The following is a 111,642-nucleotide window of genomic DNA, read 5'->3' as shown; positions in this document are numbered from 1 at the left end:
TCGGCGTAGGTGTTCCAGGACGACCAGGAGGTCGTGTCGTCGTCGAGCAGGACGACGGTGTCCCGGGCCGGCACGCCGCTCGCGTCGTTTCCGGCGGCGACGGCGTACAGCCGGTCGGCGCCCAGCAGCCTGGCACTCAGGCCGTGTTGCTCCAGGTCATCGGTCCGGACCCAGCAGACGGCGAGGTCCAGGCTCCCGTCTGCCACTCGGGCGGCCTGGGTGTGCGACGGGGCTATCCACGGGTCGACGTGGAGCTGGGCCACCGCCGCGGTGCGGGCGGTCAGGCGGGGCGGGAGCCAGCTGACGTATCCGAGCCGGACCGGTTCCGAGCCGGACATCCGGCCCGCGCGCAGCCGGAGGTCCTCGGCGCGGGCCAGCAGGGCGCGGACGTGCGGCAGCAGCGCCGTACCGGCAGGCGTCAGGGACACCGAGCGGCGATCCCGGTCGAAGAGCCGGACGCCCAGGTCGCGTTCGAGTGCCTTGATCTGCTGCGAGAGGGACGGGCCTGCGATCAACAGGCGCTCGGCGGCCCGGCCGAAGTTCAGCTCTTCGGCGACGGCAACGAAGTACCGCAATTGACGCAACTCCACGTTCGCCATGCTACCCCCGCGCGTTGTCGCGCCGGCCCGCCCGAGTCCGCCTGTCCGGTCACCGGCACGAGAGGGCGTGGGGTCGCGGCCCGGAGTGGCCGCCGTCTCCGCGCGCTCCGGGATCGGACGCGAGTGCGGCCGTCCGCCACCCATGTGGGGCGCATGGGTGGCGTCACCTCGGGTCCGGTGGCGGAGAGCCGGACCCGCGTCGGCTGTCGCGGTCAGGGGACGCGCTGCTGCACCCGAGCCTGCGGGGGCGCCGCGCGTCGAGTCCGCGGTGCGCGATCAGCGGCCCGGCAGCCGGGTCGTCACTTCCTGGAGCACCCAGCCGTTCCCGTCCGGGTCACTGAAGGCCGCGAACGACCCGTAGCTCGCGCGCTTGGGCTCCGGGCCGGGGACCCGGGCCTCGTCCGTGCCCCGGTGGAAGACACCGCCGGCGTCGTGGAAGACCTCGCCCATCGGGACGCCGCGTGCGGAGAGCTCGGCATGGGCCTCCTCGATGTCGGAGACGATGAGGTGCAGACCCTGCACCGAGCCCGGAGCAGCGGTCGTGACACCGGTGCCGAAGAGGATCGAGGCCTGTGACCCCGGAGGCGTCAGGTGCACGACCCGGTAGTTCTCATCGGCGACGTAGTCGACGTCGAGACGGAAACCGGCCGCCTCGTAGAAGGCCTTGGCCCGGTCGACATCGGACACGGGCAGAACCACGACTTCAAGCTTCAGTTCCATAATCTTCTGCACTCCCACAGAGATGAACTCACATCGAGCGGCACGTCACCGCCTGAACAGGTGACAGTTTTGCAGCCCAAGTCGTCACCTGTCAAACAGGTGACGACTGTGAGTGTGGCGTCTGTGCGGGCGGACCCGTCTCCCTTACGTCCCACCCGCCCCCGACGACGCGGTGACAGGAGGGATCCGACCCGCGACACGGGGAGATGCGAAAGAGGCCACGCACACGCGAGGCGCCCCGCCCGACGGTCTGTCGGGCGGGGCGCCTCGTACCGGTCCGCCCACAGGCGGCCGTCTCTGTTCATGCCTCGGTATGCCGAGGCGTCACGGTGCGACTATGCGCTCCAGCGCTTCAGCGGCCGCGGCGACGTTGCAGCCCTCCATGCGGGAGAAGACGTGACGTCGGACACTCGCGAGGTTCGCCGGCCAGGCCGCCTTCAGCTGCGCCCACCCGTCGGTGGTGAGACCGGCGAGCCACGCCCTACCGTCGTCCGGGCACTTCTCCCGAATGACCAGCGACTGCAGTTCGAGTCGCTTCACGACCCTGGTCATGCCGCTCAGCGAGAGGCCGCACATATTGGCCAGTTCGCTCATCCGCATCTGGTTGTTCTGCGCCTCCGAAAGGTGCACCAGGACCATGTACTCGGTACTGGAGATCGGGTGCTCGTCGAACATGTCCGCGTCGACGGTTCGCGGCAAATAGGCCATCACTTTGCCAAGAGCCCGGAGGAAGGCCTCCTCGTCCGGGTTGAGGGGTTCGATCGTCGTCGCGTCTGCCATATGCGCAGTGTAGATGGCGACACGCCGAGTAGGTCACGCGTGTACGTACTGCTGGAACACCCCGGGAGAATTCGCGCGATCATCGGCCGAGTGCGGTCCTCGCCCACGGCCGGAATCCTTTCCGTGGCCTCGGGACGCCTATTCATTAGGCCATCGCTTACCGGAAATCACGCGTCCGCAATGCCTACCGCCCTTCACCCGCTGCCGATCGTCCGGAGGCCCGATCGGTCACGCCCGCCGCCCCGCCTGCGGGCGTGGCCGAAGGCATGGTGTGCGGAAAGCCGATACGGAGGACGAAAGCGGTGAGGGCCGCCCCCAGGACGACGACCGCCGCCAGGAAGAGCGCTTGGTGGTAGCTGTGGCGCAGGAGGGGTGTGGCCACCAACGGACCGAGGATCTGACCCACCGAATATCCGGCGGTCAGCATGGCGACGGCGCGCGGCACCCGCAGGTGCGTACCGGTGGCGAGCGCCAGGGTGCTGACGCCGATGAAGGTGGCCCCGAAAAGCACCGCGCTGATGAGTGCGGCCGAGACCCCTCCCACCAGGGCGGGCAGCGCGATGCCCACGGCTTGCACGACCAGGGCGGCCAGCAGCAGGTCCGGCCGGGACCAGCGGCGCCCCAGCCAGGCCCACAAGGCCGCCGACGGCACGGCCGCCAGACCGACCAGGACCCACGCACCGCTGCCGATCCATCCGGGAGAGCTCTGCTCGATCGCGGCGACGAGGAAGGTGCCCGCGATGATGTAGCCGATTCCTTCCAGGGTGTAGGAGGCGAACAGCGCGGTGAACCACCGCCGCGTGGGCGGTCCGCCGGCGCCCTCCTCCTGCGCCGGGGTGACGTAGTCGGCCGGAGGCGCGGGCTCGGGGCGCAGGCTCCAGGCGGGGACCGTGAGCACCGCCGCCAGCGCGGCGGCGGCCCACCACGCGGCACGCCAGTCACCGACATCGCGGAGGAGGAGGACCAGCAGCCCGGACAACGCGATTCCGGCCCCGACGCCGCCGAAGGCCCAGCCGGGCAGGTGGGCCGGATGGTCGCGCAGGTGGCTCAGCAGCGAACTGGCGGCGATCACGAAGATCATCGCGCTGAAGGCTCCCGCGCCGAAGCGGAGCAGCAGCCAGAGCGTGGTGCTGTGGGTCAGCGGCATCGCCGCCAGGCTGACGACCAACGCCAGCAGGCAGCCTCGCAGGACGGCCGACGAACGGCCGAGTCGCGGGAGGAACGTGCCGGCGAGGGCCCCGATCAGATATCCGACGTAGTTCGCGGTCGCGAGGTTCGCTCCCGCCCCGGACGAGAGTCCGGCCTGTGCGTGCATCAGCGGGAGAATCGGGGTGTAGACGAAGCGGCCGACACCCATTCCCGTGGCGAGCGCCGCCGCGGCCTGCGCGACGTGCACCCACGGAGAGCGTGATGCGTGCGCAGCGCCGGAGGCCGGGCGCGGCGAAGGGCCGGTGGCGCCTCCCCTGCCGACGCCGGAGAACGCGAGGTCGTTGTTTCGCACACTTCCCATGGCGGCAAGTCTGTGGCCGCCGTCCTCCCGGACACCAGGACCGGCATCCTCCCTGGTGGGACGCTGAACCTCCCACGGCCGACACACCGTCGGGCACAGGCCGTCGGCACGGCGAGCGGCCCGGCGAGAGGCATCCACGCACCTCCAGGGTTACGGCCCACACCGCCGCAGTGTCCCGGCACGGGCGGAGAACGGATCTCAGGCACCACCACCGAACGGTCCGGCGCACCCCGCCGAACGGTCCGGCGCACCCCGTTCGCGACCGGAACACATACAGGTGGTTGACTCAACATACGTGTGAGGGAGTCCAGATACGTGTCGCCGACCCGATCATCCCTCTCGGTCGTGAGCGGCTCAGCCCATCCGGCATCGGCGTATCTGGGGTACGAATCGTCACCCGTTTGACTGGTGACGATTCGTGTGGAACAGTCATCGATCAGTCGCACCACGTAACTGGACCATCAGTCATCACGGGTGCCTCTACACACACTTGCGAACCGCACGACGGAGATGTCACATGATCAACAGGCGTACTTTCACCCAGGTCGTGGGCCTCGGCACGGGAGCGGCGGCCGTTTCGCTGACGGGTCTGCAGGGCGTATCGGCCGCTTCTCCGGCCTCCTCCACCAGCGGGACCAGGACGCCCACGGTGCCCGCCCTGACACCCGGTACACACACCTCGTTCCCCGGGCTCAAGCAGGTGCGGGCGGGTGTGCTGAACGTGGGCTATGCCGAACTCGGGCCCGCGCACGGGCCCGTCGTGATCTGCCTCCACGGCTGGCCCTACGACATCCACAGCTTCGTCGACGTCGCCCCACTGCTCGCGGACCAGGGCTACCGCGTCATCGTGCCGTACCTGCGGGGCCACGGTTCCACCCGCTTCCTCTCCTCCCGCACGGTCCGCAACGCCCAGCAGTCCGCGGTGGCCCTGGATGTCATCGCCCTCATGGACGCTCTCAAGATCGAGAAGGCTCTGCTGGCAGGCTTCGACTGGGGCTCCCGTACCGCGGACATCGTCGCCGCACTCTGGCCGGAGCGGGTCAAGGCCCTCGTATCGGTGAGCGGATATCTGATCACCAACGTCGAGGCGCAGAAGATGCCGCTGCCCCCGAAGGCGGAGCACGCCTGGTGGTACCAGTACTACTTCGCCACGGAGCGGGGCCGTCTCGCGATGGAGGACAAGGCGGGCCGCCACGACATGGGCCGGCTCGTGTGGGACACGGTCTCACCCACCTGGGACTTCGACGACGCCACGTTCGAGCGCACGGCCGCCGCCTTCGAGAACCCCGACTACGCCGCGATCGTCATCCACAACTACCGCTGGCGGCTGGGCCTCGCCGACGGTGAGGCGCGCTTCGACAGGTACGAGCGGCGGCTGGCCACCCGGCCCGTCATCGGCGTACCCACCATCACGCTCGACGCCGAGCTGGACCCCTTCACCGCACCCGGCGACGGGGCCTCGTACCGAGACCGGTTCACGGGCAAGTACGCCCACCGGACGCTCACCGGCATCGGCCACAATCTGCCGCAGGAGGCACCCACCGCCTTCGCCCAGGCGGTCGTCGACGTCGACCACTTCTGAGTCCTCCGCTCCGGCTCCCCCACAGGGTCGAGCCTGAGCGGCCGCGCACTGCGCGGTGCATCCGCGAACGCCCCAGGGCCCGCACCGGACCGGATCCGGTGGGGGCCCTGGGGCGTTTCGGACCCCGCAGACGACCGACCGTGCGCATCCGCAGGGGCCCGCGTTGCAATGCAATGGGGCGTGGTGGATGTCCACCACGCCCCATTGCATTGCAACGCGTCGGAACCGTTCCGACAGAATCGTCAGTCGCTCTTGGACACCTGATAGTGGGCGATGCGCCACTCGCCTTCGGCACGCGTGAGCACGACGCTCAAGACGACGACGATCGTCGGCCGGTCCACGAATGAGAAGTCGACACTCAGATATCCGAGAAGGACGTCCTCGGAAAGGGACCGGGTTTCGAGCACCTCGTATTCGGCTTTCAGCCCGATGGGCTGCGAGTCGTAATACTGTGCGACACCCTCACGGCCGACGCTGTACGGGCGCAGTCCCTGGAAGATGGCGTCCGCAGTGAAGTACGAGGCCACCTTCTCCGGCTCGTGCGCGTCGACCGCCGCTTTCCATCCGTCCATGACTCCGCGCAGGGCGGTTCGCTGTGCTTCTGCACTCTCCATCAGGAGTTCCTCATCTCGCTCAGGTTCACTCTGCCCACGGCATCGCCGTAGCTGGGGTCACGGCGCGGAAACAGCGCCGCACGGCATTGCTCAGACGGTCTGGCCCGGATCGTTGGGGTGCGACTGGAGGGGGGTGATCACAGCAGTCATCCAGGGCCACAGGGGAAGGCTGCCGAGGACCTGCTCACGCAACTCCGACTCGTCCTCCGCGCGCCAGACGCCGATACTGCGCAGCTCACCCACAGGACGCCACAGACGGAACAGGCGCCCCTGGGACGCGAGCTCCGCTGCCCGCGTGGACTCGACGGCGCGACGGCGGTCGACCTCTGCCGGGTCGGTGCCCTCGGGCACCGTGGTGGTCAGCTCGACCAGGAATTCCTTCATGATCTCTCCCTCTCTTGCTTCCCCCGGTGGCGTGACGCACCCGCCCGCTCACCGGGGGAACACCTTTCGTTGCCGCGGACACCGGCCCGGCCGATGTACACATCGTCATCCCGCCGCCGCCGGCCTGCTAGGCGGACGCGTCCCGCGGCGTCGGCAGCGGGACGCGCTCGGCGTCGTCGGGGACCCGGCCCGGCTCCGGCTCCGCCCCCGTCCGGGCCTCGGCCCGGGGAAGGCGGGCGGCCGGGCCGCGCCGGCAGACCTACGATCAGGCGGCAGCCTGGATCGCGGAGGCTATCTTGACGACGCGCTCGGCCTGGATCCGGGCGGCGGTACGGGTGATGTCGTCGACCGGCTTGGTGCCCTGGCCGTCGACGTGCGAGGTGCCGTAAGGGTTGCCGTCCACGAACTTGTGCGGCTGGGTGAAGCCGGGCGTCACGGTGAGGCCGCCGAAGTGGTGCACCGAGTTGTAGAGCGCGAGGAGAGTGCCCTCCTGGCCGGCGTGAGCCGTGGCGGAGGAGACGAAGCCGCTGTAGACCTTGTCGGCGAGCTTGCCCTCGGCCCACAGTCCGCCCAGCGTGTCGATGAACTGCTTGAGCTGCGCGGATACGTTTCCGAAGCGGGTCGGCGTGCCGAAGATGACGGCGTCGGCCCAGTCGATGTCCGCGGGGGTGGCCTCGGCGATGTGTGCGGTGGCAGCGTGGTTCGCGGCCCAGGCCGGGTTGGACTCGATGGCTTCCCGGGGGGCGAGCTCGGCGACCTTGAGGAGACGGACCTCGGCGCCGGCCTTGACGCCCGCGTCGTGCAGTTCCTTGGCGATCTCGGTGATCGTGCCGGTGGACGAGTAGTAGACGACGGCGAGCTTGATGGGAGTAGCCACTGGGTGCTCCATTCGAAGGGGGTTTCGGGCGAAGGCTGATCTGCCGACCCGAGAACCAACATAGACGACCGGTCGTCTTGCGTCAATCGACACCTGCCCGTGATGCGCGACACACATGTCTCCGGAGGGGCATCCGACCAGGTCACGAGGGCTGCAGCTTACGCACGGGGTGCATGTGGGGCCGCTTGCCGTCCAGCGAGGGCGTCTGTACGGCCACCCCGCCGTCCGGTCACTCCCGCCATGGAGGAAGGTGTCACGCGGGACCGGTAGGCAACCTCCCCCCGGGGCGGCTCGGCCCCTCGCCACACGCGCGTCGGCCGGCTCCTCAGCAGCTCGGAAGCGATGGCCGGCACGGGCCTGGCGCCTGCGGTTACGCCCCCTCGGCCGAGTAGACGAGTACCGGAGCACGGCGAGGACGCCGGCATGACGGCGCGGGACGACGTCCGGGATGACGACGCGGGAGATGCGGGACGACGGCGGCGCCGAGCGCCGAGGGCCGGCCCGTACTCCCTGATGGATCAGCACGAGTCCCTGACGGATCAGCGCCAGTCCCCGGCGGGACAGCGCGGGTGCCGGGTGCGGTGCACGGCGGGGCGAGGGGGGACAAGCGTCCGTGCGCCGGGTGCGTTCGGGTGCTCCGGCAAGCACGGCGAGGTGCTGGAGCCGTCGTCGCCCGCCCACCCACGAAGGATCAGGGGATCAGGGGACTGCCCTCAGCGCAGGACCACGTCGAAGACGGTGCGGAAGAAGGCGTCCACGGGCGCCGCCGACTTGTCGGCCCGCGCCGCGATCAGCGTCCCCTCCCAGGCGCTGAGGATGAACAGGGCGGTGGAGTCCACATCCAGGGAACCGTCCACGTCGCCCGCCTCCTTCGCCTCGGCGAGCACCTGTCCGAGCCGGGACGCCCACTGCGCGAAACCGCTCCTGACCGCCGACCGGATCTCGTCGTTGTGGTCAGCCACCTCGGCACCGAAGTTGCCCACCAGGCAGCCTCGGACGAACCCGTTGTCCACCGTGTCCCTGCTCAAGTACTCGAAGTGCGCCCGGAGGCGCTCGAGCGGAGGCCGGCCCGGTGTCGTGAGCAGATCGAATCGCAGGGTGTCGGCGTACCGGCTCAGCGCCTCCAGAGCCCCCGCCTCCTTGCTCGGGAAGTGGTTGTAGAACGAGCCCTTGGGCACGCCGGCGGCCGTGGTGATGTCACTGATGCCCGTGGCGTTGAAGCCGCGCTCATGGAATTGCTCGAAGGCCGCCTGCGCGATCTGCTCACGCTTCGATGCTCGCCCCAACTCACTCGCCTCCTCGTACGACAACCGGCCGCCCTGCGATGCTCCACCGCCCCGCTCCGCACAGCGGAACGAGTTCCGGCGGGGTGGCGAACCCTGAGACTCCCGAGGCTACGGCACACCAAGACGACTGACCATATTGTACCGATCCGGCCACTTTCCCGACTGCCCGACAGGCGTGCACCCCCCACCGAAGGACTTCCGGCCCGCCCCCATGCGGACCGCCGCCGACCGCGAACCCGAGGCGACGCCCCTCCTCCTGCGCAGGAAAGCACGCCGCCCAGGTTGGCGACAGCATGCACTCCCCCGTCGGAATTCACCCGTTTTAAACGGTTCCCCGCCCCATTTTCGACAACGTGCCGCCAAAACCCGCGAGGTCCACGAGGGCGCCGTGGCCGATGAGCGTCCGCGATGGGTTACGCTCGTTTAAGTCGACCGGTCATTTTGACGGCGGACCTCGTCCGTACCGAGGTGTCGCCTCTGTCGCGGACGTGATGTGCAACGAAGCCATCCGCTTCCGGACCGGCCCTTCCTCCCTCGCATTCGTGCGCCGAACGACCCCCAGGAGAAGTCATGTCCACATACCGAGCCTTCGAGGCAACAGGCGTCCACAACCTCCAGCTGGTGGAGCGCGAGCTGGTCGAGCCCGCGCCCGGGCACGTGCGCCTTCGGGTGGAGGCCTGCGGCATCTGCCACACCGACGTACTGACCATCGAGGGCCTGCGCGGCGACCCCTCCCAGCCCCTGGTCCCCGGTCACGAGATCGTCGGCGTGATCGATGCAGTCGGCGCCGGCGTCACCGCGTGGCAGCCGGGCGACCGCGTCGGTGTCGGCTTCCTGAACGGACAGTGCGGCGAGTGCGAGTCCTGCCGCCGCGGTGACTTCGTGAACTGCGCGGCCCAGGAGCAGACGGGCACCACCGTCGACGGCGGTTACGCGGAGGTCGCCTACGCCCGCGCCAGCGGTCTGGTCCGTATCCCCGACGGCATCTCGGCGATCGACGCGGCGCCGCTCCTGTGCGCCGGTCTGACCACCTTCATCGCGCTCCAGCAGGGACCCACCAGGGCCGGCGCCCTCGTGGCCGTGCAGGGCATCGGCGGGCTGGGCCACGTGGCCGTGCAGTACGCGCGCAGCCTCGGCTACCGTGTCGCCGCCATCGCCCGGGGCAAGGACAAGGAAGCCTACGCCCGGCAGCTCGGCGCCCACATCTACATCGACAGCAACAGCACGGACCCCGGTGCGGCACTGAGCGAGCTCGGCGGTGCGTCCATCATCGTCGCCACGGCCACCAGCGGCGCCTCCATGAACCCGCTGGTCCGCGGTCTCGCCCCCAACGGCAAGCTGGTCGTGGTCGGCGCGGCTCCCGACCCCATCACCATCGCCACCCCCGACCTGATCTTCGGCACCCACTCGGTCGTCGGCAGCCTGACGGGTTCCTCCATCCAGAACGAGGACAACCTCGCGTTCAGCCTCGCCCACGGCATCCGTCCGAGCGTCGAGGTCATGCCCTTCGCCAAGGCGCCCGAAGCCTACGAGCGCATGCTGTCGGGTCAGGCGCGCTTCCGCGTCGTGCTCGACACCGCGGCCTGAGACAGCGCGGTTGCCGGGCGGTTCCTCCGCCCGGCACCGCCTCCGCGCGTCCGGTCGCCCGCACCGTCTCCGCGCGGCCCGTCACGTCCACCGCCTCCGCACGTCCCATCACGTGCACCGGCCCCGGCAGCCGAGCCGCCCCGGTGACTCCGGCAGCCGGGCGGGCGACGACGCGGCCGCGAACCTCTCACACGCCCCCGCTCGGCAGTAGGGTGCCGAACGTGTGCCGGACCGGCACGGGGTGATCCCGCTCGCCGGGCACGTCGCCCGCCGTCGGGGCAGCATCGGCGTACGGCGCACACACGGAGCAGTCGAGAATCCCCCTTGCGAGGTAGCACATGACGACCACCGAACTGGCCCGGCAGAGTTGCGCGGTGACCGTGCTGGGCGGCCCGACAGCCGTCATCGACATGGGAGGACTGCGCATCGTCAGCGATCCGACGTTCGACGAGCCCGGTCCGCACGGCTACCTCACCAAGACGACGGGTCCGGCCGTGGCCGAGAGCGCCCTGGGGCCCGTGGACCTGGTGCTGGTCAGCCACGACCTGCATCCCGACAACTTCGACGAGCGGGGACGCGCGTTCGCCGAGGCCGCGCCGCTGGTCGTCTCCGGCCCCCTCTCGGCCGGGCGGATCGGTCCGCCCGCGATCGGCCTGGCGCCGTGGTCCAGCCACTCCGTGCCGCGGAGGGACGGGGGCGGGGATCTCGACATCCTCGCAGTGCCCGCGGTGCACGGCCCCGAGGACGGCGAGCGGGACGCCGACGGCTACGTGAACTGCGAGGTCACCGGCTTCGTCCTGTCCGGCCACGGGCTGCCCACGCTCTACATCAGCGGCGACAACGCCTCCATCCGCACGGTGGCGGAGGTCTCACGGCGCGTTCCGGACATCAGCGCGGCGCTGCTGCACGCGGGGGCCGCGCGGGTCCCCGCGAAATTCGGCGGCCGGCCTCTCTCCATGGACAGCAGGCGGACCGCGGCGGCGGCGGCCGTGCTGGACGCGAAGCTCGTGGTGCCCGCCCACTACGACGGCTGGACGCACTTCTCGGAGGGCCTGTCCGATCTCGAGCTGGCCTTCGACGAGGCAGGCCTGTCGTCTCTCCTCAGTGTGGCGGCGCACGGAACCTGGGCCGATCTGCCCTCCTGAGGCGGGCCCCGGCCCTCCGTCACACGGAACACGGCCCCCTCAGGGCCCTCCTTGACAGAACAATTAGCGCTGCCGTTTACTTGACTTGTTATTCAGCAGTCAGCCTGCCGCCGTCCCGGCATCGGCCGGACCCCTTCGCTGTCGGTTCGAACGAGAAGCCTCTCAATGACCAGTCAGGGCCCCCCACCTGCGGGCGAGCATCCGATCACGCTCGGCCTCGATACCTTCGGCGACGTCTCCGACGATTCCGAGGGGCGAGCGCTGACCCACGGCCAGTCGATCCGCAACCTCGTGGACCAGGGGGTGCTGGCGGACGCGGTGGGTCTCGATCACTTCGCCATCGGTGAACACCACACCGACTGGATGCCGATCTCAGCAGCGGACGTGGTTCTCGGGGCCATCGCCTCGAGGACCTCCCGCATCCGGCTCGGATCCGGTGTCACCGTCATCAGCTCGGACGATCCCGTGCGCGTCTACCAGCGGTACGCGACGCTCGACGCCGTGTCGAACGGTCGCGCCGAGCTCATCCTCGGCAGAGGGTCGAGCACGGAGTCCTTCCCCTTGTTCGGCCACGACCTCGCCGACTACGACGTCCTGTTCGAGGAGAAGGTCAACCTCTTCGCCGAACTGCGCAAGGAACAGCCCGTGACGTGGCAGGGGAGCACCCGGCCCGCGCTCGTCGACCAGCCCGTCTACCCGCGCAGTGAGTCCGGTGCGCTTCCCACGTGGATCGGCGTCGGCGGGAATCCCCAGTCCGTCGTCCGCGCGGCCCGCTACGGCTTCCCGCTCATGCTCGCCGTCATCGGTGGGCCGACCGCCCGTTTCGCACCCCTCGGGCAGCTCTTCCGCGAGGCTCTGGGCCGGTTCGGCATGCCGGACCGGCCCATCGGTGTGCACAGCCCCGGTCATGTGGCCGCGACCGACGAGCAAGCCGTCGACGAGTTCTGGCCGTACTACGAGAAGGCCGTCCGCGAGATGGCGCGGCAACGCGGCTTCCGGCCTCCCTCCTTCGAGCAATTCATGCACGACGTCGGTCCGGGGGGAGCCCTTTACGTCGGCTCGCCGGAGACGGTGGCGCAGAAGGTGGTCGCCACGCTCCGGGGTCTCGACGCCAGTCGTTTCGACCTGAAGTACGGGATGCAGGGGCTTCCTCACGAGACTCTCATGACCGGAATCGAGCTGTTCGGCAACGAGGTGGCTCCCCGGGTCCGGAAGCTGATGGCTCCGTGAGCCTCGCCATCCGGCCTTGGCCGGCACACCGGCACACCTCGCGATCGACCGACCGCGCGGGCCCAGCCGGTCCCGTGCACCCGTCGCCCCGGCCCACTAGGGGGCCCGCTTCACCGGGCGGGCACCGGTCCGTGTCCAGGCTGCCGTACGCGTCGCCCTCGGCCTTCGGGAACGGCGACGGACACGCCGTACGGGCGGAAGGCGGTGTCAGGTGAAAAGCAGCCACGGAACCTCCGACGCGACGGTGCGCTATTCCCTCCTCGGCACGGTACGGGCCGTGCGCGGTGACAGCGAGCTCGATCTCGGGCCCCCCAAGCGGCTGGCACTGCTGTCGCTCCTGCTGTTGCGCGCGCCCGGCCCGGTGTCGCTGAGCGACGCCGTCGACGTCCTGTGGGACGACGAGCCGCCGGCCAGCGCCGTGAACGTGGTGCACCGTCATATCGGTGCGCTGCGCAAGCTGCTGGAGCCCGGCCTGCGCAGCCGGACCGACGCGGAACACCTGTCACGCGCCGCCGACGGCTACCGCCTCCTGGCCGACACGTCGACCTCCGACCTCCTGCGCTTCCGTGACCTTCGTGCGCGCGCCCGGCTCGCGGTGGAGAGCGGCAACCCCGCGCAGGCTGCCACAGACTTCATGGAGGCCCTTCGGCTGTGGCGCAGCCCCGTGGTCGCCGACGGCACACCAGTCGCGTGGCATCCCGTCTTCACATCCGTCGGGCACGAGTTCGTCGCCACGGCCAAGGAGGCGACCGACGTCGTCCTGGGTGCCGCGCCCGCACTCACGGAAGAGGTCCTGTCCATCCTGCGGTGCGCGGTGGACAGTCACCCGTTCGACGAGGCGATCCACTCCCGTATCATCGCCGCCCTGGCCTCCACCGGCCGCCAGGCCGAGGCGCTGAAGCAGTTCGAAGGCATCCGCCGCACGCTCGCCGATGAACTCGGCGTCGAGCCCGGCCCCGGCCTGCGCGCCGCGAGGCGGCACTTCCTGCAACGCGGATGCAGTCAGCGTGCCAAGGAGCTGACGGCGCGGGCGCAGGCACCACAGGTTCCACCCCACCTGCCCGCCAACCCCAGCGCGTTCGTGGGCCGCCACGAGGTGTCGGGCCGGATCCTGGGCCTCGCCACCCGGGGCGGCGGGAGCGAGCCGCCGGCGGCGACCGTCGCGATCAGCGGAATGGCCGGAGTCGGAAAGACGACGTTGGCCGTGCGCTGCGCCCACCTGGTCGCGGACCGCTTCCCCGACGGTCAGATCTACGTGGATCTGCGGGGACACCATCCGGACCGGCCGCGCCTCGACTCGGCCCAGGCGATGACCGCGGTGCTGGACGCGCTGGGTGTGGGGCGGGGCGGAGGAGACCTCGATGCCGCCGCGCTCGGCTCCGTCTACCGGAGCGCCCTGGCCGGACGCCGCCTGCTCCTGGTGCTCGACGACGCGGCGCACTGCGAGCAGGTGAGACCCCTGCTCCCGGCGACTCCCGGCTCCCTGGCGATCATCACCAGCCGCAGGAAGCTGGAGGGGCTCGCCGTCACCCACTACGCCGAGCTCTTCACGCTCGATCCCATGCCGCCGCGGGAGAGCATGCAACTGCTCGAGCGCCGCCTCGGCGCGGCCCGGCTCAGGGCCGAGTCGGATGCCGTCGACGAGATCGTCGAGCTGTGCGGAGGTCTGCCGCTGGCACTGGCCGTGGTGGGCACCCGGGCACTGACCGGACCGCGTCCCTCCCTCGCCTTGCTCGCGGCGGAGCTGCGGGACGGTCTTCCGGCCCTGTTCAGCGGCGACCCCCGGACGGACGTCCGGAGTGTGTTCCAGCGCTCGTACGAGATGCTCAGCGTGGGCGGGGCCCATCTGTTCCGGGCACTGAGTCAGCATCCCTCTCCCGAGATCACGCTGAGGGCCGCGGCGAGCCTCGCGGACACCGGCCTGCACGTGACGCGCCAGAACCTGGCCGAACTCGCCGATCACCACCTGCTCGTCGAACATGTCCCGGGGCGCTACACCTGCCACGAACTGCTGCGCGCGTTCGCGGACGACCTGAGCTCCACCCTGGACGCGAGCAGTACCCGCTCCGAGACCCGCGCGCGGATGTTCGAGCACTACGTGTACAGCGCGGATGCCGCGACCGCCCTGATCGCACCGCACCGCAGGACGCTGATCCTCCCGCCTCCGCGGCCGGGCGTACATCCCCAGGAGTTCCAGGGGTGCGCCGACGCCGCGGCATGGGTGAGCGCCCAGCGCCATCTCCTGCCGGCTCTCGTCCGCGCCCTGGACCACTATCCCCGGGCCGCGGCGTTCCAGAGGCAGCTCACTTCCACGATGGAGATGTCTCTCCACCCGAACTCCGGGTGAGCGGCCGAGTCCTCTCGCGCGCCCAGGGGCCGGAGCCGGGCGGACGCGTGTCCACGCGCCCGGCCGGCAGCCGGCCCGGGATTCCTAGGCGGCCGGCTGATCCGCCCACGCCTGCTCCAGCGCCCGGGTGAAGGACGCGGGCGACTGGACACCGTTCACACCGTAACGGCCGCCGAGCACGAAGAAGGGCACGCCGCCCGCACCCAGCTCAGAGGCGCGTCGCTCGTCGGCCCGGACCTTGTCGGCGAATCGCTTGGGGTCGGCGAGGACCTCTCGCACCTCGGACTCCTCCAGTCCCGCCTCGACGGCCAGATCCACCAGGGTCTCCGTGTCGTAGACGGAGCGCTCCTCGGCGAAGTTGGCCCGGAAGGCGCGGTCCAGGAACTCGCCCTGCAGACCGCGGGTCTTGGCGAAGTGGCCGAGGCGGTGCAGGTCGAAGGTGTTACCGAAGACCCGTCCGCCGATCCGGAACTCGAGGCCCACCGCGTTCGCCATGGAGGCCGCCTGGTGCTCCCGGTCCACCTGCTGCTGGCGGGTACGTCCGTACTGCGCCGCGACCGCGTCGATGATCGGCACGGTGCCGTTCTCGGCCTTCGGGTTGAGCTCGAAGGAGCGGTGCACCACCTCTACCTGGTCGCGATGTGCGAAGTCGGCGAGCCCCTTGTTGAAGTGCTCACGGCCGACGTAGCACCACGGGCAGGCGACATCGGTCCACATTTCGACACGCATGATCTGATCTCCTGGTCTTCGAGGGTGCGGTCCCTGCGGAATCCGCTGCTGGGTGGGGCGCCCGGTCGCCTGATCGTGACGGGTGACGCCTGGTGTACGTCCGATATGTCGGCGACCCGCGTCCAGGATAGACGACCGGCCGTCTTGTCGGAGAACGCCGGCCGCGCTCCCTCCATTCCCCGGGCACGGCTGCCGGATGCGCCCGCACCCCGAGAGCGAGGGAACGGGGGCTGACCGCGAAGATCACGCCTCCGAGGGCCGGCGCAGTTCGCGACAGACGCGGGACCGGCGTCACCACCGTCCACTGACAAGGGTGCCGCGACGAACACACCTCGGCGCCGGAAGGCGATCACCGACACCACATGCCGCACACCCACGCCGTCACGCCGTTCACACCCATTCGCGCATTCGGCACACACGAAACACCCACCCTTCCTTCACACCATGGGGGCTCGGCGCCGTAAATGCCCCGCCCTTGAACCAAAAAGCCCTCGTCAGGCGTGCAATGAGGGGCGCCCTCGGCACACGGCGGCACCGCATCTCCGGATCACGAGCAGACAGCACAGCGGAAAGAAGTGAGCTGATCATGGCCATGGCCACGACCACGCGACGGGCCGTCATCATCGGCGGGGGGTATGCCGGAGTTCGCCTGGCCCGCCAACTGGACGCGGACGTCGACGTCACACTGATCGACCTCAAGGAGGCGTTCTTCCACCGCATCGCCTCACTCCGGGCGAGCGCTGACGAGAACTGGACGTATGCCCCCTTCATCCCGTACGACTCGCTCCTGGCCAACGGCCGCGTCGTACGGAACAAGGCGGTCGGCATAGCGACGGCGGAACGCCAGGTCGTCCTCGCGACGGGGCACCGAGTGCCGTACGACGTATTGGTGCTCGCGACGGGCGCCGACTACCAGGAGCCCGCGCGCTTCACCGGATACAGCGTCGAGGAGGCGGCCGCCTCCTTCCGGAACCACCAGCGCCGCGTCGCGCAGGCGCGCAGCATGCTCGTCATCGGGGGCGGCCCCTCAGGGGTGGAACTGACGGCGGAAGTGCGCAAGGCCAACCCCGGCGCCACCGTGACCCTCGCACACTCGGGCTCCAGGCTGCTCTCCAATCACGGCACCGGCCGGATGGGCCGTCGGGCGCAGGCCTGGCTGGAACAGCACGACGTGAGTGTCCTGCTCGACACCGTCGTCTCCTCCGCCGGCGGCACCGGCATGCGGTTGCGCGACCAGGCCGGCAGTCCTCTCGGCGCCGACGTCGTTTTCTGGACGACGGGCACTACTCCCAACACGCTGTGGCTTCGGCTCGCGGGCCTCGGGGGCTGGCTCGACCAGAGCGGCCACATCATGGTGGACACACACCTCCGGGTGCGGGGACAGCGGGACGTCTTCGCGATCGGTGACGTCAACGACGTCTCCGAGGCCAAGCTCAGCCCGTCGGCCATCGCGCAGGGCGAGGCCGCTGCTCACAACATCCGTACGTACCTGGACGGCAGCAAGCACGGGAACAGCCCGCGCCCCTACAAGCCCGCCCCGATGCGCATCTTCTCCGTGCCGTTCGGGTCCGAGGGCGGTACCACGCTGCTGCCGGCGCTGGGGCGCGATGTCGTCGTGCTCGGCAACAGGGCGACAGCGACGCTGAAGAGCAGAACCCTGGTGGTGCCCACCATGAAGAAGCTGCTGGGCCACACGGACGGGTAGCGCGGACAACCTCCCACGGACTGAAGGCCCGCAGCCCACAACGGTACGGAACACCGGCTGCGGGCAGGCCGGTTGAAGCGCCCCGACGCCCGTCGGCCGACTACTCGACCGCGAACCCTTCGCCCGCCCTGCGTGAGTCTCACCCCGGGTGCGCCGGAGAAGCCGGACCCCCCGCAGTCGGCCCATGACTGCGGGGGCACAGGTCACCGGCGACCGATCAGGACTCCGACAGCCAGATGGTCTCCGACTTGCGGATCACCTGCACGGCCCGAGCGGTCATCTCGTCGTCGATCGGGGGTGGCGTCTCCCCCGGTCGGACCGGGGTGCTGTGGTCGAGCATGAGCTGTTCGAGACCGGCGGGCGTGTACATGAACAGCAGTTTCGCCGCGTGATTGCCCCGGTTCTTGAAACCGTGGCGGATTCCCTCGGGCACGTAGATGAAGTCGCCCGCGACCGCGGTGAAGACGTGGTCGCCGTCCACGAACTCGAGTTCGCCGTCGACCAGGTAGAACGACTCGTCCTCCCGCGTGTGGGCGTGCGGGGCGGGGCCGCCGCCCGCAGGAACGGTCGCCTCGATGAACCCGAACCGTCCTTTGGTCTGTGCACCCGTGATCTTGACGGTGTAGACGTCATCGGCGCCCCATACCGTCGGGCCTCGGCCCGAAGGCACGTAGACGGCACCACGCTTGGTCCAGATGGGATCGTCGGGGTCCACGTCCGTCAGCGAGAAACTCATGGTCTTCAACTCCGCTCGGCAGTTGGCGGTCGGCGGTCGGAGGCACCACTCCGGGGACGGTTCCCTCTTCCCCGGCCGGGGAGCACCGATCCTCCTGATTGCGGTTTCGATTCGGCTCCGGAAACCGGAAACCATGAAACACGTATTTGCTCAGTCAATCAAATGCGTCTCGACCTACGGTCGGTCCCCATCCGGAGCCCACGCCCCGGAACTATGAGACTTGACTCTCACATATCGTGAGAGGACACTCTCACGCCATGGACTCCCCCAATCGCCTGGGCGATATCGAGATCACCGACCCTCAAGCCATGCGGGCCTTGGCGCATCCGGTGCGGCTGGCGATCCTCGACCGGCTGGGGCGACACGGCCCCGCGACCGCGACGCAGCTGGCACCCGACGTCGGAGCGACACCGTCGGTGACCAGCTGGCATCTGCGGCACCTGGCCGGCTTCGGACTGGTCCGCGACAGCGAGCCCGGCCCGGACCGCCGGCAACGCAGGTGGGAGGCCGTGGCGCGCGGCTTCCGGTTCGAGGCGCCCCAGGACCAGGCGGACGAGGAGGGCCGGTCGGCCGCGCGGGTACTGTCCCAGCAGATGTTCCTGCGCCATGCGGAACTGCCCAGCCGCTGGGCCGTCGAGGTGGAGCCCGGCCTCGATCCGGCGTGGCGCAGGTCGGCCGGACTGGCCGCCACACGCCTCGTCGTGTCCGCCGAGGAGCTCGCCGCCATCGAGGACGGCATCGAGCGCGTCCTCGCGCCGTACGTCACCCGCGATCCCGCTGAGCGGAGGAGCGACGCCCGCGGCGTCCAGCTGCTGCGCTACGTCCTGCCCGAGGGCACGGAGGAGCAGCCCGAGCAGACCGGGCAGACCGGGCAGGCCCGGTGAGCGCCCCGGGGCCGGCGGCTGCCGTGTCGCTGTGGCGGGACAAACGGTTCCGCCTCTTCTGGGGCGGTAACGCCATCTCGCAGTTCGGTGACCGGATCACCGAACTCGCCCTGCCCCTGATCGCCGTCGGTGCCCTGCACGCCTCGGCCAACCAGGTCGCGTGGCTGACCGCGCTCGTCTGGACCCCTCACCTGCTCGCGGTGCTCCTGGGAGCCTGGGTCGATCAACGGCCACGCAAACGCAGCCTGATGGTCCTGGCCGACCTGTTCCGCGCCGCGGTACTGCTCAGCGTGCCGGCGGCCTACGTGTGGGGATCGGTGACGCTCGCCCAGCTGTATGCCGTCGCGTTGCTCACGGGCGCGGCCGGAGTCCTGTTCAACACGGCCTGTCCGCCGTTCTTCGTGGGCATCGTCCCCCGCGGGTCCTACGTGGACGCGAACAGCAGGCTCAGCGCCGCCCGATCCGCGTCGTACGTCGCCGGCCCGGCCATCGGCGGCGCGCTGATCCAGCTGCTCACCGCTCCCGTGACCCTGGTGGTCGACGCCCTGACCTTCCTGGCCTCGGCGTTCCTGATCGGTCGGGTGCCGGTCGACGAGCAGCCGGCGGCGGCCGACGGCACGGCACTCTCGCTTCTGCGGCGCGCGAGGGAGGGACTGGCCCTCATCGTCCGCCACCCGGTCCTCCGGGCCTGTCTCGGGTGCGCCGCGACCGTCAACTTCTTCACCTTCCTGGCCGGCGGTGGCCTGGTCGTGCTGTTCGCGGGCCGGAACCTCGGCCTGTCCGCCGGCGTCATCGGGCTCGCGTTCGGCGTCGGCGCGACGGGCTCCCTGCTCGGCGCCCTGCTCGCTCCCGCGGTGTCGCGGCGGATCGGCGTCGGGCGCAGCATCGCCGTGGGCGCGGTGGCCTTCCCCGCGCCGATCGCCATCGCCGCCGCTGCGGGCGGTCCGTTCTGGCTCCGCGCCGGAGCCCTGGCCGCCTCCCAGTTCCTGTCGGGCGTCGGGGTCATGCTGTTCGACGTCAACCTCAACGCCCTCCAGACCACGGTGATCCCCGACGGCCTGCGCAGTCGCACCGCCGGCGCGTTCAGCACGGTCAACTACGGGATACGCCCTGTCGGCGCCGTCGCCGGCGGCCTCCTGGCCACCGTCGTCGGGCTGAGGGCCACCCTTCTCATCGCCGCGTTCGGTGGAGTCCTGTCCCTGCTCTGGCTGCTGCCGTCACCGATACCCCGTATCCGCTCCCTTGCGCCGGATCCGGCTGCGGAGGCGGCCGGCTGATCCCGCCGGATCCCGAGCCCCGGCCCCGTTGTGGAGGCGGTCCCCCCGGGCGCCGGCGCCGGTTCGCCGCGAGAGCTCGCCGAGAGGCCGAGAACGGGGGGTGAGCCGCCGCGACGCGCGGCGTCAGTCGCCCACGCGCGCAGGAGACCTGGCTTCGCCGAGACCGCCCTGTCCGTGCTCGGCCATGGAGAAGCGGTCGAGCATGGTGCGCAGGTCCTCGGCGCTGACGTTGGCGCCGAATGCCTCGGTGCCCGGCTGCAGCCGGACGCCGTCGGCGAGTGAGCCGGCGGTGACCGGATCGAAGCCCAGGTTGTTCACGATCAGAGCGGCCACGACCCTGTCGTCGAGGTCGTCGCCCGCGACGGCGATCGCCTTGCGCCCCTGCTCACCGGCGGGTCGCGCCTCGTCCTCCAGGTCGTGGTAGCCCATGTGGTTGAACGCCTTCACCACTCGGGAGTCCGGCAGGAACTCCTGGACGATCTCGCTGGTCGAGACGCCGGGGCCGGTGAAGTCGTCGCGTATGCCGTCGACTTCCCACCAGTAGTTCATCGAGTCGATGACCAGCTTGTTCCGCAGTTCCTCGACGGGAATGCTCCTGTACTTCCCTAGCGGAAGCGCGAGGATCGCGACGTCCGCCTGGGCTGCGGCCTCCGCCGAGGTGACGGCCACCGCACCGGTGGCCAGTACGTCGACGGTAAGAGCGATGTCGTCGGGTGAGCCCGACCCTGCGACGAGTACCCGGTAACCGGCTGCCAGGGCGAGTCTGGCCAGCACGGTTCCCACTTTGCCGGCTCCGAGGATGCCGATGGTGCGGACGCTTTCAATGTCCATGACGTCTCCTTCTCGAACTTCAGCCGGCGAGGATGTCGCGGACCATGGGCATGACCTTGGTTCCGTAGAGCTCGACCGCACGAAGACGGGCGCTGATCGGCTGGGCACCTGTGGTGTAGATGAGGTCGAACCTGCCGACGCCGAGACCGCGGACGGCCTGCGCGATCTTCCGGGCGACCGTCTCCGGGGAGCCGACGTACAGCGAGCCGTGCTCGATCTCCACCTCGTACTCCGCTCGGCGCAGCGGCGGCCACCCTCGGAGCGCGCCGATGCGGTCGCGGATGACGCGGTAGCTGGGCCAGTGCACCTCGCGCGCCTCCTCGTCGGTGTCTGCGACGAATCCGGGCGAGTGCATCCCCACGGGGTGAGCGGTCGTGCCGAACTGGTCTGCCGCGCGCCGGTACAAGTCGATGTAGGGGGCGAAGCGCTCGGAGGATCCGCCGATGATGGCGAGCATCAGCGGGAGTCCGTGCCGCGCGGTACGGACGACCGACTGGGGCGAACCGCCTACGCCGACCCAGGTGGGCAGGTGGCCCGACTCGGTCGGAGGGAACACCTCCGCGTTGTCCAGGGGTGCGCGGACGGTGCCCTCCCACGTGACGGGCTTCTCCTGGAGCAGCCGCACGAAGAGGTCGAGCTTCTCCTCGAAGAGCACGTCGTAGTCGGCGAGGTCGTATCCGAACAGGGGGAAGGACTCGGTGAAGGAGCCCCGGCCGAGGATGACCTCGGCGCGCCCGTCGGAGAGCGCATCGACCGTCGCGAAGCGCTGGAACACGCGGACGGGGTCGTCGGAGCTCAGCACGGTCACGCCGGAGGACAGGCGGATGCGCTTGGTGCGGGTGGCGATTCCGGCGAGGACGGTCTCCGGCGTGGACACCGAGTACTCGGGTCGGTGGTGCTCGCCCAGGGCGAGGACGTCGACGCCGATGCCGTCCGCCAGAACGGCCTCCTCGACCGTCTGGCGGATGGACCTCGCATGGGTGACGGGAACTCCGTCGTCGTCCACGGGCAGGTCGCCGAACGTGTCCAGGCCGAGAACGAGATCAGACATGCGCGGACTCCTTGTTGAGGATGGCACGCACCCGGGGAGCCACTTCCTGTCCCAGCAGCTCGATGGTGCGAGCGCGGGCCTGGAGCGGCAGGTGCATGATGTCGTATTTGAGGTCGAAACGGCTCAGGTGCAGGTCGCGCGCCACCGTGGCGATCTTGCGGGCGACGGTGTCCGGAGAGCCCACGAAGAGCGCGCCGCTCTTGCGCTCGGACTCGTACCGGTCACGGGTGGGCCTGTAGAAGCCCCGCTCCTCCGCGAGTGCCCGTGAGACCGGCTCCCAGTACGTCCACCAGGTCTCCGCCGCCTCCTCGTCGGTGTCGGCGATGAGGCCCAGTGAGTGCTGACCGACTGGCTGCGGGGCGTGCCCGGCCTGCTGGAGGGTCTTCCGGAAGAGGTCGACGTGGCCTGCGAAGCGCTGGGGGCGTCCGCCGACGACGGCGAGCATCAGAGGCAGACCGTAGCGGCCCGCCCGGACGACGGAATGGGGACTGCCGCCCACTCCGATCCAGGTGGGGATGCCGCCGGGGCGCATCCGGGGACGGAGCAGCTGCTCGACGAGGGGGCTGCGGGTGCTGCCCGTCCACGTGACGGCTTCCTCCCGCTGCAGACGCGTGAACAGTTCGAGCTTCTCCTCGAAGAGCTCCTCGTAGTCGGCGAGGTCGTAGCCGAACAGCGGGAACGACTCCGTGGCCGAAGCACGGCCGAGCACGAGCTGTGCGCGGCCGTCCGACACGGCGTCGAGCGTGGAGAAGTCGTGGTACAGCCGGACGGGATCGTTGGTGCTCAGGACCGTCACGGAGGTTCCGAGACGTATGCGCTCGGTGGCCACGGCCATGGCGGAGAGCAGTACAGGGGCGGCGCTGTCCACGTGGCCGGGCCTGTAGTGCTCCCCGAGGCTGAAGACGTCCACTCCCGAAGCCTCGGCGAGCCTGGCCTCCTGGACGAGCAGTCGCACGGTCTCGGCGTCGCTGAGCACGCGATCGCCACCGTCCGTGGCGACATCCCCGAACGAGTTCAGTCCGAACTCGAAGGTACTGGCCGTCATGATCTCCTCCTCTGCTGGCCTCCGGGCGGCGAGCTCCCGGACACTAATTACTTGACACAGCAAGTATGCACCATGTGATTGACGCGTCAACCAGAGAGGGGGCCGCACTCGCGACCAGGACACCGAGCACCGAGCACCGAGCACCGAGCCGAGAGTATTTGCCTCGTCAAGCAAATAGCGTACTGTTGAGTCATCAACCAAGTGGGGGTGATCAGTCGTGGGAATCCACGCCGCACGGGCAGAGGCTTCCATGGACGAGCCTGCGTTCCGGGACCGGCAATCCGCCGCCGCCCTGCGCACGGGGCGCGGACGGACCACACGCAGGGGTCCGCGGGAGGACGGGGCCGGCATGAGCGCGATCACGCCCCGGCGACGCGCGTCCGTGAGCCTCTCGGCAACCCGGCAGTCCGGCCGGAGCGGCGCGCGTGATGAATGAGACAGTCACCGTCGCCCCCTGGCCCGTCATCGCGCTGACCCTTCTGTGGCTCGCCCGCCGCAGGCCGGCCGTATACGCCCGGGCAGCGGTCGCGCTGCTCCTGTCCTGCGCGTCAGGGCTGGTCTTCGCGGGCCTCTCCGCCACGCGGGATCTGCCGATGCGGGAGGGGAAGCTGCTCCACGACTACGTAGCGCTGCCGGGTGTCTTCACGGGCTGGTACCTGTTGATGGCCCTGGCAGCGGTCGCCTCCGTCTCCGCCATACGCCTGCGCATCGCCGTCGCCGTGGGCGCACTGATCGGTGTCGCCTCCTGCGTCCTGCTCGCCCCCCGCCACGAACTCACCGCGCTGTGGGGCGCCGTCGTCCCCCTGTGCAGCTGGTTCGTGGCGGGATGCCTCCAGCGGAGAAGCCTCTGGAGCCTGCCCGCGCCGGGACCCTGGGACGCGCCGGAGCAGTCCGTTCCGTCACGGTCCCTCCCGCAGGCACCCGGAGAACGCTCCGCCCGCACGCTCGTACCGCTGCGACAGGCGGGCTGACGGCCATGCAGCTGAACGACGTGATCGAGGCAGCCGGGTGGTGGTCCTACGCGGTGGTGTTCCTCCTGACCGCCGCAGAGACCGGCGTCTTCGTAGGGCTGCTGATCCCCGGCGAGACCGCGGTGCTCCTCGCCGCCGCGATCGCCGGGCGGGGAGATCTGAACGGCCCCCTTCTGGCGGTCGTCGTCGTCGCCGGGGCCGTGACCGGCGACACCCTCGGCTTCGCACTGGGCCGACGCTGCGCACGACAGCCCGCCAGGCCCCGCCGCCGGGCGTTCCGGGTCGGCAACCGGAGCGGCCGCACCTCGGCCTTCCTGCTGCGTCACGGCGGTGCCGCGGTGTTCACCGGCAAGTTCGTCGGCTTCGTGCGTACGTTCCTGCCGTACGCAGCGGGCTTCTCCGGCATGCCCTACCGCCGTTTCGCCCTCTACAGCACGGCGGCGTCGGTGGTGTGGGGCACGGGGAGCGTGCTCCTCGGCTATTACGCGGGCGCGGCCGCGACCCGGTTCGTCCACTCGACCGGCCTGGTGGGCGCCGCCGCGCTCGCGGCGGTGAGCGTGCCGGCACTGGTCGTCGCGAAGGTCGTGGCGCGTCGTCGACGCCCGGTCGGATCTGCCGGATCGGCGATCGTCGCCTCGGGCGGCCCCCGCCTGCCCTTGCCCCGGGGGACGGCACACGAATACACACATGTCCAGGAATGCTGAGTGCGCGCGAGCGCATGTCGTCGGCCCCGCTTCGGCAGAAGGCCGAGAGCCGACGGCCGAGGGCCGGTCGGTGCCGTAAGGCCCTGCGAAGTGCCCTTCTCACGCGCCCGTACGTCCGTCGCGTCATGGGTCATCGGTCATCCGCGATCCGCGATCCGCGATCCGCGGCAGCGTGCACGGCCCCGCACACGCGGCAGCCCCGCCCGGGCGGGTGGACGAGCGGCGGCAGGGGCGCAGCACTCAGAGCCCGTCCGTCCCGTCCAGGACGGTCACGAGGCCGCCACCCTCCAAAGGGTCACCGCACTCGGCACAGACGACCCGCGTCTCCACGTCGGCGCCGCACGTGTGCAGGAACCGGGGCGCGGGCGGCGGGTTCTCCAGGTACCGAAGGCCCCACTCGCGGAGTCCGATCAGTACGGGTTCCAGGGCCTGCCCCGCGGAGGTCAGGTGGTACTCGAATCGAGGAGGGCGGTCCTGGTACCGGCGCCGCTCCAGAATCCCCGAGGCTTCCAGGGACCTCAGTCGCTTGGTGAGGACGTCTCGCGGAGCGCCTGTGTTGGCGTGGATTCCGGCATACCGCCGGACCCCCATGAACACCTCCCGCAGGACGAGGAGCGACCAGCGCTCCCCCACGAGATCGAGGGTCTCCGTGATGGGGCAGGCGCGCGGCCGGGCTTCGGGCATACCGCGATCCTAGTTGGTTTGTCATCCAAACTCACTGGGCCTAGCATCGGCTTCGTCCATGTGGCACGTACGAAGGCGTCCGATGAACCGCAAGCACGCCGACAGCGGCGCTCTCCTCGTGACGGTCTTCGTGTTCCCTGGGGTCCGGCTGCTGGACGTGACCGGCCCGATCGAGGTGTTCACCTCGGCGAACGAATTCGGTGGGCGCTACCGGCTGAGCGTCGTGTCAGCCGACGGCGAGGAGGTACGGACTGCCGCAGGCACCCGCCTCGGTGTCGACTCGGCGGTGGGGGACGTCCACGGGACCAGCGACGTGCTGGTGGTCCCCGGAGGCCCCGACTGGGAGCGCATGATCAAGGACGAGGAACTGCTCGGCAGCGTACGCACTCTCGACGCCCGTGCTCGGCGCACGGTCTCCGTCTGCACCGGAGCCTTTCTGCTGGCCGCGGCCGGCTTGCTGGAAGGGCGCCGCGCCGCCACGCACTGGCGCCACTCACAGCGGCTAGCCCAGCTCTTCCCCGCTGTGCGGGTCGAGCACGACGCGATCTTCGTGCGGGACGGCAAGGTGACCACCTCGGCCGGAGTGAGCGCCGGCATCGATCTGTCCCTGGCCGTCGTGGAGGAGCACTCGGGGGCGGAAGTGGCGCGGGCAGTGGCCAAGGACCTCGTGGTCTTCATGCAACGACCGGGTGGCCAGTCCCAGTTCAGCGTTCGCGCCCGCGCGCCGCACACGCGCCAGGAAACGCTCCGCAGGATCCTGGACGCCGTCACGGAGGACCCGGGAGCGGACCACACCCTGGCCGCCATGGCGCGCGGTGCCGGTATCAGCGCTCGTCACATCACCCGGTCGTTCCGTGACGAGCTGGGGACGACACCGGCCCGGTACGTGGAACAGGTCCGGCTGGAGGCCGCGCAGGCGATGCTGGAGACCGGCGACGATCCGATGACCGCCATCGCCCGGCGTACGGGATTCGGCTCCCCGGAGTCGCTGCGCAGGGCGTTCGTGAGGAATCTCCAGGTGACCCCGGGCGCGTTCCGGGCGCGTTTTCACACCACCGGATCAGGAGTTCGGAACACCGCGCACCTGCGGTGACCGGCCTGCCGCCGCACGGTCGCGGACGCAGCCATCGCACTCCGCACGTCCCGATCCGAGGGTGTTGTGGCGTACGCGGCTATGCGGCCCGAACGCCCCGCCGCTCTAGCCTGAAACGGCCGGTGCGCCGACCGGATCGGCCGCACCCCGCGTCTCCAGGGTGCGTGCCTGCCCCGGGTCGGCCGACCGTGACATACCCGAGACGACGGAAGAGGCGTTGCACGCCGTGACACCCCACCCCAGCAGCACGCGCACCACTCCGAGGGAGGACGGCGCGAATCCGGCGGTCCCCGCGCTCTCCGGCCCGCCACCGCACACCGCAGTCGGACGATCCGGACAGCCCGCGCTCGCACCCAGCTGGTTCGCGGCCGTCATGGGCACCGGGATCGTCGCCAACGCGGCGGTCACCCTGCCCCACAGGGTTCCCGGGCTGCGCACCGCCGCCACCGTCATCTGGGTGGTGGCCGTGCTGCTGCTCGTGGCCCTGACCGCCGGATACGTGCGGCAGCGTGCCCTGCGACTGCACGCCGCCGATCCGGTGCAGGTACAGTTCTTCGGCGCCCCCGCCGTGGCACTGCTCACGGTGGGCGCGGGAGCTCTGCAACTCGGACCCCGGGTGATCGGCGCGCAGGCCGCACTGGGAGTGGGCTGGACGCTGTGGTCGCTCGGCACCGTGCTCGGGTGCGTCACCGCGTGCACCGTCCCGTACCTGATGATCACGAGGCACAGCTTCGCATCCGACGCCGCGTTCGGGGGCTGGCTTCTGCCGGTGGTGCCGCCTCTGGTCTCCGCCGCGACGGGCGCGCTGCTCGTCCCGCACACACCCCCCGGCGAGCCGCGACTGGCGCTGCTGCTGGGCTGCTGCGCGCTGTTCGGGCTCGGTCTGCTCGCCGTGCTGCTCGTGCTGAGCATGTTCTACAGCCGACTGGTGCACCATGCCGCGCCCACCGGGGCGACGGTGCCCACGGTCTGGATCGGCCTGGGGGCTCTGAGCCAGGCCGTGACAGGGCTGAGCCTGCTGGCCGGCGCCGTGCCGAGCGTCCTGTCCGCCTCATACACGCGGGGCGCGGAAGTCCTCGCCCTGGTGGGCGGGGTGGGGCTGTGGGGCTTCGCTCTGCTGTGGCTGGCACTCGCCTCGGCTCTCACGTTGCGGGAGTTCCGCGCCGGGCTGCCCTTCTCCCCCGCTTGGTGGTCGTTCATCTTCCCCCTCGGCGCCTACGTCACCGCCACGGGTGCGGTGGGTGTACGCAGCGGCTCGCAGCTGTTCGGCTGGGCCGCAGCCGTCCTCTACGGCCTGCTCGTCGTCGCCTGGATCGCGGTCGCGGGCCGGTCGCTGCGCCACGCCGCGGCAGCGGCCGGCGGCTGGCGCCGGGCGTAGACATGGTCCGCGGCCGTCCTCCCGCGCCCCGGGGAAGTCCCGCGTGACGCGGGTACCGAAGAGGACGCGGGTACCGAAGAGCGTGTGCGCACCCGCACGCCCCCGCGCCTCTTGCCCGGCCGCACCGGTGCTCAGGGACGCACGGACGGGTCGGACGGCTTCTGCCATACCGAGACGTGTGACCGGCTGGACGCGGTGAAGGGGGTTCCGCTCCAGTCGGCCCGGCGCTCGATCAGGCTCAGCCCCGCGAGGGCGGCCATCAGGTCGAGCTCAGCGGGCCAGACGTACCGGTGGGGTGAGAGGAATGTGGAGCCCCGGCCGTCGACGGTCGTGTGGTGGTGCGACACCACGTGCTGGTTGACCAGGTCGTACGTATCGAAACCGACATGCGTCCCACCGACGTGGAAGACCCGGGTGGTCTCCCCGGGGGGCAGGCGCCGCAGTTCGGGAACGAACACCTCGATCACGAAGCGTCCGCCCTGTTCGAGATGAGCGGCGGCGTTGCGGAAGCACGCGACTTGCTCGTCCTGGGACAGCAGGCAGGTGATGGCGTTGTAGACCAGGTAGACCAGGCTGAACCTCCGAGGCAGGCGAACCGTCGTCATGTCGCCCACCACGAGCTCCATGCCGTGCCCGCCCGGCTTCCTCCGGAGCTCGCGGGCCATGGGCTCGGACTTCTCGATCCCTGCGACAGGGACGCCCCTGCGGCTCAGCGGAAACGCGACCCGGCCGGTCCCCACGGCGAACTCCAGGGCAGGGCCGCCTCCGGCGTGGCGTTCGAGGAAGTCGACGGTCGGCCCCAGGACTTCGGGCAGGTACATGTGCGCGGACGACTCGTCGTAGGCCCGGGCCACCTGCTGGGTCCACACATCAGCGTTCATGACGTCGGAGGCTGCCACGCCCGTGAACCGGTGAGCCACCGGATTACGCCGCGCGCGCATTGGCCGTCATGTACTCCTGTGCGCAGGCCCGGGCGTCAGGACCTGAACACCCGGTCCGTACGCACGGATCCGGACATGTGGACCGGGCCCCCTGTCCGTACGCACGGACCCGGGCGCATACGGACCGGGCACACAAACCCCGACGCACGGAACGCCTGCGGTGGGAACCGGTCGACCACCGGCTCCCACCGCAGGGCATCACTCACCGCCGAAGCGTCCGGGCTCGTCGCTCCGAGACCTCAGCGGCCGGCCGGCAGGCTGGGCGGACCCGACAGCGCCGCCTTGACCGAGCGTGTCCCCTCATCGGCCAGGACCTCCAACTCACCGCGGATCACCGCGTCCATGGTGAGTTCGGCGACCGTGGCGGCGCTGATCTTCGGCGCGTCCGTCCATGCGCTGAGGTCCGTGTCGACGAATCCGGCGTGCACGCCGACCACGAGGGTCCCCTGGTCGTACAACCCCTTCCGCAGAGCATCCGTCAGCGACCACTGCGCGGCCTTGGACGCCGCGTATCCGGCGAACTGCGGCTGGCCCGACCAGGACGCCACCGACAACATGTTGACCAGGGCCCCTCCGCCGTTGCGGGCGAGCACGGGCGCGAAGGCCCGCGACACCGCCCAGGTGCCGAAGTAGTTCACGTCCATCGCCTGCCGGGCACCGTCGAACGCGCCCTCCAGCAGCTGAGTTCCGGCGCCTCCGATGCCGGCGTTGTTGATCACGATGGACGCGTCACCCGCGATCTCCGCGGCAGCGGCCACACTCTCCTCGTCGGTGACGTCGAGACGAAGGGGGATGACGTCGGGATCCGTCACCGTGGCCGGGTCCCGGACACCGGCGTAGACCTTCACGGCGCCCCGGTTGAGCAGCTCGCGGGCGAACGCGCGGCCGATGCCGCGGTTGGCGCCGGTCACGAGTGCGATCGATCCCTTGATGTCCATGGCACTTTCCTTTCACGGCAGGCATCGCTGAGGGATGCCTGCCACGCGTGTGATCTGCTGAGTCGCCGGCGCGAGGCCGGATGTGACGGCCCCCGGGCGCGCCGATGGGACGGTGAGCCGCGGACGCCGCATCCGGGAAGGCCGGCAGCCCGAAGGGGACTTCTGCGGCTTCCAGTTGCTCTCACCGCATCTCGACGAGGCGAACGCTAAACACTTGACTCTCAAATTTCAATTCAGGGTCCGGATCGGGGCGCCCGGCGGACGTGCACCGCGACCGGACCTCCGCACCGCACCGCCCGGTTCGGGGCGGCCACAGGTGCACCGGTGGGTCATCTGCCCCGACAAAAGGTTCTCCCCGGAACGCGGCCGCCGCAATCGAGGCACCGCCCGGATGACCGGACATCGGCTTGGCCTGGAATCGACATCCTCACTTGCAAAGAGAAAGCCAAGAGGTACGCTCATGAGGAACGGGGCCAGGGGCGGGCACGGCAGGTGACTCCGCGACAACAGGAGGTGTGCGGTGTCGAACAGACGGCAGTTGTCCGAGGTGACGGACGACGACCCGGCCTGCTCGATCGAACGCAGCCTGCAGATCTTCGGCGAGCGCTGGACCTTGCTGGTGCTCCGCGAGATCTTCGCCGGCAGGCACAGGTTCGCCGAGATCCAGGCATCGTTGGGGATCGCCTCCAATCTGCTCAGCACCCGCCTGAAGCTGCTGGTCGAGTCGGGTGTGCTGCACACACAGACCTATCAGGAACCGGGCAACAGACCTCGGCAGAGCTACCACCTGACGGAAGCGGGCCTCGAACTCCGCGTGACCCTCGCCTCACTCCAGCAGTGGGGCGACAGCCACCGCGCACGCCCTTCCGGCCCCTCCGCCCTGCGTCGGACACGCCGTGACGGCCGCCCCGTCCATGTGGGCTTCCTCGACGACGAGGGCCGCGAAGTGCCGGACAGCGACGTACTCATCGTCGTGAACGCACACGCCACGGGTGACGGGGACCGCACGGGCACCCCCTCGCCTACGGCCTGAACGCAGAGAACGGGCCGGGCGCGTTCCGATGGGGGGCACATGAGCGTGCGGGGACGGAGTTATCGGTACGTCGGACCGGTCGACCTGGTGGCCGCCGTCCGGCCCGGCAGCGGCGGCCACCGGATCACCTCGGCAGCCGGCTTCGCCGACTGGGACGCGGACTCATGGCCCGCGGTCGCCCGCGCGCTGGAGCGCGCAGGGCTCGGGGGACCGCCGGGTTTCACCCGCGACATGGTCTTCCGGCGCTGCCCCGGATGCCAGGAGCACAACATCGTGCGCGAGGACGACTTCGTCTGCGTCTTCTGCGGCAGCGAACTGCCCGAGGCCTGGAACGTGGATCCCGGAACGGGCACCTGACTCACGGAGCACGGGCACCCGGCTCACGGAGCCTTGTCGACGGCGGCTGTCAGCCGGTGGGCGACGTCGGCCCGGCCGCGTATCGCTTGAGTTCGCCGGTGACCGTCTCCAGCAGTTCGTCGGACAGGCCCTTGTCGGCCACGGCCCGGGACATGAGCACGGCGCCGACCATCGCGCTCAGCGTGAGCATCGCCTCGGCGCGGGCGTCACCAGCGGGCTCGTCGAGGCCCTCGAGGAGTTCGAGGTACGTACGGACCTGCTTCTCGTACGCGTCCTGAAGGCTCGGGTCACGTCCCGCGTCGGCGCCCAGAGGGACCAGCGCACAGCCGGTGGCGGGCGTGTCCCGGTGCGGCTTCGCCAGGTACGCGTCGATCAGCCCCGCGCGCGGGTCCTGCTCGTTCTTCCCCGCGGAGCGCTTCATCTTCGCGGAGCCCTCGGCCAGGGCGGCGGCCGAGGCCTGGGTGATCAGGTCGTCGCGGGAGGTGAAGTGCTTGTAGAAGCCGCCGTGCGTCAGGCCGGCTTCCTTCATGAGGTCCGCGACGCCAGGACGGGTCACACCCTCCTCGCGGACCTTGCGCGCCGCGATGCGCAGGATGCGCTCGTGCGTCAATACCTTCTCGGCCTGTGAGCGTCCCATGCGGACCACCTCCTTCGATCAGTACTCATTCGCGAAACCTGGATGACGACCATCATACGGGATACCCGCCTGCTGCAATTCGAACAGCACGCGCTTGACTTTCTGGATGATGCAAGTAATCTTCAATGTAGATGTTCACCGTCATCCAGATCGGAGCGTTCCATGTCCCAGTCGTATGACCCCCGTCACACAGCCGTGCTGCTCGTCGACCCGTACAACGACTTCCTGTCCGAGGGCGGGAAGATCTGGCCACGTCTGAAGCCCATGGCCGAAGAGGTGGGCCTGCTGGACCACCTGCGCTCCGTGGTCGGTGCCGCTCGCGACACCGGCACGCTCCTCACGTACGTCCCTCACCGGCGCTGGGAGCCGGGTGACTACGAGACGTGGAACCACCCCAACCCCACCCAGCTCGGCATCATGGAGCGCCACAGCTTCGCGCGCGGGACCTGGGGCGGGGAGTTCCACCCCGACTTCCAGCCGGAGTCCGGAGACGTCGTCGTCGCCGAGCACTGGGCCCAGAGCGGGTTCGCCAACACCGACCTCGACTTCCAGCTCAAGCAGCACGGCATCACCCACGTCGTGCTCGTAGGGCTGCTGGCGAACACCTGCATCGAGTCCACCGGCCGTTTCGCGATGGAACTCGGCTACCACGTGACGCTGCTTCGCGATGCGACCGCCGCGTTCCTGCCCGAGATGATGCACGCCGCTCACGAGCTGAACGGCCCCACGTACGCCCACGCCATCACCACCACCGACGAATTCACCACCGCACTCAAGGGAGCACAGTCATGACGCTGACCGGAGAACTGCTGATCGGTGCGAGCCGGGTGCCCGCCACCGCCGGAGTCATGAAGGCCTTCAACCCGGCCACCGGAGACCTCATCGAGCCGGAGTTCGCCTTCGGCGGCCGAGCCGAGGTCGACCGTGCCCTCCGCCTCGCCGACAGCGCTTTCGACAGCTACAGCCACACCGGGCTGACCGAGCGCGCGGCGTTCCTCGACCTCATCGCGGACAAGCTCGAGGCGAACAAGGACGAGATCGCCGCCCGTACGGCGCTGGAGACCGGTCTGCCGGCCGCCCAGTTCGAGGGCGAGACGGTGCGGACCGCCGGAGTGTTCCGCAAGTTCGCGACCGTGGTCAGGCAGGGACGTTTCCTCCAGACGGCCATCGACAGCGCCCTGCCGGACCGCCTGCCTTCACCGCGGATGGACCACCGTCTGCAGAAGGTGGCCCTCGGCCCCGTGGTGATCTTCGGCGCCAGCAACTTCCCCATCTCCTACTCGGTCGCGGGCAACGACACCGCATCGGCCCTCGCGGCCGGCTGCCCCGTCGTCCTGAAGGCCCACAACGCGCACCCCGGCGCCTCGGAGCTCCAGGGCCGGATCATCCAGGAGGCCGTGGCCGAAGCGGGACTGCACGAGGGTGTCTTCTCGCTCGTCCGCGGTGACGGCAACGAGATCGGCGAAGCGCTGGTCGACCACCCCCTGGTACGCGCGGTCACCTTCACCGGATCCGAAGCCGGCGGAATGGCCCTCTACCGCCGTGCTCAGCAGCGCCCCGACCCCATCCCGGTGTTCACCGAGATGACGAGCGTCAACCCGACCTTCGTCCTGCCCGCCGCACTGGCGGCCCGCGGGGCCGAGATCGGCACGGGGCTGGTCCAGCGCGGCATGTACAACGTCGGGCAGGCCTGCCTCAAGCCCGCCATCCTCTTCGCCGTCGACGGACCCGGCTACGCCGAGCTGCGTGACGCCGCCATCGCCGAGGTGGAGAAGGTGGACGCCCGTCCCATGCTCACGATGGGCATCCACGACGCCTACACGCGCAACGTGCAGCGGATGGAGGACAACGGCGCCGCCCGCCTCGGCTCCGGGGAGGCCCCGGTCCGTGCGGCCGACGGTCAGTCGCTTCTCCTCGAAGTCACCGGCGAGCAGATCCTGGCCGAGCCGGCCCTGCGTGAAGAAGTCTTCGGTCCCACCCTCCTGCTGGTCAAGCTGACAGGAACCGAGCAGCTGCTCGAGGTGGCCCGGGCCTTCCGTGGGCAGCTCTCGGCCACCATGCACGCCGAGAGCGCCGACACCTCCGTCGCCCAGGAGCTGCTGCCCGTTCTGGAGCGCCGCACCGGACGCATCGTGTTCAACGCGTTCTCGATACCGCAGGAAGTCAGCTACGCCTCCACCCACGGGGGCCCGTTCCCCGCCACCTCGGACAGTCGCTTCACGTCCGTCGGCATGGGTGCGATCGAGCGCTTCGTGCGGCCGGTCACCTACCAGAACTTCCCCGACGAACTCCTGCCGCAGCCGCTGCGGAAGACCAACGAGCTGAACCTGTGGCGGCTCGTCGACGGAGAACTCACCCGGGACTGATCGCCGCTCCCACCTGCGCGCAAGCGCCACCACGGGGAACGCCGCGGAAGCCTCGGCGCGGAGGCACCACCACGGAAGCCCCACCACAGAGGCCCCGTCCGCTCGCTCTCGTCGCATGAAAGGAGTGCCAAGCCATGGACATCGACATCACCGCGCATCCCGAGGAGAAGGGTGAACGGGCGGCCCGGGAAGAGGTGCGCCGGAAGCTGCTCGGAGCGTGGCAGCTCGTGTCGTACACCGCCAGGAGCACCGGAGGGGAGGTCATCCACCCTCTCGGCCCCAAGCCCCAGGGCCTGATCCTGTACACCGCTCAGGGATACATGTCGGCGCAACTGGGGCGCGGCGACCGCCCTCTCATGATCTCGGGACGGCTCGAGGACGCGGCGACCGACGAGCTGGCCCGGGCCTCGGTCAGCTACCTCGCCTACGGCGGGCCGTTCGAGGTCGTCGACCCGACGACCGTCGAGCACCGTGTCACGACCAGCCTCTTCCCGAACTGGGTGGGACGTACTCAGGTGCGCAAGGTGACGTTCGCCGACTCGCTCCTCAAGCTCGGCATCTCCACGCCCGTACGCCTGTGGGGCGCCGAGCGCACAGCCGAGCTCACCTGGAGCAGGCTGGGCTGACAGCACCCCTCGGCCGGGCCCGGTTCCGCGACGTGTGACACGCGCGGTTCGCGGGGCTCGGCCGAGGGCTGTCCCGTATCCACAGCGGATCGGCGCGCGGCGTCGGTTGCCGTGCATCACACCGCCGGGGGATCGGGACAACCCCGGGACCGTGTCGGCGCTTCGACAGCACCGGTACCGCACCCACAGCAATTTCATTCACTCCAAAGGTCCAGAAGCCGACCGTTCACGGAATTATGAAAAGGCGGGCGCGTCGGCGGCGCAGCACCCCTGCCCCACCTCCTCCCAGATGTTTCAGCAGGTCAAGCATGTGCCGCTGCTGCCTGCATTCACTTATCGCATGCATCACCATTGGCTCACACTCTTAACAATTCAGCGATAGCCATTTTTACGAATCATTGATTCAACCGGTGGTACGGTTATTTGCCGATCGCCGACTCGAACGGCCGTGAAGAGGAACAGGGGAATCACATGACCAGTGAGCATGCGGCGTACGACGTGATCGTCGTCGGAGGCGGAACGGCCGGCTGCGTCCTGGCTTCGCGCCTCTCCGAAGACCGGGAGGTGCGGGTCCTGCTGCTGGAGGCCGGGACCTCGACCGCCTCCCTGCCGGACGCGGTGACGGAACCGCCGGCCTGGCCACGCCTCGCGGCCACACCTGCCGGCTGGGGCGACAAGACGGTGCCCCAGCGCGTATCCGGCGCACAGGTCGGACTTCCCCGCGGGCGCGGTCTCGGCGGCTCGTCGGCGATCAACGCGATGGTCTTCGCCCGCGGACACCGTTCCAGTTACGACAGCTGGAGCGACCACGGAGCCAAGGGCTGGGCGTTCGACGACCTGCTGCCCTACTTCCAGCGCACCGAGACCGCCGTCAGCCGCGCCGAGGGCAGGGGTACGGCCGGCCCCCTGATCGTCGGCCCCGCCGCTCAGCCGAACGACGTCCTCCTCGCCTGTCTCGACGGCGCCGTCGAAGCGGGGCACCGGCACGCCCACGACATCAGCGGCGGCCTGGAGGAAGGCTTCGCGGCCGTGGACCTCAACATCGTCGACGGACGTCGGCAGAGTGCGGCGGACGCCTACTTGTCCCAGGCCCTCGACCGTCCGAACCTGCACGTCGTCACGGACGCGCTCGCACACCGGCTGCTGTTCAGCGGCAAGCGCTGCACCGGTGTCGAGTACGGCGTCGACGGCCGGACCCACACCGCCACGGCGGACCGCGAAGTGGTCCTCACCGCAGGCACCATAGGCTCTGCCCAACTGCTGCTGCGTTCGGGCGTCGGCCCCGAGGCCGACCTGCTCCAGGCAGGCGTGGACGTCTTCCACTCCCTGCCGGGCGTGGGCCGCAACCTCCACGACCACCCGCGGGCCAACCTCGTCTACCGCGCCCACCGGCAGGTGCCGCCGGCGCTCAACAACCACGGCGAGATTCTCGGCCTGCTGCGCAGCACCCCGGACGCGGACGGGCCCGATCTGCAGATCATCTTCATCGACATCCCCGTGCCCAATCCGGTGGCGCCCGTCGAGAACGGCTTCACCATCGGCGTCTCGCCCATGCGGCCGGTCAGCCGCGGTTCCCTCCGGATCACCTCGGCCGACCCCTACGCCGCACCCCTGCTCGACCCCAACTACTTCGCCGAGGAAGAGGACGTCCGGACGGTCCTGTCCGGAATCGCGACCGCGCGCGGCATCGCACGGTCGTCGTCGCTCGCCGAGTGGGGCATCGAGGAGGTCGGTCCCGGGCTCGGCGCCGTGGACGAGCAGTCGATCAGCGACTACGCCCGGAAGCACTTCAGCTCCTACTGTCACCCGGTCGGCACCTGCGCGATGGGTGAGGACGAGGTCTCCGTGGTGGATTCCGAGCTGAGGGTCAGGGGGCTCGACGGCTTGCGCGTGGCGGACGCCTCGGTGATGCCGTCGATCCCGTCCAACAACATCAACGCCACGGTCTACGCCATCGCCGAACGAGCGGCCGAACTGCTGCGCCGCGCCTGACCGCCGATGTCGGCGCACCGTCGCCGACTCGAAGGCCGCTCAACAGGTCGCCACCGCCGGGCCGGTGTGCCGGACCGCCCCCATCCGGGCGGTCCGGCGCACCGGCCCGGTTCGCGCCCACCCCCCTTCGACGTCGTCTCGTCGGGTGGGCCCGCGGCGTGTGTCCGGCACACGGTGAGCCGGCTGGAGCCCCATCGATCACCCTCCCTCACAACGAGCCTGCCGCGCGCGGAAACGGATCCGCACCCGCTCTCCCACGTGCGTGCTCGACCAGGTATCTTGCATCGCATGGAACCAGGTGATTCGACCAAGCAGGCCCGGGCTGCCGCCCAACTGCGCAAGGGGGTCCTGGAGTACTGCGTGCTCGCGCTGATGCGCGACCGGCCCCGATACGGCGTGGAACTTCTCCGCGCCCTGGAGGACTCCGGCGCCCTGGCGACCGGTCAGGGCACCGTCTACCCCCTGCTCTCGCGGCTCCGCCGCGACGACCTGGTCACCACCACCTGGCAGGAGTCCGCCTCCGGACCGCCTCGTCGGTACTACGCGCTCACCGACGGCGGCCGTGCCGCCCTCGACGAGTTCACGCGCGTCTGGCCCGGCTTCCGTAACGCCGTCGACACCTTCCTGGCCACCTCGCACCCCTCCACCGGAGACCTCGCATGAAGACCTCTGCCGACCCCGTGCGCGACTACCTCTCCACCGTTGAGCGCGAAGCCTCGGCGCTCCCCGCCGACCGCCGCCAGGAGCTCCTCTCCGACCTCGCCGAACACATCGAAGTGACGCGCGCCGAGCGCCCCGACGCGTCGATCGCCGAGATACTCGGGGCACTGGGAGACCCCCGCACGATCGCGGCGACGGCGCTGGCTGAAGCAGGGGCCGGAATCGGGGCATCAGCCACGAGCGGTGCCGGCGCACCGATCCGGCGCGGCAAGGTGCATCCCTCCGTCCCGCTCCTGATGCTCACGCTCTCGCTGCCCTTCATCATGGTCTTCCCCGACTTCCCCGGGCCGCTGGCCGGCGTCCTGTTCCGCATCGTCGGCGCGGTACTGCTCTGCACCTCTGTGCACTGGACCACCGTGCAGAAGACCACCGGCGCGCTGCTCACCGCCGTCATCCCGAGCGTCGTCATCGCCACCTGGAACCTGTCCAGTGGCGGCCCGGCCGGTGACACCGCGGCCCTCCTGGCCAATTCGGCGATGCTCGCTCTGCTGGTCGGCACGGCATCATGGCTCTGGCGGGCACGTCGCACCTGAGCCGAGTGCACGGCGACAACGAGTGCCGCCGGCTCGACGGACCCGCGTCAGTAGACGTCGTCCTCCCGCACCAGCGTGAACAGACGCACGACTTCGACGTAGAGCCACACGAGGGTGAGGGTCAGGCCGAAGGCTGCTCGCCAGGACTCCTCCGCGGCCACGCCGAAGGTGACCCCGTCCTCGACCTGCCTGACGTGCAGGGCCAGGAAATAGGCTCCCATGACGACGCCCAGGACACCGAGAGCGATGCCGAGGGCGCCGCTCCGGAAACCCAGGCCTGCGGTGCTCGTGAAGGCGGAGAAGAGCACGTCGGCCGCGGCGAGCAGGATGAGGCCCAGGGCGGCGCCTCCGGCGAATCCGTGGAACCGGCGGCTCACGCGGATCCAGTGCAGCCGGTACGCGATCAGCACACCGGCGAAGGCGGTCATCGTCCCGAGTACGGTCTGGACGATCACCCCGGCCGACATGTGCGTGGAGACGGTGTTGGCGAAGACGCCGAGGAAGACACCCTGGACGGCCGCGTAGGCGAGGACCAGCCCGGGCGAGACCCTGGCCGTGCGGGCCTGGAGGAGCCACAGGCCGCAGGCCGCCAGAGCGGCCGCGCCGGCGATGCCGTACGACCCGCCCAGGTTCGTCGGGGCGACCGGTGGCACCGTCCACGACAGGACGGCCGCGAGCATCACGGTGAGCAGGGCCAGGGCGGTACGCCCGATGACCGCGTCCATCGTCATCAGAGCGCCGGTCGGCTGCGCCAGGAGGCCGGCCGGGAGTTCCCGGCCCGGAACAGGCCCACCGAGGGAAGGGGATCGCTCCCGCCGACGCGTCGGCATCTCGTCGACCGGGACCCTCGACGTCACCTTCCGCCCGCGCTCCCGGCGGAACTCCTGACGCGAGAGCACGGGATTGCTGCTCGTCAACGAACGCTGTTCCTCCACGTACATCGTTCATCGCCTTTCCTGCGTGCGAGGAGACCGGTCGAGGTCACGCTGCGGGGCGTCCCGGGGAGTCCGCGGAGTACCGCCGCAGATACCGCAGGGCCTTCGCCGGTATCCGGGCCGGAGGAGAGTCACGCCGATCGGCGCTTCGTCCGGAACCCGGCGCGGCCCACCACAGGCCGCCCGTCTGCCGCTTGAGGCACTCGCGTCGAGTCGGCGCGGTACATCTTGCGCGGACAATCACTCTCACACAGGCGTCGTCACCGGTCAAGTAGGTGACAAACACATCACCGCCTTGACTGGTGACATCCCGCAGTGCATTGTTGTGCCAGTCAAGCAGTACGGCGCGTTCCGCCACTGCCCCCAGCGGAGGTTGACTGTGAGCAACGAAGGAACGATGGACGGCTCAGCGGCGGCACGTCAGGCCCGGTTCGGCCAACTGCCCGAGCGCATGCGCTACGAGGACATGGTCGAGGCGAAGCCCGCAGAGCCCGGTGGCAGAGCGGGAAGTTCGTACAACCCCGAGGGTTCGTGGAACTTCTTCTCCTGCCTCGCAGTGGATCTGGGGCTCTGAAGACCGCGCCCACCGGACGGCCCCACGGACGCCGGGAGCGGCTGATGCGCGGTTTTTCCGCCCCGCGTCGGATTTTCTCGCACCGACCGTGAACCCTCCGGGCCTCCCCGCCCGTTCCCTTGATGAGAGACTCCTGCCGCCTGGCGTATTGGCTGGGCTTGGCGGCAGGATTGGGCGGTCGTCATCGCTTGGTCCCCCGCCTCGCGATGGCGACCGCTGTTCAAGCCACATGCCGTCTCCCGGCGATACCGACCGGGAGACGGCAGCGGCATGACCGGCCACGGGTCAGACGGGCTTCCGTCCGGTCGGCGTCCGGCACACGTAGAACAGTTCGGGGTCGCCCTCGTCGAGGCCGTGAAGAAGACCCGCGGGGCTCCATCCGGATCGTCGTAGCAACCGCTGCATGGGCTGGTTGGACACGTTGGCCGACGTGAAGAGCTTCGAGGTCGTGCACGAGTCGGCGGCGGCGCGCAGCAACCGGTGGCCCACGCCCCTGCCGCGGGCGGACGGAGCCACCATCAGCATGGCGACGAAGCCCTGCTCGAAGAAGGTGTACTCGGTCACGCAGTAGCCGAGCGGCCCGGCGGGCCCCTGCGCCACGACCGCCGAACCCTGCAGACACCACCTGCGGATGCTCGCCTGCCGCCCGGCGTCCCCTTCGGCGCAGAGCGGGTCGATGCCGATCAGTGCGTCCGCTTCCGCCTCACGCGCGCGGCGCACATCGAACGCGCCGGGGTCGACCGCATCGTCCATGGGCTCATCATTCCAGTCCGCACCGCGTTCGTACGCTGTACGGACACACCCGCTCGCGCGACCGGGCCGTCAGCCGTCGTCGCTCCCCGCTCGGCTGCGGTCCCGGCCCTCCTCCGTGAGCCACTTGGAGTGGTGCGTCATCGCCCACTTCCGGTCGACGTATCCCGTGCGCATACCCGCCCTCGCCACCGGATCCTGGTACGCCTTCCGCATGTGACCGATCAGGACACCGGTGATCGCCCAGGCCAGGATGTCGTGCACGAAGATCGCGCTGGTCCGGGACACGAAGGGAAGCAACCCCATGAACCACATCAGCAGACCGGTGAACATCATGACCAGCACCGCCCCGGCGATCCATCCCGCGTAGATCTTCTGGCCCGCGTTGAACTTGCCGGCCGGGCGGAAGGACGGGTCGGTGAGCCGCGTGCGGGCCGCGCGGAGCCACCGCCCGTCGTACGCGGCCCACCGGTTGATCCTGCGCAGATCCGCGCGGAACGCCGGGGAGAGCAGGCCGAGGAGGAAAGGCGCCGGAAGCAGGATGCCCGACCACTCGTGGACAGTGATCATGAGATGCCGCCGGCCCACCAACTGGGCGACCGGCCCCAGGTACAGGCACGCCGCGGACACCAGGCACAGCAGCATCAGCCACCCGGTGGCCCGGTGCACCAGCCGTTCGGCGCCGCTGAACCGGGCAACCCTGTCGGCGCGTTCAGGCTGCCTGGCCACCGCGCCGGTCCTCTCCGTCGAGCCAGCCGTCCACCTCATAGCCGCGTTCCTCCCAGTAACCGGGTACGACCTTGTCGGTGACCGAGATACCGGAGAGCCACTTCGCCGACTTGTAGAAGTACATGGGAGCCACGTACAGGCGGACCGGTCCGCCGTGCTCATGACTGATCGGCTTGTCCTGCATGTTCAGCGCCACCATGACGTCGGACCGCCGCGCCTGCTCCAGGGTCAGACTCTCCGAGTAGGCGCCGTCGAAGCAGGTGAACCTGATGGCCTTGCCCTCCGCCCGGACGCCGGCCGCGTCGAGGAGGTCCGCAAGCCTCACCCCGTCGAAGGGTGTGTTCTCCACGCGCCATCCGTCCGTGCACAGCACGTCGTGGACGATGCGCGTGCGAGGCAGCGCGCGCAGCTCCGCCAGCGTGTAGGTCCTCGGCCTGTCCACCAGGCCGTCGATCCGCAGCTCGTAGGTCGTCTCGTCCTTGCGCGGCACCGAACCGACGATGCTGTAGTAACGGAAGCCCCCGGGACTGGGCAGGAGGCCGGTGATCCCGGTCGCGTCGACCTGGGAGGCCTTGGCGAGAGCCCCCTCCCAGCCCCGCTGCAGATACGGCGCGGTGGCCAGCGCCGCGGCTCCGGCACCGAGCATGCCGAGCACCGCCCGTCGGCCCACAGGCGCACCACCCGCGGACTTGTCCGCCTTCCTTGCCATGCCCAGCCCCTTTTCCGGATGGAGTGACGTTCGCGACCGTTCACTCCGCGATGCCGCAGACGGCCGGCCCGTGCGGGCGTGGCGATGGGCGGGCGGAGTGGGGCGAGGGCGGATCACGAGTGCGCCTGCCGCGGGGAATCGCGGACGGCAGCACCGGGCCGCCACATTCATCACCTCTTTGAGTGGTGACGATAGTTGCACGGTCGCCATTACCAGTCAAGAAGGTGACGCGCGCGGGGTCGGACGAGCCTGACGGGGATCTGCCGCCGGCGGCCGATGGGCGGCTCAGGGCCCCACCGCCGGACGGCGCGGGCCGGGAAGCCCTGGCCGCCCCGTTCGGCGAGATGCCGCTTGGCACCGGCCGGTCCGTACCGGCCCCTCCAATCGGACAGCAGGACCACCGGAACTCCCAGGGCTATACACCCTGAAGCTCCTTGCGGGCCGATAAGTCACCTGCCAAAATGGTGATATGAATCTCGACCATGTCTTCGTCTGCGGAAGTCCGGCCCTCGACTTCGCCGCCACGCTCCGCGCACGCCGGTCGTTGCGCTTCGAGATGTTCGTGACACCCGACAGGCTGGACGCCTGGTTCCTGGAGTCCGGCATGGTGGACGCGGTCTCGCCGGCCGGGCAGGCGGACGTCGAAGAGGCCAAGGAACTGCGCGAGGCGGTCTACGAGCTGGTCACCGCCCGTCGCCTCGATGAGGAGTTCCCCGCCGAAGCACTGACGGCGGTGAACACCACGGCGCGCAAGCCGGCCGCCGCACCTCAGCTCACCCCTTCCGGGCGCTGGACGGAGGCGACGCCTCAGGAAGCCCTCTCCACGATCGCGCGGCAGGCGGTCGAACTGCTCAGCGGTCCGGACGTACCGCTGCTCAAGGAGTGCGGGAACCCTCAGTGCACCCGCATCTACATCGACCGCTCCCGGGGAGTGCGCCGGCAGTGGTGCGGCATGGACTCGTGCGGCAACAAGATCAAGGCAGCCGCCTATCGCGCGCGCAAGAAGAGCGGACAGGCCGCCGCCTCACGCTGACGCCCTCCCCCGGCCGCCTCGGACCCTCCAGGTCTCGCTGCTCAGGCGGCCCCGGCCACGCTCCGCAGTTTGCGCAGTGCGTTGTGCTGGCGGGACTTCACCGTTCCCGTCGGCACACCGAGGATGCCGGCGGTCTCCTGGATGGTGCGGTCGCAGAGGTATATGTGCACGAGTACGGCGCGGTGCTCCGGCGAGAGCCTGAGCAGCAGCGGCTTCGCGACCAGCGAGTTGTGCACGGCGTCCGTACCGTCACGCACGAAGGCCGGATCGTTGTACGTCGCACCCACGACCTCCTTGCGCGCGTGGGGCTTGCGCACCAGGTCGATGACCAGATGACGTGTCACGGTGAAGAGCCATCCCCGGACCGATCCCTCGGTTCCGAGCAGACGATCGACGTTCCGCCAGGCTCGTATGGCGGTTTCCTGGACGACGTCCTCGGCGAGACCACGGTCGCCGAGCATCCGCTCGGCGTAGGACACCAGCCCGTCCCGATGCTCTCTCATGATGTTCCCGAACTGGTCCGACCGGTTAGCTGGCGTGGGGGGTGTAGCCATTGTCTGAGCCATTCTGGTTCTCTGTCGCGCCGCGAACGGAGGCCGGTGCAGCCCCCGCATCCGCACCATAGGCAGAGGCTGGTGCCAGAAAACTGCCGCTTTTGTGTCGCCGCGCTGCCGCCCGCGCCGCACCGCGCCACGGCGGTGGGGAGGCCGTCACGAGTCGCGGCACACCTCGGGCCCGAGGTGGCGACCGTATCGCCCCTCGCCCGCGCCGGTCCCGGCGGGAGGGCCCGGGAGACGGACGAGTCGGCCTGTTCCCGGCCACCCGGACCGCCCGCCGAGTACCATGGTCACGCGGAGAATATGTATCGGGGAATGGCGTCGGGAAGAGGGCACCACGCGCACCGGTGACACGATCCGATCGGCCGCCGGAGGCATTGATCCCCGGGGACGAAGGCCGAGGGCGCAGACATGCTCCGCGCACACGTGCACCCGTTTCGGCCTCGCGTATATGTCTCGTCCCGCTGACGGACACACGACGGAATTCACATGAAAGCAGCACGCTCCACCCCGCTGAGCGGCTTGGATGCGTTAGCGGGCTTCGGTACACGCCACTGACGTGGGTACCATGCGCAACGTCATCCACATTTATAGGGAGTGAACGGTTGTGCCCAGCCAATCAGCCGCCACGCTCCGCTCGCGGTACGTAGAACAAGCCGCGTCGGACCTGGAGCAGAATCGCCGCCGACAGCAGGAACTGAGCGAGAAAATCAAGATGTTGCAGCAGGAGGAGAGTCTCCTGGTCGACATCCTGAACCTGGCCAAGCGTTTCGAGCGGTCGTCGGACGCACCGTCGTTGCCCGGACAGACGCAGGCGGAAACCGCCCGCGATGGAGCCGGGGCCGTGTCCGAGGCCGCCGAGCCGCTCGGCGGTGCGACCGGGCGTCCCGCCACGGGCGCGCGGACCCAGCCGCGCAGGGCCGACCAGAAGGCTGCCGGGCGGGGAATTTCCCGTCAGCCTCTTCTCGGACGTGTCCTGATGGATCTCCTCGCGACCCACGACGGACCGCGTCTCGCAAAGGAGTTGCGTGACGAACTCCTGGAGAAGCATCCGGATCGGACGCCGACTCCTCAGGTCGTGCGCAACACGCTGGAGTCCCTTGTCGCCAAGGGTCGCATCCAGCGCCACAAGCAGAAGCGATCCGTGATGTATTCGCTCGTCGAGCGGCCTCAGCGAAAGATCGCGGCGAACCCGTCCACGGACAAGAGCTGACGCCGCACGTGCATTTGCCTGCGGATTGAGGCGACGGTCGGCCCCCGGCCACGGCGGGTGTACTTCCCTCTCGTCTCGCCGGGGGAGGCCGAGTTCCTTGCAGGATTCACGCACCTCGCGTCCCGGAGAAACAGCCGGGATGTGCCGCGCCGATTCGACGCACATGACATGGATCACGCCCGAACGGCGAACTTCCACGCCCCGGCAGCCTCGTGTCGTTGTAGAAGCCCCTACACACGATGCGGAGCCCCCCATGAGCAGCGATGCGATTCCGGCCTCACCCGACCCGCTCTCCCCCGGCACCCACTCCTTCGCGGTGGGTGGCATCATCCAGCGCTATCACGTGCACGGCAGTGGCCCCGTATGTGTGGCACACCCCGGAGGATCCGGCATCCCCTGGGCCTGCCTGCGCACACCCGCCCTGGAGAAACACCTGACCATGGTCTACGTGGAACCGATCGGTACGGGAGCCTCGGGGCGCCTCCCGTCCCACCCCCACGGATACACCAGGGACCGCTACAGCCGGTTCCTGGAGCTGCTGGTCAACAGTCTGGGCGTACGGCGGGTCCACCTCCTGGGGCACGCGCACGGTGCGCTCGTCGCCGCCCATCACGCGCTGCACCGTCCCGAGCGGGTGGCGGGCGTGGTGCTCCACGACGGAGCGCCGGTATCCCCCGGCGAAGCGGTGCGGGCCGGCTGTGTGTCCGGGCTCGACGAGGACCTCAACCCCGACACCACCGACGATCGCGTCTCGCTGAAAGAGCTGACGGTTCCGGCACTGGTCGTCGTGGGCGCCCTTGACGTCGGCAGGGGTCCTGACTGGGGCAGGGAGGTCGCCGAGGTGATACCGGACGCGAGGCTGCTGGTGCTGGAGGACGGCGCGCGGGAGGGATGCATCGGGGAATCCACGTCGTTCACCCACGCGGTCCGCGATTTCGTGCGGGCCGCGCCGACCGACTGATGGGGTGGCCCACGGTCCGGCACGCGCGCGTCGCCTGACAGACGTCGCGCCCGGAGGAGAGTGTGACCCGTCGCCAGTCGGCAATGGAGGGCACCATGACAGTCGGCCGTATCGGGATGGTCGTGCACGCGGGACGCGAGGAGGCCGTGGACGCTGCTCGGAGCGTCCGTGCCTGGTGCACGGAACAGGCGGTGCCGTGCACCGACATCGATGTGTGGCAGGACAGCGGCCGGCACAGCGCCCGGGAGGAGATCGAAGCCGCCGGCAATCCGGACCTGATCGTCACCCTGGGGGGCGACGGCACCTTTCTGCGCGGGGCTCGACTGGCCTCCGAGAACGACGCGCTCGTGCTGGGGATCGATCTGGGCCGCGTCGGGTTCCTGACGGAGGTGTCGGCCGCGGCCGTGCGCTCGGCCCTGGACGCGGTCCGCGACGGTGACCTCGACATCGAGCACCGCATGCTGCTGACCCTGCGGGCCTCCCGGCCCCTGGAGATCCCCCCGGAGATGGGCTCGCTCCTCTGTTACGGGCGAGGCCCCCTCCTGCCTCCGCCCCGGGTGCGCGACGACTGCGAGACCGGCGACGAGTGGGGAGTCGCGCTGAACGTGACCGCGCTCAACGACGTCGTCCTGGAGAAGCTCGCCCGCGACCGGCAGGTGTCGGTCGGCGTCTATCTGGCCGGCCGGCTTCTGGCGTCCTACTCCGCCGACGCACTGCTGGTCGCCACACCGACGGGTTCGACCGCCTACAGTTTCGCCGCCGGCGGGCCCGTCGTCTCGCCCCGCGCCGAGGGGCTGATCTTCACACCGGTCGCTCCGCACATGGCCTTCAACAGGTCGGTCGTGGCCGCCCCGGACGAGCCCATCGCCCTGCGGCTGCTCGAACGCTCGGGCCAGGCCGCGGTCAGCGTCGACGGACAGCTGCGCGGCGTGCTCGATCCGGGCGACTGGATCGGCGTCTATGCCGCCCCTCAACGGCTGCGCTCCGTGCGGCTGGGACCGATGGACTTCTACGGGCGTCTGCGCGAGCGGATGAACCTGACCGACGCTCCCGCCGCTCTCGCCGACGGGGAGGCCGCCCCGCTCTGGCCGCAGACGACGCCTCCGCCTCCGGATCTGGCGCACCTGGCGATGCCGACCTATCCGGCCGCACGGTGACCGAAGCCGCGGATACGCGTCGGCCTCGTCCCGGACCCCGGAATGTGCGTGCGGCTCGGCAGGCCGGGTGGCGGCGCATGTGACTCGTGACCCGAAGGAGTGATCCATCGCCCCTGTGGCACCGGGGGCGGGCATATCGGGCACCGCCTGGTATTGAATCTCTTCCTACTTACTGGAGACAGCTGGTTACCCACCCGCAGGAGCGGAGCACCTGTCGCAGGAGAGCTCCTCATCCGAGAAACAGGTGCGGCCGTGCGGTTCAGGAAATGGTTCGAGCGCCTCCGTGCCGAGAAGCAGAAGAAGCAGGAGCGGCCGAGGGCCGAAGGGACCGCCGGCCCGGAGGCCACCGGGCAGACCCCCGACCCCGTGCCTCGTGCGCGTGTGAGGCCGGAGCCCGCGGCGACCGTGATCCCGTGGGGTCTGCGCGTGGCAGCTGAGGCCGGGTGGCGCCTTCTCGTCATCGCGGCCGGCCTGTGGGTGCTCGGTCAGATCATCAGCGCTGTCCACATCATCGCTCTCGCGCTGGTCGCGGCCCTCCTCATCACGGCGCTTCTCCAGCCGACGGTGGCCCGCCTCAACCGGCACGGCGTCCCCCAGGGATTCGCCACGGCCCTGACGGCGCTCTGCGGCTTCGTCCTGCTGGGCCTGGTGGGATGGTTCGTGGTCTGGCAGGTGATGGACAACTTCGACGACCTGTCCGGTCGCATCGAGGACGGTGTCGACGATCTCAAGCGCTGGCTGGTCGACAGTCCCTTCCACATCACGGAAAAGCAGATCGACAGCGCCACTGACAAGATCCGCAAGAGCATCAGTTCCAGAACCGGACAGCTCACCAACGCCGGCATTCATGGGTTCGCCGTCGTCATCGAACTGATCGCCGGAGTCCTGCTGACCCTGTTCTCCACGTTGTTCCTGCTGTACGACGGGGCACGCATCTGGGCCTGGACCCTGAAGCTCGCGCCCGCCGCCGCCCGCCCGGCACTCCACGGAGCCGGCCCGCGCGCCTGGCACACCCTGACCGCGTACGTCCACGGCACCGCCGCCATCGCGTTCATCGACGCGGCCTGCATCGGCCTGGGTATCTACATCCTCGGCGTCCCGCTGGCCCTGCCACTCGCGGTCATCATCTTCGCGGCCGCATTCGTCCCGCTGGTGGGAGCGGTGGTCTCGGGGGCGCTGGCCGTCCTGGTCGCCCTCGTCGCCGAGGGGGTGTTCAAGGCGCTCCTGGTCCTGCTCATCGTGCTCGCCGTGCAGCAGCTCGAGGGGCACATCCTCCAGCCGTTCATCCTCGGCCACGCGGTGCGCGTGCACCCTCTGGCCGTCATCCTCTCGGTGGCCGCCGGTGGCTTCGTGGCGGGCATCGGCGGGGCCGTCGTCGCGGTGCCGCTCGTGGCCGTGGCCAACACGGTGGTCAGTTACCTGGTCCGCCACGGCGACCGGCCGGACGCCCCGGCCGCCCCCGGCGGTCCGGGAGGTTCGAGCCTTTCGTCCGGATCAGACCCTGCGAGCCCAGCATGATCCGGACGAGAGGCCACGGCTGCCTCTCAGTGCCGCATCACGCTTCCGCGCGCTTCGGCAGCTTCCACCCGGGGCGGGGGAAGTGGCAGGTGTACCCCTCCGGGTACTTCTGCAGGTAATCCTGGTGCTCCGTCTCGGCTTCCCAGAAATCACCCGCGGGCACGACCTCGGTCACGACCTTTCCGGGCCACAGGCCCGAGGCGTCCACATCGGCGATGGTGTCCTCGGCGATGCGCCGCTGCTCGTCGTCGAGATAGAAGATGGCGGAACGGTAGCTCGCGCCGATGTCGCCGCCCTGCCGGTTCCTGGTGCTCGGGTCATGAATCTGGAAGAAGTACTCCAGGATGTTCCGGTAGTCGGTCACCGCGGGGTCGAAGACGATCTCGATCGCCTCGGCGTGGTTCCCGTGATTGCGGTAGGTCGCGTTCGGCACATCGCCGCCGCTGTATCCCACGCGGGTCGCGGTGACGCCGGGGAGCGCGCGAATCAGGTCCTGCATTCCCCAGAAGCAGCCGCCGGCCAGCCATGCCTTCTGTTCAACGTCGCTCATAGCCTGTATCTCTCTTTCAACTCAGGAAATTCGATGGTGCATGCGGCACAAGCCCGTGCCCACCGGATCCGCCCGGCCGGCGGCCACGCTTCACGGCTCCGTCGCTGGAGCACCGGAGACGAAGTCCCCGGCCCCGGGTCCGTATCCGAACGACGTCACGGTCTCCGCCCAGGCGGCGATCAGGCAGGGATCGGCCCACCTGTCCCCCCTGTTCGCGCGGATCCAAAATACTCCCGTGGCCCGTCGGCTCACCGGGTGTCGGCCCGGCGCTGCAACGGAGTGGGCGCCCTGGGGGCGGCTTCGCGAGCACGGCATCTGCGACCAGTCCCTCCGAACCGGCACCGCCCGAAGAAGCCGCGATCGGACTCGTCTCCACTCAAAGCCCGGGGGGCGCCGAATATTCCGCGCCCGGGACGCCCGCGCGGCGCCGGCGGGGGGCAGTGAAAGCCGGAGCCCCGTGGAGTGGAGCACCCCGCTCGGAGCGCGGCGCTCACCCGTGGGCGAGGCCTGGACGGATACCTCACACGACTCGGAGGATGCGCATGACCCCGAGTTCTCCCGGCGGCCCGGTCGCGGCGTGCGCCTGCCGAGGGGGCCGACGCGCCGGGCGCGGGTTCACCCCAACAGATTAATCCTGCCGTCCATGGCCGTCATGTCGGCGGGAGCCGAGGGCCTCTCGGCTCGGGACGTGCGGCTCCGTCATGTGGCGATCTCACGCAGAGCCGCCGCGAGCTTCGTGAGATCGAGGCCCGTCAGGTGGTCGAGGAAGTGACGGCGGGTGGCGGCCAGATTGGTCGGCCACGCCCCCTCCAGGCGTTCGAGGCCCGCCGGAGTCAGGATGGCGTTCCAGCCGCGGGCGTCGTTCGTCGCCCTGACCCGTTCGAGCAGCCCCTGGCTCTCCAGCCGGGTCGCCAGCCGCGTCATGCCGCTGAGCGACATCTCGACCGCGGCCGCGAGATCACTCATCCGCAGTTGCTGTTCGGGAGCCTCGGAGAGGTTCATCAGGGCCAGGTACTCCACGAGGGAGATCCGCTGCTCCCGCAACATGTCGGCGTCGATCGCACGGGGCAGCGCGTAGATGACCCGGTTCAGCGACCGTACGACGGCCTCCTCTTCCGCGTTGAGAGGCTGGATCACCTGTTCAGCCGGGTTCGATTGCTGTGCGATATGTGACATGCTCCCACTTTACTTGCTCAACGAAGAATTTGATCGGTCGCGAGCCTCTGATTTTCGCGCTTCGGCCGGGCCTGCGGGCCGCGCGCGCATCGTGCTCAGTGGGGCTGATTCGACTGTGGGGGCCGCCCGTGAAGGCGGCCCCCACAGGCCTTTGGGACGAGGTGCTGACGCGAGGTCAGGCAGCGCGGAGCGGGGCGAGCGCCGCGCTCCAAGCCTGGACCTGGTCCAGCGTGGCGTTCAGCGCGTCGACCTGGTGCTCGCCGGGCTTGAAGGTGCTGAAGTTCTCGAAGTCGGTGAACAGCGACAGGGCGACCTGCGCGCGCACGTCCGCCATCTGCAGCTCGGCCGAGATCAGACGCAGGTGCTCCACCGCGCGCGAGCCGCCCAGCGAGCCGTAACCCACGAAGCCGACGGCCTTGTTGTTCCACTCCGCGTACAGGAAGTCGATCGCGTTCTTCAGCGCGCCCGACGTCGAGTGGTTGTACTCCGGCGTCACCATGACGAAACCGTCGAAGGACGCGATCTTGCGGGCCCACTCCTGCGTGTGCGCCTGCGCGTACTGCCCCATCGACGGCGGCATCATCTCGTCGAGGTGCGGCAGGTTGTAGTCCAGCAGATCAACCAGCTCGTATTCGGCGTCCGTGCGCTGCGAAGCGACGTCGTGCACCCAACGCGCCACCGCCTCGCCATTGCGGCCCGGGCGGGTGCTACCAAGGATGATACCGATCTTGACCATGCGAAAACCCTTCGTGGATCATTGCCGAAGCGCATTGTGCAACGCGCTTCGACGGGAAATGTAACGCGACATGCTTGCGCAGTCAAGTACCTTGTCGGCGGCATCGTCCTTGCTTCCGGTTTCGAAGGAGCGGCGCCGAAGGGGCGGGCGTTCCGACAAGTCCCGTCGGCCCCCCACAGCCCTTGCGGTTCGCCCTGGGATTACCGTTCAGGCCTTGACCCATACGGATTACATGGACCGGCATAGAATGCCCCAATGCCCTCCAAGCGCTCCTACGCCTCCCCTCTGCGGGAACAGGCGGCCGCACGAACTCGCGAACAGATTCTGCTGCGAGCGACAGAGCTGTTCGCGGAACGCGGATATGGGCTGGTGACCGTCGCGGACATCGCGTCCGCCGCCGGGGTCTCCCCCAAGACGGTGTTCGCCAGCACGGGCAGCAAGGGCGACATCCTGGACCGGATCGTCGATCGGGGCGTGGCGGCGTCCGGCTACGAACAGGCCGTCCGGGAGGTACTCGAACAGCAGTCGCCGAGGGCCGTACTCGAGGTCCTGGCCCGCGGCACCCGGGCCGGCAACGAGGAGAACTTCTGCGTCCACGAGGCGATCCACAAAGCTCTGCCGGTCCACGAGCACGGCGACGCCCTTCGGCAGCGTGCCACCGCTGCGTACCGTGACGCCCTCGTCACCGGCGCGCACCACCTTCACGCGCTGACTCCCGCGCCGTCCGGCACCGAGCCGGAGACCGCGGACCTCCTGTGGTTCTGGTTCGGACCCGGCGGCTGGCGCTCGCTCGTGGTCGAGAACGGCTGGTCCTGGGACCGCACCGAGGAGTTCCTCGTCCGTACGGCGACCGCCACGCTGTACGGTGGCCGCCCCTAGCGACGTCCTGCCGGCGGTGCACGACCCGGGCCCGTGGGCTCTGAGCACGTGGAGGGACCTCGCACAGAACAGGAGTCGTGCCGTGACCGATGCCGTCGGAGAAGTCCTCGCTCGCTGGAAGACGGCGTTCGACAGCCACCAGCCGGACGTGATGGCGGACCTGTTCGCACCGGACGCGCTCTTCCAGGGCTTCGGGCCGTCCGTCGTGACCGGCCGGGATGCCGTGCGCTCGTACTACGGGATGGCCACGGCCGGTCGGCGTGCCGATGTCGTCGTCCTCCACAGCTACACGATCGGTGCGGACATCGCCGGCGGCTTCGCCGATGTCACCTTCACCGGCGCTTCGAAGCCCGAGGTGAGGATGCGTATGTCGCTGACGCTGCAGCGCGGCGAGGAGGGCTGGAAGATCCGTCAGTACCACGTGTCGCGACTCCCCACGCAGGGCTGAGGTGTGACCCCGCCCCGTGCGGCGGGGTCCACCGTGCGCGGTGACGTACGGGTCAGCCGGTGGTCAGCACCATCCGGAAGCGGGCGGTACCCGAGAGCATCTTGCTGTAGGCCGCGCCGGTCTCGGCCAGTGGCATCGTCTCGACCACGGGGCGAATGCCGTGCAGCGCGCTGAACTCCATGGTGTCCTGCACGGAACGCGCGGTCCCGGAGGGGTGCCCACGCAGGCTGCGGCCGCGCAGGATGATCTGCAGCGGACTGATGTCGAGGTTCTCCGGCGAGACTCCGATGACCACGAGTTCGCCACGGTGGCTCAGTCCCTCGACGGTCGCCGAGATGGCCTCCGAGCTGCCGGCGGTGGCGAGGACGACCTTCGCGCCCCCCAGGGCCTGCAGCGCGTCGGCGACAGGCGTTCCGGCCGTGCTGTCGATGTAGTGATGGGCCCCGAGTTCCCTGGCCAGGCCGCCCTTCTCGGCGCCACGGGCGATGGCCACGGTCTCGAAGCCCATGGCCTTCGCGAACTGCACACCGAGGTGGCCGAGACCACCGAGTCCCAGGACCGCCACCAGGTCACCGGGGCCGGCGGAACTGCGCCGCAGCCCGTCGTAGGTCGTGACGCCGGCACAGGCCATGGGCCCCGCTTCGGCGGCCGAAAGGGCGTCGGGGATGCGCGCCAGCGCGTCGATCGGAGCGATCATGCTCTCGGCGTACCCGCCGTCGTACGACGCGCCCGGGATCTTGACGTTGTCGCAGACCATGAAGTCGCCCTGCCGACAGGGAACGCAGTATCCGCAGCTCCCTCCGAACCACCCCACCGTCACGCGGTCTCCCACGTTCCACTGCTGTTCCCGCGCCCCTTCGCCCAGTTCCTCGATGCGGCCGGCGACCTCGTGCCCCGGGACCAGTGGGAACTGCAGCCCGGGGAGGGCACCGGTGACGAACACGTCGTCGCTGTGGCAGATCCCGCACGCTTCGACGGCCAGCCGTACGTGCCTGGGGCCCGGGTGCGGCGTCTCACGCTCCACGATCTCGAATTGGCTGTTCGGGGCGGCGACCTGCGCGACTCGATAGGTGTTCATGAATGTCTCCGAACTCCGGAGCGGCGGCCTGCGGTACGACCGCGGGCCGATGACGAGAAAGCGGGGGCCGGATTCACGGCCGAACCACTACGACTCTCGACCCCGGCGATTCGAGCGGGTACCGGCCCGGGCGATCGCCCCCTCTTTCGGGTCCGAAACGAGAGCTATTCCATCCCACCACCGCATGGTCCTGCGGGCAACAGCTGCGGGTCTCCGTGGTCTCTTTACCGCGCCCGCGGTAAAGAGACCACGGACACCCGGAGAAAGTACTCGGACGGTAAAGGCGCCCACGATCGTGAACTCGCTCCGGCTGGTGGCGCATCGCCTTGCGAGGTACGTTCGAGAAAAGCCGGACGCGCCGCGGCGGGCCCGGCGACTGTGCGGTTCGCGAGGCGTCCCGTCAACGATCCGCGTCCTGCCGCACCGGTCACCGGCGCCGGTCGGGGACTGAGAGGCCGTCCGGGCACGCCCCTGCCCCACGCGGGTGCGACGAAGGGGCACGCGGGGGACACCGCCCCGTTCGGAACGGCTCACCCGCCTCCTTGCCGCCTCGATCACCGGAGGCACTGATGGGCAGCACACCGGACCGATCCCAGGATCTCGCCGACCAGATCGTCGTGGTGATCGGCGCCAGTTCGGGAATGGGCCTCGAGACCGCGCGACAAGTCCGGGCGGCCGGGGGCCAGGTGGTGATGGTCGGGCGCGACCGGCAGCGGCTGGACCGGGCCGCGGCCGAGATCCAGCCCCTGAGCACGGCAACGCTCGATGCCGGTGACACCGACCGTGTCCAGCGGTTCTTCGACGACCTGCCCCAGACGGTCGACCACGTCATCTCGACGGCAGGCGGACCGTCGTACGCGCCCCTGGCCGACATGGACCTGACCGAGACCAGTCAGCACTTCGGCGAACGCCTGGCCATGACCCTCGGTATCGCGAAGTACAGCCGGGGCAAAGTGCGCGACGCGGGAACGCTGCTGTTCATCGGTGGCACAGGCGGCCGGAGGCCCGGCGTCGGCAGATCGGTGACCGCCGCCCTGACCGCGGCGCTTCCGGCCCTCACCGCGAACCTCGCGCTGGAACTGGCGCCGGTCCGGGTGAATCTCATCGCGGCCGGCTTCGTCGACACGCCCCTGTCGGCTTCACTCCTCGGCGACCGGATCGAGGCGCGGCGTGCGGAACTGCGTGCCTCGCTGCCCATCCGCCGGGTCGTCGGCCCTCAGGACGTCGCCTCGCTCGCCGTACACATCATGTGCAACGAAGCGCTGACGGGCGCGACCTACGACATCGACGGTGGCCAGCAGCTTCTGCCGGGCTGACCGAACCGGTTCGGAGGGATGACAAATCCATTCCCCGTCGGTCGATCGCGCCGACCGTTGCACCGCAACTCGCTTACGAGTGGCGACGTTATGGCTGCGCAGTATCGTGGTAATCCATGGCCGACCGACGCCATCGGATTTCAGGTGCTCGCGAGCTCCTCGATGCGGCGTGGAATTCTTTGCGGCCATTCACAGGCGGAACAATGCGCAGGCGGGACAGAAAGGCTCCACCGTGGACATGAAACTCGAAGTCGTAGTGATCCCGGTTGCGGACGTCGACCGGGCCAAGAACTTCTACACCGGGCTGGGATGGCGACTGGACGCCGACGTCTCCGGCGACGGCGGCTTCCGGGTGGTGCAGCTGACGCCTCCCGGCTCGCCCTGCTCGGTGATCTTCGGCGATGACGTGAGCTCGGCAGCACCCGGATCCGCCGAGGGACTGCATCTCGTGGTCTCGGACATCGAGGCGGCACGCGCCGAACTGGCGGGGAAGGGTGTCGCGGTGAGCGAGACCTTCCACGACGCCGGTGGGGTCTTCCACCACGCGGGCACGAAGGCCCGGCTCTCCGGTCCGGACCCCGATCGGACGAGCTACGGGTCGTTCGTCTCGTTCACCGACCCGGACGGCAACGGCTGGACGGTGCAGGAGATCACGGAGCGCCTCCCCGGACGGTGACACCTCGAGCTGACGCATGACAGCCGGCCCGTACATCGGGGCCGGCTGTCTCCGTGTCATGTGTCATACGGACGGTCCGTGCACGGACCGTCCGTATGACACGGCCGGCTCAGGGCTGTTCGTCGGGTTGCTGCCCCGGACGCCCCGGATAGCGGCCCGGCGGCTGTTCCGGTGCCCTCAGCCGACGGCCGTCCGGCACCGGGCGTCTCGTCGCCGATCCGGTGGTGAGGGTGAGCACCTCACCGTGATGACGGATCGTCATCGACGGCCCGTCGAGCAACGTGTAGGTGGCCGACCGGGCATCGATCTCGACGCGGACGCAGCGGCCCCAGATCCTGATGCGGAAGACGAGCCTGCTGAGCCTCTCCGGGAGCCGGGGCATGAACGACATGACGTCTCCGTCGTGGCGCATGCCGCCGAAGCCGCAGACGAGGGCCATCCACGTGCCGGCGAGTGAGGCGATGTGGAGCCCGTCGCGGGTGTTGTTCTCCAGGTCGTTCAGGTCCATCATCGCCGCCTCGACGGCGTAGTCGTAGGCGAGCTGCATGTGGCCGACCTCCGCCGCGATCACGGCCTGGCAGCAGGCGGACAGCGACGAGTCGCGCACCGTGCAGGGCTCGTAGTAGGCGAAGTTGCGTGCCTTGTGCGCCGCGTCGAAGGACTCGCCGCACGTGTACATCGCCAGCACGAGGTCCGCCTGCTTCACCACCTGCTTGCGGTAGATGTCGAAGTAGGGGAAGTGCAGCAGCAGCGGGTACTGGTCGACGCGGGTGGAGTCGAAGTCCCACGGTTGGTGACGCGTGAACCCCGCATGCTGCTGGTGCACCTTCAGCTCGTCGTCGTAGGGCAGGTGCATCTCGGCAGCGGCTTCCCGCCACGCCGCCGTCTCCTCGTGGTCCACCCCCAGCGCTGTGGCCTCGTGGGGATTGCGTTCGGCTATCTCGGCACCCCAGCGGAGGTTCCTGCCCGCCATGAGGTTCGTGTAGGTGTTGTCGTCCGCGATCGCGCTGTACTCGTCCGGCCCGGTCACACCGTCGATGTGGAACGTTCCGCCGCTGTCGTGATGCCCGAGGGACATCCACAGGCGGGCCGTCTCGACCAGAAGCTCCAGACCGCAGCCACGCTCGAACTCCGCGTCGCCGGTGGCGGAGACGTAGCGGATGACGGCGTCCGCGATGTCGGCGTTGACATGGAAGGCGGCGGTCCCGGCGGGCCAGTAGGCGCTGCACTCCGAGCCGTCGATGGTCCGCCAGGGGAAGGCCGCCCCGCGCAGGCCGAGTTGCCGTGCGCGGTCCCGCGCCTGGGGCAGTGTGCTGTGCCGCCAGTTCAGCGCCTCGACGACCGCGTTGGGCGAGGTGTAGGTGAGCAGGGGCAGCACGAAGGTCTCGGTGTCCCAGAAGGAATGGCCGTCGTACCCCGTGCCCGTCAGTCCCTTACTGGGAATGGCACGCTGCTCGGCGCGGGCGCCGGCCTGCAGGACGTGGAACAGGGCGAAGCGCACGGCCTGTTGCAGCTCCTCGTCGCCCTGCACCTCGACGTCGGACCTGGCCCAGAAGTCGTCCAGGTACTCCCGCTGCTCGTCGATCAGGCCCTGCCAGCCCGTGTTGGCGGCTGCGGCGAGCGCGGCCTCGACCTGGTCGCGCACGGCGGGGAGCGAACGGACGCCGGACCAGCCGTAGCCGACCGTCTTCTCGATCCGGAGCCGCTCCCCCGGGGCGAGTTCCGACGTGACGGTGAGCCGGGCGACGTCGGCGGTGCTCTCACTGCTGGTGCTCGTCATCGCGGGCCCGTCCACGGTGTGGTCGGCCGCCGCCGCCACTCTGAGCCCGCTGTTGTGGGTGCAGTGGATCAGCCGCAGGCGCGTTCCCGAGGCTGCGGCCTCCTCGGCGTCCAGTGGCGACTGCAATGCGACAGCGGCGCGCGGATCCCCTTTGGGGGTGGGCAGTTGCTCGTTGGCGATGAGTTCCGACTGCACGACGACACGCACCGTGGAGTCGACGGCCTCGACCTCGTAGGCGACGGCTGCTATCGAGCGCTGGGTGAAGGAGACCATGCGGGTCGATCGCACCCGCACGCTGCAGCCCGCGGGCGAGGTCCACTCGCACGTGCGCCTCAGCAGCCCGGCGCGCAGGTCGAGGACTCTCTCGTGACTGCGCAGGCGACCGTAACGCAGGTCGAACGGCTCGTCGTCCACCAGGAGCCGGATGACTTTGCCGTTGGTCACGTTGATCGCCGTCTGACCGGACTCGGGGTTGCCGTACGCGCCCTCCGCGTACGGCAGGGGGTGCACCTCGTGGACCCCGTTGAGGTAGGAGCCGGGCAGTCCGTGCGGCTCTCCCTCGTCGAGGTTCCCACGCCAGCCGACATGACCGTTGGACAGCGCGAACACGGATTCGCTCTGCGGCAGCAGATCCATGTTCAGTGGCGCCTCCCGCAGGATCCAGGGGTCCACCGCGAAGCAGTTGGCCGTGATCATGTCCGGCCCCCGAGGTCCGCCAGGTCCGGTACCACGACGTCCGCGCCGTGGGCCCGCAGGGCGTCGGCCTGTCCGACCCGGTCCAGGCCCACTACGTATCCGAAGTGGCCCGAGCGTCCCGCGTCCATGCCGGCCAGTGCGTCCTCGAAGACCGCTGACACGGAGGCCTTCACGCCGAGTTGGTCGGCGGCCGCGAGGAAGGTGTCCGGATGCGGTTTTCCGGCCAGCCCGCGCTCCGCGGCGACGAGCCCGTCGACGCGGACGTCGAACAGGTTCTCCGCCTGCACGGACTGCAGGATCTCGCGGCAGTTGACGCTTGAGGACACGACCGCAGTCCTGAGCCCTTGCTGTCTCACGGTTCTGACATAGCGCAGGGTGCTCGGGTAGGCCTCGACGCCGCTCGTCCGTATCTTTTCGAGCAGCAGGCTGTTCTTCCTGTTCCCCAGTCCCTGGACCGTCTCCTGCTCCCCGGAATCGTCCGGTGAGCCCTCGGGGAGGTGGATGTCCCGTGACTCCAGAAAGCTGCGGACGCCGTCCGCGCGGGGTTTGCCGTCCACGTACTCGTTGTAGTCGTGCTCGGCGTCGAACGGTGTGAAGCCGTCCCCGTAGCGCCGCCGGAGGAATTCGTCGAAGGCCTGTTTCCATGCGGCGGCGTGGACCACAGCGGTTTTCGTGATCACACCGTCCATGTCGAAAAGACAAGCCTGTATTCGAGCCGGCAGACCTAGCTCTTCCATGGCGAGCGCGCCCTTCCCGGGCCGGCGTCGTCGTGGCCCGTGCCGCGCGATGCCGAGATCCGGGGCGCGGCGGCCTGTTCCTCGGGCCCGACCCGTGATTTCACGATCCACCCGGCCGGAGCCTGGTGCAACCCGCGGCGGAGGGCCGTGAGCCTCGCCCTCCGAGTGACGTGCTCCGGAAAGGCGGGGATGCGGTGGCAGGGCGCAGGCGTGAGGGTGGGAGGGGCCGTCGCCGGTCCACGACACCGTGGAGGCGCTCCCACCGGAGCGGTCCGGAGCGGTGGGCGGACCCGGCCCACCACAGCGCCACGAGGCCTGGGAACAGCCCGGCACACCGATCGGCCGATCCGGACCGCGCGAGGAGACGTGCATGTCGAAGAAGAGTGATCCGAGCAGGGGCGACAAGGTCTCCTGGGAGAGCCACGGCCACAGGACGACGGGGAAGGTGAAGAAGAAGATCACCGGCCGCACGGAGGCTGCGGGCCGTACGGTGGACGCGTCACGCGACGACCCTCAGTACGAGGTCGAGAGCGACAGGTCCGGCCGCTCCGCGGTGCACAGGCCGGATGCCCTGCGCAAGGAGGAGGGCGGGTCCTGATCACGTCCTGTCGGTGACGTCCCTCCACGTCGCACAGCGCCGGAGCGGCGAAGTCCCGGACGCGTGTCGGCGGGAAGCGTCTGTGGGCCGGCGGCGGGATCCGGTCACCGGGCCCCCCGGCGCTCGTCCGGGGGGCCCTGGGCGTGTTCCGCCCGGCCGAGATCAGGCAGAAGTGATGTTCTCCGCCTGCGGGCCCTTCTGGCCCTGCGTGATGTCAAAGGTGACGGCCTGGCCTTCCTGGAGCTCCCGGAAGCCGGTGGCGTTGATGGCGGAGTAGTGCGCGAAGACGTCCGGTCCACCGCCGTCCTGCTGGATGAAACCGAAGCCCTTCTCGGCGTTGAACCACTTCACAGTCCCGCTGGCCATGCTTGTGCCTTCCTGTTCATATCCGGACCCGCACCTCGCGGTCCCGGGGTGTCGTGGTCAGCGCCGACACAGCAAAACGCCCGCACCAAAGCGCGGGCAAGCGAAGCGGACCACGACATCTGGCAGAGACGCTACATCGCGGAACCGGCCCCCACCAGGGAGCAACAACACGACGCACGCGTCCAGTCGGGTGAGCCGCCGCCTCAACTGCCATCCGCGCGGCCCGTCGTCCCGCCCGAGGACCCGGGAGAGCGGGACACCGGGGGCGGGAGCAGCAGCGGCAGAGTCGCGGAGCGGCTGTGAGCCGTACGGGTCCTGGCTCTCCGGGCGTGGCGTCGGGACGCAGTCGCAGAGCCTTTTCCAGCCCTTCTTGGATGACAGGGGCATGACCAACCAGCGAGGCCGGGCATAGTTCCGAGGACCTCGGGAGACCGGGCGGCCGGCTGACCTCACCGGTGCGGCTCCGCTCCCGCGCTCCCGGCTCCGCGGAGCCGGGCCCCCACGAGTGAAGGGACAGCAATGCCGCACTCCTTATGGCTCAAGGCAGCCGGGACCGCCGCAGCACTCACCCTGGCCGCGGCGACGGCGTCACACGCCGCTCCGGCACCGGAACAGGCCACCGCCTCGGGCGCGGCGGCCGTGGTGACGCTCCGCTACGACGACAGCAGGGCCGCGGGCTGGGAAGCGGCGATCAGCGCCGGAGTCGCCGCGTGGAACCTGAACGTGGACAACGTGAAGCTGGTCGAAGCCGCTCCCGGCGCCCGGGCCGAGATCCTGATCGTCGCCACCAGCGGTTGGCCCCAGGCAACGCTCGGCCCGGTGCGCCCGGGCGGCCAGGTGCGTGTCGAACTCGGAAGCCAGGCGGTGTCGCAGGGGTACGACAGGACCCGCATCGCCGCACACGAGATCGGCCACAGTCTCGGCCTGCCGGACACCAAGCCCGGCCCCTGCTCCCAGCTGATGTCCGGCTCCAGCGCCGGCACCGCCTGCCGTAACGCCGTTCCCAACGCCGCCGAACAGAGCCGTGTGGAGTCCGCCTACGCCAACGGCGTCGCCTCACGCGTACCGGCCGACGGCCGCCTCCTCGTGGACGCGGGCTGAAGGGCTGTCCCGTAGCAGGAGCACGGAACGGGGTGCCCGACCACGCCGTACGGCGTGGTCGGGCACCCCGGCGCTCGCACGGTGGCGCCGGACGCGACGAGGCGCCCGGCGGTGCTCGTACCCCGGCCCCACGGCACTCCGGATGCCCGCGCGGTGCCGGGAGGGTCAGCCTCTCGCGCGCTGGTGGAGAGCGGCTGCCAGCAGATGGGAGTCGAGGAGGGAGACGTCCGCCGTCCGGTCCGCCCGTGCGAAGCCCGCAAGCATCCGTTTCGTCAGGACGAGTGCTTCCGGCGAGCGTCGGACGAGAGGTCTGGTCCAGGACTCGATCACCTTGTCCAGCTGGTCGAGTGGCGCGGTCCGGTGGAGCAGCCCTATGCGGTGGGCCGTGTCCGCGTCGAAGACGTCGCAGGTGAGCATCAGCTCGCGAACCCTGGCCGCACCCGCCTCGGAGACCAGGCGGCCCATCGCTCCGCCCCACGCGGGCGGCAGCCCGATGCCGACCTCCGGCATGCGGAAGCGGCTGGTGTCGGCACCGGCGCGCAGATCGCAGAAGGAGGCCAGGGCGAGGCCGGCGCCGATGACCCGCCCGTGCAGCCGGGCGATGGTGACCGCGTGCGTGTTCTCCAGTGCCTGGCACAGGCGGTGGGCCTTGTCGGCGATGCGCCGCAGCGCCACTCCGGAGGGATCGGCGGTCAGGGCCTCCTGGTACTCGGCGCGGTCGGCCCCCAGGCTGAAGTCCGTGCCCAGTGACGACAGTGTCAGGATCCGGACATCAGGTCTCTCGTGGAGGTCGTCCAGCAGGGCTGCGAGGTCGTCGAGTACGGCGGCGTCCAGGGTGTCGTCCTGCCCCCAGGGGTTGAGGCGGACGTGCAGCACGGGACCGTCCTGCTCGGCGAGTACGGCCTTGGGAACCGTGCGGGCGCGTGCGGCGGTGGGACCGGTGTGGGTCATGCGAGGGCTACGTCCAGGTTCAGCAGGCGCCGGAACGCCACGCGGGGCGCCATCGACGGGGGGCGTACGAGGGTGAGGCGGGGAAGGCGCCGGATCAGTTGACGGAGGAGGGTCTGGGCTTCGAGGCGGGCCAGCGGAGCACCCAGGCAGTAGTGGATGCCGCCGCTGAACGCGAGGTGGCCCGGGGTGCGTCCGGGGTCGAACCGGTCCGGGTCACCGTGTCTGGCCGGGTCCCGGTGCGCCGCTCCGATCATGAGGTGGACCATCTCGTCCCGGCGGACCTCGATGCCCCCCAGCACGGTGTCCTGTGAAGCGACCCTGCTGATCACGTGGGTGGGGGGGTCGTAGCGGAGCGTCTCCTCGACGAAGCCGACCGCGAGGCCGGGGTTGTCGGCGACCATGTTCCAGCGGTCCGGGCTCTCGACGAGCCGCAGCGTCATCGTCGACAGGAGTGTCGCGGTGGTCTCCAGGGCCGCCAGCAGGACGAAGAGCACCAGGAAGTAGACCGCCTCGTCGGCCTTGTCCCGGTCGGGCTCGATCGCGTCCCATGCCTGGATCCACCGGGTGACGGGATCGTCTCCCGGACGGGAGCGCCGGTCGCGCACCACTTCCATGAAGTAGGTGCGCAGTTCTGCCGTGGCGGCGTCGGACTGTGCCAGCTGGCTGGCCGAGGGCAGCAGTTCCTGCGTGAACACCTGATCGTGGGTCAGCTGCCGCAGCCGGGGCCAGTCCGCCTGCGGCAGCCCGAGCCAGTCACCGATGGTGGCGACCGGCAGCTCCTCGCAGACCAGCTCCGAGAAGTCCGCCTCGCCGGTGCGTATTCGTTCCGTGAAGGCGTCGAGGAGTTGATCCGCGGTCCGGCTCACGTTGCGCCCGATGCGCTCCACGGTGGCCCGGTCGAAGGTGCCTGCGGCCCGTCGCACCCTGGTGTGGTCCGGGCGGTTGAGCGCGGCGAGCGTGTTGCTCATCTCGCGCGAGGAGGGCGCGTTCCAGCGCGTCCCGGGTCCTTGGCGCTCCCGCCAGCTCCGGTCGGGCTCCAGCCACTCACGACTGCGCAGCACCTGGTCGCAGGCGGCGAAGCCCGTGACGAGGGAACCGCCCCAGGGCGCGGGCACCACTTCTCCCCGCGCGAGGAGTTCGGCGTATATCGGGAAGGGGTCGGCCTGCCCTCTGACCGTCCGCAGACGGGAGAAGAGGGAGGCGGACGCCCGGCGGTCGTACGACGGAGATGTGGCAACCCCCATATGGCGGCTCCTTTCTGAGGACCAGCCGCCATGCATACCCACATGATCGTTAAAGCATCCACTACCACTGAGTACTCAGGAGGTTACTAAAATCACTCTCGCCTCACTCGCCCCTGGTCCAGGCGAGGAAGCGGGTGAAGAGGCCGCCCTTGGAATGCGGTGCGGCATGCGTGCCCGTACGCGACGGCCCGGTGACGGGGGGCGCGGAGGGGGTCGCCTGCTGCTGCGGCGCCTGGGCCGGGCTCGACGCGGCCGGCTCGGCCGCCTGGGGAACCGCCCGCGGGGAGAAGCGGATCGGCAGGGTGACCAGCGAGCGGCTCCACGGGCTCGGCGCCCAGGTCAGCGCCTTGAACGGGACACGGAGCTCCACGTCGGGAAGCCGGTTGAGCAGCGCCTCGACGGCCGTCACGGCGATCATGAACGCCGGGTCCTTGGCGGGGCAGGCATGCGGGCCGGCGCCGAACGCCAAGTGTGCCTTGGCACTGAGCTGTTCGCGGTGCTCGGCCAGCTTGGGGTCCGTGTTGGCGGCGGCGAACGAGACCAGGATCGGGTCGTTGGCCCGGACCACCCTGCCGCCGAGCTCGACGTCGTGCGTCGGGTAGTGCGCGGCATAGTTGGCGATCGGCGCGTAGTTCCAGAGAGTCTGGGACACGGCGTCCTCGACCGGGAGACCGACCTGCCAGTCCTCGCCGAGATACAGCGCGCTGCTGGTGCCGATGGCCGCGGCCAGCGGAGCGGTGCCGCCGGAGAGCAGGGTCACCAGCTGGTGCAGCACCTCCTCGTCGCTCAGCTGCGCCGAGTGCTCCATCAGACGGGTCGTCAGGTCTGCGGCGGGCCTGCGGCGTTTGAGCGCGATCAGTTCGGTGAGCGCCCCGCCGAGCACCTCGTCGGCTCCCGGGGTGCCCTCGAAGATGCCGCTGATCCCGGCGATGACCCGGTCACCGATCTCGGGCGGGCAGCCGAACAGGTCGCTGAAGACCAGCAGGGGCAGCGGCTGCGCGTACTCGGCCATGAGCTCGGCCTGGCCGCGGATGTCCGTACTGAACTGGCTGATCAGGTAGTTGGCGGACTGCTGGGTCTGCCTGATGAGCTGGTGCTCGTTGACCGTGGCGAGACTGTCGGTAACGGCCTGGCGCAGCCGGGCATGTGCCGCACCGTCGCTGAAGAGGGCGTTGGGGCGGTAGCCCATCATGGGCAGTGCGGGGCTGTCCGCCGGGACGCGGCCTTCGTTGAGGGCGTTCCAGCGGCGTGAGTCGCGCACGAAGGAGGCGGGGTTCTGCAGGACGTACAGCGCAGCGTCGTAGCTGGTGACGAGCTCGGCCTGGACGTCGGGGGCGATGTCCACGGGCGCGCTGGGTCCGAAGGACCGGAGCTGCGCGTAGTGGGCCTCGGGGTCGGCTCCGAACGAGGGACCGTACATCTGGATGTTCCCGTGCGCGGGGCAGCCGGGGGGTATCTGTGAGTCGAGTGGCTGTTGCATTCCTGCGCTCCTAGGCGAGTTGGGACATGAGGTGTTGCACGAGGGTGATGAGGGCCTGCGCCGAGGAGGTCTCGTCCCGTACGTCGCACTTCACGACGGGGGTGTCGGAGGTGAGGTTCAGGGCCTCCCTCACCTCGTCGATCGGGTAGTCCGTGGTGCCTTCGAAGTGGTTCACTGCGATGGCGTAGGTCAGGCCGAAGCGCTCGACGAGGTCGAGGACGGGGAAGGACTCGTGCAGACGCTCCGGGTCGACGAGGACCAGCGCACCCAGGGCGCCCCGGGAGAGCTCCTCCCACATCTCCTTGAAGCGCTCCTGGCCGGGCGTGCCGAAGAGGTAGAGCACCAGGGTGTCGCTCAGGGTCAGCCGCCCGAAGTCCATGGCGACCGTGGTGGTCTTCTTGTGGGGCACACCCGACAGGTCGTCGAAGCCCACGCTGGCCTCGGTGATCTCTTCCTCGGTCCGCAGCGGCTCGATCTCGGAGAGACTGCCGATGCAGGTGGTCTTGCCGACCCCGAAGTGCCCCACTATGAGGATCTTCACCGCGTGGGAGACGTCTGGATCCAGGTACACGCGTTACGCTCCGAATCGATTCTTCAGGCCTTCGAGCACGGCGCTGACCAGTTCTCTGTCGACACGTTCGGCGCGCGGTATCGGCCTCCTCACGAGAATGAGGCTGTCCTCCTCCAACTGCGCCAGCAGGATGCGGACGACGCCCAGGGGCAGGTGGGTGTGCCCCGCCACCTCGGCCACGGACAGGAAGCCGTCGGCGACCAGGTCCATGACCTGTCCCGCTTCCGGGGACAGCGTGTGCGCCGCGACCGGTCCGTCCTCCGCGGCCGCCGTCACGAGCGTCGTGTGCTCGTACTCGTGGTCCGGAGGGAGTGCTCGTCCATTCGTGATCACGAAGAGCGGGACTAACGGTGACGTCAGTTCCAGCTCTTCGTCCTGCTCGGGCCCGTCAGGCATGGCCTGTCCCCTTCGCCGGTTTCGCCGCGGTGAGCCTGGGAACCACCTCGTGCAGCCGCGTAGTGAACTCCTCTATGTCACAGTCGTGTTCGGCGGCGGCGGCCAGAAAGGCACCGGGTCCGGCCGCCATCAGGAAGATCCATCCGTGCTGGAACTCGATGACCGTCTGGCGCCACTCCGCGTCCTCCAGAACCCCCGCGAACTGCGACGTGACCCGGCTGTAGGCGTGAATGCCCGTCATCGCCGCGGAGATGGTGTCCGCGAGGTCGCGGCTCATCCCGTTGGTCGCGCCGCGGGGAAGGCCGTCGGCTCCCAGCAGCACCGCGTGGCGCGCTCCCTTGACCTCGGACATCACCTTGTCGAGCTCGCCGAGGGTGAATCCCGCGTCACCTGAGTTCTGCCGCCGGGGGGCGTTCTCCCGAGCACCCCCCGCATCCTCGGCGTTCAGTCTCGGCGGTGAGGTGAGGTTGTTTCCGAGCCGGGCGACGAGGCGGTGCATCCGGAAGGAGATCTGCTGCATGTCGACGTCGGGCGCGGCCGCGGCGGCGAGGTAGGCGCCCTGCCCCGCCCCGATGAGGAAGCTCCAGCCGTGCGAGAACTCGATGATGGTCTGGTTCCACTGCCGGTCCTCCTCCGGTCCGGCGAAGTGGGCCGTCGCCCGGCTGAGCGACTGCATCCCGGCCATGGCGGCGGAGATGGTGCGCACGTCCTTCTCGGCCAGGCCCTCCGTCGCGCCGCGGGGAAGGCCGTCCGCGGACAGCAGGACCGCGTGCCGTGCACGGGGCACGTTGTGCACGATGTCCTCGAGCATCCACGACAGGTCTGCGGTCATGCGTCTTCGGACCCTTCGAGCGAGGTGGCGTCAAGGTTGCGGCCGGAGAGGGTGCCGCGCTGGAAGGCCCCCAGGCTGCGCCCGGAAGTGCGTCCCGTGTCCCCCGAGTTCCGTGGCGCCGGCGAGGTGGCGTCCGGATCGGGGACACTCGCGATGGGCGCCTGGCGTGCTCCACGCTTGGGCAGACCGTGCATCGTGCGCGACGTCGCGCCCTGGGGCCTGCTCTCGGAGGTGCGCCGGATGTTGCTGACCGGAGCCTCCTGGGCGGGCGGTATCTCCTCCATGGTCCACAGCTCCTCGGGCAAGAGGACGACAGCTCTGACGCCGCCGTATCGGGAGACTCCGGTGACGTCGACCTTGAAGCCGTACTGGCGTGCGATCAGGCCGACGACCGGGAAGCCGAACTTGGGCTGCGTCCCGAGCTGCGACAGCCGGGGGGCAACCTCTCCGGACAGGAGCGTGGTGGCCCGCTGCCTCTCCTCGTCGTTCATGCTGACGCCGGCGTCGTCGATGACGATGCACAGGTTGTTCTGGACGCGCTGGAACGTCACCTCGATCGGTGCGTCCTGCTGTGAGAAGCTGGCGGCGTTGTCGAGCAGCTCCGCCACGGCGAGGGCGACGGGCGCGACGGCGGACGCCTTCAGCGCCAGACCGGTCTGCTGCATGATCGCGACGCGGTTGAAGTTGCGGATCTGTCCCTGGGCGCTGCGCACCACGTCGTAGACGCTGGCGGGCCTGTTACGGCGGCCGAGGGGCGCACCGCACATCACCGCGATGCCCTGGGCCTTGCGCGCCATCTGCGCGTTGGCGTGGTTGACGTCGAGGAGGTCGCTGAGGACGGCGTGCCCGCCGTACGTGCGCTGAATGCCGTCGAGCAGCGTCGTCTGCTCGGCCGCGAGGCTCTGCAGGAAGCTGGCCGCGCCCTTGAGGACGGCCTTGGTGTTCTCCTCCGCCGCCTCCTTGGCCTCACGGAGGGTGGCTTCCTGCTCGTTGCGGAACCTCTGCAGCTCGGCGCGTGACGCGTGCAGGTGGCTGTCCGCTGCGAGTAGCTGCTGCCTGAGTTCGTCCTCGGTATGCTTCTTCTTCGCCCCCAGCGCTCTGTTGCGGGCGACGAGTGCCCCGATCACGACAACGGCTATCGCCGCCACCGCAACCAAGCACCACACAAGTGCGTCTCGATTCATGGAAACCTTTCCCGGCGCATGGCATGCGGACGGCTGCGGATACACCTCGCAAGGATCCGCAGCACAGCCGATCGGCACGGTTCACCCACTGTTACGCGGAGAACGTGCCGCCGATCGCAAATCAGCATCTGCGTCAAGTGGATCAAGATCACAGATGCCGGGATGCTATCACCGGAGCTTCGCCACCCCGGACGCCCGTCACGACGTCCCGTATGCCCAACACAGCTGTCGCAGCCGCACGTTGACACGCCTCTTCGGCCTTGCGACTGCCATCCGCCACCCCTCTCGCAACCGATCCGGCGATCGGTTCTTCACAAGAGGACTGACAATCTCTCACATCGATCTGAGGCACCGTCAACCGGACCCCCCGAAGCGCTGCACCAGATGACGGCAACGTCAAGCCTTCCGCGATTGTCGGCGTGTCGTTCGCCTGCCGTGAGGCCGCCCGCCGCGAGCGCCCGGAAGCCCTCCGGACACGCCGCCGCCGCTGCCCGTACGGGCAGCGGCGATCCTCGCCGGAGTCACCGGCCGGGCCGAGGCGAGGACCGGCGCCAGGCGGGGGCCGTGCCCCCCGCGCCGGAAAGGCGGACCGGCGGACCGGCTTCGTGACCGCCCGGATGCAGCCGGCCGGCGTGTGATCGGTGCCCGGTCCACGGAGCCGGACGCCACGCCCGCAACCTGCCGACAGGATCGGCCGCCATGGGTGCGCGGGCCTCGGTCCGCCCCCCGTTCTCCCGACAGCGGCACGAGCGGCAGCCGGCTCACGGAAGAGGATCTGGAGCATCCGTTTCCGGCGACCCGCTTCTTCATGTTTGACCGCATTGATACCGGGTTACAAGTGCGGCCATGCTCGGAGAGCGGAGGGCCACCTGTCGGCGTAGCGTCTCGTTCGGGCGTCCACGCCCGGGCCCGGCGTCGATGCGGACGGATATTCGACGGGCCCGGCGCGCGCCGTCCCTACCGACGTTTCGCTCTCACCATTCCCACCGCGAAGGGGAACGAAAGTGACCGACACCTCGCACGAGCTGACCACCACTGACTCCGGCATCCCGGTGGAAAGCGACGAACACTCGCTCACCGTCGGCCCGGGCGGACCGATCCTGCTGCAGGACTCCTACCTGATCGAGCAGATGGCCCAGTTCAACCGGGAGCGGATCCCCGAACGTCAGCCGCACGCCAAGGGCAGCGGCGCCTTCGGGCGCTTCGAGGTGACCAACGACGTCAGCCGCTACACCAAGGCGGCACTCTTCCAGCCCAAGACCAAGACCGAGCTCGTGGTCAGGTTCTCCACCGTCGCCGGTGAGCGTGGCAGCCCCGACACCTGGCGCGACCCTCGTGGCTTCGCCGTGAAGTTCTACACCACCGAAGGCAACTACGACATGGTGGGTAACAACACCCCCGTGTTCTTCGTGAAGGACCCGATGAAGTTCCAGCACTTCATCCGGTCGCAGAAGCGCCGCGCGGACAGCAACCTCCGCGACCACGACATGCAGTGGGACTTCTGGACGCTCTCACCCGAATCGGCCCACCAGGTCACCTGGCTGATGGGTGACCGCGGCATCCCGCGCAGCTGGCGCCACATGAACGGCTACACCTCCCACACGTACATGTGGATCAACGCGCAGGGCGAGCGTTTCTGGGTGAAGTACCACTTCAAGACCGATCAGGGCATCGAGACGTTCACCCAGCACGAGGGTGACCAGATGGCCGCGGCGGACACCGACTATCACACGCGTGATCTCTTCGAGCACATCCGCGACGGCAAGTTCCCCAGCTGGACGCTGCACGTGCAGGTCATGCCGTACGCGGACGCGGCGAACTACCGCTTCAACCCGTTCGACCTCACCAAGGTCTGGCCGCACGGCGACTATCCGCTGATCGAGGTGGGGCGGATGACGCTGGACCGCAACCCCACCGACAACCACGCGGAGATCGAGCAGGCCGCCTTCCAGCCCAACAACCTGGTCCCGGGCATCGGCCCGAGCCCGGACCGCATGCTGCTGGCCCGGCTGTTCTCGTACGCGGACGCGCACCGCTACCGCATCGGCGCCAACTACCAGCAGCTCCCGGTCAACGCGCCCGTCTCGCCGGTACGCACGTACTCCAAGGACGGGGCGATGGCGTACCGGAAGACCTCCGACCCCGTCTACGCCCCGAACTCGAAGGGCGGTCCGGCGGCCGACACCGCCCGCTACGGATCCCCGCCGAGCTGGCACGCCGACGGGGACATCACCCGGGCGGCCTACGTCGACCACGCGGAGGACGACGACTGGGGCCAGCCGGGCACGCTGGTGCGTGAGGTCCTCGACGACGCGGCGCGCGACCGGCTGGTCGACAACGTCGTCGGTCACCTCCTCAACGGCGTCACCGAGCCCATTCTCCGCAGGGCCTTCGAGTACTGGTCGAACATCGACGCGTCGATCGGCCGGCGCATCGAGGAAGGCGTACGCGCCAAGGCGGGCGAGAAGGACCCCAAGGCTTCGGAGCAGAGCAATCCGGCGCGCCGGTCCATGCAGGACAAGGCCTGACAAGCGGGCTCGCCCCGGACCGCGCCCCCCGGACACACCGGTGGCCCTCCGCAATGCGCCGCACGGCGCTCCCGGAGGGCCACCGGCCCGTCGGTCCCGCGGTCCCCGAGCCCTGATCGTGCAGGGCGTGGGCCCTGCCTTCGGACATCCCGTCTTCGGCCGTCAGCGGGAATACTGGAGCGACGTACGAACGGTGGCACCGCGGGAATCCCGGGGCCGCCCGGCCGGTTGTCGCTCCACACGTGCCCGGCACGCGTGGCGGGCGGTCGGTCCGACGCCGGGTCGCCGCGTGTTCCGTACGCGGAAGCCCACCAGGTGGTGATGTGACACCACCGACGAAGCCGAGGGGAGCCGTGCATGACTACGGCGAAGGACCTTTTCATCATCGCCTTGGACCTGGGGTCGAAGCACTCGGTCGGGCAGGGTGACCTGTCGCTCGCGCTCGCGGGAGCCGAGCTGGTCGATCTCATCGGGGCACGGGCGGTCGCTCTGGACGGCGATCGCATCGTCCCCGCGGAGCAGGGGCAGCCGGCCGACGACCACCTGCTGGGCGAGGCGTCGGCCGCGCTCACCCGGCAGGCTCCCCACGAACGGGTCGAGGACTGGCTGTGGCGACGGGGTCGCGATCTCGCGGCGTCGTACCAGGCCGCCCTGGAGGAATCCGGTGAGCTGACACGAGAGCACCGCGGACGTCTGTCGTTCGGCGCGGAACGCCTGGAACTCGCCGACACGCCTTCCCGCCGCCGGGCCCTGAACCGGTGGGAGGCCGAGGAGCCGGTCCTCGTCGCTCTCGCCGCGGCCGTCGGCATCCCGGGCGAGCAGACCGAGGACGAGCCGGCCCCGGACGACGAGGCCGTGACGACGGTACTGGCCGTGGTGAACGACGCGGTGATGGAACTGGAGGCCGTACGTCAGCGGCGGTCGATCGAGAGTTCTGCGTTCGCGAATGTCTGGCGCGCCCCCTGAGGGAGCGGGAACGGCGCGGCGACGTCGGCCGCGGCAAGCGTTCGACAGGGCCGGTCAAGTGGTATCGGCGCCGATCCGCGTGACACCCGCGGCGCCCGTGGGAGATGAACGACGGTAGAGCGTTCCGTCCACCCAGGAGCATCATGTCGCCGAAGAATCCCACCCCTCGCTACACCGTTCCCGGCCTCACCACCAGGGAGGGCGGCCAGGTCATCGACCTGTTGAGCATGCGCCTGCACGCCCTCAACGACCTGGCGCTCACCCTCAAGCACATCCACTGGAACGTCACGGGGCCGCACTTCATCGCCGTCCACGAGATGCTCGACCCGCAGACCCTTGCCGTGCGGGACATGGCGGACTCGACGGCGGAGCGCATCTCGGCGCTGGGCGGTGTGCCGCAGGGGACGGCGGGCGTCCTGGTCGCCGAGCGGACGTGGGGCGACTACAGCGTGGGCAGGGCCGACGCCATCTCCCACCTCGGGGCACTGGACCTCGTCTACACCGGCATCATCGAGGACCACCGGAAGGCCGCCGCGAAGGCCGCGTCCGTCGACCCCGTCACGGAGGACCTGCTGATCGAGCACCTGCGTTCCCTGGAACAGTTCCAGTGGTTCGTGCGTGCGCACCTGGAGAACAGCTCCGGCGCCCTCAGCACGGCCGACTCGGGCAGCGAGAAGAAGGCCGCGGCGGCTGCCGGGCCGTCGCCCTCCATCCCGGCGAAGAAGACCGCGAACAGCAAGCGCGCCGCCAAGAAGCCCGGGGCCCGCAAGCGCGCGGTCTGAACCGGTCGGCGGGAGCCGGCCGCGCTGTGAGGTCGCGGCCGGGCCGTGGGATCGGCCGGCCGTGGGATCCGGGCGCCGGAAGCCCGGGGGCGAGGGCGCCGTCACGGCCGGCTCCCTCGCCCCCGGGGTTCACCCGTGCGGGCCGAAGCGCGACCGCGCGAGGTCGCGCAGCAGGGCGATCTCCGCCATGTGGTGGACGAATTCGAGGTTGGCGCCTGCCAGCACCGCGACGAACGGATCGTGAACCTCGGCGTACTCATTGGACGGAATGTCCGGCGCCCCCTGATCGAGCACCCACTCACCGGGTCCGTACGCCCTGGGGGTCGTCGCCTCGCCACGGCGTCGGATCGACCAGCATCCGGCCACCGGCTCCCAGAGGTACTCCTCGTCCCCGAGCCCCGTCAGCCGCACCCGGCGGGCGTAAACACCCGGGGTTCCTCGCAAGATCCGGCTGAACAGCGGTTGTGCGGCGCATTCAGTTCGCGCCCTTGACGGCGATCTGGTCTGTACCTATGGTCACCGATCAGCGCGCGTGTTCATCAGCCAGTGCAACGTTCACATACAGGAACGGATGGCCCCCCACATGCCTGACACCCCCGCGATACGCCGCCCCGGACGGCGCCCCGGCCTCATCGTCGCCGCCGCCGGCGCTCTCGTCGCTCTGATCGCAGGCTTCCTCTCCTGGCCCGGCGCCAACCGCGCCGAGGCCGCGCCGACCGCCTTCGCGCACCCGGGAGTGACCGTCTCCCAGGGCCAACTGGACTTCGTCCGGGGCAAGGTGAATGCCGGCGCCCAGCCCTGGAAGGGCGCGTACGACCAGATGATGGCGAGCAGGTACGCCGACCTGAACCGGACTCCCACGCCTCGCGCCACCGTGGAGTGCGGCTCGTACTCCAACCCCAACTACGGCTGCACGGACGAGCGGGAGGACGCGATCGCGGCGTACACCCACGCGCTCGCCTGGTACATCACGCGCGACGACCGGTACGCGAAGAAGTCCATCCAGCTGATGGACGCCTGGTCGGCGGTCATCAAGAGCCACACCAACAGCAACGCCCCGCTCCAGACCGGGTGGGCCGGGTCCTCGTGGCCCAAGGCGGCCGAGATCATCAAGTACACCTACACCGGGTCGTGGGCCAACTCCGGCCGCTTCGCCACCATGTTGCGTGACGTCTACCTGCCCAAGGTCATCAACGGCTCCAACTCCAACGGCAACTGGGAACTGTCGATGATGGAGGCCGCCGTGGGCATCTCCGTCTTCCTCGAGGACAGGACGTCGTACGACAAGGCCATGGCGAAGTTCCGGACGCGCACGGCGGCCTACGTCTACCTCGCCTCCGACGGCGCCCTGCCCAAGACGGTCCCGAGCCAGAACCTCGACACCACCGCCAAGATCGTCAACTACTGGCAGGGGCAGTCCACGTTCACCACCGGCCTCACCCAGGAGACCTGCCGCGACTTCACGCACACCGGCTACGGCATCTCGGCCATCGCCCATGTCGCCGAGACCAGCAGGATCCAGGGGCAGGACCTCTACGGCACGGACGTCGGCGAACGGCTTCGTCAGGCACTCGGCTTCCAGTCCAGGTACCAGCTCGGCGAGGCGGTGCCCGGCTCGCTGTGCGGCGGATCGCTGCACCTGGGCCTCGGCCCGGTCACCGAGGTCGGTTACAACGCCCTGCACAACCGCCTCGGCATCGCCATGACCAACACCCAGCGGCTGACCGAGCAGAGCCGGCCGGCCGGCAGCAACAACCTCTTCGTGGCCTGGGAGACCCTGACGCACGGCGACAACCCGTCCTGACCCCCGCTCCTCCCCGGAGGAGTGGACGAGAGGTGCCCCCGCGACGCCGGAGTGCGGGGGCACCTCTTCGCGCACCGGAGGTGCGTACGACCTGCCGAGCAGCGCACGCCACCCCCGAGGGAATACCCCCCTGGGGTATATGGTTCACCTCTGTGCATCCGCCGGAGCGGAGCAGGACGAGCTCACGATGGGAGACGGTCATGGACCACAGTGCGCATCACACCGGGACCGCGCACGGCCACGGGGGCCACGGAGAGCACCCGAGAGTCGGCGTCACCTGGAGCTCCGCGGCGAAGGCCACCCTGCACTGCCTGACCGGCTGTGCCGTCGGCGAGATCCTCGGGATGGTCATCGGAACCGCTCTGACGTGGGGCAACGCGCCCACGATGATCCTTGCGATCACTCTGGCGTTCGTCTTCGGGTATTCCTTCACCCTGTTCGCGATCCGCGGGGCCGGCCTCGGCGTCAAGGGAGCCCTGAAGGTCGCCCTGGCGGCCGACACCGTCTCGATCGCGGTGATGGAACTCGTCGACAACGGCATCATCGCGCTGGTGCCGGGTGCGATGGAGGCACAACTGTCGGACGGGCTGTTCTGGTGGGCCCTGCTGGGCGGGCTGGCGGTCGCCTTCGTGATCACGACCCCGGTCAACAAGTGGATGATCGGTCGCGGCAAGGGGCACGCGGTCGTCCACGGGTACCACTGATGGGGACCACTGACGGCGTACTCAGTGCCGGACCTCGCAGCGACGGGCCGTACCCCGGGGGCGATCCCGGCGATGCACCACCGGATCGCCCCCACGCACGAGCGCCCGCCCCGGTCATCTCCTCGGCGAGGCCCGGAGCCGGTCAGAGGTCGCTGTCGATCCCGGTGACCGCGGGTGATCCGAGCGGTGCTTCCGTCTCCGAGTAGCCGGTCTCCTGAAGCGCGCTGGAGACGAGGCCCACGGCCTCCAGCTCCGCTTCGTACCGGTCGGTGGCATCGACTTCGAGCCGGATGGAGAAGGTGTCGTCGTCGTTGAGGGTGAGCAGGTCCAGCCCTTCGCTCTCACTCACGTCCGTGTGCTGCGCGGAGAGCTTCCCCTCCAGGGCGGCACGGGAGGTGTCCGTGATGCCGGTGACGAAAGTCCCGGGCACGGTGATGACAAAGGTGGTCATGGCGGCTCCTCACGTCCGGTGCGCAAACGTCTTGCGTCTCGTTCCGACTGCCCACATTTTCAGAAGTCACCGAGGAACCCGTCCAAGCCTGGGCGGTACGCCGCCGACGCAACCCGCGCACCCCCTCGTATGTCGACACCAGGCCCCTCTCCCCCGCCCACGACGCACACGCGTCCCGCCCCGGGGCGCACCGGACTTCGCAGCGGATGCCGCCATGGGGTACGAAGTCCGATGTGAACGAAGAGACCCGACCTGCGACCGTGCGCGTGTTCGTCGCCCTCGCCCCGCCCGACCACGCGAAGGAGGAGCTCGCGCGGGAACTGCGCCCCGCATACGGCACGCACCCACGGATGCGGTGGAACCGCATCGAGGACTGGCACATCACCCTGGCGTTCCTGGGCGAGCTGCCGGTCGAAACCGTTCCGCTTCTGCTGCGGCCACTCGCCGCCCTCGCCGCGGCACAGCCGGCGCCGCGACTGGCGCTGCGGGGCAGCGGCACCTTCGACGACCGTGTGCTGTGGAGCGGCATCGACGGAGAACTCGACGAGCTGCACATGCTCGCGGCAGACGTGCGGACCGCGGTCAAGCGGTGCGGCATCGCCTTCGAGGAGCGGCCGCTGCGGCCCCATCTGACACTGGCCCGGGCCCGCCGGGGGGATCCGGCCTCGACGGCGGAGATCGCCGCGGGGTTCGCCGGATTCAGCGGCACTCCGTGGCTCGCCGAGCGTCTGCACCTGGTCGGCAGCAACGCGAGCCGCGGCCGGGGACCGATCCACTACCGCGACATCGAGGCCTGGCCTCTCGGGGGCGGGCACCGCGGCTCCTCCTGAACACCCCGGCGGCCGGCACTCACCGCACAGGACCGGGCAGCGGCGCCACCGGCCATCGGCCCACGTCAGCCGCGCGGGGACAGGCCGGCGAGATCGTCCGCCACCGGCGGACGTCAGCCGCGCGGGACGGGGACGCCGCTCATTCCGGCCGCTGTCCGATCCTGGCGAGTGCCGCGTCCACCTGATCCCCCAGTTCGATCAGAAGGTCCATCTGCTCGGGGGTCATGTGGTCGATCAGCACATCGCGTACATCAGCCGCGTGCAGCGGGGCAGCCGCCTCGATGAGGGCGCGCCCCTGCGGAGTGATGACCACGACGGCGCCGCGCTGATCGGTGGCGCAACGCTCCCGGCAGACGAGGTCGCGCTTCTGCATGCGGGTCAGGTGCTGCGACAGGCGGCTCTTCTCCCACTGCAGGGCCTTCCCGAGAGCGAACGGCCGCAGGCGGCCCTCGGGTGCCCCGGACAGGTGTGTCAGCACGTGGTAGTCGGCGGTGGACAGCCCGCTGCGGGTGCGCAGCCGCCGCTCGACGTATTCGGACAGTCCGGCCTGCATCTTCATCAGGCTCCGCCAGGCTCGCTGTTCACGCTCGTCCACCCATGGTGATTCACCCATGCACTGCATCGTACGCCTTAATTGACTCATCAATCAGTTTGCGCGCGTGCAGTGTGCGTGTGATCCCCGGCAGTCGAGGCCGAGGCGGCTTCGAGGGACCGTCGGGTCCGGGTGCGGACCCCCGCCATCCCGGCCGAACCCGTACGCCGTGTCCGGGGAATCGGCCATCCCCCCGACGTGCCCCTCCGAGGAGGCGCCGAAGGCGCGTCCGGTGGGCCCGGGCGCGGTTCCGCTCGACGGGCCGCCGGGCGTAGGGTGCGGCGCACGGGCGGCCCCACCTGGCACCGGCCGTCTCATCCGATGCATGGCGAGGAGCACCACCCCATGGGCAGCAGCACCGCGATCCGCCTGATCGAGCCCGGGGACGCCGCTCCGATCGCCGCACATCGGATGCGCGACATCGACGCTTTCCGGCCGTGGGAACCCGCCCAACCGCCCGAGTTCTTCACCCCGGCGGGCCAGGAGGAGCGGATCGACGGCCTGCTGGCCGCTCACCGGGCCGGGACGGTGTGGCCGGGAGTGGTGCTCGCCGACGGTCAGGTGATCGGCCAGGTCACCATCGGAGGCATCCTGCCGCAGCCCCACCTGCGCCGCGGGTCGGTCGGATACTGGGTCGGCTCCGTCGCCCGGAATCACGGGCATGCCGGGCGCGCCGTCGGGCTTGCGCTGCGGGTGATGACGGACGAACTCGGGCTGCATCGCGCCGAGGCGTCCACCAATCTGGAGAATCTGGCCTCGCAGCGGGTGCTGCGCCGCAACGGGTTCAGCCCGTACGGCGTGGCGCACTCGTCGATCCTCCTCGACGGGAGCTGGCGCGACGGACTGCTGTGGGAGCGCATTCTCGGCGATTAGTCGATCGACGCGGACGTCGTCGGCGCACCGCGCCGGGCGGTAACGGGGCGGAGCCGCCCGGGAGCGGGGTGCATTCCCCGCTCCGCGCAGACCGGAGCCCCGCGCGGCCCGTAACCCTGCGCAGCCCGGCGGTCGACCACGTTAAGTCGTGACGACCGATGCCGGTGGCCGCCGCCCCGCCTAGTGTTCTGGCGTCGCACCGTCTCCGGGCGCGTCATCACCACGTACGTCGTACACAGAGGAACTACATGATCATTCGCCCTACGACCGAGGTCGACCTCGAGCGTGTCGTCGCCGTCACCGTCGACGAACCCGTCGGCTGGATCGAGGCCGATCGCTATGTCGACGAGCTCGGCCAGGGTATGTACCGGCCGGAATGGACCTGGATCGCCGAGGAGGACGACCGGGTCGTGGCTCGGGCGCTGTGGTGGGGGCAGGCCTCCAGCACGCACCCGATCGCTCTCGACTGCCTGCACGTGGACGGCTCCGTCACCGATCCGTCGGCACTGGCCACCGAACTCCTGACCGCCGGTCTGGATGCCTTCGCCTCGCAGGGCGCGCCCAGAGCCCCGCTGTACAACCTGACGTTGCGGCCCGACTGGCGCTCGGACCCGGCCGTGGCCGGCGCCCTCGCGTGGCGCCGCACAGCGGCGCTGGCCGCCGGGCTGACGGACGAGGTGGAGCGCCTGCGTCTGGAATGGCGCCCCGAGGCGGGGGTGCCTCGCTCGCGTGGCCGGCTCACCTTCACCCCGGCGACCGACGAGGAGTTCCTGGAGGTGTTCCAGCGGATCGCCGAAGGCAGCCTGGACGGTGAGACCCGACGGAATCTGGCGACCCTCGGTCCCGAGGCCACCGCCCGGGAGGCGATGGACTTCTACCTCGGCTGCCCCGGCGAGCGGGAGTGGTGGCGGCTGGCCCGCAACGCCGAGGGCGAGATCGCGGGCCTCGCGATCCCCTCGGCCACGCCGTACAACCGCAACGTCGGCTACCTGGGCGTCGTCCCGGAGTTCCGCGGGCGGGGATACGTCGACGACGTGCTCGCCGAGATCACCCGGGTCCAGGCGGAGTCCGGCGCGGAGCTGATCACCGCGACCACGGATACGGGCAACGCCCCGATGGCGGCGGCGTTCGCCCGGGCCGGTTATCGCACGGCCGAGATCCGGATGATCTACTCGGCGCCCGTGTCATGACGCCAGGAGCGCGGCCAGTTCGCTCCGTGAACCGATGCCGAGCTTGGGGAAGGCCCGGTAGAGGTGATGCCCCACGGTGCGCGGACTCAGGGACAGCCGGGTGGCGATCTGCCGGTTGGTCGCCCCCGTGGCGGCGAGTCGCACGACCTCCCGCTCCTGCGGGCTCAGCCGGCTGATCCGGATGTCGGCGCCGTCCCCGGACGTGTCCTGGTTCCCGCCCGCCGCCCGCAGCTCGGCACGGGCCCGCCCGGCCCAGGGGCGGGCGTCCAGCTGTTCGAAGGTGGTCAGCGCCTCGTGGAGGTGGTCGCGGGCATCGACGCTGCGCCGCATCCGGCGCAGCCATTCGCCGTAGGCGAGTTCGGTCCGGGCCCGCTCGAATCCGCTGCCGCTCGCATGGGCCCGCAGCGCGGACTCGAAGTGGTGCTCGGCCTCGGTGCCGGCGCCGGTCAGGGCCGCGCAGCGGTGGGCCGCGGCGGTCGGGGCCGGGTGCCCCGTGGCCGCGGCCCAGTCCGCGAGGCGACGGGCGGGCTCCACCGCCCGTTCCGGGCAGCCCGCGCGCACGGCGGCCTCGGCGAGGTCGGGCAGCAGGTGGTGGGCGAGCACGGGGTGCCCGGCTGCCGCAAGTGCCTCGTCGAGATGTCCGAGCGCCTCGTGTGCCCGGCCGAGTCCGAGCTCAAGCAGGCCCAGGGCCCACAGGGCGGTCGCCGTACCCTGCCCGACGCCGCGCGGACGGGTGTAGTCCAGCGCCTTGTCCGTCAGGGAACGGGTGGTCTCCTCATCTCCCCGGACGGCGGCCGGTACCGCCAGGACGGAGCGGAGATGGGCCGCCCGGTGATCGAGGTCGTGGTGGTCGGCGAGCCGCAGCGCTTCGGACGCGTGCGCCCGCGCCCCGTCGAACCTGCCGAGCGAGACCTCCGCCACCGCCAGCAGGTGCAGCGCGGTGGGAAGCCATCCGCTGATGCCCCGGCTGCGGCAGAGCTCCACGGCGGCGGTGGCGATCTCGTGCGCGGTTTCGTGGTCGCCGGTCAACTGGCAGTAGATACCGGTCATCAGCCGGTTCATGAGCCCGGTCCGGGAAGGTCCGCAGGCTGTGACGAGCGTGTGCAACGTGTCCAGGGCCTCCGGAATCCGGCCGCTGAGCAGGAGGGCGGGCACTGCCGGCACGGGCAGCTCCGGGTCGCGGTCCGCGATCCGGCGGATGAGCGCGGTGTCCGCCGCGGAGAGGGCCGCGTGCACGGCGTCGGTGAGCAGGGAGGCGAGTTTGTCGGGGCGGCTGGGCGAGACGGCGTCCGCGGAGTCCAGGAGGATGCGCCCGGCGGTCGCCGGGCTGCCGTACCCGAGCTCGACCACGGCCCGGACGCGGGAGAGATCGGCCGCTGTACCGGGATCGGTCAGGGGGAGCGGCACCTGGTCGGCGAGGATGCCGGCACGCACGTCCTGGCCCGCTTCGGCGGCCTTCTGGGCCGCCCTGACCAGTCGTCGGGCCCGCCTCCGCGGGTCCTCCGTGAGCTGGGCGGCCCGCTCGTACGCGGCCGACGCGGACGCCATCGCCTGCCGGCTGCCGGCCCACTCCGCGACGTGCTCCAGCTCTGCGGCGACCCGTTCGTCGGGTCCCGTCGCCGCCGCCGCGAGGTGCCATGCCCGCCGGTGCCCGTGCCGGTCCGTGTCCAGCGTCGCCGCCAGGGCTTCGTGGGCGGCTATGCGCCTGACCAGCGGGGCTCCCTGATAGGCGGCGTTCCGCACCAGGGGGTGCCGGAAGCGCAGCGTCCGGCTGGACAGGGAGACGAGACCCGCTCGTTCGGCGGGTTCCAGGTCCTCCAGTGCGGCCCCCAGCCGGCCCGCGGCCGCCAGCACAAGGGGCAGTTCCCCGGTGTCGTCCGCGGCGGCGGCCAGCAGCGCCACCCGGGTCGCGTCGGGCAGTAGGCCGATCTGGCGGGCGAACGAGTCCTGGAGCCGGCCGGGCAGCGTGGACGGCCCTTCGGGCAGCGCCAGCGGGCCGAGCTGCCCCGCCCGCTGGGCCGGGGTGAGCGCGCCCGGCAGATCGAGGAGGGCGAGTGGGTTGCCGTGCGCCTGCTCGATGATCGTCTCCGCGACGGACGGCAGCAGTCCGGTGACCAGAGACGCCGCCGCCGCCCGGTCGAGTCCCCCGATGTGCAGCGTGGGAAGCCCGTGGGCCGAGCTGCCGGGGGCACCGTCGCGCGCGGCGAAGAGCAGGGCGGCGGCCTCGGTGCCGAGCCTGCGGGCCGCGAAGGTGAGTGCGTCCACAGTCGGCTGGTCGAGCCACTGCACGTCGTCGATCAGGCACAGGAGCGGGGCGTCGGCGCCGAGCCGCGAGAGCATCGAAAGCACTCCGAGGCCGATGACGAACGGGTCCTCAACGACGTGGTCGCCGAGGCCGAAGACCGCCCGCATCGCGGTGGCCTGGGGCAGCGGGAGCCCGTCGACGAGGTCCAGCACGGGCAGGAACAGCTGATGCAGCCCGCCGAAGGCCAGGTCCATCTCCGATTCGATGCCTTCGGTGCGCAGCAGGCGCATTCCGCCCGCTCCCGCCGCGGCGTGGTCGAGCAGCGCGGTCTTGCCTATCCCCGCATCGCCGTGCAGCAGCAGCCCGGCGCCCCTCCCCTGCCTGCAGTCGGCGAGGATCCGGTCGATCCGGTCCTGCTCCGCACCGCGCCCCAGCAACATGCGGCCCCCGCCGTCGAGTTCTTCTGCCCCGTGGAGACCAGTAGTACCAGGTGGGAGCGGGCGGCGACCGGGGCGGGCCGCCGCCCGCGGAGGCACGACGATCCGCGCTCGACACCGGCTACGGGCTGTCCGTCTCCGGCGCGTCCGAACGGGCGGGCGGCAGGGTGAAGACGAAGCGGGTGCCGGGGGTGTGGGTGGTGTCGAGGCTGATCGCGCCACCGTGGTACTCGACGATCTTCTTGCAGAGGGCGAGGCCGATGCCGTTGCCCGGATAGCTGTCGCGTGTGTGGAGGCGCTGGAAGATCACGAAGATCCGCTCGGCGTACTCCGGTCCGATCCCGATGCCGTTGTCGCTCACCGCGAACTCCCAGCGGGGGCCGCCGGCCCCTCCGGAGGGCGCGTCCGTGGCGGCCTTCCGTTCCACAGCGCTGATGTGCACCCGGGGCACGACACCGGGGGCCCGGAACTTGACGGCGTTGGAGATCAGGTTCTGCAGGAGCACCCCGAGCTGGGTCGGATCACCGTGTACGGCGGGGAGCGGGTCGTGGGTGATGACCGCCCCGGCCTCCTCCACTGCGACACCCAGCGCGTTGGTGGTACGACGCAGCAGGTCCTCGGTGCTCACGTCGGCGTCCTGTGCGTGCAGGCGTCCGACACGGGAGAAGGTGAGGAGGTCGTTGATGAGTGTCTGCATGCGGTTGGCACCGTCGACGGCGAACGCGATGTACTGCTTGGCGCGGTCGTCGAGCTGGTCCGCGTAGCGGCGCTCCAGCAACTGGCAGAAGCTGGCGATTTTGCGGAGCGGTTCCTGAAGGTCGTGAGAGGCGACGTAGGCGAACTGCTCCAGTTCCTCGTTGGAGCGGCGCAGTTCCGTAGCCCGTTCGTCGAGTTCCGAGCGGGCGCGGTCGCTGAACTCCAGTTCGTCGGCGAGACGTCGGCGCATCCCGTCCACGTCCGTCGCCAGTGCGCGCAGGTCGGCGGGGCCGGAGGGGGCGATGGAATGGTCGAACCGGCCGTCCGCGATCTTCCGCACATCGGTGCGCAGCCGGTCGAGGGGTACCTGGACGCCCCGGCGCAGCCCCGCGAAAGCGAGGGCGATGAGGGCGAGGACCACGCCGCCGATGGCGATGAACACCGTGTTGCGGAGGTCGCGCGCCTGCTGCAGGGCCTCGCGGGACCGGTCCCTCTCGGCCTCGATGCGGGTCTGCTGTCCGGACAGCGCCGTGCGGAGGGCGTCGAACGCCGCCTTGCCCGACTCGATGTGCCGCAGGGCGGAGCCCGCGGGGTCGCCCGATTCGCTGATCGGCCGGGCCGTGGTGTTCTGCCACTGCTCGGAGCGCTCCCGCACCGTGGCCAGGTCGCGCACGGCCCCTTCGTTGCCGCGGACCAGGCGCGACAGTTCGGCGGTCGCGGCCGACTGCTGGGCGAGGCCGTCCCGGTAGGGGCTGAGGAACGCGCGCTTGCCCGTCATGCCGTACCCCCGGATGCCCGTCTCCTGGTTGATCAGGGCGCTCTCCATGCGGACGGAGGCGATCAGGGCGGGCGACCAGCGTTCGGTGAGCTGCTTGTTGACGTCGGTGGCGTGGGCGAGGACCCACACCCCGCACCCGGCGAGTGCGAGGAGGACGACGAGTGCGCCCGCTGAGCAGACACCCAGCCAGCCGCGGGTGGTCCAGCCCGGTCCGGCGGACGGTGCTGCGGGGGCCTGCTGCGGCGCTGTGTCGATCGGCACGTCGGGTCCATCCTCCTCGTCCCGGCGGCACGCCTGGGCGGCGTCACCCTACCCCCGGGGACAACCATGGTTGTCCCCGGGTCCGGTTGGCGTCTACGGTGCTCCCATGGCAGTGGAGACGCGCTTGACTCCGGAGCAGGAGGAACTGGCCGAGCGGGCCCGACAGGCCGTCGCCGAAGCCGCCCGGCAGCTCGTCCCGCACACTCCGGCCGCGGATGCCGACGGGCCGGGTCCGGACGGGCTCCGGAACGAGGCGCTGGCGTCGCTGCAAGCCCTGGCGTACCTCGGACGCGCGGTGGAGGAGTGTGCGGCCCTGGCCGCACGGGCCGCCGCACAGGAGGGCGCCGGCTACCCGCAGCTGGGCAGAGCCTGGGGCGTCAGCCGCCAGGGCGCCCGCAAACGCTGGCCCGGACTCGTCTTCACCGCCCGTCCCGCATCACGACCGCTGCCCCACGACCAGACCCGGAGTCCCCACATGAACGGCCTCGCCCCCCGCACCTACACCGTTCTGCTCGTCGAGGACGACATGGCCGACGCCATGCTCATCGAGGAGGCCCTGACCGAACAGGGCATGGCGCGCGGGATACAGCGGGCCGACGACGGCGTCGCGGCCCTGGAGTACCTCCGCGACCCGCGGACCGACCGGCCCGACCTGATCGTGCTCGATCTGAACATGCCCCGGATGAACGGCCGCGAGCTGCTCAACGTCCTCAAGAACGACCCTGATCTGTCGAGCATCCCGATCGTCGTGCTGACCACGTCCGCCGCGCCGGACGACATCGACGACGCCTACCGCCAGCACGCCAACGCCTACGTCACCAAGCCCGTCAATCTCGACGACTTCATCGAGACCGTGCAGAGCATCGATTCCTTCTTCCTCGACACCGCCACGACCCTTCCCCGGAACCCGGGCGACGACCACTGAGCCAGCACCCGCCTGGCGCGGGTCCGGTCCGGGAGACGCGACGGGTGCCCGGATCCACTTCGTCGGGGGCCTGTTCTTCAACACCGGTGGCTACGCCTCCCTGCCGCGGGGTCTCTCCTTGCAGCAGGTGGACACGCTGGTCCGGGCGCCGGACGGGGCCGGGGGCTCAGGCGGTTCCGTGCCCCTCGTTCGTCCCGCCGGGCGCCACGAGGCCTTCGAGGGCCTCGGACGTGGTGGGAAGGACCGGCATCAGGACGCCCACCCCCGTGACGTCCAGCAGCCTCGTGACGTGGGGCGGGGCCGCCACCAGCGACAGGGAACCGTACCGGTCCTTCGCGTAGCGCAGGATGCCGATCATCGTGTTGAGGCCCGAGGAGTCGCAGAACTCCACGGGCGCGAGGTCCAGCACGAGGTGCGGCCTCCCCTGCCTGATCAGTTCCATGGCCTTCGTCCGCAGGGCCGGCGCGCTGTCCACGTCGATCTCCCCGGCCACGGTGAGCACCGCGACGGAGTCCGCCGGGTGCAGGACGGTGAGGACGAGGTTCGGGCTGTGCGTCATGGGTGTCAGTACTCCAGGCCGGGGGACGGTGGCCGTCGCGGCAGGAGCGACGGTGACCGCCGAAGATCACACATCGGATGTCGCCAGTGAACCGTACTCCATGGCAACTATTGTCATAAGGAAACATACCGGGGTTCGCCGGGACCTGAGAACCGTGGGTGACAGGGGTACGATGTCCGGGGCCACGCGTGTGCCCCGGAACCTATGTCCTGGCTTTCCGTACGAGCGCGTTGAATGCCCGGCTCGCTTGCCCGGTCCGGTGGCCAGACGGACGTGTGAGGCTTAGCCGGATCGGAGTGTCATCACCATGGGCCTGAACCCCGAACCCGACCAGCGGTCCAGGGAAGCGGCCCGCGAGGGTTCCGAATTCGTCGAACTCCTGGAAGTCCTGTGGGAACACGGGCGTGAGGCCGTGCCCACGGGCCCGGTCTCCCCTTCCCAGCTCCGCGTGCTGTACATCCTGGACCGGGAGGAGGGCATCAATCTGCGGATGCTCGCCGAGGCCCTGGGCTCGGCCTCCCCTTCGGTCAGCAGGCTGTGCGACCGGCTGCAGGCCACGGGGTTCGTGGAGCGCACTCCCAGCCCGGTGAGCCGCCGGGAACTGGAGCTGCGCCTGACCGGTCACGGCAAGGCGTACCTCGTCGACCTGCGGATGCGCAGGGAAGAGGTGCTGATGTCCACGATCGACGCCATGCCGGCCAAGTCGCGCCGGGCCCTGCTGGAAGGACTCAGGGCCTTCCGCAACACGGCCTCGGGGCAGGACAGCGGCGGCGCGAGACCTTTGCGCTCGACCGGCTGAGGCCGCGGCGGCAGGTCAGGCGGACACATCACCCGTGGAGGGCTGCCTGCCGAACCAGTCCATGCAGACGACCAGGGCGTCGTCGTCCAGGGGCGTGTCACCCCGGTAGGAGCGCAGGTCGCGGAGCACCGCGAGCGGCACCTGCTCCGAGGGCAGCAGGCGGTGCGCGGACAGAGACCGCGCGAGGGCGCGCTCCCCGTAGCGCTCGCCACCCGCCGAAGCGCTGTCGTAGACCCCGTCGCTCCCGATGAGCAGCCGGTCGCCCGGTTCGACGCGCAGGCGCTCCGTCACATACTCCGTCTCTTCGAACATGCCGAGCGGAAGCTGGGCGTCGAAGCCGAGCGACTCCACGCTGCGGTCCCGAAGCCGCCACATGCGGGGCGATCCGGCGTCCACGGCCTCGACCTCTCCGGTCGCCAGATCGAAGCGCAGCAGCAGGACGGCGGCGTGCAGCGTGCCGCGGTACTCGGCGTAGACGGCCTGGTCGGCGAGGCTGGCCTGGCCGGGGAGGTCCAGGCCGGCGCGCCGGGCGTTGCGCAGCGCGTTGACGACGAGATTGGTCAGCAGGGCCGCCTCCATCCCCTTGCCCATGCCGTTGGTGACGGTGAGCGTGAGGTGGTGGGCCGACACGGACCAGTCGAAGTTGTCTCCGAAGATCGCGTAGGCCGGTTCCAGGTGGGCGCCGAGCGAGAACTCGGGCCGTCTCACGGAACGGCCGGGGAGCAGCTGCCACTGCATCTCCGCGGCGAGGGTCAGCCGGGTGGCGCGGCGCGCCAGGAGGTAGAGGTCGGTGTCCCTCTCGGCGACGAGGATCTCGTGGCCCAGCGCCTCACCGATCTGCAGCATCTCCGCGAGGTCCTCGGCGGAGCAGCCGCCCTCGGGCAGGGTGACGGTGAGAACGCCCAGCCGGTCGCCGCGGACGGTCACGGGAAGGTGCGCGGTGACGGGGCCCGGCGTGGACCGGGATTCCACGTACGGTTCCTGGGCACCGAAGGCCCGTCCCTGCGGGCTGTCGTGGACGTGCACGGGTTCGGCGAGGGGGGCCTCGGCCACCACCTGAAGCGTGGTCATCCCGTAGTCGGCGAGCCGCAACTCGACGCTCTGCACGTCGTAGTGCTCCCGCAGGGCCGCCGCGACGACCTCGACGAGGAGATGGGGAGCGGCCTTGCGCAGCTCCCGCTCGACGGCAGCGAATCTGTCCACGTGGTCCTGTTTCTCGTCGTGCCGCGCCGAACCCCGGTTCGCCTTTGGGGCCTCGGCCTCCAGCGTAAGGGGCCTGTTCCGATCCAGCGCGGTGCGCCCGCAGGGTCGCGCCGGTGGACGGCGCTGCTCATCCTACGATGTCCTGAGACAACAGTTTCCACACAGCAAGAAAAACTGCGCCATCTCACGCATGGGCGTCCCGAGGCAGGGCAGGGGCTCGGCACGAAGCGCTCTCGGCACGAGCAAGGGTGGGAACGAACGATGATCACTGAACAGATCGCAGGCACCATACCGGCTGACGGTATGTCGGCTACGGAGCCGTCGCCCCAGCGCGTAGGTGAGCTGCCGTGGATCGAGGACGCGGGCAAGGTCGCCCCGAAGGACGCGCGCGCCCTGTCGACCCTGTTCTTCGAGCGGCTGCGGGTCCTGGAGGAGGGGACGAGGGAGCACCAGTACGCCCGCAGCACCCTCATCGAGATGAACATCTCGCTGGTCCGGTTCGCCGCGCGCCGCTTCCGCAACCGGGGCAGCGGCGACATGGAGGACATCACGCAGGTCGGCACGATCGGCCTCATCAAGGCCATCGACCGGTTCGAGCTGTCCCGGGAGGTGGAGTTCACGACCTTCGCCGTCCCCTACATCGTGGGCGAGATCAAGCGCTTCTTCCGTGACACGACCTGGGCCGTCCACGTCCCGCGGCGGCTCCAGGAACTGCGCGTGGAGCTCGCGAAGGCCAAGGACGAACTCGCCACCCGGATGGACCGCGACCCCACGGCCAAGGAACTGGCGGCCTTCCTGGACCTCACCGAGGACGAGGTCATCGAGGGCATCATCGCGTCGAACGGCTACACCGCCGGTTCCCTGGACCTGCCGACCGACACCGGTGAGACCACCGGCACGGGCTCCCGGACCTTCGCCGACATCCTGGGCGAGCCGGACTCCGCCATGGAGACGGTGGAGAACCTGCACGCCCTGGCACCTCTCCTAGAACAGCTCGACGACCGCGAGCGTCGCATCATCGAGATGCGCTTCGGTCAGGAGATGACGCAGTCACAGATCGGGGCCGAGCTGGACGTCTCCCAGATGCACGTCTCGCGTCTCCTCACCCGCACACTGGCCAAGCTGCGTTCGGGAATGCTGGCCTGACCACCCCGCACCCTCGGCCACGCGGCCGGTACGGGGGCGGGGCCGCCGGCGGAGCGCCGCGCGGCAGCCCGACCGACCGGTGAGCTGCCGCGCGGCCGGGCCACGTCCGGCCCCCGCCCGCGCTCCGCGTCGCGCGGGCCCGGGTGCCCAGAGGGTTCGGGTGCCCATGCGGATTCGGGGCGCGCCTACGCGGCCGCCTCATCGTCGAGGGACTCCTCGACCCAGATGACCTTGCCGTGCGAGGAGTAGCGGGTCCCCCATCGCCCGGCAAGAGCGGCGACGATCATCAGGCCCCGCCCGTCCTCGTCCTGGACCCGTGCGTGGCGCAGGTGCGGGGCGGTGGATGCCTCGTCCGAGACCTCGATCGTCAGAGACCGGTCGCGCACGAGCCGGACCGTCGGATTGCCGCTCGCGTGTCGGATCACGTTGGTCACCAGCTCGCTCACGACCATCTCAGCGGTGAACACGTGCGATTCGAGTCCCCACTCCTCCAGTTGGTGGCCGACCCGCTCCCTGAAGTCCGCGACGGAGGCGGGGTTCCGGTCACCCGTCCACGTGGCCACCCGGTCGTCGGGCAGCCGGTGGGTGTGGACGGCGAGGATGGCGGCACCGTCGGCGGTCTGACGGCCGAGGAGTGCCTGGACGATGCTGTCGCAGGTGGCCTTGGGGTCGTGACCTGCGCAGGCGGCGGCCCCCCGGAGCTCGGCCATGCGGTCCGCCCCGCGCCCGCCCGACTCCAGGATCGACTCGGAGTACAGGGTGACCATGCTCTCCGGGGCGACGGTCATGCGCCCCACCTCGTAACTGGCACCCTGCCCGAGCGGTGCGCCGACCGGCACGTCCGCGGGCGTCACTTCGCCGGTCACCGAGGTGACGAGCGGGGAGGGCCAGCCGGCCGATGCGGCGGTCAGTTCCCCGCCCCGGGGGTCGTAGACGGCGTACAGACACCGGGGGGCGTCCGCCGCCGAGGGCCAGGGATCCGGGCTCCCGGGGAGAATCCTGCCTGTGACGTCGTCCAGGTGGGCCAGCAGTTCGTCGGGGGGAAGTTCGAGCGCGGCGAGGGTGCCGAGCGCCGTCCGGAAGCGTCCCATGGTGACCGACGCGTCGAGGCCCTGTTGGGGGACCTGGCCGATGGCGAGGCCGACGCGGGCCGCGGACAGGGCGATGACGTCGAACCAGACGGTGTGCCGGCTCCCCGGCGTGTAGAAGTGCGCCGTGCTCACGGCGGAGAGTTCGGGAAACGTCTCGGGGAGCAGCTTCCGTTGCAGGGTGACCGCCGTGGTGTGTTCCCTCGTGTAGCGGCGCGCGTTCTCGATGTGGATGCACGCCGTGGCGCTGACCTGCTCGGCGAGATCCAGGTCGTGCGGGTCGAACGGCAACGGGTGGCGCGGCCCCCGGTAGAAGCTGGCCAGTCCCAGGACCCGCCCGTGGAACGACAGGGGCAGGACGATCATCGAGTGGATCCGCGCGTCCTTCAGGGCGCCGGTGCGCGCGACGTCGTGCATCAGCCAGTCGGACGGCGATCTGTCGGGGGCGAGCAGCCTCGGTGTGAGGTCGGCCATCGCCTGCGTGTACGGCGTGGGAGAGGTGAAGTAGCTCATCTCCCCCACGGCGTAGACGGCCCGAAGGTTCCCGGGGGCCTCGAAGGCGGCCCGGCGCAGGGCGATGTCGGTGCCGACCGGTGGCGGAGGGGCGTCCGATCCCTGCAGCACCGCGTCGATGAGGTCGACCGAGACCGCGTCGGCGAAGTCCTCGGTGGCCACCGAGGCGAGCTCCCGCGCGGTCCGCATCGCGTCCAGCGTGGTGCCGATCGTCTCGTGCGCGCGGGCGAGGAGGCGCGTGGCGCCCTGGGCGCGGTCCTGTGCGGTGACGTCGTGGATCACCGACCCCGCGCCGATGGTCCGCCGGCCGTCCCTCAGCCGGAAGGCCGTGACCGCGAAGACTCTCGGCTGCCCTCGCCCGTCGTGGCCGTGCACCTTCCCGCGCACGGCCGGATCACCGCCGTCGAGGACCTGTTGCAGGAAGTCCGCCATCGGAAGACGGGAACCGAGGTCGGCCACCCGGTTCCCGAGCACCTGATCCGCCGTGCGTCCGCGCATCGCGAGAACCGCCGAGTTGCTGCGTACGACACGTGACTCGGCGTCGTACATCTCCAGGCCCGCGGTGGACTGCTCGAAGGCCGAGAACTCGAAGGCCGCCTCCAGTTGCGCCGCGCCGGGAGGGGGCGGACCACTCCTCACGGTGACGCGCGTCGTGGCGTCGTCGCGGGTGGCGTCGAGAGAGAGGGAGACCTGTCCGGGAGGTTCGCCGCCGTCCTCGGACAGCTCCACGAGGGCGCGAAGCAACTGCCCCGCGCTCATGCCCTCGGTGTCCGCAGCGGAAAGCGACGGATACCTCTTCGCACCGTCGTGCCATTCGGAGACGTTCCCGCTGCCGTCCAGGGTGAATGAAGTGTCGTGTGCCATCGTCGGCACCTTCCCGCACAGCCCTTCTCCCGCGGATGGGCGTCGGCGCCCCGGCCGTGCGACGTCTCTTCCAGGCTGATGGCTGGGCGCACGGTCGGCAACCTCGGTCCGCGCGCCGCTCCCGTGTGCCGCCGACGAGCCCTCGGGCGTCGGCAGGACCCGCCGTGCCCTGCGGGCTCCCGCTCGCCGATGATGCGGGGCCGGGGCGGGGATGCGACGCTTGGGGTGCGCTCGGGGGCAAGAGCCGTGGGCCCCGGCCCATCCGATCGCGCGACGGAAGGATCGTCATGATCCGTTTGATGCGCCCCCTCCTGTACGGGGCGGCAGCCGGAGCGGCCGGGACGACCGCGCTCAACATCGTCAGCTACGCCGACATGGCGATCCGGGGCCGCGCCGCCAGCAACACCCCGGAAGTGACCCTGCGCAGACTGGCCGAGAAGCTGCATGTGCCCATCCCCGGTGAGGGCACGACGCTGGAGAACCGGATCGCCGGACTCGCGCCGATGACCGGATTCGCCGCCGGGCTCGGCATGGGCGCCGCGCTGGCGCTGGCCCGCGCTGCCGGATGGCGGCCGTCCACGGCCGCTCAGTACACCGCGGCCTCGATCGGTGCCCTCATCGGGACGAATGGACCGATGACGGTGCTGGGTGTGACCGATCCACGCACCTGGGGGGCCTCGGACTGGGTCTCGGACATCGTCCCGCACCTGGCCTACGCGTGGGTGACCGTGAGCGTGCTCGACGGCCTGGAGAGCTGACGGCCGGACCGGCCCGCCACCCACGACCCGTTGGAGCGCCGGATGCCGCGAATCACCGATCCGGATGCCGCACTGCGCCGACGGGTCGAGCCGGTGGCTCCCTCGGACGGGCATCCGGCACGCGTACGTAACCGGGCCGGGTCGCGGTGCCCGGGTCGGGTCGCCGGGACTGCCCGATACAGGCGGAATGCTACATTCGTCTGGATCATGTCGCGGCGCCTAGTGAGCGGTTGGGTATGTCTGACGGGAGCTCCGCCTTCACGCGGCAGACGAAGGTCGGCACCACCTCACCCTCACCGTTGCGGACGTTCCTGCGGACGGAGTCCGGCAGTGCGGTGGCGCTCGTGGCGGCGACGCTCGCGGCCCTCGTCTGGGTCAACGTCACGGTCACCGGCTACGAGACGTTCTGGCTGACGGACCTGTCCGTCCGGATCGGCGCGTACGAGCTGCGGCTGTCCCTGCGTTCGTGGGTGAACAGCGGGCTGATGACGTTCTTCTTCCTCGTCGTCGGGCTGGAGGCGCGCCGCGAGTTCGACATGGGGGAACTCCGCGACCGCCGGAGGACCGTACTGCCGCTGGCGGCGGGCACGGGCGGCATGCTCGTGCCCGTCGCCGTCTATCTCGCCTTCAACGCCGGCAGTGGTGCGGCACGGGGCTGGGGAGCGGCGATGTCGACCGACACCGCCTTCGCCCTGGGCATGCTCGCCATCATCGGGCGCCGGACACCCCCGGGGCTGCGGGTCTTCATCCTCACCATGTCGGTGGTGGACGACTTCCTGGCCCTGGCGGTGATCACCGTCGTCTACAGCGAGAGCGTGCGTGTGCCCGTGCTCGTCTGCGCCCTGATCGCCCTGGGCGTGATCCTCCTCTCCTGGCGGCTGTGGGTACGCCGCGGTGTGGTCTACGCGGTGCTGGCACTGGCCATCTGGGTGGTCTTCCTCGAATCCGGCGTGGAGCCCGTGGTGATCGGTCTCGCCATGGGCCTTGTGACCTGCGCGTATCCGGCGTCGCGTGAGGACCTGGAGCGCGCGACGGGATTGTTCCGGCTCTTCCGCGAGCAACCGACGCCTGAACTGGAGCGGTCCGTGCGCGCGGGCCTCACCTCGGCCGTCTCCCCGAACGAGCGCCTGCAGAGGCTGTTCCACCCGTGGACCAGCTATGTGATCGTCCCGCTCTTCGCCCTGGCCAACGCCGGAATCCACATCACCGGCGACGAGTTGGCGCGGTCCTTCTCCTCGCCCGTGACCCTCGGCATCCTCGTCGGGTACGTGGCCGGCAAGCCTCTGGGCGTCCTCGCGGCGTCGGCACTGACCACCGCCCTCAGCCGCGGGCGGATCAGGCCTCCCGTCGGCTGGGGGGCCATCCTCGTCGGGGGAACCCTGTCCGGCGTCGGTTTCACGGTGTCCCTCCTCATCGCGACCCTCGCCTTCGACGGCCCCCGGCTCACCGAGGCGAAGATCGGCATCCTGAGTGCGGTGCTGTGCGCCTTCCTGGTCAGCCGGTTCGCCACCGTCGTCATCGCCCTGTTCCCCCGCCGGCTGCGGGTACGGGCCCTGCTCGGCAGGGCGGAGACGATCGTCGACCTCGCCGTACCCGTGGATCCCGCGCGCGACCACGTGCGGGGACCGCAGCACGCGCCGGTCACCGTCGTGGAGTACGGCGACTACGAGTGCCCGTACTGCGGCGAGGCCGAGCCGGTCCTGCGGGAACTGCTCAGGGACTTCGGCGACGTCCGCTACGTCTGGCGGCACCTCCCCCTGACAGACGTCCACGTGCATGCCCAGATCGCCGCGGAGGCGGCGGAGGCGGCCGCCTCGCAGGGGAGTTACTGGGAGATGCACAGCATGCTGATGGACCACCAGGGGGCGCTCCGGTTCGAGCACCTCGTGGGATACGCCCGTGACATCGGGCTGGACACGGAGCGCTTCCAGCGGGACATGCGCGCCCACGCCGGGTCGGCCCACGTGGCCGAGGACGTGGAGTCGGCCGACCTCAGCGGCGTGGCCGGAACACCGACGTTCTTCGTCAACGGACTCCGGCACCAGGGCGCCTACGACATCGACAGCCTGTCCACCGCGGTGCGCGTCGCGAGGGCGCGGGCCACGGTGCTGCGACGCTGAGAAGACGGCCCCGACCCCGGCCTCCACACGCTTCGTGGCTCGGCAGCTGACGTACATTCACTCCCATGTCACGCATGTTGGGATCCCGGCTGGTCGTTCAGTGAGCGGCTGGTGGGCCTACTTGGAGGAACGGACCCGCCGAGAGGTCGACACGGACGTGCTGAGCGACCTGCGGCTGCGGGCGATCAGGTCCGTGTGGAGGGCCCTGCGCCCGTTGGGGCTGGGCTTGCACGAGGCGGAGCTCGTGGTCCACGCGCGCTACACGGCTCTTGGCGACCAGGTGCAGCGCACGCCGCCCGATCCGCTCGATGTCCCGTCGCTCGCAGCGCGTGCCGCAGCTCTCCCCGGCCGTGCAGCTGCGGTCGAGGCCCTCTGGGACGGCGACACCGTGCACGATTGGTTCGTGCTGCTGGTCGCGATCCTGGACGGCGGGGACGGAGAGGGCCACTTGGCGACCGTCTACCACCGTCGCGGATTCCCCGCGGGTGCTACCGCCGCCGAGGCGGGCCGAGCGCTGGCCGGTCACCTTGGTGTGCCGTTCCACTTCGCCTCGCCGGACGTTCCTGACGACGAGGCCCCCCGATGGCGAGCCGTCCAGCGGCCTGCGGAAGGGCCGTGATCCCTTCGGCTTCCGAGTCATGGGCCGACTGCGGGCAGCAATGCGGGGTCAGGCCTCGATGTACGCGACGACGACCACCGTGCGCAGCGCTGTGACGAAGTACAGGACCCGGACCTCTTCGATCGCGTCGGCGTACTGGCGGAGCGGCGGCTCGGCGCCCGTCCCGGGGAGGGGTTCGCCGATGTCGGGGTCGACGCTGATGACCACGAGGGTGCGGTCCAGGGCGTGCACGGCACGCTCGGAGAGTTCTTCGAGCTGCTTGGCCGCCGAGTCGCTGAAGGCGATGCGGGCCCGCCTGGAGGACATCAGGCCACCGCGGGGCGCTGGGCGGCGAAGTGGGCGAGGCGGGCGTCGCGGAGGTCCTCCCAGGGTGTGCACGCGTCGACGGGCGGCAGCCCGTTGGCCGCGATGTCCTCCAGGACGGCGGCGAGGCGGTCGGCGTCGGCGCGGGTCTTCGCCGCGTAGGCCCGGACCGCGTCGGCCGCCGAGGGCTCCAACTGTGCGCGGACCGCGTCGGGGACGGGCTGTTCGCTCATCGAGGGCTCCTGGCGTGTGTACGGCGTCCCCCTCACGGTAGCGCCGGGTTCCGGGCCCGGTCCCGGGTACGCACGAACCGGTGAACGCCACGCTCGTTGCCACACGTTGGTCGGCTGCCTGACGCCCCTCGAACGCGCCTCCGCTCGAAGGATGCGGCCCCACGCCGGAGCCCGGCGCCGTCGGCCGGACGGGCGGCCGCGACCACGCACCGCCCTCGCCCCACACTCGACCGGCCCACGGACCGCGCGACGAACGCTCTCACCCGATCGGGGCAGTGGCCGACGGACGGGCGTCCGCCGCTTCCCCGCCCGGGACGGCTGGTTCCCCGCCCGGGACGGCTGGTTCCCCGCCCGGGACGGCCTCCCCCACGCCGCCGGACGCGTACGCGCCACGGCGGCTCCTCGGCGTGACACGTTCGGCGCGCCTGAAGCTGACGCACGCTTCGTCCTGATATGCGGTCTTCTGTGCCCCGTCTTAGCCTACTGACACTGCTCACATAATCGACGGCCGGTCCAGCCGGCGGAGGGCGAGCTTCCATGGCTGAGCGAGCAAAAAGACTCGGACTGGTCGGCGAACTGTCGGCCGAGTTCGCGGGCACCCTGATCCTCATCCTGTTCGGGTGCGGTGTGGTGGCCCAGGTAGTGGCGGGCGGCGCCCTGACGGATCCGCCCGGCGGGCTCGGGAACCACGACAGCATCTCCTGGGCATGGGGCCTGGGTGTCACCCTCGGCGTCTACGTGGCGGCTCGGCTGAGCGGTGCTCATCTGAATCCCGCTCTGACCATCGCCCTCGCCACGTTCAGGGGATTCCCCTGGAAGAAGGTCGCTCCCTACGCGCTGGCCCAGACGGCCGGCGCGTTCGTGGCTGCCCTCCTCGTCCGCTGGAACTACACCGAGGCACTGGCGAAGGCCGACCCCGGACACACCGAGAAGACGCAGATCGTCTTCTCCACGCTGCCCGCCAACGGCAACACCGCTCTGCCGGTGCACGAGTGGGGCGCCTTCCGCGACCAGGTCATCGGCACGGCGATCCTGCTCCTGCTGGTCATGGCCATCACCGACATGCTGAACACACCGCCCGGCGCGAACCTGGCACCGTTCATCATCGGCCTGGTCGTGGTGGCGATCGGCATGGCGTGGGGAACCAACGCGGGATATGCGATCAACCCCGCCCGTGACTTCGGCCCCCGGCTCGCGAGCTTCATCACCGGCTACGACGGAGCCTGGCGGGACCAGTACGGGAATCTCTACTTCTGGGTCCCCATCGCGGGCCCCGTGGTCGGCGCCCTGCTCGGCGGGGGTCTGTACAAGGGCTTCATCGGCCGATTCCTGCCGGTCGCCGAACCCGAGCCGCCGGGACGCGTCCCGGCACCCCAGGACTGACGGCACCGGCCGGAGAGGTGAAACATCATGGCGGACTTCATCGGCGCGGTGGACCAAGGCACCACCAGCACCCGATTCATGATCTTCGATCACGGCGGCAACGAGGTCGCCAAGCACCAACTGGAGCACGCCCAGATCCTCCCTCGTTCGGGGTGGGTGGAACACGACCCCGTGGAGATCTGGGAACGGACCAACTCGGTGATCCAGAACGCCCTGAGATACGGCGGCCTGTCACCGACCGACCTGGCGGCCATCGGCATCACCAACCAGCGCGAGACGACGGTGGTCTGGGACCGCCGCAACGGGCGTCCCTACTACAACGCCATCGTGTGGCAGGACACGCGTACGGACGTCATCGCGGCGAACCTCGAACGCTCGGGCAAGGGCGACGTCATCCGCCGGAAGGCCGGCCTACCGCCGGCGACGTACTTCTCCGGCGGGAAGATCCAGTGGATCCTGGAGAACGTCGACGGGGTGCGGGAAGCGGCCGAGGCCGGCCACGCCGTCTTCGGCAACACCGACGCCTGGGTCCTGTGGAACCTGACCGGTGGTCCTGACGGCGGCATCCACGCCACCGACGTGACCAACGCGAGCCGCACCATGCTGATGGACCTGGAGACGCTCGACTGGGACGACGAGCTCCTGGGCTTCTTCGGTATCCCCCGGAGCATGCTTCCCAAGATCAATCCGTCCTCGCACCCGGAGGCGTACGGGGCGACCCGCACGTCGCGGCCCCTGCGCGCCGCCATCCCCATCGGCGGCGTCCTCGGCGACCAGCAGGCTGCCACCGTCGGACAGGTCTGCTTCTCCCCCGGCGAGGCCAAGAACACGTATGGCACGGGCAACTTCCTCGTGCTCAACACCGGCCATGAACTGGTCCGCTCCGAGCACGGGCTGCTCACCACGGTGGCCTACCAGTTCGGTGACGAGCCGGTGGTGTACGCGCTGGAGGGTTCCATCGCGGTCACCGGGTCCGCGGTGCAGTGGCTGCGCGACCAGATGAAGATCATCAAGACGGCACCCGAGAGCGAGGAACTGGCGCGCACCGTCGAGGACAACGGCGGGATGTACTTCGTCCCCGCGTTCTCGGGTCTGTTCGCGCCGTACTGGCGCTCGGACGCCCGCGGAGCGATCGTCGGCCTGGCCAGGTACAACGACAACGCCCATCTGGCCAGGGCGACCCTGGAGGCCATCTGCTACCAGAGCCGCGATGTGGTCGAGGCCATGGAGCAGGACTCCGGCGTCCACCTCGACGTGCTCAAGGTCGACGGTGGTGTCACGGCCAACGACCTCTGCATGCAGATCCAGTCGAACGTGCTCGGTGTCCCGGTCAGCCGTCCTGTGGTCGCGGAGACGACCGCGCTCGGCGCGGCCTACGCGGCCGGACTCGCCACGGGCTTCTGGGAAAGCACGGACGAACTGCGTACGCACTGGGCCGAGTCCAAGCGCTGGACACCCGAGTGGTCCGAGGAGCAGCGCGCGGAGGGGTACGCGGGCTGGAAGAAGGCGGTGGAGCGCACCCTCGACTGGGTGAAGGTTCCCTGAGCCCTTCGGAGTCCCGGGTTGCCGGGACGCTCCGCGGGGGCGCCCCGTGGCAACGTCAGGCCGGCCGGCATCAGTTGATGTCGGCCGGCCCACGTGCGTGCCGGTGAGCGAGGCGGCCGGAGGCGCGCAGAGGGAGTAATCTCCTGGCGAGCCGCGCCTGACAGTGCGGACGAGGAATCGGCCGGGGAGTGACATGGTGCGGGCGTTCGGAGCGGTGATACCGGTTCTCGCTCTGGTGGCGACGGCGGCGGGGTGTTCCTCGTCCACGGGCGGCGACGAACAGTGGCTGGCCGAGCAGCAGGGAACCTACTGCTCACGATTGGGGACGTGGCAGAAGGCCGAGAACGCGGGCACGCAGGCTCCGACGCCGTCAGGGTTCGACGAGGTGGGGGCCATGGCCCAGGACGTCCTCCTCGCGATGCACGCGCTCCGGGACGAGCCCGTCGGCGGGGGCCGCACCCTGGGTGAGGCGACGGCTGCAGCGATGAACGGCAGCGACCCGGAGGCGGTGGAACGCCTCGTGACGTACTGCGAGGACGCGAATTTCGAGACGCCGCCGCGCTGAGACCGCCCGGCCCTCGCGTCGCCGGCCCGGAGGGAGGCGGGATCGTACGCGAACACCGCGTGTACGACGGGATTTCGCTCCGGGCCCGGATCAAAGGAACCCAGGCCGACGGGCCGGAGGTGGGGGCCGGGATCTGCTGAGTGACGACCACCTGCCGGCCCACCGCGGGTTCCCGAGTGCTCTGCGGCTCATGCTCGCCTCCCGACGGTCCTCGGGCGGCCGGAACCGCCTGTCGGAATCACGGGAGGCGACACGGGAACCCGCGGCCGGTCGATGTCCGGGTCAGCGGATCTCGACGGTCCTGCGCTCCTTCAGGGACGCGCAGTTGGAGTTCTCCACCGACACGTACACGTTGTCGATGTTGCCGCCCCAGCTCACGCAGTAGCCCTTGCCGTAGACGCGGGCGGGGCCGGCGTACGACGTGAAGTTCCCGTTGTCACCGGCGTACTCGTCGGTGGCGGGGACGTAGATGTACGTGGACATGGGCTTGGCCTTGCCCGGGTTCGTCCGGATGGTCGTGACGCAGTTCTTGCCGTTCGTGGAGTTGTACGTCAGGTAGACGGTCCCCAGCGAGCCGACGGGCACGGAGTTGACGGTCTTGTAGGCACTGCCGCAGACCCCCTGCGGCGTGACGTTGGGTGCGGCGGAGGCGGTGGCACTGAACGCGGTCGTGGCCCCCACCACCAGTGCGGTCACCGCTCCGGCAGTCGCGATATTGCGCCTGATTCCCATTATTTCCCCCTTGTGTCCCTGAGAGCTGTTTGCTCCTGCTTGATGTGACCCACGAAGCGCACAGATGGTTGTGCGGCAATCACTCCGAGGTGTCGAGTGCCGGCCGGGGGCGCCGGACGGGACAGCCCGTGCCTGCCGTTGCCGACAGACGGGCAGTCAGGCCTCTTCGTGGCGATGGCACCCTCGTGGCGATGGCGCCCTCGTGGCGATGGCGTCGACCACCCGTGCGGCTCGGAACCGTGGTGCGCCGGTTTCGAACAACGAACTTCACAGCACCACCACACCTGCATCATTGGCTGAATCCAGCACCTCCGCCGTTCCAGGTGATCCGGAAGCGATGACCCCCCGCCCTCGACGGCGATCGGTCGAATCAAGGCAGGCAAATCGATGGGTGAACTGTGTGGAGCGTGTAGCACAGGAGCTGCCCCCTGTTCGAGTCGGTCACACTTTGCGTAAAAGAATGCCTACGTGACCTTGTCGGTGTGAGTAGCATCAGCGACCACACACTTTGAAGCTCAGCCAACGACGAGGATCACATGGCCAAAAATTCTCCACCAGCCGGCATCAGTGCGGATTACACGCAGCGAATCGCCGACGACCTGTCGGCGAACCGCAGTGCGCAGGAACGAGTGCGTGCGGAATTGACGAGTCTTCAGGAACAGCTCGTCCACCTGGAGAGCGGTGAACAGGTCCTGATCAAGATGCAGGCGGTGCTGGACAGCACGGCGGAGCCGGCCGCTCCCACCGTCGGCACGCGGGCGACCGCCTCGGTCCCGTCGGCACGCCGGGCCAAGGGCAAGCCGGCGGCCCGCAAGCGGGCGGGGAAGTCCGCGTCGGAGCCGGCGAAACCGAAGTCCGCCGCCGCGAAGGGCGGGGCGCCCAAGGCCACCGGCGAGCCGACATGGCGCGAGCTGGTCGGGAAGTACCTGTCGAGCCAGCGGGAGCCGAAGTCCTCGGCCGAGGTCGCCGCCGCACTGACGGAGGAGCAGCCGAAACGGGGTGTACAGGTCGCGGTGGTGCGCAACACGCTCGAACAGGGCGTCGCACAAGGCCTGTTGGAGCGTCACAAGCAGGGACGCTCCGTCTTCTACGGCGTCGTCTCGTCCGGCGCGTCCGCCGATGCCGCCCCCGGGACGGCCGAGGCGCACGCGCGATAGCCCGCCGATCCGCCGGCCCGCTCGCTCGGTGGTCGACGGCACGAGGCACCGACATCCGGGACGCCCTGTCACCGCGGCTCACTCAAGTGAATCGGCGGTCAGGGCGTCCGCCACGTCGCGTCGGAGAGCGACCCATGGGCCGCACCACGGTCGCTGATCCTGCCCTGAATCACCGTGGCCGCGAGCGGCCGTGCCCGGGGTCCTGCGCGAATGCTCCCCCACGCCCGGTGGACCGCGATGTCACGGAGAAGGGCGCTGTCCCGTCGTGAGGAGTGCAAGCGATTCTCTGTGAAGGAGTGGCCGATGGACCTCGCACCGCGGACGGACTCGGGTTTCCCGGTCGGTCGGGCGCCGGGAGGGGCAGAGCACTCTCCAGGGCGGTACCGGGCCTCCGGGCCGGGAACCGCTGTCACGTGTCGTCGCTCGGATCGCCGCACCGCCTCTCGTGCACCCCGATCAGTGAGGAGTGGTCGCACATGAGCAGGACCGAACAGTTCCAGGAGCTGCGGCCGCTTCTCTTCTCCATCGCGTACCGGATCCTCGGCAGCGTCAGTGAGGCAGAGGACGCCGTCCAGGAGACCTGGTTGCGCTTCGAGACCTCCTCGACGGAACCGCGGTCGGTCAGGGCGTTCCTCTCCACCGCGGTGACCCGGATCTCCGTCGACGTGCTGCGGTCCGCACGTAGGCGCCGGGAGGAGTACGTGGGTGCGTGGCTTCCCGAACCGCTGCTCACCGACCCGTACGAGGACCCGGCGCGCTCGGCGGAGCTGGCCGACTCGGTGTCGATGGCGGCCCTGCTGCTCCTGGAACGCCTCAGTCCGCTGGAGCGGGCGGCGTTCGTGCTGCGGGAGGTGTTCGGCTTCGGCTATCCCGAGGTCGCCACCGCGGTCGGACGGTCGGAGGCGGCGTGCCGGCAGCTGGTGGTGCGGGCACGCCGCCACATGACCGCGGGCCGCCCACGCTTCGAGGCGGACCGGAAGGAACGGGAGGCCCTGGCCGCGCGGTTCTTCGACGCCCTTCGGGAGGGCGACGTCGCCGGGCTGCGGGATCTCCTCGCCGCGGATGTGACGCTGGTCGGCGACGGTGGCGGGAAGGCGCCCCAACTCGCGAGGGCCGTCAACGGCGCCGAGAGCGTGGCCCGGCTCCTGGCCTCCGTGTTCCCCTCGATGGTCCGGACGCATGTCGTCCTCGAACCGCACGAGGTCAACGGCCGGCCGGGCGCGGTCTTCCGGGACCGGGAGGGCAGGGTGCTGCACACGATGACACTCGATGTGCTCGACGGACGGATCACGGCCATCGGCACGGTCATCAACCCCGACAAGCTCGCGCATCTGGGCCCGGTGGCGGACGCGTGGGCTCTGCATCGCGAGGTCCGTGCGGCACGCAGGCTCTCGGGCTGAAGGGGCGGTCGCTGCGGCCACGTGTGCGGGGCACGGTGGGAAGCGGCGGCCACCCGTTCGGATGAACCGGATCCGGCCCGGGAATAGCGGCGGCGGAGTGCTGTTGATGCAGACCATGACTTCTGAGACGCGCACGGCATTCGGACGGGTCGGCATCTGGAGCGGCGCCCTGCACGGGTCGCGGACCGACGACGCGGGCAGGCGGGCGATCGCTCAGGCGGTGGCCGAGCTCGACGACCTGGGGTACGGCACCTTGTGGATCGGCGGCAGTCCCTCGCCCGACGACGCGGCAGCCCTGGTCTCCGCCACCTCACGCGTCACCGTGGCCACCGGCATCCTGAGCATCTGGGACCACACCGCGGAGGAGGTGGCGGCGAGTGTCGAGGCGCTCGCCCCGGACGCACGGCGACGGTTCGTCCTCGGCCTGGGTGTCAGCCACGGCCCCATGGTGCCGCAGTACGCGAAGCCGTACAGCGCCATGGTGTCCTACCTCGACGCGCTCGACGCGGCAGGTCCGGCGGTCGACTCCGGACGACGGGTTCTGGCGGCGCTCGGCCCGAAGATGCTGAAGCTCGCGACCGACCGCGCCCTCGGCGCGCACCCCTACCTCGTCACCGCCCAGCACACGGCGGAGGCGCGCGAGGCACTGGGCCCCGACGCGCTGCTCGCCCCGGAGCTCTCGGTCGTACTCGATACGGACATCGAGCGGGCCCGCACCACGGCGCGAACCATGCTGGCGATGTACCTCCAGCTCCCGAACTACACCGACAACCTGCTGCGCCTGGGCTTCACGCGGCGCGACTTCGAGGACGGCGGTAGCGTCCGTCTGCTCGACGCCCTCTTCGCCCTGGGGGACGCCGAGCAGGTGAGGGCCCGAGCGAGGGAGTACTACGACGCGGGTGCGGACCACATCGCCTTCCAGGTGCTGACCGCCGACGGGGGTGGCTCAGGTCTGCCGATGTGTGAATGGCGGGCGCTGGCCGCCGTGTTCGCCGACGAACTCGGGGCTCCCGGGCGGCCGGCGTCCGGGAGTGTCCGGGAACCTTAGGCAGGCGATCCGGCGCCCGTCGCCGCCGTGCACGGGCCCGAGGCCGTGGTCCCGCCACCCCGCATGGTGGCGGGTCACGGCCTCGGGCTTTCCCCGGCGCCGCTTCACCACGTGCGGCGGCCGCAGGGCGCCCGCCCACGGAGACGTGGACGAGACGGGCCGGAGAGCGGGCACCGGTTCCATCGCCCCGGGCCTGGTTCCCGTCATGGCGGGGATGCGACGCACTGGAGGTGCGATGGACAGCACGACAGCCTTACTCGCGACAAGCCGCCACAGACCGGAAGGCGGCGGGCGGAGACGGGCGGGCACGGGGGCTCGGCTGCGGTGGTGGTCACGCTGCGCCTCGGCGGTGGCGGCCGCCCTGACCGCCGCCCTGCTGACGGCACCGACGGCCACGGCCGCGCCCGCCGCGGCTCCGGCCCCCTGCCCTCAACTCCCCTGCGAGGGAGCCGATCCCGGGCTGGTGACGGCCTGGGCGTCGGGCGGAGCGCCCAAGGTCCTGAAGGAGACGACGCTAGCTTCGGGCACCCGGATCACCCTGTACACGGGCAAGCCCGCCTGGGACACGAGCCGCACCTACGCGTGGGCCGATGTGCGGTTCGGGTCCGGGGTCACGGCGGGACACGCGTGGCTGCGCGCCGAGGAGAACTGGGGCGACGGCATCAACATCAAGCTGACGCTGCAGCACCCGCGTTCGTACCGTGACACGACCGGAACCAGCGGCATGTTCGTGTACTCGACCGCCATCCCGCAGGGCGCCTACACCAACAGCGCCTGCGTGACGGACGGCACCCAGCGCGGCTGTGTCGCCTCCTACGGTGCCGAGGTGGTCCCGGCCGGACCGTGCGAGGGATGGTGTCCGGACGCCGACCCGGACGCGATCCCGGCGACCGACTGGTCATACGTGGACCGCTCCGAATTCGACCGGGTCGAGCTGCCGTCGGGCGCGTTCGTGCAGAAGGCGGACGGGCGCCTGAAGCAGGGCAGTTATCTGGGCTGGGCCGAGGGCGGGCTGCCGTCGGGTGGACGGTTCTGGCTGGAGGCCTGGCAGGGTGAGGGGCGTTGGGGGCCGGTCTACACCGCGTTCACCCCCGCGGGCGCCTCCCGGACGACGACGGGCTCGACCCGTGCGTACTCCTGGCTGCCGGAGCTGCGGGCCTGCGTCAGCGACACGACGGGCACGCTGTGCACGAGGGACCCGGACGCGGCGGCCACGGTTCCGTCGCAGGCTCCGTGCGCCGAACTCCCGTGCACGGACATCGACCCGGCGAGCGTGACCGAGTGGATGCCGAGCTACAAGCCCTACGTGATGGAGGAAGCCAACATCTTCCAGGGCGGCAGCCTGAAGATCTACCGGGGCCGCCCGGCCTGGGACCCGCACCACATGTACTACTGGGGTGAGGCCGAACTCCCGCCGGGCCGCGCCGACGTCTCCGCCACCCTCATGCGGCACCCGTCCGGCGGAGCCGACTCACGCACCGCCCGCCCCGAGCCGTTGCCCGGTGCGCGGCTGACCGCCTCGGGCACGACGAAGATGGTCGCGCTCGACCCGCTGTCGAAGGACGAGATCGCCGGGCTGGTGGTGGACGGCAAGGACTGGGCGTTCGCCACCCAGCAGGGCAACAACATCGACAAGTCGTGGACGACGGGCGCGATCGGTCCGTGCGCACCGGGCCAGAGGTGCGAGGGCGTCCTCGCGAGCAGCGTCACCACGTGGGCCTCGGTCGCGACCGACTGGGCGACGGTGGCTCTGCCCAGCGGCGCCCGGGTCACGCTGACGGGCTCGCGGCCGAAGTGGTCCGTGACCGACTACTACGCCTGGGCTCGTACGGATTCCCCGGGTGTCACCGCCTGGCTGGAGGACCGGCAGCCGGGTGGTTCGTACGCGAAGGTGGCCGACGCCGGCACGATGAAGGCGACGGACGGCCGTGCCGTACGTGCCTGTGTGTCGGACGGCACGACGACGAAGTGCACCACGCCCCTGGGGTGACGCGCGGCGTGGGCCGGGCGGCAAGCCCGGCCCACCTCGCCGGACGCAACGCCGAAAGGGCGGGGCCCGGTCCGACTACCGGCCCCCGCCCCACGGCGTGTCAGCGCCGTGTGCGGACCAGCAGATAGAAGAAGTACGGCGTCCCGATGACCGCGGTCATCAGCCCCGCGCCGAGCTGGGCCGGCGCGATCACCGTGCGGCCGGCGAGATCCGCCAGGCAGACCAGCAGGGCCCCGAGCAGGAGCGCGACCGGGACGACCCGTACGTGCCGCCGTCCGACGAGAGCGCGCGCCGCGTGCGGGGCGACGAGTCCGACGAATCCGATCGTGCCGGCAGCCGCCACCGCGGTGGCGCCGAGCAGCACCGCCAGCACGAGGAAGCCGAGACGCGCCCGGGTGAGGCCGAGGCCGAGGAGCTTCGGGGTGTCCTCGTCGAGCGCGACGAGGTCCAGTTCCTTGCGGCGCGTCACGGTCACGACCACGCCGACGGCGAGCACCAGGGCTACGGGGACGACATCCGGCATGGTGCGCCCGTACGTCGATCCGGACAGCCAGGTGAGTGCCCGCGTCGTGTCGAACGGGTCGCTCAGCACGATGACCAGACTGATCAGCGCGGCAGCCGCGGCCGACACCCCGACACCGAGCAGGACCAGCCTGTTCTGCCCGAAGCCACCACGCGCGGCCAGACCGAAGACGACCGAAGACGCCACGGCGGCCCCGCCGAACGCGGCCGCGGCGATCGCCCACGAGCCGGGGGCCTGCACGCTCGTGACGAGAAGTACGGCACCGAGACCCGCGCCTCCTGAGACGCCCAGGATCCCCGGCTCCGCGAGCGGGTTGCGCGTCACGGCCTGCACGAGCGTGCCGGACAGGGCCAGCCCCGCGCCCGCGAGGAGCGCGGCGGTCACCCGGGGTACGCGGGTGTCGAGGACGTAGGTGACGACCCGTCCCGAGTGGCCTTGCGCCCAGTTGACGACATCGCCGAGCAGGAGCTTCGAGTCACCGAGCAGCACCGCTCCGACCGTCACGCAGGCCAGCACGACGCCGAGGACGACGACGGTCACCAGGAAGGCTGTTCTGCTGGGTATGCGGAGCCGGTCGGGGGCGTCCGCGCCGGCCGTGTCGCGGGTACGGAGTGCCATGACGACGAGGAACACCCCGCCCACGACCGTGGTGACCACTCCGGTCGGCACCTCCACCGCAAGGTCCGCCGGGACCACCGCGCGCAGCAGCACGTCCGAGCCCAGCACGAGCGCCGCACCGACGAGTCCGGTGACCGGGAGGCTCACCCGGGAGCGCGAGAGCCCCCGGAACCGGCGGGAGAGGGGCCGCACGAGCGCGGGAGCGCACAGGCCGACGAAGCCGATCGGCCCGGCGAGCGTCACTGCCGCAGCGGCGAGCAGCGTGGCGAGCACGACGGTGGTGATCCGGGTCCCTCTCACGGGCACGCCGAGTCCCCGGGCGGCGTCGTCGCCCAGGGCCAGCGCGTCGACGCGGCGGGCGACGAGCAGCAGCCCGGCGAAGGCGACGACGATGACCGGTGCCATCTGCGCGACTCCGTCGAACCCGTTCTGTCCGACGCCCCCTTGCCCCCAGCGGTAGAGACCCTCGGTCCGCTGGGGGAAGAGGAGGAGCAGCGCCTCGGTCAATGCGTTGAGTCCCAGGGCGAGCGCACTGCCCGCGAGGACCAGGCGGACGGTTCCCTTGCCGAGCCCGGACAGTCCGAGCACGACGGCGGTGGCCGCGAGTCCGCCGACGAAGGCGGCGCCCGAGGAGGCGAGGAGCGGCAGCGTGGTCCCGGTGACGGCGACGACGCCCAGTGCCAGGTACGAACCGGCGTTGACCGCGAGGGTGTCCGGTGACGCGAGCACGTTCCGGCTGACCGCCTGGAGGGCGGCGCCGGACATGCCGAGCGCCAGCCCGACGAGGACGGCCGCGACCATCCTCGGCAGCCGGGACGCGACGACGACGGAGGCGTCCCCCGCCTCGGCGGTGCCGGTGAGTGCGTGCCAGACCTCGGCGGCACCGACGTCGGCGGTCCCCTGGGTGATGTCCACCGCGGCGAGCACCACGACCAGGAGGGCGAGCGCGGCCGCCACCGCGACCGCGCCCGTCGTGGCCGCGGCGGTGCGGTCACGGCCGACCGCGGTGTTCTCGATGACGGCCACGGCGGACTACTTCTTCGTCAGGGCGTCGACGAGGGAGTCGATGTACGCCTCCATCGAGCGGGGGCCGCCGAACATCCAGACGCCGTCGGGCAGCCGGTGCACGTCGCCGTTCTTCACGAAGGGGAGCGACGTCCACACGGCGTTCTTCGCGAGGCCGCTGAACGCGTCGCCGTCGGCGTCGTTCGCGACGTACGTGAACTGGACGTCGCCGAGGCCGGTGAGGCCTTCGACGTCGGTGGTGGCGAGGCCGTAGTCCTTGTCACCCTTGACGGTCCAGGCGTTCTTGAGGCCGAGCCGCTCGTTGACGGCGCCGAGGAGGGAGCCGCCCGTGTAGGCGCGGATGGACACCTGGTTCGCCTGGACGTAGCCGTCGGCGGACGCGATCTTCGCACCGCCGAGTCCGGCGTCCTCAAGGGCCTTCTTGCCTTCGGCGACGCTCGCCTCGAAGTCCTTCTTGAGCGCGTCGGCCTTGGTCTCGGTGCCGGTGGCCTTGGCGATGAGGTCGATGCTGTCGTTCATCGTGCCGATCTGGTCGGCGGCGTCGGCCGCGGTCACCTCGATGACGGGCGCGACCTTGCGGAGCTGTTTCACGACGGCGGGCGAGAGGTCGGTGGTGGCCACCACGAGGTCCGGCGCGAGCGCTGCGACGGTGTCGATGCTCGGCTCGCCGCGGGTCCCTATGTCCTTGGGGTCGCCGGTGAGCGGGGCGGCGGTGTTCCACGCGGTGTAGCCCTTGACGTCGGCGACCCCGACCGGCGCCACGCCGAGGGCGACCAGGTCCTCGATGACGTTCCACTCGGTCGCGACGACCTTCTTGGCGGGGCCGTCGAGGGTCACCTTCACACCGGTGTCGTCGGTGAGCGTGATCTTGCCTGCGGGCTTGTCGGCTGCGGCGGGGGCGTCCGAGGTCGGCTCGGTGGTCCCGCAGGCGGCCAGGGAGAGTGCGGCGACGGCGACGGCGGCCGTGGCGAGGAGGTTGCGTCTCATCGGGAGGTGCTGAGCCTTTCGGATCTGGAGTGGTGACGGCCGATCGCGCGGGTGCGCAGGCGGCCGGTCGACGGGTCGGTGCCGACGTCGATGCGGATGCCGTAGACATCCGTCAGGAGTTCCGGCGTGAACACGTCTTCGGGGGCTCCGTCGGCGACGATGCGCCCCGCGTTCAGCAGGGCGACGCGGTCGGCGACGGCAGCCGCCTGGTCGAGGTCGTGGAGGACGACGCCGACGGCGATTCCGTGGTCGTCGGCGAGATCGCGTATCAGGTCGAGGAGTTCGACCTGATAGCGCAGATCGAGGTAGGTGGTCGGTTCGTCCAGGAGGAGGACGCCCGTCTCCTGTGCGAGACAGCTCGCGAGCCATACGCGCTGGAGCTGTCCGCCGGAGAGCTGGTCGACGCCCCGATCTGCCAGTTCCCCGACGCCGGTCAGACCGAGCGCGCGGTCGACCGCGGCGGTCCCCCGGGGGTCGGGACGCCCCCAACGGCCTCGATACGGGTAGCGGCCGAAATCGACGACGTCCCGGACCGTGAGCCCACCCGGCGTGGACCGGGACTGGGTCAGGAGCGCGACGCACCGCGCGAACTCGCGGGCGTTCAGGGCGAAGCCGTCCGCGGCCTCGTCCGTACCCGGGTCGACGGTGAGCGAGCCGGCGCGAGCGGTCTGCAGGCGGGCGAGCGTCCTCAGCAGTGTGGACTTCCCGCTGCCGTTGGGCCCGACGAGGACGGTCACCTCGGCAGGCCGCAGGGCGATGGCCGCCCCGTGGACGACATCGACCTTCCCGTACGCCACGGTCACACCGTCGGCGGACAGGCCGTGGCCACGCGTCAGAGGCATGCCCTCGGCCATCAGGGCATGCGTAGCACCAGAAGTGCTCTCACCAGCTCTCATGGACATTAGGTTAGCCTCACCTAATGCGTACTGTTGACCGCACCCCCCTCATGGACGGCGTGAGCCGTCCCGAGCGCCGCCGCAGGGTGCGGCGCCGCGGGCCGGAGGAGCCCACCCGGCGTCTGCGGGCGGAGTCAGCCGAGTTCGATCGTCGTCGCGGCGAACAACCCGCCGGTGTCGACGTCCGGGGTGCGGCCGGTGTACATGCGGGCGCACTCGAAGGTGGCCTCCAGCCCGAGGCTTTCCATCAGCTTCATGGACGCCGAGTTGATGTCCGGTACGTCCAGGGCCACGGGGTCGCCGGGCGTCCGGCCCGCGAGTTCGTGGACGAGAGAGGACGCGATGTCCTGCGACGAGGCGTAGAGCGGGCCGATGCGGGATCCGGTCACGGCCGGCCGCATGACGGCGAATCCCTCCAGTCTCCCGTCACGCACCGCTGCCAATGAGGTGTGTGAGCGGTGGCCGATCCACTGGGAGAGGAAGGCCTGACGGTCCGCGGGGAAGAAGCGCCGGTCGTAGTCCGCGAGCACCCCGAAGGGCACGTCACGTCCGTCCAGCAGCCGGACGCCCGGCGCCACCCCGCCACCGGCCGGCACGCCCGCGTGGCGCACGTGGGTCCACACGCGCCGGAATCCGGACCTGCGGTAGTTCTCCTGCTGCTCCACCACTCCGTCGAGCCCGACGTTGCGGCCGGCGAGGTGGTCCATCGCGGCGTGCCACATGCGGATTCCGTATCCCTGCCCGCGTACCTCGGGGCGGGCGATGTAGAACCCGAGGAAGCCGAAGTCCGCGCCGTAGCGCACGGCGGAGACGGAGGCCACGGGTTCACCGTCGAGCTGTCCGAGGAAGAAGCCTCGGGGGTCGGCCGAGTGGAGGAGCAGGGCGTCGGAGAGGCCCGGGTTCCAACCCTCGTCCTCCGCCCACTCGGTGAACCTCGACATGCCCGCGACACTTGCTGTGGCCACTTCGAACGACGGCACGGCTCGGCTCCTCACGGGTGGCGGCATGACGCGACTGACCCGGGACGCGGCCTCATCACCGCGCGCACACCCGGCGAACTGAGCCTAACGAGCTCGTGCGTGGCTGGGGTCCGACAGCGCACCCTCGAAGCGCTTCAGCGGCTCCCCGGGACGCGGTCCGCACCGGATACGCGGCGTGAACGCCCCTGCGTCCGGCGGCATTCCGGCCGGAGGCAGGACCAGGACACCCGGCAGGGGGCGGCAACTCGTACGGGGGACGCCGGCCGACCACGCCGGCTTGACCATCGCATCCCCATCCCCTCCCTCTCGGGGTCGCCGACGGACGCAGCAGGTGAACTCGCCTGCATGAAGGCCCAATTATTCCTCGCGGCAGGCAAGGCCGGTGGGCGTCCTCCGTCTCGACGGGACAGCGCATCCGCGGCAGGGAATCGCCCCTCAGATCGCCAGCCAGGCGAGCGAAGCGACCACGAGCGCGCTCACACCGGTGTCCAGGGTGGGCTGGAGGACCGGGGCGAAGTGCGGGCTGTGGTTGGCCGGCACCGGGGCAGCGCTCCGTCCGTCCACTCCCTCACCCTCGTGCGGCTCCGGGGCGCCTGCGCCGATACCCCAGTAGGTGAACGGGACACCGAACGCGTCGGGAATCCTGCTCATGTCCTCGCTCGCGGTCTGGAGGTCGATGGTGTGCGCTTCGGAGCCGAAGTGCTCGGCGAACACCTCGGCGACGCGCCGCGTCGTCTCGTCGTCGTTGACCGTGGGGGGAAAGGAGACGATCTTCTCGATCAACGGTGGCTTCGGCGCCCCGGAGGCCTGGCACTCGGCCGTGACGATGCGCTCGATGGCCTGCAACACGTGGGTGCGTGTGTGGTCGTCGTACGTGCGCACGTTGACCTGGATGACCGCATGGTCCGGGATGATGTTGGGGCCGGTCCCGGCGTGAATGCTGCCCACCGTGACCACGACCGGGGTCAGCGCCGCGATCTCCCGGGAGACGATCGTCTGGAGGCGCACGACGATCATCGCGGCCATCACCACGGGGTCGACCGCGGTCTGCGGCATGGCGCCATGGCCTCCCCGGCCGTGGACCGTGATCCGCAGACTGTCCGCGGCGGACATGAACGATCCGGCCCGGGTGCCGACGTAACCCGCCGGATAGGGCAGGACGTGCTGGGCGAGCACCACGTCGGGGCGTGGGGCCTTGTCCGTGAGGCCGTCCGCGACCATGGCGTCGGCGCCGTCGCCCCGTTCCTCGGAGGGCTGGAGAAGTGCCACGAACGTGCCCTTCCAGGCACCCATGGACTCGGACAGCAGGCGCACGCAGCCGATCAGGGAGGCGATGTGCACGTCGTGCCCGCAGGCATGCATCACCGGCTGCTCCGTGCCGTCGCGCCCCTTCACCGTCACGGTGGAGGCGTAGGGCAGTCCCGTCTGCTCCCGGATCGGCAGGCCGTCCATGTCGGCCCGGACCATGACCGTCGGGCCGTCACCGTTGGTCAGGACCCCGACGACACCTGTGCCGCCGATGCCCTCGACGACCCGGCAACCGAGGCCGCGCAGAAGATCGGCCGCCTTTCGAGCCGTGCGGTGCTCCTCCAGCCCCAGTTCGGGGTTCTGGTGGAGATCCTTGTAGAGATCCTCGATGTCGTCGCGGATGCTGTCGAGGCCTGCCAGCACGGTGCGGGCGCTGTCGGTCATCCTGACTCCCTTTGGTTGCTCACGTCTTCGCTGGTCAGGCCGAGATTACCGGCCGTCGGCGACGAGACGGGCCACCCGGCGCGACACGCCGGAGCCCGCGGTCCCGTGTTCCCCGGCAGCACCGTCGCGACGAGCGGAGCATGACGGTTCCGCGCGACCGGGCGAAGTCTCCTCCATTCCACGCGACCGGCCCGAAGTCGCTTCCCATGCAGGTCGGCTGCTCACGCAGGCCGCGCCACGGATCCGTCCCTGACGCGTGCATCACAGTCGTCCGGTCGTCTCGGGAGCGGCGGAGCGCATCAGCGCAGGTGCCGGGCGAAGAATCGCAGCGAGTCGGCCGGCTCGAGTTCCGGGAGGTCGGCGTGCCTGCCGGGGCCGGCGTGCAGCGTCTTGTCGGCGGAAGCCAAGGCATCGAACAGGGCCAGGCCGTCGGCCCGCGGCACCCGCTCGTCGTCCCACTGCAGACGGAAGTCGACGGGAACGGTGATCCGGGAAGCCGTGCCGTCGACGAGCAGTCCGCCCAGTCCGAGCACCGCGGCGCGGACCCGGGGCTCGGCAGCGACGAAAGGCACACCGAGTCCGCAGCCCAACGACACCCCCCAGTAACCGACGGGACCCGCTCCCACGTGATCCAACCGCTGGACCGCGTCCAGGACCGCCCGCCACTCGGGAACGGTCCGACGGGCCACGAGCGCCTGGAAACCTGCGACGAGCGGTGCCAGGTCTTCGCCCGCGTCGACACGCGCCCGGTTCTCCGTCGCGATCCGGTCGAGCACGTCGTCCGTGGGCCGGTCGCCGTGGCCGGGCACGTCGACCGCGACCACCGCGAAATCGCCCTCGCACACGAAGTGACGGGCCCTCCGCTCGATGTCCGGGGCCTTCTTGTGCTGACCACCGCCGTGTCCCATGAGGATCAGGGGGCGGGTGCCGACGGCACCCTCGCGTGTCCACAGCACACCGGGAAGGCCGCCGAGGGAGAAGAGCTGCTCGGATACACCGTCGGACAGGAAACGAGAGAGGAAGCGCATGCGTTCGGGCCTTTCGGGGTGCCTTGTGCGGGCACTCCCTCAGCCTGTGCGCGTGAGGGAGTCCCGACCTGTCAGAGCGTTGACCGGACTCACCTCCTCGGTTCGCAGAGCTGGGGCGCCACGGAAGGTATCACAGCGGAAACCCTTCGACAGGGACTGTCTGAGCGGCCATGATCCGCTCTCGTGACGACACCGATGCAGCTTCTGGTACGGACGGCCGCCCGGAACAACGCCGAGTGGTGCGCGGCGATGAGCCGGTCCCACGGAGTGGAGAGCCGGTTCGGCGCAGAGGTCTGGCACGCCCCGACTCGGACACCGCTCTTCCATCCCGATGCCGTGACCCTCACACCGGGCACCACCGCGGCCACGGTGACGGAGGGCGTGGACGCCACGACGCCAGGAGCATCGGTCAAGGACAGCTTCGCCGACCTCGACCTGTCGGCCGACGGCTACCGGATCCTGTTCGAGGCTCAGTGGATACACCGTGCGGCAGGTGAACCCGCCGCCGCTTCCGATCGCGCCTGGGCCGTGGCCGACAGCCCTGCGGCACTGCGCGCCTGGGCCGACGCCTGGGACGAAGGAGACGGTCATGCGGATCTCTTCCGGCCGGAACTGCTGGACGACCCCGCCACCTTCGTGCTCGCCGGGCGAACGTCCGATGGCCGGACGACGGCCGGTGCGGTGGCGAGCCTCAGTGAGAACGCCGTCGGCATCTCCAACGTCTTCGCATCGGAGGGCGGCCCTGACGCGGCCTGGCCCTGCGTGCTCGCAGCGGTACACAGCCTGTTCCCCGCCCTGCCGCTGGTCGGATACGAACACGGCGACGCCCTGGCAGCCGCCGTGCGCCACGGTTTCGAACCGGTCGGTCCACTGCGGATCTGGCTGCACGGTCCGGGGGCTCTGCCGACAGGGTGAGGGAGGGCCCGCACGGCGGGCTGAGCTCGCCCGCTCGACGGCGGCCCCCTGGGAAAAGGCGAGGCCG

At 70.3% G+C, this 111,642-nt stretch carries 106 protein-coding genes and 1 pseudogene (1 of these 107 only partly in view); 54 read left to right on the top strand and 53 right to left on the bottom strand.

Annotation, left to right across the window (positions count from 1 at the left end; all coding sequences use genetic code 11):
• From ACFYY2_RS03135 to ACFYY2_RS03120, 4 genes are all read right to left on the bottom strand, one after another.
• Nucleotides 1-599 carry the 5' portion of a LysR family transcriptional regulator gene (locus tag ACFYY2_RS03135; protein ID WP_388736229.1) on the bottom strand. 325 nt of this gene lie to the left of the window's left edge, so only the first 599 of its 924 coding nucleotides appear in the window; the start codon lies at nt 597-599; its stop codon lies beyond the left edge, outside the window.
• 276 nt (nt 600-875) lie between these two features.
• Nucleotides 876-1,319, bottom strand: coding sequence for a VOC family protein (locus ACFYY2_RS03130; protein WP_388736227.1), 444 nt, complete (start codon nt 1,317-1,319; stop codon nt 876-878).
• A 324-nt stretch (nt 1,320-1,643) separates the two neighbouring features.
• Nucleotides 1,644-2,099: a MarR family winged helix-turn-helix transcriptional regulator gene (locus ACFYY2_RS03125; RefSeq protein WP_388736225.1), complete on the bottom strand. Its 456-nt coding sequence runs from the start codon at nt 2,097-2,099 to the stop codon at nt 1,644-1,646.
• Nucleotides 2,100-2,283: 184 nt separating this feature from the next.
• Nucleotides 2,284-3,456 carry a YbfB/YjiJ family MFS transporter gene (locus ACFYY2_RS03120; RefSeq protein WP_388736817.1) on the bottom strand — a complete coding sequence of 391 codons (1,173 nt, stop codon included), beginning with the start codon at nt 3,454-3,456 and terminating at the stop codon, nt 2,284-2,286.
• Between the two features lie 670 nt (nt 3,457-4,126).
• Between ACFYY2_RS03120 and ACFYY2_RS03115 the strand changes: the two genes are divergently transcribed.
• On the top strand, nt 4,127-5,191 hold the full coding sequence (locus ACFYY2_RS03115) for an alpha/beta fold hydrolase (RefSeq protein WP_388736222.1): 1,065 nt from the start codon (nt 4,127-4,129) through the stop codon (nt 5,189-5,191).
• A 242-nt stretch (nt 5,192-5,433) separates the two neighbouring features.
• On the opposite strand, the gene ACFYY2_RS03110 is transcribed toward ACFYY2_RS03115, so the two are convergent.
• The 4 genes from ACFYY2_RS03110 to ACFYY2_RS03095 form a co-directional block, all read right to left on the bottom strand.
• Entirely contained in the window at nt 5,434-5,805 is a 372-nt protein-coding gene (locus tag ACFYY2_RS03110) for an SgcJ/EcaC family oxidoreductase (protein WP_388736218.1), read from the bottom strand.
• A 90-nt stretch (nt 5,806-5,895) separates the two neighbouring features.
• The gene (locus ACFYY2_RS03105; protein ID WP_388736215.1) at nt 5,896-6,189 is read right to left on the bottom strand and encodes a muconolactone Delta-isomerase family protein; all 294 of its coding nucleotides are present in this window, start codon (nt 6,187-6,189) and stop codon (nt 5,896-5,898) included.
• 265 nt (nt 6,190-6,454) lie between these two features.
• Complete coding sequence (gene wrbA / locus ACFYY2_RS03100; RefSeq protein ID WP_388736213.1) at nt 6,455-7,066, bottom strand: NAD(P)H:quinone oxidoreductase; 612 nt, start codon at nt 7,064-7,066, stop codon at nt 6,455-6,457.
• A 713-nt stretch (nt 7,067-7,779) separates the two neighbouring features.
• A complete protein-coding gene (locus ACFYY2_RS03095) occupies nt 7,780-8,352 on the bottom strand; it encodes a TetR family transcriptional regulator C-terminal domain-containing protein (protein ID WP_388736210.1) in 573 nt (190 codons plus the stop codon).
• A 570-nt stretch (nt 8,353-8,922) separates the two neighbouring features.
• Between ACFYY2_RS03095 and ACFYY2_RS03090 the strand changes: the two genes are divergently transcribed.
• From ACFYY2_RS03090 to ACFYY2_RS03075, 4 genes are all read left to right on the top strand, one after another.
• On the top strand, nt 8,923-9,939 hold the full coding sequence (locus ACFYY2_RS03090) for an alcohol dehydrogenase catalytic domain-containing protein (RefSeq protein WP_388736209.1): 1,017 nt from the start codon (nt 8,923-8,925) through the stop codon (nt 9,937-9,939).
• Nucleotides 9,940-10,277: 338 nt separating this feature from the next.
• Nucleotides 10,278-11,084: an MBL fold metallo-hydrolase gene (locus ACFYY2_RS03085; RefSeq protein WP_388736207.1), complete on the top strand. Its 807-nt coding sequence runs from the start codon at nt 10,278-10,280 to the stop codon at nt 11,082-11,084.
• 165 nt (nt 11,085-11,249) lie between these two features.
• Nucleotides 11,250-12,314, top strand: a complete 1,065-nt coding sequence (locus ACFYY2_RS03080; RefSeq protein WP_388736205.1) for an LLM class flavin-dependent oxidoreductase — start codon at nt 11,250-11,252, stop codon at nt 12,312-12,314.
• A 211-nt stretch (nt 12,315-12,525) separates the two neighbouring features.
• The gene (locus ACFYY2_RS03075) at nt 12,526-14,661 is read left to right on the top strand and encodes a BTAD domain-containing putative transcriptional regulator (RefSeq protein WP_388736203.1); all 2,136 of its coding nucleotides are present in this window, start codon (nt 12,526-12,528) and stop codon (nt 14,659-14,661) included.
• Between the two features lie 84 nt (nt 14,662-14,745).
• Here the strand turns inward: ACFYY2_RS03075 and ACFYY2_RS03070 are convergent, their stop codons facing one another.
• A complete protein-coding gene (locus ACFYY2_RS03070) occupies nt 14,746-15,390 on the bottom strand; it encodes a DsbA family oxidoreductase (RefSeq protein WP_388736200.1) in 645 nt (214 codons plus the stop codon).
• 586 nt (nt 15,391-15,976) lie between these two features.
• Here ACFYY2_RS03070 and ACFYY2_RS03065 point away from each other — a divergent pair.
• On the top strand, nt 15,977-17,095 hold the full coding sequence (locus ACFYY2_RS03065) for an NAD(P)/FAD-dependent oxidoreductase (RefSeq protein WP_388736198.1): 1,119 nt from the start codon (nt 15,977-15,979) through the stop codon (nt 17,093-17,095).
• 217 nt (nt 17,096-17,312) lie between these two features.
• Here the strand turns inward: ACFYY2_RS03065 and ACFYY2_RS03060 are convergent, their stop codons facing one another.
• Entirely contained in the window at nt 17,313-17,831 is a 519-nt protein-coding gene (locus ACFYY2_RS03060) for a cupin domain-containing protein (protein WP_388736196.1), read from the bottom strand.
• A 257-nt stretch (nt 17,832-18,088) separates the two neighbouring features.
• Here ACFYY2_RS03060 and ACFYY2_RS03055 point away from each other — a divergent pair, with 257 nt between their 5' ends.
• A complete protein-coding gene (locus ACFYY2_RS03055; RefSeq protein ID WP_388736194.1) occupies nt 18,089-18,715 on the top strand; it encodes an ArsR/SmtB family transcription factor in 627 nt (208 codons plus the stop codon).
• On the top strand, nt 18,712-19,992 hold the full coding sequence (locus ACFYY2_RS03050) for an MFS transporter (RefSeq protein WP_388736192.1): 1,281 nt from the start codon (nt 18,712-18,714) through the stop codon (nt 19,990-19,992). The genes ACFYY2_RS03055 and ACFYY2_RS03050 overlap by 4 nt, the downstream gene beginning before the upstream one ends.
• A gap of 123 nt (nt 19,993-20,115) precedes the next feature.
• Here the strand turns inward: ACFYY2_RS03050 and ACFYY2_RS03045 are convergent, their stop codons facing one another.
• The 3 genes from ACFYY2_RS03045 to ACFYY2_RS03035 are packed head-to-tail and all read right to left on the bottom strand — an operon-like array spanning nt 20,116 to nt 22,919.
• The gene (locus ACFYY2_RS03045) at nt 20,116-20,823 is read right to left on the bottom strand and encodes an NADPH-dependent F420 reductase (RefSeq protein WP_388736190.1); all 708 of its coding nucleotides are present in this window, start codon (nt 20,821-20,823) and stop codon (nt 20,116-20,118) included.
• Nucleotides 20,824-20,842: 19 nt separating this feature from the next.
• Complete coding sequence (locus tag ACFYY2_RS03040; protein WP_388736188.1) at nt 20,843-21,874, bottom strand: LLM class flavin-dependent oxidoreductase; 1,032 nt, start codon at nt 21,872-21,874, stop codon at nt 20,843-20,845.
• Nucleotides 21,867-22,919, bottom strand: coding sequence for an LLM class flavin-dependent oxidoreductase (locus ACFYY2_RS03035; RefSeq protein WP_388736186.1), 1,053 nt, complete (start codon nt 22,917-22,919; stop codon nt 21,867-21,869). The genes ACFYY2_RS03040 and ACFYY2_RS03035 overlap by 8 nt, the downstream gene beginning before the upstream one ends.
• Before the next feature lie 428 nt (nt 22,920-23,347).
• Between ACFYY2_RS03035 and ACFYY2_RS03030 the strand changes: the two genes are divergently transcribed.
• Both ACFYY2_RS03030 and ACFYY2_RS03025 read left to right on the top strand, forming a co-directional pair.
• Nucleotides 23,348-23,890, top strand: a complete 543-nt coding sequence (locus tag ACFYY2_RS03030) for a hypothetical protein (protein ID WP_388736184.1) — start codon at nt 23,348-23,350, stop codon at nt 23,888-23,890.
• Nucleotides 23,891-23,895: 5 nt separating this feature from the next.
• Nucleotides 23,896-24,594, top strand: coding sequence for a DedA family protein (locus tag ACFYY2_RS03025; RefSeq protein ID WP_388736181.1), 699 nt, complete (start codon nt 23,896-23,898; stop codon nt 24,592-24,594).
• Between the two features lie 240 nt (nt 24,595-24,834).
• On the opposite strand, the gene ACFYY2_RS03020 is transcribed toward ACFYY2_RS03025, so the two are convergent.
• Nucleotides 24,835-25,278: a winged helix-turn-helix transcriptional regulator gene (locus ACFYY2_RS03020; RefSeq protein ID WP_388736179.1), complete on the bottom strand. Its 444-nt coding sequence runs from the start codon at nt 25,276-25,278 to the stop codon at nt 24,835-24,837.
• A gap of 82 nt (nt 25,279-25,360) precedes the next feature.
• Between ACFYY2_RS03020 and ACFYY2_RS03015 the strand changes: the two genes are divergently transcribed.
• Nucleotides 25,361-26,371 carry a GlxA family transcriptional regulator gene (locus ACFYY2_RS03015; protein ID WP_388736176.1) on the top strand — a complete coding sequence of 337 codons (1,011 nt, stop codon included), beginning with the start codon at nt 25,361-25,363 and terminating at the stop codon, nt 26,369-26,371.
• 226 nt (nt 26,372-26,597) lie between these two features.
• A complete protein-coding gene (locus ACFYY2_RS03010) occupies nt 26,598-27,749 on the top strand; it encodes a C4-dicarboxylate ABC transporter (protein ID WP_388736174.1) in 1,152 nt (383 codons plus the stop codon).
• 131 nt (nt 27,750-27,880) lie between these two features.
• On the opposite strand, the gene ACFYY2_RS03005 is transcribed toward ACFYY2_RS03010, so the two are convergent.
• The gene (locus ACFYY2_RS03005) at nt 27,881-28,630 is read right to left on the bottom strand and encodes a class I SAM-dependent DNA methyltransferase (RefSeq protein WP_388736171.1); all 750 of its coding nucleotides are present in this window, start codon (nt 28,628-28,630) and stop codon (nt 27,881-27,883) included.
• Nucleotides 28,631-28,929: 299 nt separating this feature from the next.
• Nucleotides 28,930-29,628, bottom strand: a complete 699-nt coding sequence (locus ACFYY2_RS03000) for an SDR family oxidoreductase (RefSeq protein WP_388736170.1) — start codon at nt 29,626-29,628, stop codon at nt 28,930-28,932.
• A gap of 520 nt (nt 29,629-30,148) precedes the next feature.
• Here ACFYY2_RS03000 and ACFYY2_RS02995 point away from each other — a divergent pair.
• Nucleotides 30,149-30,661, top strand: coding sequence for a winged helix-turn-helix transcriptional regulator (locus ACFYY2_RS02995; RefSeq protein WP_388736167.1), 513 nt, complete (start codon nt 30,149-30,151; stop codon nt 30,659-30,661).
• A gap of 39 nt (nt 30,662-30,700) precedes the next feature.
• Entirely contained in the window at nt 30,701-31,018 is a 318-nt protein-coding gene (locus ACFYY2_RS02990) for a hypothetical protein (protein ID WP_388736165.1), read from the top strand.
• Between the two features lie 49 nt (nt 31,019-31,067).
• Here ACFYY2_RS02990 and ACFYY2_RS02985 read toward each other — a convergent pair whose 3' ends face one another.
• Nucleotides 31,068-31,655, bottom strand: coding sequence for a TetR/AcrR family transcriptional regulator (locus ACFYY2_RS02985; protein WP_388736162.1), 588 nt, complete (start codon nt 31,653-31,655; stop codon nt 31,068-31,070).
• A 162-nt stretch (nt 31,656-31,817) separates the two neighbouring features.
• Between ACFYY2_RS02985 and ACFYY2_RS02980 the strand changes: the two genes are divergently transcribed.
• From ACFYY2_RS02980 to ACFYY2_RS02955, 6 genes are all read left to right on the top strand, one after another.
• Nucleotides 31,818-32,447, top strand: a complete 630-nt coding sequence (locus ACFYY2_RS02980) for an isochorismatase family cysteine hydrolase (protein WP_388736159.1) — start codon at nt 31,818-31,820, stop codon at nt 32,445-32,447.
• On the top strand, nt 32,444-34,021 hold the full coding sequence (locus ACFYY2_RS02975) for an aldehyde dehydrogenase (NADP(+)) (RefSeq protein WP_388736156.1): 1,578 nt from the start codon (nt 32,444-32,446) through the stop codon (nt 34,019-34,021). The genes ACFYY2_RS02980 and ACFYY2_RS02975 overlap by 4 nt, the downstream gene beginning before the upstream one ends.
• A 134-nt stretch (nt 34,022-34,155) precedes the next feature.
• On the top strand, nt 34,156-34,647 hold the full coding sequence (locus tag ACFYY2_RS02970) for a lipocalin-like domain-containing protein (protein ID WP_388736153.1): 492 nt from the start codon (nt 34,156-34,158) through the stop codon (nt 34,645-34,647).
• A gap of 471 nt (nt 34,648-35,118) precedes the next feature.
• A complete protein-coding gene (locus ACFYY2_RS02965) occupies nt 35,119-36,639 on the top strand; it encodes a GMC family oxidoreductase (RefSeq protein WP_388736150.1) in 1,521 nt (506 codons plus the stop codon).
• A gap of 288 nt (nt 36,640-36,927) precedes the next feature.
• Entirely contained in the window at nt 36,928-37,302 is a 375-nt protein-coding gene (locus tag ACFYY2_RS02960; RefSeq protein ID WP_388736147.1) for a PadR family transcriptional regulator, read from the top strand.
• Complete coding sequence (locus ACFYY2_RS02955; RefSeq protein WP_388736144.1) at nt 37,299-37,892, top strand: HAAS signaling domain-containing protein; 594 nt, start codon at nt 37,299-37,301, stop codon at nt 37,890-37,892. The genes ACFYY2_RS02960 and ACFYY2_RS02955 overlap by 4 nt, the downstream gene beginning before the upstream one ends.
• Nucleotides 37,893-37,939: 47 nt before the next feature.
• Here ACFYY2_RS02955 and ACFYY2_RS02950 read toward each other — a convergent pair whose 3' ends face one another.
• Nucleotides 37,940-38,809 (bottom strand): Bax inhibitor-1/YccA family protein, encoded by an 870-nt coding sequence (locus ACFYY2_RS02950; protein ID WP_388736141.1) that lies wholly within the window; start codon nt 38,807-38,809, stop codon nt 37,940-37,942.
• 397 nt (nt 38,810-39,206) lie between these two features.
• Between ACFYY2_RS02950 and ACFYY2_RS02945 the strand changes: the two genes are divergently transcribed.
• Complete coding sequence (locus ACFYY2_RS02945) at nt 39,207-39,401, top strand: hypothetical protein (protein ID WP_388736139.1); 195 nt, start codon at nt 39,207-39,209, stop codon at nt 39,399-39,401.
• A 285-nt stretch (nt 39,402-39,686) separates the two neighbouring features.
• On the opposite strand, the gene ACFYY2_RS02940 is transcribed toward ACFYY2_RS02945, so the two are convergent.
• The 3 genes from ACFYY2_RS02940 to ACFYY2_RS02930 form a co-directional block, all read right to left on the bottom strand.
• A complete protein-coding gene (locus ACFYY2_RS02940) occupies nt 39,687-40,154 on the bottom strand; it encodes a GNAT family N-acetyltransferase (protein ID WP_388736136.1) in 468 nt (155 codons plus the stop codon).
• A gap of 69 nt (nt 40,155-40,223) precedes the next feature.
• A complete protein-coding gene (locus ACFYY2_RS02935) occupies nt 40,224-40,919 on the bottom strand; it encodes a cytochrome b/b6 domain-containing protein (protein WP_388736134.1) in 696 nt (231 codons plus the stop codon).
• On the bottom strand, nt 40,864-41,589 hold the full coding sequence (locus ACFYY2_RS02930; RefSeq protein ID WP_388736132.1) for a molybdopterin-dependent oxidoreductase: 726 nt from the start codon (nt 41,587-41,589) through the stop codon (nt 40,864-40,866). Before ACFYY2_RS02930 ends, ACFYY2_RS02935 begins: the two co-directional genes overlap by 56 nt.
• 469 nt (nt 41,590-42,058) lie before the next feature.
• Between ACFYY2_RS02930 and ACFYY2_RS02925 the strand changes: the two genes are divergently transcribed.
• On the top strand, nt 42,059-42,622 hold the full coding sequence (locus ACFYY2_RS02925) for a CGNR zinc finger domain-containing protein (protein ID WP_388736129.1): 564 nt from the start codon (nt 42,059-42,061) through the stop codon (nt 42,620-42,622).
• Between the two features lie 41 nt (nt 42,623-42,663).
• Here ACFYY2_RS02925 and ACFYY2_RS02920 read toward each other — a convergent pair whose 3' ends face one another.
• Nucleotides 42,664-43,125 (bottom strand): sigma-70 family RNA polymerase sigma factor, encoded by a 462-nt coding sequence (locus ACFYY2_RS02920; RefSeq protein WP_388736126.1) that lies wholly within the window; start codon nt 43,123-43,125, stop codon nt 42,664-42,666.
• Between the two features lie 661 nt (nt 43,126-43,786).
• Between ACFYY2_RS02920 and ACFYY2_RS02915 the strand changes: the two genes are divergently transcribed.
• The 4 genes from ACFYY2_RS02915 (at nt 43,787) to ACFYY2_RS02900 (ending at nt 48,028) form a co-directional block, all read left to right on the top strand.
• Entirely contained in the window at nt 43,787-44,392 is a 606-nt protein-coding gene (locus ACFYY2_RS02915; protein ID WP_388736123.1) for a hypothetical protein, read from the top strand.
• Nucleotides 44,393-44,645: 253 nt separating this feature from the next.
• A complete protein-coding gene (locus tag ACFYY2_RS02910) occupies nt 44,646-45,353 on the top strand; it encodes an alpha/beta fold hydrolase (protein WP_388736121.1) in 708 nt (235 codons plus the stop codon).
• Between the two features lie 95 nt (nt 45,354-45,448).
• On the top strand, nt 45,449-46,510 hold the full coding sequence (locus tag ACFYY2_RS02905; RefSeq protein WP_388736119.1) for an NAD(+)/NADH kinase: 1,062 nt from the start codon (nt 45,449-45,451) through the stop codon (nt 46,508-46,510).
• Between the two features lie 252 nt (nt 46,511-46,762).
• Nucleotides 46,763-48,028, top strand: coding sequence for an AI-2E family transporter (locus ACFYY2_RS02900; RefSeq protein ID WP_388736118.1), 1,266 nt, complete (start codon nt 46,763-46,765; stop codon nt 48,026-48,028).
• A gap of 37 nt (nt 48,029-48,065) precedes the next feature.
• Here ACFYY2_RS02900 and msrA read toward each other — a convergent pair whose 3' ends face one another.
• The 3 genes from msrA to ACFYY2_RS02885 form a co-directional block, all read right to left on the bottom strand.
• Nucleotides 48,066-48,578, bottom strand: coding sequence for a peptide-methionine (S)-S-oxide reductase MsrA (gene msrA, locus ACFYY2_RS02895; RefSeq protein WP_388736116.1), 513 nt, complete (start codon nt 48,576-48,578; stop codon nt 48,066-48,068).
• A 699-nt stretch (nt 48,579-49,277) separates the two neighbouring features.
• Nucleotides 49,278-49,754, bottom strand: coding sequence for a MarR family winged helix-turn-helix transcriptional regulator (locus tag ACFYY2_RS02890; protein ID WP_388736113.1), 477 nt, complete (start codon nt 49,752-49,754; stop codon nt 49,278-49,280).
• 175 nt (nt 49,755-49,929) lie between these two features.
• On the bottom strand, nt 49,930-50,490 hold the full coding sequence (locus ACFYY2_RS02885; RefSeq protein WP_388736111.1) for an NADPH-dependent FMN reductase: 561 nt from the start codon (nt 50,488-50,490) through the stop codon (nt 49,930-49,932).
• Nucleotides 50,491-50,745: 255 nt separating this feature from the next.
• On the opposite strand from ACFYY2_RS02885, the gene ACFYY2_RS02880 reads away from it, so the two are divergent.
• Nucleotides 50,746-51,369, top strand: coding sequence for a TetR/AcrR family transcriptional regulator (locus ACFYY2_RS02880; RefSeq protein WP_388736108.1), 624 nt, complete (start codon nt 50,746-50,748; stop codon nt 51,367-51,369).
• A gap of 82 nt (nt 51,370-51,451) precedes the next feature.
• Entirely contained in the window at nt 51,452-51,817 is a 366-nt protein-coding gene (locus tag ACFYY2_RS02875) for a YybH family protein (protein WP_388736105.1), read from the top strand.
• 52 nt (nt 51,818-51,869) lie between these two features.
• On the opposite strand, the gene ACFYY2_RS02870 is transcribed toward ACFYY2_RS02875, so the two are convergent.
• A complete protein-coding gene (locus ACFYY2_RS02870; protein ID WP_388736103.1) occupies nt 51,870-52,895 on the bottom strand; it encodes an alcohol dehydrogenase catalytic domain-containing protein in 1,026 nt (341 codons plus the stop codon).
• A 569-nt stretch (nt 52,896-53,464) separates the two neighbouring features.
• Between ACFYY2_RS02870 and ACFYY2_RS02865 the strand changes: the two genes are divergently transcribed.
• On the top strand, nt 53,465-54,211 hold the full coding sequence (locus ACFYY2_RS02865) for an SDR family oxidoreductase (protein WP_388736101.1): 747 nt from the start codon (nt 53,465-53,467) through the stop codon (nt 54,209-54,211).
• Between the two features lie 232 nt (nt 54,212-54,443).
• Nucleotides 54,444-54,887: a VOC family protein gene (locus tag ACFYY2_RS02860; protein ID WP_388736099.1), complete on the top strand. Its 444-nt coding sequence runs from the start codon at nt 54,444-54,446 to the stop codon at nt 54,885-54,887.
• A 109-nt stretch (nt 54,888-54,996) separates the two neighbouring features.
• On the opposite strand, the gene ACFYY2_RS02855 is transcribed toward ACFYY2_RS02860, so the two are convergent.
• Both ACFYY2_RS02855 and ACFYY2_RS02850 read right to left on the bottom strand, forming a co-directional pair.
• Nucleotides 54,997-57,363, bottom strand: coding sequence for a glycoside hydrolase family 65 protein (locus ACFYY2_RS02855; RefSeq protein ID WP_388736097.1), 2,367 nt, complete (start codon nt 57,361-57,363; stop codon nt 54,997-54,999).
• The gene (locus ACFYY2_RS02850; RefSeq protein WP_388736095.1) at nt 57,360-58,100 is read right to left on the bottom strand and encodes an HAD family hydrolase; all 741 of its coding nucleotides are present in this window, start codon (nt 58,098-58,100) and stop codon (nt 57,360-57,362) included. Before ACFYY2_RS02850 ends, ACFYY2_RS02855 begins: the two co-directional genes overlap by 4 nt.
• A 370-nt stretch (nt 58,101-58,470) precedes the next feature.
• Between ACFYY2_RS02850 and ACFYY2_RS02845 the strand changes: the two genes are divergently transcribed.
• Nucleotides 58,471-58,698, top strand: coding sequence for a DUF2945 domain-containing protein (locus tag ACFYY2_RS02845; protein WP_388736092.1), 228 nt, complete (start codon nt 58,471-58,473; stop codon nt 58,696-58,698).
• Between the two features lie 162 nt (nt 58,699-58,860).
• On the opposite strand, the gene ACFYY2_RS02840 is transcribed toward ACFYY2_RS02845, so the two are convergent.
• Entirely contained in the window at nt 58,861-59,064 is a 204-nt protein-coding gene (locus ACFYY2_RS02840) for a cold-shock protein (RefSeq protein ID WP_327111533.1), read from the bottom strand.
• Nucleotides 59,065-59,583: 519 nt separating this feature from the next.
• Here ACFYY2_RS02840 and ACFYY2_RS02835 point away from each other — a divergent pair.
• Complete coding sequence (locus ACFYY2_RS02835) at nt 59,584-60,165, top strand: snapalysin family zinc-dependent metalloprotease (protein ID WP_388736090.1); 582 nt, start codon at nt 59,584-59,586, stop codon at nt 60,163-60,165.
• A 165-nt stretch (nt 60,166-60,330) separates the two neighbouring features.
• On the opposite strand, the gene ACFYY2_RS02830 is transcribed toward ACFYY2_RS02835, so the two are convergent.
• The 7 genes from ACFYY2_RS02830 to ACFYY2_RS02800 all read right to left on the bottom strand — a co-directional run bounded on the left by ACFYY2_RS02830 (nt 60,331) and on the right by ACFYY2_RS02800 (nt 66,823).
• Nucleotides 60,331-61,116 (bottom strand): enoyl-CoA hydratase/isomerase family protein, encoded by a 786-nt coding sequence (locus ACFYY2_RS02830; RefSeq protein ID WP_388736087.1) that lies wholly within the window; start codon nt 61,114-61,116, stop codon nt 60,331-60,333.
• A complete protein-coding gene (locus ACFYY2_RS02825; RefSeq protein WP_388736084.1) occupies nt 61,113-62,360 on the bottom strand; it encodes a cytochrome P450 in 1,248 nt (415 codons plus the stop codon). The genes ACFYY2_RS02830 and ACFYY2_RS02825 overlap by 4 nt, the downstream gene beginning before the upstream one ends.
• Before the next feature lie 103 nt (nt 62,361-62,463).
• On the bottom strand, nt 62,464-63,840 hold the full coding sequence (locus ACFYY2_RS02820) for a cytochrome P450 (RefSeq protein WP_388736082.1): 1,377 nt from the start codon (nt 63,838-63,840) through the stop codon (nt 62,464-62,466).
• Nucleotides 63,841-63,850: 10 nt separating this feature from the next.
• Nucleotides 63,851-64,411, bottom strand: coding sequence for an ATP/GTP-binding protein (locus ACFYY2_RS02815; protein ID WP_388736079.1), 561 nt, complete (start codon nt 64,409-64,411; stop codon nt 63,851-63,853).
• 3 nt (nt 64,412-64,414) lie between these two features.
• The gene (locus tag ACFYY2_RS02810) at nt 64,415-64,807 is read right to left on the bottom strand and encodes a DUF742 domain-containing protein (protein WP_388736076.1); all 393 of its coding nucleotides are present in this window, start codon (nt 64,805-64,807) and stop codon (nt 64,415-64,417) included.
• Nucleotides 64,800-65,639, bottom strand: a complete 840-nt coding sequence (locus tag ACFYY2_RS02805; protein ID WP_388736073.1) for a roadblock/LC7 domain-containing protein — start codon at nt 65,637-65,639, stop codon at nt 64,800-64,802. Before ACFYY2_RS02805 ends, ACFYY2_RS02810 begins: the two co-directional genes overlap by 8 nt.
• Nucleotides 65,636-66,823 (bottom strand): ATP-binding protein, encoded by a 1,188-nt coding sequence (locus ACFYY2_RS02800; RefSeq protein WP_388736070.1) that lies wholly within the window; start codon nt 66,821-66,823, stop codon nt 65,636-65,638. Before ACFYY2_RS02800 ends, ACFYY2_RS02805 begins: the two co-directional genes overlap by 4 nt.
• A 1,004-nt stretch (nt 66,824-67,827) precedes the next feature.
• Here ACFYY2_RS02800 and ACFYY2_RS02795 point away from each other — a divergent pair.
• The 3 genes from ACFYY2_RS02795 (at nt 67,828) to ACFYY2_RS02785 (ending at nt 71,099) form a co-directional block, all read left to right on the top strand.
• Complete coding sequence (locus ACFYY2_RS02795; protein WP_388736067.1) at nt 67,828-69,351, top strand: catalase; 1,524 nt, start codon at nt 67,828-67,830, stop codon at nt 69,349-69,351.
• 357 nt (nt 69,352-69,708) lie between these two features.
• Entirely contained in the window at nt 69,709-70,317 is a 609-nt protein-coding gene (locus tag ACFYY2_RS02790; protein ID WP_388736064.1) for a GPP34 family phosphoprotein, read from the top strand.
• Nucleotides 70,318-70,460: 143 nt separating this feature from the next.
• Entirely contained in the window at nt 70,461-71,099 is a 639-nt protein-coding gene (locus ACFYY2_RS02785) for a Dps family protein (RefSeq protein WP_388736062.1), read from the top strand.
• Between the two features lie 243 nt (nt 71,100-71,342).
• Here the strand turns inward: ACFYY2_RS02785 and ACFYY2_RS02780 are convergent.
• Nucleotides 71,343-71,558, bottom strand: a pseudogene (locus ACFYY2_RS02780) (hypothetical protein); the annotation flags it as partial.
• A 124-nt stretch (nt 71,559-71,682) separates the two neighbouring features.
• Here ACFYY2_RS02780 and ACFYY2_RS02775 point away from each other — a divergent pair.
• The gene (locus tag ACFYY2_RS02775; RefSeq protein ID WP_388736060.1) at nt 71,683-72,903 is read left to right on the top strand and encodes an alginate lyase family protein; all 1,221 of its coding nucleotides are present in this window, start codon (nt 71,683-71,685) and stop codon (nt 72,901-72,903) included.
• A 200-nt stretch (nt 72,904-73,103) separates the two neighbouring features.
• Nucleotides 73,104-73,607: a DUF4396 domain-containing protein gene (locus tag ACFYY2_RS02770; protein WP_388736057.1), complete on the top strand. Its 504-nt coding sequence runs from the start codon at nt 73,104-73,106 to the stop codon at nt 73,605-73,607.
• A gap of 142 nt (nt 73,608-73,749) precedes the next feature.
• On the opposite strand, the gene ACFYY2_RS02765 is transcribed toward ACFYY2_RS02770, so the two are convergent.
• The gene (locus tag ACFYY2_RS02765; protein WP_388736054.1) at nt 73,750-74,058 is read right to left on the bottom strand and encodes a hypothetical protein; all 309 of its coding nucleotides are present in this window, start codon (nt 74,056-74,058) and stop codon (nt 73,750-73,752) included.
• A 233-nt stretch (nt 74,059-74,291) separates the two neighbouring features.
• Here ACFYY2_RS02765 and thpR point away from each other — a divergent pair, with 233 nt between their 5' ends.
• Nucleotides 74,292-74,888: an RNA 2',3'-cyclic phosphodiesterase gene (gene thpR, locus ACFYY2_RS02760; RefSeq protein WP_388736051.1), complete on the top strand. Its 597-nt coding sequence runs from the start codon at nt 74,292-74,294 to the stop codon at nt 74,886-74,888.
• A gap of 139 nt (nt 74,889-75,027) precedes the next feature.
• Here the strand turns inward: thpR and ACFYY2_RS02755 are convergent, their stop codons facing one another.
• Nucleotides 75,028-75,501: a MarR family winged helix-turn-helix transcriptional regulator gene (locus tag ACFYY2_RS02755; RefSeq protein ID WP_388736048.1), complete on the bottom strand. Its 474-nt coding sequence runs from the start codon at nt 75,499-75,501 to the stop codon at nt 75,028-75,030.
• Nucleotides 75,502-75,825: 324 nt separating this feature from the next.
• On the opposite strand from ACFYY2_RS02755, the gene ACFYY2_RS02750 reads away from it, so the two are divergent.
• Nucleotides 75,826-76,353 carry a GNAT family N-acetyltransferase gene (locus ACFYY2_RS02750; protein WP_388736045.1) on the top strand — a complete coding sequence of 176 codons (528 nt, stop codon included), beginning with the start codon at nt 75,826-75,828 and terminating at the stop codon, nt 76,351-76,353.
• A 248-nt stretch (nt 76,354-76,601) separates the two neighbouring features.
• Entirely contained in the window at nt 76,602-77,543 is a 942-nt protein-coding gene (locus ACFYY2_RS02745; RefSeq protein ID WP_388736041.1) for a GNAT family N-acetyltransferase, read from the top strand.
• On the opposite strand, the gene ACFYY2_RS02740 is transcribed toward ACFYY2_RS02745, so the two are convergent.
• Nucleotides 77,538-80,228: an ATP-binding protein gene (locus ACFYY2_RS02740; RefSeq protein ID WP_388736038.1), complete on the bottom strand. Its 2,691-nt coding sequence runs from the start codon at nt 80,226-80,228 to the stop codon at nt 77,538-77,540. The two genes, ACFYY2_RS02745 and ACFYY2_RS02740, sit on opposite strands and share 6 nt — an antisense overlap.
• 118 nt (nt 80,229-80,346) lie before the next feature.
• On the bottom strand, nt 80,347-81,960 hold the full coding sequence (locus ACFYY2_RS02735; protein WP_388736035.1) for an ATP-binding protein: 1,614 nt from the start codon (nt 81,958-81,960) through the stop codon (nt 80,347-80,349).
• Nucleotides 81,961-82,066: 106 nt separating this feature from the next.
• Here ACFYY2_RS02735 and ACFYY2_RS02730 point away from each other — a divergent pair, with 106 nt between their 5' ends.
• A complete protein-coding gene (locus ACFYY2_RS02730) occupies nt 82,067-82,885 on the top strand; it encodes a response regulator (protein ID WP_388736032.1) in 819 nt (272 codons plus the stop codon).
• 166 nt (nt 82,886-83,051) lie between these two features.
• Here ACFYY2_RS02730 and ACFYY2_RS02725 read toward each other — a convergent pair whose 3' ends face one another.
• On the bottom strand, nt 83,052-83,444 hold the full coding sequence (locus ACFYY2_RS02725) for an STAS domain-containing protein (protein ID WP_388736029.1): 393 nt from the start codon (nt 83,442-83,444) through the stop codon (nt 83,052-83,054).
• A 307-nt stretch (nt 83,445-83,751) separates the two neighbouring features.
• On the opposite strand from ACFYY2_RS02725, the gene ACFYY2_RS02720 reads away from it, so the two are divergent.
• On the top strand, nt 83,752-84,243 hold the full coding sequence (locus ACFYY2_RS02720) for a MarR family winged helix-turn-helix transcriptional regulator (protein ID WP_388736026.1): 492 nt from the start codon (nt 83,752-83,754) through the stop codon (nt 84,241-84,243).
• Nucleotides 84,244-84,258: 15 nt separating this feature from the next.
• Here the strand turns inward: ACFYY2_RS02720 and ACFYY2_RS02715 are convergent, their stop codons facing one another.
• The gene (locus tag ACFYY2_RS02715; RefSeq protein ID WP_388736023.1) at nt 84,259-85,446 is read right to left on the bottom strand and encodes a PP2C family protein-serine/threonine phosphatase; all 1,188 of its coding nucleotides are present in this window, start codon (nt 85,444-85,446) and stop codon (nt 84,259-84,261) included.
• Nucleotides 85,447-85,749: 303 nt separating this feature from the next.
• On the opposite strand from ACFYY2_RS02715, the gene ACFYY2_RS02710 reads away from it, so the two are divergent.
• Nucleotides 85,750-86,592: a SigB/SigF/SigG family RNA polymerase sigma factor gene (locus ACFYY2_RS02710; RefSeq protein WP_388736021.1), complete on the top strand. Its 843-nt coding sequence runs from the start codon at nt 85,750-85,752 to the stop codon at nt 86,590-86,592.
• A 185-nt stretch (nt 86,593-86,777) separates the two neighbouring features.
• Here ACFYY2_RS02710 and ACFYY2_RS02705 read toward each other — a convergent pair whose 3' ends face one another.
• The gene (locus tag ACFYY2_RS02705; RefSeq protein WP_388736017.1) at nt 86,778-89,057 is read right to left on the bottom strand and encodes a SpoIIE family protein phosphatase; all 2,280 of its coding nucleotides are present in this window, start codon (nt 89,055-89,057) and stop codon (nt 86,778-86,780) included.
• 287 nt (nt 89,058-89,344) lie between these two features.
• Between ACFYY2_RS02705 and ACFYY2_RS02700 the strand changes: the two genes are divergently transcribed.
• From ACFYY2_RS02700 to ACFYY2_RS02690, 3 genes are all read left to right on the top strand, one after another.
• A complete protein-coding gene (locus ACFYY2_RS02700) occupies nt 89,345-89,815 on the top strand; it encodes a hypothetical protein (RefSeq protein ID WP_388736015.1) in 471 nt (156 codons plus the stop codon).
• Nucleotides 89,816-90,051: 236 nt separating this feature from the next.
• On the top strand, nt 90,052-91,935 hold the full coding sequence (nhaA, locus tag ACFYY2_RS02695) for a Na+/H+ antiporter NhaA (RefSeq protein WP_388736012.1): 1,884 nt from the start codon (nt 90,052-90,054) through the stop codon (nt 91,933-91,935).
• A gap of 100 nt (nt 91,936-92,035) precedes the next feature.
• Entirely contained in the window at nt 92,036-92,554 is a 519-nt protein-coding gene (locus ACFYY2_RS02690) for a hypothetical protein (protein ID WP_388736010.1), read from the top strand.
• A gap of 48 nt (nt 92,555-92,602) precedes the next feature.
• Here the strand turns inward: ACFYY2_RS02690 and ACFYY2_RS02685 are convergent, their stop codons facing one another.
• Both ACFYY2_RS02685 and ACFYY2_RS02680 read right to left on the bottom strand, forming a co-directional pair.
• The gene (locus tag ACFYY2_RS02685) at nt 92,603-92,860 is read right to left on the bottom strand and encodes a hypothetical protein (RefSeq protein WP_388736008.1); all 258 of its coding nucleotides are present in this window, start codon (nt 92,858-92,860) and stop codon (nt 92,603-92,605) included.
• Complete coding sequence (locus tag ACFYY2_RS02680; protein WP_388736005.1) at nt 92,860-93,090, bottom strand: hypothetical protein; 231 nt, start codon at nt 93,088-93,090, stop codon at nt 92,860-92,862. The genes ACFYY2_RS02685 and ACFYY2_RS02680 overlap by 1 nt, the downstream gene beginning before the upstream one ends.
• A gap of 537 nt (nt 93,091-93,627) precedes the next feature.
• Here ACFYY2_RS02680 and ACFYY2_RS02675 point away from each other — a divergent pair.
• From ACFYY2_RS02675 to ACFYY2_RS02665, 3 genes are all read left to right on the top strand, one after another.
• Nucleotides 93,628-94,473 carry an MIP/aquaporin family protein gene (locus ACFYY2_RS02675; RefSeq protein WP_388736003.1) on the top strand — a complete coding sequence of 282 codons (846 nt, stop codon included), beginning with the start codon at nt 93,628-93,630 and terminating at the stop codon, nt 94,471-94,473.
• A 27-nt stretch (nt 94,474-94,500) separates the two neighbouring features.
• Entirely contained in the window at nt 94,501-96,018 is a 1,518-nt protein-coding gene (gene glpK, locus ACFYY2_RS02670) for a glycerol kinase GlpK (protein WP_388736000.1), read from the top strand.
• A gap of 193 nt (nt 96,019-96,211) precedes the next feature.
• Nucleotides 96,212-96,583, top strand: coding sequence for a hypothetical protein (locus ACFYY2_RS02665; protein ID WP_388735998.1), 372 nt, complete (start codon nt 96,212-96,214; stop codon nt 96,581-96,583).
• Between the two features lie 282 nt (nt 96,584-96,865).
• Here the strand turns inward: ACFYY2_RS02665 and ACFYY2_RS02660 are convergent, their stop codons facing one another.
• Nucleotides 96,866-97,315 carry a spore-associated protein gene (locus ACFYY2_RS02660; protein WP_388735995.1) on the bottom strand — a complete coding sequence of 150 codons (450 nt, stop codon included), beginning with the start codon at nt 97,313-97,315 and terminating at the stop codon, nt 96,866-96,868.
• Between the two features lie 536 nt (nt 97,316-97,851).
• Here ACFYY2_RS02660 and ACFYY2_RS02655 point away from each other — a divergent pair.
• The 4 genes from ACFYY2_RS02655 (at nt 97,852) to ACFYY2_RS02640 (ending at nt 102,910) form a co-directional block, all read left to right on the top strand.
• Entirely contained in the window at nt 97,852-98,472 is a 621-nt protein-coding gene (locus ACFYY2_RS02655) for a hypothetical protein (protein WP_388735992.1), read from the top strand.
• Between the two features lie 476 nt (nt 98,473-98,948).
• A complete protein-coding gene (locus ACFYY2_RS02650) occupies nt 98,949-99,872 on the top strand; it encodes an RNA polymerase sigma-70 factor (protein ID WP_388735990.1) in 924 nt (307 codons plus the stop codon).
• A 115-nt stretch (nt 99,873-99,987) separates the two neighbouring features.
• Nucleotides 99,988-100,920: an LLM class F420-dependent oxidoreductase gene (locus ACFYY2_RS02645; protein ID WP_388735988.1), complete on the top strand. Its 933-nt coding sequence runs from the start codon at nt 99,988-99,990 to the stop codon at nt 100,918-100,920.
• Between the two features lie 349 nt (nt 100,921-101,269).
• Nucleotides 101,270-102,910: a hypothetical protein gene (locus ACFYY2_RS02640; protein WP_388735986.1), complete on the top strand. Its 1,641-nt coding sequence runs from the start codon at nt 101,270-101,272 to the stop codon at nt 102,908-102,910.
• A 100-nt stretch (nt 102,911-103,010) separates the two neighbouring features.
• Here the strand turns inward: ACFYY2_RS02640 and ACFYY2_RS02635 are convergent, their stop codons facing one another.
• From ACFYY2_RS02635 to ACFYY2_RS02610, 6 genes are all read right to left on the bottom strand, one after another.
• Nucleotides 103,011-105,077 carry an iron ABC transporter permease gene (locus tag ACFYY2_RS02635; protein ID WP_388735983.1) on the bottom strand — a complete coding sequence of 689 codons (2,067 nt, stop codon included), beginning with the start codon at nt 105,075-105,077 and terminating at the stop codon, nt 103,011-103,013.
• A gap of 6 nt (nt 105,078-105,083) precedes the next feature.
• Nucleotides 105,084-106,064 carry an iron-siderophore ABC transporter substrate-binding protein gene (locus tag ACFYY2_RS02630; RefSeq protein ID WP_388735980.1) on the bottom strand — a complete coding sequence of 327 codons (981 nt, stop codon included), beginning with the start codon at nt 106,062-106,064 and terminating at the stop codon, nt 105,084-105,086.
• Nucleotides 106,061-106,960: an ABC transporter ATP-binding protein gene (locus ACFYY2_RS02625; protein ID WP_388735977.1), complete on the bottom strand. Its 900-nt coding sequence runs from the start codon at nt 106,958-106,960 to the stop codon at nt 106,061-106,063. Before ACFYY2_RS02625 ends, ACFYY2_RS02630 begins: the two co-directional genes overlap by 4 nt.
• 134 nt (nt 106,961-107,094) lie before the next feature.
• Nucleotides 107,095-107,940: a GNAT family N-acetyltransferase gene (locus ACFYY2_RS02620; protein WP_388735975.1), complete on the bottom strand. Its 846-nt coding sequence runs from the start codon at nt 107,938-107,940 to the stop codon at nt 107,095-107,097.
• Nucleotides 107,941-108,375: 435 nt separating this feature from the next.
• Nucleotides 108,376-109,632: an amidohydrolase gene (locus ACFYY2_RS02615; RefSeq protein ID WP_388735973.1), complete on the bottom strand. Its 1,257-nt coding sequence runs from the start codon at nt 109,630-109,632 to the stop codon at nt 108,376-108,378.
• Between the two features lie 299 nt (nt 109,633-109,931).
• Nucleotides 109,932-110,660 (bottom strand): alpha/beta hydrolase, encoded by a 729-nt coding sequence (locus ACFYY2_RS02610; protein ID WP_388735970.1) that lies wholly within the window; start codon nt 110,658-110,660, stop codon nt 109,932-109,934.
• Between the two features lie 183 nt (nt 110,661-110,843).
• Between ACFYY2_RS02610 and ACFYY2_RS02605 the strand changes: the two genes are divergently transcribed.
• A complete protein-coding gene (locus ACFYY2_RS02605; RefSeq protein ID WP_388735968.1) occupies nt 110,844-111,575 on the top strand; it encodes a hypothetical protein in 732 nt (243 codons plus the stop codon).
• The last annotated feature ends 67 nt before the right edge of the window (nt 111,576-111,642 follow it).

Origin of the sequence: Streptomyces sp. NPDC001822 (assembly GCF_042892135.1) — a bacterium.
In the GTDB taxonomy this organism is placed as follows: Bacteria; Actinomycetota; Actinomycetes; order Streptomycetales; family Streptomycetaceae; genus Streptomyces.
The sequence above is the reverse complement of the archived record's forward strand: the minus strand, read 5'-3'. Positions and strand labels throughout refer to the sequence as shown.

Bases quoted from the DNA above. Each gene is read 5' to 3' on its own strand.
- ACFYY2_RS03015 (WP_388736176.1), top strand. From the start codon at position 25,361: ATGAACCGCAAGCACGCCGACAGCGGCGCTCTCCTCGTGACGGTCTTC.
- ACFYY2_RS02890 (WP_388736113.1), bottom strand. From the start codon at position 49,754: ATGTCACATATCGCACAGCAATCGAACCCGGCTGAACAGGTGATCCAG.
- ACFYY2_RS02785 (WP_388736062.1), top strand. From the start codon at position 70,461: ATGTCGCCGAAGAATCCCACCCCTCGCTACACCGTTCCCGGCCTCACC.
- ACFYY2_RS02685 (WP_388736008.1), bottom strand. From the start codon at position 92,860: ATGTCCTCCAGGCGGGCCCGCATCGCCTTCAGCGACTCGGCGGCCAAG.
- ACFYY2_RS03105 (WP_388736215.1), bottom strand. From the start codon at position 6,189: ATGAAGGAATTCCTGGTCGAGCTGACCACCACGGTGCCCGAGGGCACC.
- ACFYY2_RS02845 (WP_388736092.1), top strand. From the start codon at position 58,471: ATGTCGAAGAAGAGTGATCCGAGCAGGGGCGACAAGGTCTCCTGGGAG.
- ACFYY2_RS02610 (WP_388735970.1), bottom strand. From the start codon at position 110,660: ATGCGCTTCCTCTCTCGTTTCCTGTCCGACGGTGTATCCGAGCAGCTC.
- ACFYY2_RS03085 (WP_388736207.1), top strand. From the start codon at position 10,278: ATGACGACCACCGAACTGGCCCGGCAGAGTTGCGCGGTGACCGTGCTG.
- ACFYY2_RS03060 (WP_388736196.1), bottom strand. From the start codon at position 17,831: ATGAGTTTCTCGCTGACGGACGTGGACCCCGACGATCCCATCTGGACC.
- ACFYY2_RS02805 (WP_388736073.1), bottom strand. From the start codon at position 65,639: ATGACCGCAGACCTGTCGTGGATGCTCGAGGACATCGTGCACAACGTG.
- ACFYY2_RS02720 (WP_388736026.1), top strand. From the start codon at position 83,752: ATGGGCCTGAACCCCGAACCCGACCAGCGGTCCAGGGAAGCGGCCCGC.
- ACFYY2_RS02955 (WP_388736144.1), top strand. From the start codon at position 37,299: ATGAAGACCTCTGCCGACCCCGTGCGCGACTACCTCTCCACCGTTGAG.
- ACFYY2_RS02970 (WP_388736153.1), top strand. From the start codon at position 34,156: ATGGACATCGACATCACCGCGCATCCCGAGGAGAAGGGTGAACGGGCG.
- ACFYY2_RS02850 (WP_388736095.1), bottom strand. From the start codon at position 58,100: ATGGAAGAGCTAGGTCTGCCGGCTCGAATACAGGCTTGTCTTTTCGAC.
- ACFYY2_RS02960 (WP_388736147.1), top strand. From the start codon at position 36,928: ATGGAACCAGGTGATTCGACCAAGCAGGCCCGGGCTGCCGCCCAACTG.
- ACFYY2_RS02665 (WP_388735998.1), top strand. From the start codon at position 96,212: ATGGTGCGGGCGTTCGGAGCGGTGATACCGGTTCTCGCTCTGGTGGCG.
- ACFYY2_RS02790 (WP_388736064.1), top strand. From the start codon at position 69,709: ATGACTACGGCGAAGGACCTTTTCATCATCGCCTTGGACCTGGGGTCG.
- ACFYY2_RS02740 (WP_388736038.1), bottom strand. From the start codon at position 80,228: ATGTTGCTGGGGCGCGGTGCGGAGCAGGACCGGATCGACCGGATCCTC.
- ACFYY2_RS02975 (WP_388736156.1), top strand. From the start codon at position 32,444: ATGACGCTGACCGGAGAACTGCTGATCGGTGCGAGCCGGGTGCCCGCC.
- ACFYY2_RS03080 (WP_388736205.1), top strand. From the start codon at position 11,250: ATGACCAGTCAGGGCCCCCCACCTGCGGGCGAGCATCCGATCACGCTC.
- ACFYY2_RS03065 (WP_388736198.1), top strand. From the start codon at position 15,977: ATGGCCATGGCCACGACCACGCGACGGGCCGTCATCATCGGCGGGGGG.
- ACFYY2_RS03030 (WP_388736184.1), top strand. From the start codon at position 23,348: ATGAATGAGACAGTCACCGTCGCCCCCTGGCCCGTCATCGCGCTGACC.
- ACFYY2_RS02755 (WP_388736048.1), bottom strand. From the start codon at position 75,501: ATGGGTGAATCACCATGGGTGGACGAGCGTGAACAGCGAGCCTGGCGG.
- glpK (WP_388736000.1), top strand. From the start codon at position 94,501: ATGGCGGACTTCATCGGCGCGGTGGACCAAGGCACCACCAGCACCCGA.
- ACFYY2_RS03005 (WP_388736171.1), bottom strand. From the start codon at position 28,630: ATGAACGCTGATGTGTGGACCCAGCAGGTGGCCCGGGCCTACGACGAG.
- ACFYY2_RS02765 (WP_388736054.1), bottom strand. From the start codon at position 74,058: ATGACCACCTTTGTCATCACCGTGCCCGGGACTTTCGTCACCGGCATC.
- ACFYY2_RS02680 (WP_388736005.1), bottom strand. From the start codon at position 93,090: ATGAGCGAACAGCCCGTCCCCGACGCGGTCCGCGCACAGTTGGAGCCC.
- ACFYY2_RS02725 (WP_388736029.1), bottom strand. From the start codon at position 83,444: ATGACGCACAGCCCGAACCTCGTCCTCACCGTCCTGCACCCGGCGGAC.
- ACFYY2_RS02825 (WP_388736084.1), bottom strand. From the start codon at position 62,360: ATGGGGGTTGCCACATCTCCGTCGTACGACCGCCGGGCGTCCGCCTCC.
- ACFYY2_RS03045 (WP_388736190.1), bottom strand. From the start codon at position 20,823: ATGGACATTGAAAGCGTCCGCACCATCGGCATCCTCGGAGCCGGCAAA.
- ACFYY2_RS02940 (WP_388736136.1), bottom strand. From the start codon at position 40,154: ATGGACGATGCGGTCGACCCCGGCGCGTTCGATGTGCGCCGCGCGCGT.
- ACFYY2_RS03040 (WP_388736188.1), bottom strand. From the start codon at position 21,874: ATGTCTGATCTCGTTCTCGGCCTGGACACGTTCGGCGACCTGCCCGTG.
- ACFYY2_RS02835 (WP_388736090.1), top strand. From the start codon at position 59,584: ATGCCGCACTCCTTATGGCTCAAGGCAGCCGGGACCGCCGCAGCACTC.
- nhaA (WP_388736012.1), top strand. From the start codon at position 90,052: ATGTCTGACGGGAGCTCCGCCTTCACGCGGCAGACGAAGGTCGGCACC.
- ACFYY2_RS02880 (WP_388736108.1), top strand. From the start codon at position 50,746: ATGCCCTCCAAGCGCTCCTACGCCTCCCCTCTGCGGGAACAGGCGGCC.
- ACFYY2_RS03115 (WP_388736222.1), top strand. From the start codon at position 4,127: ATGATCAACAGGCGTACTTTCACCCAGGTCGTGGGCCTCGGCACGGGA.
- ACFYY2_RS03035 (WP_388736186.1), bottom strand. From the start codon at position 22,919: ATGACGGCCAGTACCTTCGAGTTCGGACTGAACTCGTTCGGGGATGTC.
- ACFYY2_RS02830 (WP_388736087.1), bottom strand. From the start codon at position 61,116: ATGACCCACACCGGTCCCACCGCCGCACGCGCCCGCACGGTTCCCAAG.
- ACFYY2_RS02985 (WP_388736162.1), bottom strand. From the start codon at position 31,655: ATGGGACGCTCACAGGCCGAGAAGGTATTGACGCACGAGCGCATCCTG.
- ACFYY2_RS03055 (WP_388736194.1), top strand. From the start codon at position 18,089: ATGGACTCCCCCAATCGCCTGGGCGATATCGAGATCACCGACCCTCAA.
- ACFYY2_RS02855 (WP_388736097.1), bottom strand. From the start codon at position 57,363: ATGATCACGGCCAACTGCTTCGCGGTGGACCCCTGGATCCTGCGGGAG.
- ACFYY2_RS02745 (WP_388736041.1), top strand. From the start codon at position 76,602: ATGATCATTCGCCCTACGACCGAGGTCGACCTCGAGCGTGTCGTCGCC.
- ACFYY2_RS02870 (WP_388736103.1), bottom strand. From the start codon at position 52,895: ATGAACACCTATCGAGTCGCGCAGGTCGCCGCCCCGAACAGCCAATTC.
- ACFYY2_RS02730 (WP_388736032.1), top strand. From the start codon at position 82,067: ATGGCAGTGGAGACGCGCTTGACTCCGGAGCAGGAGGAACTGGCCGAG.
- msrA (WP_388736116.1), bottom strand. From the start codon at position 48,578: ATGAGCGACGTTGAACAGAAGGCATGGCTGGCCGGCGGCTGCTTCTGG.
- ACFYY2_RS02770 (WP_388736057.1), top strand. From the start codon at position 73,104: ATGGACCACAGTGCGCATCACACCGGGACCGCGCACGGCCACGGGGGC.
- ACFYY2_RS02820 (WP_388736082.1), bottom strand. From the start codon at position 63,840: ATGCAACAGCCACTCGACTCACAGATACCCCCCGGCTGCCCCGCGCAC.
- ACFYY2_RS03120 (WP_388736817.1), bottom strand. From the start codon at position 3,456: ATGGGTGTCGGCCGCTTCGTCTACACCCCGATTCTCCCGCTGATGCAC.
- ACFYY2_RS02865 (WP_388736101.1), top strand. From the start codon at position 53,465: ATGGGCAGCACACCGGACCGATCCCAGGATCTCGCCGACCAGATCGTC.
- ACFYY2_RS02925 (WP_388736129.1), top strand. From the start codon at position 42,059: ATGAATCTCGACCATGTCTTCGTCTGCGGAAGTCCGGCCCTCGACTTC.
- ACFYY2_RS02705 (WP_388736017.1), bottom strand. From the start codon at position 89,057: ATGGCACACGACACTTCATTCACCCTGGACGGCAGCGGGAACGTCTCC.
- ACFYY2_RS02910 (WP_388736121.1), top strand. From the start codon at position 44,646: ATGAGCAGCGATGCGATTCCGGCCTCACCCGACCCGCTCTCCCCCGGC.
- ACFYY2_RS03130 (WP_388736227.1), bottom strand. From the start codon at position 1,319: ATGGAACTGAAGCTTGAAGTCGTGGTTCTGCCCGTGTCCGATGTCGAC.
- ACFYY2_RS03020 (WP_388736179.1), bottom strand. From the start codon at position 25,278: ATGCCCGAAGCCCGGCCGCGCGCCTGCCCCATCACGGAGACCCTCGAT.
- ACFYY2_RS03025 (WP_388736181.1), top strand. From the start codon at position 23,896: ATGCAGCTGAACGACGTGATCGAGGCAGCCGGGTGGTGGTCCTACGCG.
- ACFYY2_RS02920 (WP_388736126.1), bottom strand. From the start codon at position 43,125: ATGAGAGAGCATCGGGACGGGCTGGTGTCCTACGCCGAGCGGATGCTC.
- ACFYY2_RS02885 (WP_388736111.1), bottom strand. From the start codon at position 50,490: ATGGTCAAGATCGGTATCATCCTTGGTAGCACCCGCCCGGGCCGCAAT.
- ACFYY2_RS03110 (WP_388736218.1), bottom strand. From the start codon at position 5,805: ATGGAGAGTGCAGAAGCACAGCGAACCGCCCTGCGCGGAGTCATGGAC.
- ACFYY2_RS02840 (WP_327111533.1), bottom strand. From the start codon at position 59,064: ATGGCCAGCGGGACTGTGAAGTGGTTCAACGCCGAGAAGGGCTTCGGT.
- ACFYY2_RS02710 (WP_388736021.1), top strand. From the start codon at position 85,750: ATGTCGGCTACGGAGCCGTCGCCCCAGCGCGTAGGTGAGCTGCCGTGG.
- ACFYY2_RS02675 (WP_388736003.1), top strand. From the start codon at position 93,628: ATGGCTGAGCGAGCAAAAAGACTCGGACTGGTCGGCGAACTGTCGGCC.
- ACFYY2_RS02625 (WP_388735977.1), bottom strand. From the start codon at position 106,960: ATGAGAGCTGGTGAGAGCACTTCTGGTGCTACGCATGCCCTGATGGCC.
- ACFYY2_RS02650 (WP_388735990.1), top strand. From the start codon at position 98,949: ATGAGCAGGACCGAACAGTTCCAGGAGCTGCGGCCGCTTCTCTTCTCC.
- ACFYY2_RS02645 (WP_388735988.1), top strand. From the start codon at position 99,988: ATGACTTCTGAGACGCGCACGGCATTCGGACGGGTCGGCATCTGGAGC.
- ACFYY2_RS03125 (WP_388736225.1), bottom strand. From the start codon at position 2,099: ATGGCAGACGCGACGACGATCGAACCCCTCAACCCGGACGAGGAGGCC.
- ACFYY2_RS03090 (WP_388736209.1), top strand. From the start codon at position 8,923: ATGTCCACATACCGAGCCTTCGAGGCAACAGGCGTCCACAACCTCCAG.
- ACFYY2_RS02965 (WP_388736150.1), top strand. From the start codon at position 35,119: ATGACCAGTGAGCATGCGGCGTACGACGTGATCGTCGTCGGAGGCGGA.
- ACFYY2_RS02700 (WP_388736015.1), top strand. From the start codon at position 89,345: ATGATCCGTTTGATGCGCCCCCTCCTGTACGGGGCGGCAGCCGGAGCG.
- ACFYY2_RS02660 (WP_388735995.1), bottom strand. From the start codon at position 97,315: ATGGGAATCAGGCGCAATATCGCGACTGCCGGAGCGGTGACCGCACTG.
- ACFYY2_RS02810 (WP_388736076.1), bottom strand. From the start codon at position 64,807: ATGCCTGACGGGCCCGAGCAGGACGAAGAGCTGGAACTGACGTCACCG.
- ACFYY2_RS02775 (WP_388736060.1), top strand. From the start codon at position 71,683: ATGCCTGACACCCCCGCGATACGCCGCCCCGGACGGCGCCCCGGCCTC.
- ACFYY2_RS02935 (WP_388736134.1), bottom strand. From the start codon at position 40,919: ATGAGGTGGACGGCTGGCTCGACGGAGAGGACCGGCGCGGTGGCCAGG.
- ACFYY2_RS02980 (WP_388736159.1), top strand. From the start codon at position 31,818: ATGTCCCAGTCGTATGACCCCCGTCACACAGCCGTGCTGCTCGTCGAC.
- ACFYY2_RS02905 (WP_388736119.1), top strand. From the start codon at position 45,449: ATGACAGTCGGCCGTATCGGGATGGTCGTGCACGCGGGACGCGAGGAG.
- ACFYY2_RS03000 (WP_388736170.1), bottom strand. From the start codon at position 29,628: ATGGACATCAAGGGATCGATCGCACTCGTGACCGGCGCCAACCGCGGC.
- ACFYY2_RS02630 (WP_388735980.1), bottom strand. From the start codon at position 106,064: ATGAGACGCAACCTCCTCGCCACGGCCGCCGTCGCCGTCGCCGCACTC.
- ACFYY2_RS03070 (WP_388736200.1), bottom strand. From the start codon at position 15,390: ATGCGTGTCGAAATGTGGACCGATGTCGCCTGCCCGTGGTGCTACGTC.
- ACFYY2_RS02930 (WP_388736132.1), bottom strand. From the start codon at position 41,589: ATGGCAAGGAAGGCGGACAAGTCCGCGGGTGGTGCGCCTGTGGGCCGA.
- ACFYY2_RS02800 (WP_388736070.1), bottom strand. From the start codon at position 66,823: ATGAATCGAGACGCACTTGTGTGGTGCTTGGTTGCGGTGGCGGCGATA.
- ACFYY2_RS02655 (WP_388735992.1), top strand. From the start codon at position 97,852: ATGGCCAAAAATTCTCCACCAGCCGGCATCAGTGCGGATTACACGCAG.
- ACFYY2_RS02990 (WP_388736165.1), top strand. From the start codon at position 30,701: ATGAGCGTGCGGGGACGGAGTTATCGGTACGTCGGACCGGTCGACCTG.
- ACFYY2_RS02615 (WP_388735973.1), bottom strand. From the start codon at position 109,632: ATGACCGACAGCGCCCGCACCGTGCTGGCAGGCCTCGACAGCATCCGC.
- ACFYY2_RS02750 (WP_388736045.1), top strand. From the start codon at position 75,826: ATGGGCAGCAGCACCGCGATCCGCCTGATCGAGCCCGGGGACGCCGCT.